The 115,343-nt window shown below is 70.1% G+C and carries 98 protein-coding genes and 2 pseudogenes (1 of these 100 running past the window's edge); 38 read left to right on the top strand and 62 right to left on the bottom strand.

Going from position 1 to position 115,343, the window contains the following annotated elements; genetic code table 11:
* On the top strand, positions 1–126 hold the 3' portion of the coding sequence (locus ID810_RS01900; protein ID WP_166856352.1) for a Tat pathway signal protein. It extends 1,470 nt beyond the left edge of the window; 126 of the gene's 1,596 nt are visible here — the last part of the coding sequence; its start codon lies beyond the left edge, outside the window; its stop codon occupies positions 124–126.
* A 107-nt stretch (positions 127–233) separates the two neighbouring features.
* Here the strand turns inward: ID810_RS01900 and argF are convergent, their stop codons facing one another.
* The gene (gene argF / locus ID810_RS01895) at positions 234–1,265 is read right to left on the bottom strand and encodes an ornithine carbamoyltransferase (RefSeq protein WP_166856354.1); all 1,032 of its coding nucleotides are present in this window, start codon (positions 1,263–1,265) and stop codon (positions 234–236) included.
* 127 nt (positions 1,266–1,392) lie between these two features.
* On the opposite strand from argF, the gene ID810_RS01890 reads away from it, so the two are divergent.
* The 4 genes from ID810_RS01890 to ID810_RS01875 all read left to right on the top strand — a co-directional run bounded on the left by ID810_RS01890 (position 1,393) and on the right by ID810_RS01875 (position 6,328).
* Positions 1,393–2,709 (top strand): ROK family transcriptional regulator, encoded by a 1,317-nt coding sequence (locus ID810_RS01890; RefSeq protein ID WP_235931569.1) that lies wholly within the window; start codon positions 1,393–1,395, stop codon positions 2,707–2,709.
* Between the two features lie 103 nt (positions 2,710–2,812).
* On the top strand, positions 2,813–4,252 hold the full coding sequence (locus ID810_RS01885) for a phosphoglucomutase/phosphomannomutase family protein (protein ID WP_166856356.1): 1,440 nt from the start codon (positions 2,813–2,815) through the stop codon (positions 4,250–4,252).
* A gap of 4 nt (positions 4,253–4,256) precedes the next feature.
* Positions 4,257–5,084, top strand: a complete 828-nt coding sequence (locus ID810_RS01880; RefSeq protein WP_166856358.1) for a nucleotidyltransferase family protein — start codon at positions 4,257–4,259, stop codon at positions 5,082–5,084.
* Positions 5,081–6,328: a galactokinase family protein gene (locus ID810_RS01875; RefSeq protein WP_166856360.1), complete on the top strand. Its 1,248-nt coding sequence runs from the start codon at positions 5,081–5,083 to the stop codon at positions 6,326–6,328. Before ID810_RS01880 ends, ID810_RS01875 begins: the two co-directional genes overlap by 4 nt.
* A gap of 272 nt (positions 6,329–6,600) precedes the next feature.
* Here ID810_RS01875 and ID810_RS01870 read toward each other — a convergent pair whose 3' ends face one another.
* From ID810_RS01870 to ID810_RS01855, 4 genes are all read right to left on the bottom strand, one after another.
* Complete coding sequence (locus ID810_RS01870) at positions 6,601–7,503, bottom strand: DUF3800 domain-containing protein (RefSeq protein WP_166856363.1); 903 nt, start codon at positions 7,501–7,503, stop codon at positions 6,601–6,603.
* A gap of 196 nt (positions 7,504–7,699) precedes the next feature.
* Positions 7,700–8,509: an anti-sigma factor gene (locus ID810_RS01865; protein ID WP_166856365.1), complete on the bottom strand. Its 810-nt coding sequence runs from the start codon at positions 8,507–8,509 to the stop codon at positions 7,700–7,702.
* A complete protein-coding gene (locus ID810_RS01860; RefSeq protein ID WP_235931571.1) occupies positions 8,506–9,090 on the bottom strand; it encodes a sigma-70 family RNA polymerase sigma factor in 585 nt (194 codons plus the stop codon). Before ID810_RS01860 ends, ID810_RS01865 begins: the two co-directional genes overlap by 4 nt.
* A gap of 82 nt (positions 9,091–9,172) precedes the next feature.
* Entirely contained in the window at positions 9,173–10,870 is a 1,698-nt protein-coding gene (locus tag ID810_RS01855) for a cytochrome c biogenesis protein CcdA (RefSeq protein ID WP_166856368.1), read from the bottom strand.
* Between the two features lie 205 nt (positions 10,871–11,075).
* Here ID810_RS01855 and ID810_RS01850 point away from each other — a divergent pair, with 205 nt between their 5' ends.
* Positions 11,076–11,306, top strand: coding sequence for a hypothetical protein (locus tag ID810_RS01850; RefSeq protein ID WP_166856370.1), 231 nt, complete (start codon positions 11,076–11,078; stop codon positions 11,304–11,306).
* Positions 11,307–11,448: 142 nt separating this feature from the next.
* On the opposite strand, the gene ID810_RS01845 is transcribed toward ID810_RS01850, so the two are convergent.
* The 4 genes from ID810_RS01845 to ID810_RS01830 form a co-directional block, all read right to left on the bottom strand.
* Positions 11,449–12,789 (bottom strand): arginine deiminase, encoded by a 1,341-nt coding sequence (locus ID810_RS01845; protein ID WP_413227883.1) that lies wholly within the window; start codon positions 12,787–12,789, stop codon positions 11,449–11,451.
* 1,241 nt (positions 12,790–14,030) lie between these two features.
* The gene (locus ID810_RS01840; protein WP_166856374.1) at positions 14,031–14,840 is read right to left on the bottom strand and encodes a GntR family transcriptional regulator; all 810 of its coding nucleotides are present in this window, start codon (positions 14,838–14,840) and stop codon (positions 14,031–14,033) included.
* A 160-nt stretch (positions 14,841–15,000) separates the two neighbouring features.
* Complete coding sequence (locus tag ID810_RS01835) at positions 15,001–15,876, bottom strand: hypothetical protein (protein ID WP_196781516.1); 876 nt, start codon at positions 15,874–15,876, stop codon at positions 15,001–15,003.
* A 77-nt stretch (positions 15,877–15,953) separates the two neighbouring features.
* Positions 15,954–17,567 (bottom strand): PTS sugar transporter, encoded by a 1,614-nt coding sequence (locus ID810_RS01830; protein ID WP_166856376.1) that lies wholly within the window; start codon positions 17,565–17,567, stop codon positions 15,954–15,956.
* Positions 17,568–17,962: 395 nt separating this feature from the next.
* Between ID810_RS01830 and ID810_RS01825 the strand changes: the two genes are divergently transcribed.
* Positions 17,963–19,021, top strand: a complete 1,059-nt coding sequence (locus ID810_RS01825; protein WP_166856378.1) for a 1,4-dihydroxy-2-naphthoyl-CoA synthase — start codon at positions 17,963–17,965, stop codon at positions 19,019–19,021.
* Between the two features lie 452 nt (positions 19,022–19,473).
* On the top strand, positions 19,474–20,085 hold the full coding sequence (locus ID810_RS01820) for a YagU family protein (protein ID WP_166856380.1): 612 nt from the start codon (positions 19,474–19,476) through the stop codon (positions 20,083–20,085).
* Positions 20,086–20,155: 70 nt separating this feature from the next.
* On the opposite strand, the gene ID810_RS01815 is transcribed toward ID810_RS01820, so the two are convergent.
* Together ID810_RS01815 and ID810_RS01810 are read right to left on the bottom strand one after the other, a co-directional pair.
* Entirely contained in the window at positions 20,156–21,121 is a 966-nt protein-coding gene (locus tag ID810_RS01815) for a 1,4-dihydroxy-2-naphthoate polyprenyltransferase (protein WP_235931604.1), read from the bottom strand.
* Positions 21,122–21,234: 113 nt separating this feature from the next.
* Positions 21,235–22,476 (bottom strand): AMP-binding enzyme, encoded by a 1,242-nt coding sequence (locus ID810_RS01810; protein WP_166856382.1) that lies wholly within the window; start codon positions 22,474–22,476, stop codon positions 21,235–21,237.
* A gap of 90 nt (positions 22,477–22,566) precedes the next feature.
* Here ID810_RS01810 and ID810_RS01805 point away from each other — a divergent pair, with 90 nt between their 5' ends.
* Positions 22,567–22,962: a PLDc N-terminal domain-containing protein gene (locus ID810_RS01805; protein ID WP_166856384.1), complete on the top strand. Its 396-nt coding sequence runs from the start codon at positions 22,567–22,569 to the stop codon at positions 22,960–22,962.
* Between the two features lie 54 nt (positions 22,963–23,016).
* Here ID810_RS01805 and ID810_RS01800 read toward each other — a convergent pair whose 3' ends face one another.
* Positions 23,017–23,757 carry a hypothetical protein gene (locus tag ID810_RS01800; RefSeq protein ID WP_166856387.1) on the bottom strand — a complete coding sequence of 247 codons (741 nt, stop codon included), beginning with the start codon at positions 23,755–23,757 and terminating at the stop codon, positions 23,017–23,019.
* Positions 23,754–24,461: a histidine phosphatase family protein gene (locus tag ID810_RS01795; protein WP_235931602.1), complete on the bottom strand. Its 708-nt coding sequence runs from the start codon at positions 24,459–24,461 to the stop codon at positions 23,754–23,756. Before ID810_RS01795 ends, ID810_RS01800 begins: the two co-directional genes overlap by 4 nt.
* A gap of 127 nt (positions 24,462–24,588) precedes the next feature.
* Here ID810_RS01795 and ID810_RS01790 point away from each other — a divergent pair, with 127 nt between their 5' ends.
* The 4 genes from ID810_RS01790 (at position 24,589) to ID810_RS01775 (ending at position 29,135) form a co-directional block, all read left to right on the top strand.
* Positions 24,589–25,554, top strand: a complete 966-nt coding sequence (locus ID810_RS01790; protein WP_166856389.1) for a DapH/DapD/GlmU-related protein — start codon at positions 24,589–24,591, stop codon at positions 25,552–25,554.
* A 220-nt stretch (positions 25,555–25,774) separates the two neighbouring features.
* Positions 25,775–26,431 (top strand): succinate dehydrogenase cytochrome b subunit, encoded by a 657-nt coding sequence (locus ID810_RS01785; RefSeq protein WP_166856503.1) that lies wholly within the window; start codon positions 25,775–25,777, stop codon positions 26,429–26,431.
* Positions 26,428–28,383, top strand: coding sequence for a fumarate reductase/succinate dehydrogenase flavoprotein subunit (locus ID810_RS01780; protein WP_166856391.1), 1,956 nt, complete (start codon positions 26,428–26,430; stop codon positions 28,381–28,383). Before ID810_RS01785 ends, ID810_RS01780 begins: the two co-directional genes overlap by 4 nt.
* Positions 28,380–29,135, top strand: a complete 756-nt coding sequence (locus tag ID810_RS01775; RefSeq protein ID WP_166856393.1) for a succinate dehydrogenase/fumarate reductase iron-sulfur subunit — start codon at positions 28,380–28,382, stop codon at positions 29,133–29,135. Before ID810_RS01780 ends, ID810_RS01775 begins: the two co-directional genes overlap by 4 nt.
* Positions 29,136–29,154: 19 nt before the next feature.
* On the opposite strand, the gene ID810_RS01770 is transcribed toward ID810_RS01775, so the two are convergent.
* The 17 genes from ID810_RS01770 to ID810_RS01690 all read right to left on the bottom strand — a co-directional run bounded on the left by ID810_RS01770 (position 29,155) and on the right by ID810_RS01690 (position 53,919).
* Positions 29,155–30,534: a citrate synthase gene (locus ID810_RS01770; RefSeq protein ID WP_166856395.1), complete on the bottom strand. Its 1,380-nt coding sequence runs from the start codon at positions 30,532–30,534 to the stop codon at positions 29,155–29,157.
* 91 nt (positions 30,535–30,625) lie between these two features.
* The gene (gene dapC, locus ID810_RS01765) at positions 30,626–31,816 is read right to left on the bottom strand and encodes a succinyldiaminopimelate transaminase (RefSeq protein ID WP_166856396.1); all 1,191 of its coding nucleotides are present in this window, start codon (positions 31,814–31,816) and stop codon (positions 30,626–30,628) included.
* A 136-nt stretch (positions 31,817–31,952) separates the two neighbouring features.
* Positions 31,953–33,047 carry a hypothetical protein gene (locus tag ID810_RS01760; protein ID WP_167202857.1) on the bottom strand — a complete coding sequence of 365 codons (1,095 nt, stop codon included), beginning with the start codon at positions 33,045–33,047 and terminating at the stop codon, positions 31,953–31,955.
* Between the two features lie 208 nt (positions 33,048–33,255).
* Positions 33,256–33,603, bottom strand: coding sequence for a ferredoxin (gene fdxA / locus ID810_RS01755; RefSeq protein WP_166856398.1), 348 nt, complete (start codon positions 33,601–33,603; stop codon positions 33,256–33,258).
* Between the two features lie 140 nt (positions 33,604–33,743).
* Positions 33,744–36,890 (bottom strand): VanW family protein, encoded by a 3,147-nt coding sequence (locus ID810_RS01750; protein WP_166856401.1) that lies wholly within the window; start codon positions 36,888–36,890, stop codon positions 33,744–33,746.
* 29 nt (positions 36,891–36,919) lie between these two features.
* Positions 36,920–38,842 carry a translational GTPase TypA gene (gene typA / locus ID810_RS01745; protein WP_166856403.1) on the bottom strand — a complete coding sequence of 641 codons (1,923 nt, stop codon included), beginning with the start codon at positions 38,840–38,842 and terminating at the stop codon, positions 36,920–36,922.
* Between the two features lie 577 nt (positions 38,843–39,419).
* Positions 39,420–40,196 (bottom strand): hypothetical protein, encoded by a 777-nt coding sequence (locus tag ID810_RS01740; protein WP_166856405.1) that lies wholly within the window; start codon positions 40,194–40,196, stop codon positions 39,420–39,422.
* A 126-nt stretch (positions 40,197–40,322) separates the two neighbouring features.
* Positions 40,323–42,014, bottom strand: coding sequence for an ABC transporter family substrate-binding protein (locus ID810_RS01735; protein WP_166856407.1), 1,692 nt, complete (start codon positions 42,012–42,014; stop codon positions 40,323–40,325).
* A gap of 258 nt (positions 42,015–42,272) precedes the next feature.
* Positions 42,273–44,435 carry an ABC transporter ATP-binding protein gene (locus ID810_RS01730; RefSeq protein ID WP_166856410.1) on the bottom strand — a complete coding sequence of 721 codons (2,163 nt, stop codon included), beginning with the start codon at positions 44,433–44,435 and terminating at the stop codon, positions 42,273–42,275.
* Positions 44,432–45,355, bottom strand: a complete 924-nt coding sequence (locus ID810_RS01725; protein ID WP_413227889.1) for an ABC transporter permease — start codon at positions 45,353–45,355, stop codon at positions 44,432–44,434. Before ID810_RS01725 ends, ID810_RS01730 begins: the two co-directional genes overlap by 4 nt.
* A gap of 86 nt (positions 45,356–45,441) precedes the next feature.
* Entirely contained in the window at positions 45,442–46,401 is a 960-nt protein-coding gene (locus ID810_RS01720) for an ABC transporter permease (RefSeq protein ID WP_166856412.1), read from the bottom strand.
* Between the two features lie 102 nt (positions 46,402–46,503).
* A complete protein-coding gene (locus ID810_RS01715) occupies positions 46,504–48,255 on the bottom strand; it encodes a dipeptide ABC transporter ATP-binding protein (protein WP_166856507.1) in 1,752 nt (583 codons plus the stop codon).
* Positions 48,256–48,284: 29 nt separating this feature from the next.
* On the bottom strand, positions 48,285–49,241 hold the full coding sequence (locus tag ID810_RS01710) for an ABC transporter permease (protein ID WP_166856414.1): 957 nt from the start codon (positions 49,239–49,241) through the stop codon (positions 48,285–48,287).
* Positions 49,234–50,163 (bottom strand): ABC transporter permease, encoded by a 930-nt coding sequence (locus ID810_RS01705; RefSeq protein ID WP_166856416.1) that lies wholly within the window; start codon positions 50,161–50,163, stop codon positions 49,234–49,236. Before ID810_RS01705 ends, ID810_RS01710 begins: the two co-directional genes overlap by 8 nt.
* A 113-nt stretch (positions 50,164–50,276) precedes the next feature.
* Positions 50,277–51,932, bottom strand: coding sequence for an ABC transporter substrate-binding protein (locus ID810_RS01700; protein WP_166856418.1), 1,656 nt, complete (start codon positions 51,930–51,932; stop codon positions 50,277–50,279).
* Between the two features lie 249 nt (positions 51,933–52,181).
* Complete coding sequence (locus tag ID810_RS01695) at positions 52,182–53,273, bottom strand: LLM class flavin-dependent oxidoreductase (RefSeq protein ID WP_166856420.1); 1,092 nt, start codon at positions 53,271–53,273, stop codon at positions 52,182–52,184.
* A gap of 61 nt (positions 53,274–53,334) precedes the next feature.
* Positions 53,335–53,919 carry a biotin transporter BioY gene (locus ID810_RS01690; protein WP_166856422.1) on the bottom strand — a complete coding sequence of 195 codons (585 nt, stop codon included), beginning with the start codon at positions 53,917–53,919 and terminating at the stop codon, positions 53,335–53,337.
* A 108-nt stretch (positions 53,920–54,027) separates the two neighbouring features.
* On the opposite strand from ID810_RS01690, the gene ID810_RS01685 reads away from it, so the two are divergent.
* Entirely contained in the window at positions 54,028–54,552 is a 525-nt protein-coding gene (locus ID810_RS01685; protein ID WP_166856424.1) for an NUDIX domain-containing protein, read from the top strand.
* Here ID810_RS01685 and ID810_RS01680 read toward each other — a convergent pair.
* Positions 54,549–55,520 carry a patatin-like phospholipase family protein gene (locus ID810_RS01680; protein WP_166856426.1) on the bottom strand — a complete coding sequence of 324 codons (972 nt, stop codon included), beginning with the start codon at positions 55,518–55,520 and terminating at the stop codon, positions 54,549–54,551. The genes ID810_RS01685 and ID810_RS01680 overlap by 4 nt on opposite strands.
* A gap of 205 nt (positions 55,521–55,725) precedes the next feature.
* On the opposite strand from ID810_RS01680, the gene ID810_RS01675 reads away from it, so the two are divergent.
* Positions 55,726–56,856, top strand: coding sequence for an oxidoreductase (locus ID810_RS01675; protein ID WP_166856428.1), 1,131 nt, complete (start codon positions 55,726–55,728; stop codon positions 56,854–56,856).
* Between the two features lie 2 nt (positions 56,857–56,858).
* On the opposite strand, the gene ID810_RS01670 is transcribed toward ID810_RS01675, so the two are convergent.
* The gene (locus ID810_RS01670) at positions 56,859–57,281 is read right to left on the bottom strand and encodes a YchJ family protein (protein WP_243856582.1); all 423 of its coding nucleotides are present in this window, start codon (positions 57,279–57,281) and stop codon (positions 56,859–56,861) included.
* Positions 57,282–57,352: 71 nt separating this feature from the next.
* Positions 57,353–58,765 carry a M18 family aminopeptidase gene (locus ID810_RS01665; RefSeq protein ID WP_166856432.1) on the bottom strand — a complete coding sequence of 471 codons (1,413 nt, stop codon included), beginning with the start codon at positions 58,763–58,765 and terminating at the stop codon, positions 57,353–57,355.
* A gap of 92 nt (positions 58,766–58,857) precedes the next feature.
* On the opposite strand from ID810_RS01665, the gene ID810_RS01660 reads away from it, so the two are divergent.
* Together ID810_RS01660 and ID810_RS01655 are read left to right on the top strand one after the other, a co-directional pair.
* The gene (locus tag ID810_RS01660) at positions 58,858–59,508 is read left to right on the top strand and encodes an HAD-IA family hydrolase (RefSeq protein ID WP_166856434.1); all 651 of its coding nucleotides are present in this window, start codon (positions 58,858–58,860) and stop codon (positions 59,506–59,508) included.
* A gap of 181 nt (positions 59,509–59,689) precedes the next feature.
* Positions 59,690–60,235, top strand: a pseudogene (locus ID810_RS01655) (GtrA family protein); the annotation flags it as partial.
* 41 nt (positions 60,236–60,276) lie between these two features.
* On the opposite strand, the gene ID810_RS01650 reads toward ID810_RS01655, so the two are convergent.
* Complete coding sequence (locus tag ID810_RS01650) at positions 60,277–60,999, bottom strand: aminoacyl-tRNA hydrolase (RefSeq protein WP_166856509.1); 723 nt, start codon at positions 60,997–60,999, stop codon at positions 60,277–60,279.
* Between the two features lie 294 nt (positions 61,000–61,293).
* On the opposite strand from ID810_RS01650, the gene ID810_RS01645 reads away from it, so the two are divergent.
* A complete protein-coding gene (locus tag ID810_RS01645) occupies positions 61,294–62,580 on the top strand; it encodes a M48 family metallopeptidase (protein ID WP_166856436.1) in 1,287 nt (428 codons plus the stop codon).
* Between the two features lie 116 nt (positions 62,581–62,696).
* Here the strand turns inward: ID810_RS01645 and ID810_RS01640 are convergent, their stop codons facing one another.
* Entirely contained in the window at positions 62,697–63,329 is a 633-nt protein-coding gene (locus ID810_RS01640) for a GNAT family N-acetyltransferase (protein WP_166856437.1), read from the bottom strand.
* A gap of 275 nt (positions 63,330–63,604) precedes the next feature.
* Between ID810_RS01640 and ID810_RS01635 the strand changes: the two genes are divergently transcribed.
* On the top strand, positions 63,605–64,606 hold the full coding sequence (locus ID810_RS01635) for a DUF368 domain-containing protein (protein ID WP_166856439.1): 1,002 nt from the start codon (positions 63,605–63,607) through the stop codon (positions 64,604–64,606).
* 233 nt (positions 64,607–64,839) lie between these two features.
* A pseudogene (gene trpB / locus ID810_RS01630) lies at positions 64,840–66,168 on the top strand (tryptophan synthase subunit beta); the annotation flags it as partial.
* Positions 66,169–66,223: 55 nt separating this feature from the next.
* On the opposite strand, the gene ID810_RS01625 reads toward trpB, so the two are convergent.
* The 9 genes from ID810_RS01625 to ID810_RS01585 form a co-directional block, all read right to left on the bottom strand.
* Positions 66,224–67,246: a hypothetical protein gene (locus ID810_RS01625; protein WP_243856588.1), complete on the bottom strand. Its 1,023-nt coding sequence runs from the start codon at positions 67,244–67,246 to the stop codon at positions 66,224–66,226.
* On the bottom strand, positions 67,236–67,931 hold the full coding sequence (locus ID810_RS01620; protein ID WP_166856442.1) for a hypothetical protein: 696 nt from the start codon (positions 67,929–67,931) through the stop codon (positions 67,236–67,238). Before ID810_RS01620 ends, ID810_RS01625 begins: the two co-directional genes overlap by 11 nt.
* A 174-nt stretch (positions 67,932–68,105) precedes the next feature.
* Positions 68,106–68,315, bottom strand: coding sequence for a hypothetical protein (locus ID810_RS12745; RefSeq protein WP_166856512.1), 210 nt, complete (start codon positions 68,313–68,315; stop codon positions 68,106–68,108).
* Between the two features lie 71 nt (positions 68,316–68,386).
* Entirely contained in the window at positions 68,387–68,857 is a 471-nt protein-coding gene (locus ID810_RS01610; RefSeq protein WP_243856594.1) for a DUF6301 family protein, read from the bottom strand.
* A 21-nt stretch (positions 68,858–68,878) separates the two neighbouring features.
* Positions 68,879–69,418, bottom strand: a complete 540-nt coding sequence (locus ID810_RS01605) for a DUF6301 family protein (protein WP_243856596.1) — start codon at positions 69,416–69,418, stop codon at positions 68,879–68,881.
* 52 nt (positions 69,419–69,470) lie between these two features.
* On the bottom strand, positions 69,471–70,004 hold the full coding sequence (locus ID810_RS01600; protein ID WP_243856598.1) for a DUF6301 family protein: 534 nt from the start codon (positions 70,002–70,004) through the stop codon (positions 69,471–69,473).
* Between the two features lie 52 nt (positions 70,005–70,056).
* Positions 70,057–70,596, bottom strand: coding sequence for a DUF6301 family protein (locus tag ID810_RS01595; RefSeq protein ID WP_166856622.1), 540 nt, complete (start codon positions 70,594–70,596; stop codon positions 70,057–70,059).
* 48 nt (positions 70,597–70,644) lie between these two features.
* Complete coding sequence (locus ID810_RS01590; RefSeq protein WP_188232552.1) at positions 70,645–73,056, bottom strand: protease PrsW; 2,412 nt, start codon at positions 73,054–73,056, stop codon at positions 70,645–70,647.
* 288 nt (positions 73,057–73,344) lie between these two features.
* The gene (locus ID810_RS01585) at positions 73,345–74,316 is read right to left on the bottom strand and encodes a diaminopimelate dehydrogenase (RefSeq protein WP_166856618.1); all 972 of its coding nucleotides are present in this window, start codon (positions 74,314–74,316) and stop codon (positions 73,345–73,347) included.
* Positions 74,317–74,454: 138 nt separating this feature from the next.
* Between ID810_RS01585 and arfB the strand changes: the two genes are divergently transcribed.
* The 3 genes from arfB (at position 74,455) to ID810_RS01570 (ending at position 76,897) form a co-directional block, all read left to right on the top strand.
* Positions 74,455–74,910 carry an alternative ribosome rescue aminoacyl-tRNA hydrolase ArfB gene (gene arfB, locus ID810_RS01580; protein ID WP_166856617.1) on the top strand — a complete coding sequence of 152 codons (456 nt, stop codon included), beginning with the start codon at positions 74,455–74,457 and terminating at the stop codon, positions 74,908–74,910.
* A gap of 199 nt (positions 74,911–75,109) precedes the next feature.
* A complete protein-coding gene (locus tag ID810_RS01575; RefSeq protein WP_166856615.1) occupies positions 75,110–76,264 on the top strand; it encodes an MFS transporter in 1,155 nt (384 codons plus the stop codon).
* Positions 76,265–76,375: 111 nt separating this feature from the next.
* The gene (locus tag ID810_RS01570; RefSeq protein WP_166856613.1) at positions 76,376–76,897 is read left to right on the top strand and encodes a DUF4256 domain-containing protein; all 522 of its coding nucleotides are present in this window, start codon (positions 76,376–76,378) and stop codon (positions 76,895–76,897) included.
* Between the two features lie 45 nt (positions 76,898–76,942).
* On the opposite strand, the gene ID810_RS01565 is transcribed toward ID810_RS01570, so the two are convergent.
* From ID810_RS01565 to ID810_RS01550, 4 genes are all read right to left on the bottom strand, one after another.
* Positions 76,943–77,779, bottom strand: a complete 837-nt coding sequence (locus ID810_RS01565) for an alpha/beta fold hydrolase (RefSeq protein WP_166856611.1) — start codon at positions 77,777–77,779, stop codon at positions 76,943–76,945.
* Positions 77,776–78,789 carry an NADP-dependent oxidoreductase gene (locus tag ID810_RS01560; protein WP_166856609.1) on the bottom strand — a complete coding sequence of 338 codons (1,014 nt, stop codon included), beginning with the start codon at positions 78,787–78,789 and terminating at the stop codon, positions 77,776–77,778. Before ID810_RS01560 ends, ID810_RS01565 begins: the two co-directional genes overlap by 4 nt.
* A complete protein-coding gene (locus tag ID810_RS01555; RefSeq protein ID WP_166856606.1) occupies positions 78,786–79,238 on the bottom strand; it encodes an Rrf2 family transcriptional regulator in 453 nt (150 codons plus the stop codon). Before ID810_RS01555 ends, ID810_RS01560 begins: the two co-directional genes overlap by 4 nt.
* Positions 79,239–79,431: 193 nt before the next feature.
* Entirely contained in the window at positions 79,432–81,309 is a 1,878-nt protein-coding gene (locus tag ID810_RS01550; RefSeq protein ID WP_166856604.1) for a BCCT family transporter, read from the bottom strand.
* Between the two features lie 282 nt (positions 81,310–81,591).
* On the opposite strand from ID810_RS01550, the gene ID810_RS01545 reads away from it, so the two are divergent.
* From ID810_RS01545 to ID810_RS01535, 3 genes are all read left to right on the top strand, one after another.
* Positions 81,592–81,984, top strand: a complete 393-nt coding sequence (locus tag ID810_RS01545; RefSeq protein ID WP_208320705.1) for a GNAT family N-acetyltransferase — start codon at positions 81,592–81,594, stop codon at positions 81,982–81,984.
* Positions 81,985–82,098: 114 nt separating this feature from the next.
* The gene (locus ID810_RS01540; RefSeq protein ID WP_279586937.1) at positions 82,099–82,428 is read left to right on the top strand and encodes an aminotransferase class I/II-fold pyridoxal phosphate-dependent enzyme; all 330 of its coding nucleotides are present in this window, start codon (positions 82,099–82,101) and stop codon (positions 82,426–82,428) included.
* Between the two features lie 428 nt (positions 82,429–82,856).
* The gene (locus ID810_RS01535; RefSeq protein WP_166856599.1) at positions 82,857–83,423 is read left to right on the top strand and encodes a hypothetical protein; all 567 of its coding nucleotides are present in this window, start codon (positions 82,857–82,859) and stop codon (positions 83,421–83,423) included.
* Positions 83,424–84,515: 1,092 nt separating this feature from the next.
* On the opposite strand, the gene ychF is transcribed toward ID810_RS01535, so the two are convergent.
* Positions 84,516–85,601, bottom strand: a complete 1,086-nt coding sequence (gene ychF / locus ID810_RS01530) for a redox-regulated ATPase YchF (protein ID WP_166856597.1) — start codon at positions 85,599–85,601, stop codon at positions 84,516–84,518.
* Positions 85,602–85,687: 86 nt separating this feature from the next.
* Between ychF and ID810_RS01525 the strand changes: the two genes are divergently transcribed.
* The 4 genes from ID810_RS01525 to ID810_RS01510 all read left to right on the top strand — a co-directional run bounded on the left by ID810_RS01525 (position 85,688) and on the right by ID810_RS01510 (position 90,076).
* On the top strand, positions 85,688–86,971 hold the full coding sequence (locus tag ID810_RS01525; RefSeq protein WP_166856595.1) for a DNA recombination protein RmuC: 1,284 nt from the start codon (positions 85,688–85,690) through the stop codon (positions 86,969–86,971).
* Between the two features lie 192 nt (positions 86,972–87,163).
* Positions 87,164–88,501, top strand: coding sequence for an exodeoxyribonuclease VII large subunit (gene xseA / locus ID810_RS01520; RefSeq protein WP_166856593.1), 1,338 nt, complete (start codon positions 87,164–87,166; stop codon positions 88,499–88,501).
* 125 nt (positions 88,502–88,626) lie between these two features.
* Positions 88,627–88,905, top strand: a complete 279-nt coding sequence (locus tag ID810_RS01515; RefSeq protein ID WP_166856591.1) for an exodeoxyribonuclease VII small subunit — start codon at positions 88,627–88,629, stop codon at positions 88,903–88,905.
* 208 nt (positions 88,906–89,113) lie between these two features.
* Positions 89,114–90,076, top strand: a complete 963-nt coding sequence (locus ID810_RS01510) for a PfkB family carbohydrate kinase (RefSeq protein WP_166856589.1) — start codon at positions 89,114–89,116, stop codon at positions 90,074–90,076.
* Positions 90,077–90,107: 31 nt separating this feature from the next.
* On the opposite strand, the gene phoH2 is transcribed toward ID810_RS01510, so the two are convergent.
* The gene (gene phoH2 / locus ID810_RS01505) at positions 90,108–91,418 is read right to left on the bottom strand and encodes an RNA 5'-3' helicase PhoH2 (protein ID WP_166856587.1); all 1,311 of its coding nucleotides are present in this window, start codon (positions 91,416–91,418) and stop codon (positions 90,108–90,110) included.
* Between the two features lie 122 nt (positions 91,419–91,540).
* Positions 91,541–92,311 (bottom strand): isoprenyl transferase, encoded by a 771-nt coding sequence (locus ID810_RS01500; RefSeq protein WP_166856585.1) that lies wholly within the window; start codon positions 92,309–92,311, stop codon positions 91,541–91,543.
* Positions 92,312–92,552: 241 nt separating this feature from the next.
* Here ID810_RS01500 and trhA point away from each other — a divergent pair, with 241 nt between their 5' ends.
* From trhA to ID810_RS01480, 4 genes are all read left to right on the top strand, one after another.
* On the top strand, positions 92,553–93,320 hold the full coding sequence (gene trhA, locus ID810_RS01495; RefSeq protein WP_166856583.1) for a PAQR family membrane homeostasis protein TrhA: 768 nt from the start codon (positions 92,553–92,555) through the stop codon (positions 93,318–93,320).
* Positions 93,321–93,856: 536 nt separating this feature from the next.
* Complete coding sequence (locus ID810_RS01490) at positions 93,857–94,342, top strand: GreA/GreB family elongation factor (protein WP_166856581.1); 486 nt, start codon at positions 93,857–93,859, stop codon at positions 94,340–94,342.
* Between the two features lie 192 nt (positions 94,343–94,534).
* On the top strand, positions 94,535–95,239 hold the full coding sequence (gene msrA, locus ID810_RS01485; RefSeq protein WP_166856579.1) for a peptide-methionine (S)-S-oxide reductase MsrA: 705 nt from the start codon (positions 94,535–94,537) through the stop codon (positions 95,237–95,239).
* Between the two features lie 121 nt (positions 95,240–95,360).
* The gene (locus ID810_RS01480; protein ID WP_188232551.1) at positions 95,361–97,247 is read left to right on the top strand and encodes an ABC-ATPase domain-containing protein; all 1,887 of its coding nucleotides are present in this window, start codon (positions 95,361–95,363) and stop codon (positions 97,245–97,247) included.
* Positions 97,248–97,380: 133 nt separating this feature from the next.
* On the opposite strand, the gene ID810_RS01475 is transcribed toward ID810_RS01480, so the two are convergent.
* From ID810_RS01475 to ID810_RS01435, 9 genes are all read right to left on the bottom strand, one after another.
* Entirely contained in the window at positions 97,381–97,938 is a 558-nt protein-coding gene (locus ID810_RS01475) for an NADPH-dependent FMN reductase (protein ID WP_166856577.1), read from the bottom strand.
* Between the two features lie 153 nt (positions 97,939–98,091).
* A complete protein-coding gene (gene ilvA / locus ID810_RS01470; RefSeq protein WP_166856631.1) occupies positions 98,092–99,624 on the bottom strand; it encodes a threonine ammonia-lyase, biosynthetic in 1,533 nt (510 codons plus the stop codon).
* Between the two features lie 223 nt (positions 99,625–99,847).
* Positions 99,848–101,587 (bottom strand): ABC transporter permease subunit, encoded by a 1,740-nt coding sequence (locus ID810_RS01465; RefSeq protein WP_166856575.1) that lies wholly within the window; start codon positions 101,585–101,587, stop codon positions 99,848–99,850.
* Complete coding sequence (locus ID810_RS01460) at positions 101,584–103,155, bottom strand: ABC transporter substrate-binding protein (protein WP_166856573.1); 1,572 nt, start codon at positions 103,153–103,155, stop codon at positions 101,584–101,586. The genes ID810_RS01465 and ID810_RS01460 overlap by 4 nt, the downstream gene beginning before the upstream one ends.
* 29 nt (positions 103,156–103,184) lie before the next feature.
* Entirely contained in the window at positions 103,185–104,021 is an 837-nt protein-coding gene (locus ID810_RS01455) for an ATP-binding cassette domain-containing protein (RefSeq protein WP_166856571.1), read from the bottom strand.
* Entirely contained in the window at positions 104,018–104,914 is an 897-nt protein-coding gene (locus ID810_RS01450; RefSeq protein ID WP_166856569.1) for an ATP-binding cassette domain-containing protein, read from the bottom strand. Before ID810_RS01450 ends, ID810_RS01455 begins: the two co-directional genes overlap by 4 nt.
* A 188-nt stretch (positions 104,915–105,102) precedes the next feature.
* The gene (gene ilvD, locus ID810_RS01445) at positions 105,103–106,971 is read right to left on the bottom strand and encodes a dihydroxy-acid dehydratase (protein WP_166856567.1); all 1,869 of its coding nucleotides are present in this window, start codon (positions 106,969–106,971) and stop codon (positions 105,103–105,105) included.
* A 702-nt stretch (positions 106,972–107,673) separates the two neighbouring features.
* Positions 107,674–108,081 carry an FKBP-type peptidyl-prolyl cis-trans isomerase gene (locus ID810_RS01440; protein ID WP_166856565.1) on the bottom strand — a complete coding sequence of 136 codons (408 nt, stop codon included), beginning with the start codon at positions 108,079–108,081 and terminating at the stop codon, positions 107,674–107,676.
* Positions 108,082–108,166: 85 nt separating this feature from the next.
* Entirely contained in the window at positions 108,167–109,183 is a 1,017-nt protein-coding gene (locus ID810_RS01435) for a Bax inhibitor-1/YccA family protein (RefSeq protein ID WP_166856563.1), read from the bottom strand.
* 304 nt (positions 109,184–109,487) lie between these two features.
* On the opposite strand from ID810_RS01435, the gene ID810_RS01430 reads away from it, so the two are divergent.
* The 4 genes from ID810_RS01430 to ID810_RS01415 all read left to right on the top strand — a co-directional run bounded on the left by ID810_RS01430 (position 109,488) and on the right by ID810_RS01415 (position 113,685).
* Positions 109,488–110,447 (top strand): ABC transporter ATP-binding protein, encoded by a 960-nt coding sequence (locus ID810_RS01430; protein ID WP_166856561.1) that lies wholly within the window; start codon positions 109,488–109,490, stop codon positions 110,445–110,447.
* A gap of 1 nt (position 110,448) precedes the next feature.
* The gene (locus ID810_RS01425; protein WP_235931598.1) at positions 110,449–111,384 is read left to right on the top strand and encodes an ABC transporter permease subunit; all 936 of its coding nucleotides are present in this window, start codon (positions 110,449–110,451) and stop codon (positions 111,382–111,384) included.
* A 79-nt stretch (positions 111,385–111,463) separates the two neighbouring features.
* Entirely contained in the window at positions 111,464–113,005 is a 1,542-nt protein-coding gene (locus ID810_RS01420) for a sensor histidine kinase (protein ID WP_166856559.1), read from the top strand.
* Positions 112,987–113,685, top strand: coding sequence for a response regulator (locus ID810_RS01415; protein WP_166856558.1), 699 nt, complete (start codon positions 112,987–112,989; stop codon positions 113,683–113,685). The genes ID810_RS01420 and ID810_RS01415 overlap by 19 nt, the downstream gene beginning before the upstream one ends.
* A gap of 91 nt (positions 113,686–113,776) precedes the next feature.
* On the opposite strand, the gene pth is transcribed toward ID810_RS01415, so the two are convergent.
* Complete coding sequence (gene pth, locus ID810_RS01410) at positions 113,777–114,373, bottom strand: aminoacyl-tRNA hydrolase (protein WP_166856556.1); 597 nt, start codon at positions 114,371–114,373, stop codon at positions 113,777–113,779.
* A 28-nt stretch (positions 114,374–114,401) separates the two neighbouring features.
* On the bottom strand, positions 114,402–115,001 hold the full coding sequence (locus ID810_RS01405; RefSeq protein ID WP_166856554.1) for a 50S ribosomal protein L25/general stress protein Ctc: 600 nt from the start codon (positions 114,999–115,001) through the stop codon (positions 114,402–114,404).
* Between the last annotated feature and the right edge of the window lie 342 nt (positions 115,002–115,343).

Raw genomic sequence — 115,343 nt, 5'->3', positions numbered from 1 at the left:
GGCCACGTCGTCGAGGTCGGCGCCCCAACCGCCTGGGGCCCGCTGGTGGCACAGGGGGCGGTCGGGGTGCTCGGCCTGCTGCTCGGCTGGTGGGGGCTGCGCCGTCGGCCTGTGCCCAGCGTCTGACAGCCCCCGAGCCGTACCCGACGGCGGGGCTGCCGGACCCGCCGGGCTGGGACGACGCCGTCGGACACGACGACGCCCGGCCCCACGGCCGGGTGGCCGGGCCGGGGTCAGTCTCCCAGGGTCGCCACCATGACGGCCTTGATCGTGTGCATGCGATTCTCGGCCTGGTCGAAGACGATCGAGGCCTCGGACTCGAAGACCTCCTCGGTGACCTCCACGCCGTCCATGCCGGTGGCCTGGAAGATCTCCTCGCCGATGGCGGTCTCGCGGTTGTGGTAGGCGGGCAGGCAGTGCATGAACCTGGCCTGCTCGCCGGCCAGGGCCATGAGGGCGCCGTTGACCTGGTAGGGGCGCAGCATGGCGATGCGCCCGTCCCACACCTCCTTGGGCTCACCCATGGAGACCCAGATGTCCGTGTGGACGAAGTCGACGCCGGCCACACCCTCCTCGATGGACTCGGTGAGGGTGACGCGCGCGCCCGTCTCGGCGGCGACGCGACGGGCATCGGCCACGCACTCCTCGTCCGGCCACAGGTTCTGGGGGGCGACGATCCGCACGTCCGCACCGATCATCGCGCCGGTCACCAGCAGCGAGCGGCCCATGTTGAAGCGGGCGTCACCGACGTAGGCGTAGGAGATCTCCGACGGCGCCTTGCCGGCGTGCTCGATCATCGTCAGGCAGTCGCACAGCATCTGGGTGGGGTGCCAGTCGTCGGTCAGGCCGTTCCACACGGGCACACCGGACAGGGCGGCCAGCTGCTCGACCTTGGCCTGGGAGTCCCCGCGGTACTCGATGCCGTCGAACATGCGGCCCAGGACGCGGGCGGTGTCCGCCACGGACTCCTTGTGGCCCATCTGGGAGCCGGAGGGGTCGAGGTAGGTGACGTGGGCCCCTTGGTCGTGGGCGCCGACCTCGAAGGAGCAGCGGGTGCGGGTGGAGGTCTTCTCGAACAGCAGGGCGATGTTCCTGCCCTCCAGGCGCTTGACCTCGAGGCCGGCCTTCTTGTCGGCCTTGAGCTCGGCGGCCAGCTCGATGAGGGTCATCCACTCGGCGGGGGTGAAGTCCAGCTCGCGCAGGAAGCTGCGTCCCTTGAGTCCGGCAAGCAGGGCGGCGTCGGGGGCGGGCAGGGCGTACGTCATGGGATTCCTCTCATCGATGCGCAGGCGCCTAGTATCACCCAGCCCCGGGGCTCGTCCCACGCACGGCCCGTAGGCACTAAGGCACTAAGGCACTATGGTGTGCGCGTCGGGAGAAGAAAGGCGGGACATGGCACGAGCGGCCCAGCCCGGCATGGATATGACTCCTGCCGCCCTCCTGGCCGCCACACGTCCGGCCGTGCCCAAAGCCCCCACGGATGTGCGCGTGTCGAACCTGTCGCTCATCCTGCGCAGCCTCAAAGCCGAGCCGCTCTCGCGCACGGCACTGTCGCAGGCCACCGGCCTGTCGAAGGCGACGGTCTCCACGCTGGTCAGCGAGCTGACCGGCCTCGGGCTCGTCACCGAGGGCGGGACCGCGGCCTCCGGGGCCGTGGGACGCCCCAGCACCTCGCTGCACGTGGCCGAGGGGGTGGTGGCCGGTGTCGGCCTGGAGATCAGCCCCGACTGCCTGCTGCTGACCACAACCGACCTCACGGGCCAGGTGCTGTCCCAGCGCTCCAAGCCGGTGCAGGACCCGAGCCGCGACCCGGGCGCCGTGATCGCGCGGATCGGGGTCGTGCTGGCGGAGGAGCTGGTGCGGCTGGCCTCCGCCGGGACCGCCGTGCCCGCCGTCGTCCTGGCCCAGCCGGGCCTGCTCGACTACGGCACCGGCCGGGTCCACTACTCCTCGTCCTTCGGCTGGCACGACGTGGACCTCGCCTCCGGCGTATCGGAGGCGATTAACATGTCCCTGGTCGAGGTCGGCCACGGCGAGATCGAGGTGCCGCCGGTCCTCATCGAACACGACGCCAAGCTCGCGGCGCTGGCCGTCCATGACACCTGTGCGCAGGTGAGCAACCTGCTGTACCTGTCGGGCGGGCAGGGCATAGGCGCGGGCATCGTCGTCGACGGGCACGTACTGCACGGGTGGATGGGCTACACCGGCGAGGTGGGGCACATGCCGGTGGAGCCGGACGGCGCGCGGTGCCCGTGCGGGCGGCGCGGCTGCTGGGAGACGCTCATCGGTTTTGAGTCGGTGGCGGCGGTGTATCCCGACGACGACCCGGTGCGTGACGCCTCGCAGCCGGTCAGTGAGCGCACGGCACTGCTGCGCACGCGCTTCGAGCAGGGGGACCCGGTGCTGGAGGAGCGGCTGGCCGCGGCGCAGGTGAGCCTGGAGCGGGGCCTGTCGCTGCTGGTGGACGTGCTCAACCCGGAGGTCATCGTGCTCTCGGGCTGGCCGGCGGCCTTTGCGGACGTGTTGCTCGCTCCGACGGCGGCGGCCTTGGCGGAGCGGCGCCTGGACGTGCGCTCGCTGGTGAGGCTGGAGGTCTCCTCCCTGGGCGAGTGGGCGCCGTCCTCCGGGGCGGCGCGAGTGGCGCTGGAGACGGTGCTGGAGGACCCGACGTCGATGGTGGGGCTGGCGCGTCGCGGGCGCGTCCGGTAGTTTGTTCGAAGTCCGAAGTATTCGGTGTGGGGACGCCCGAGCACAACGGCACTCAACGACGAGACCCGCACAAGCCTGCGCGGCTGACGAGAAAGGCATTCTCATGATCAAGTTCGGCACCGGCGGCTGGCGAGCCATCATCGGAGACGAGTTCACCAAGGCCAATGTCCGCCTCCTCGTGCAGGGCCTCGCCGACCGCATCAACGAAGAGGCGGCCTTCCGCCCCGACGGGAGGCCCGGGCGCGTCGTCATCGGCTACGACCGTCGTTTCCTGTCCGACACCGCCGCCTGGTGGGCTGTTGAGGTACTTGTCGCCAACGGCGTGCCCGTGACCATCATCGACCGCCCCTCCCCCACGCCCACCACCATGTGGACCGTGCGCAACCTCGACGCCGCCTACGGGATCGCCGTCACCGCCTCCCACAACCCGGCCCTCTACAACGGCATCAAGATCTTCCTACCCGGCGGGCGCGACGCCGACGTCGATGTCACCGACGAGCTCACCGCCCACGTCGCCACCCTGACCGACGCCGATGTCCGCTCCGTCGAGCCCCACGTCGCCCGCACCAGCGAGCTCGTCACCATCCAGAAATCCCTCAACTGGTACCTCGACGCCATCATCGACAAGCTCGACATCGACACGATCCGCCACGCACACATGCGCATCGTCCTCGACCCCATGTTCGGCGTCTCCGAGACGAGCCTGCAGACCATCCTCCTGACCGCCCGCTGCCAGGTCTCCGTCATCCACGACCGCCACGACCCCCTCTTCGGCGGTCGCATGCCCTCCCCCACCGAGGGCACCGTCACCGCCCTGCGCCACGCCGTCCTCGAGTCCGGCGCGGACCTGGGCATCGCGACCGACGGCGACGCCGACCGCCTGGGCATCATCGACGACAAGGGCCACTACCTCACCCCCAACCAGGTGCTCGTCCTGCTCTACGACTACCTGCTCACCCGCAAGGGCTGGTCCGGTCCCGCCGTGCGCAACATGTCCACCACGCACCTGCTGGACCGCGTCGCCCAGGCCCACGGCCAGGTCTGCTACGAGGTGCCCGTGGGCTTCAAGTGGATCAGCGCCAAGATGGCCGAGACCGACGCCGTCATCGGCGGCGAGTCCTCCGGCGGTCTCACCGTGCGCGGCCACATCGCCGGTAAGGACGGCGTCTACGCCGGCAGCCTCCTGGTCGAGGCCGTCGCCGCCTCCGGCACGAAGCTCTCCGAGCTCTACGCCGACCTGGTCGAGCGCTACGGCGAGCTCGTCATGGTCGAGGGCGCCTACGGCTTCACCGCCGAGCGCCGCAGCGATCTCACCTCGCGGATCTTCGAGGCCCACGACCTGCCGGACTTCGCCGCCCTGGGGCAGGAGACTGAGAAGATCACCTGGGACGACGGCTGCAAGGTGTACTTCACGAACGGAGGCTGGACCACCATCCGCTTCTCCGGCACCGAGCCCCTGCTGCGCGTCTTCTGCGAGATGCCCACCCACGACGAGGCCCGGGCCGTCGCCGACACCATCGCCACCTACTACGCACTGGACTGAGGACATGACTGACAACACCACCCCGGCCCCCGCTCGCACCCGCACCGCCCTGGTTCTCGCCCGCGGGCTCGGCACGCGCATGCGCGCCGCCTCCGACGCCTCGGGCATGACGGCCGCCCAGGCCGCCGCCGCCGCCGTCGGCTACAAGGCCCTCATGCCCATCGGCGAGCACCGCCTCATCGACTACTCCATGAGCGCCCTGGCCGACGCCGGCATCGAGCGGGTCGTCCTCGTCGTCGGACCCGAGCACGATGACTTCGCCGCCCACATCGACTCGCTGGGCCTGAGCCGCATCCGCGTGGAGTTCGCGGTCCAGGTCGAGCCCCGGGGCACGGCCGACGCCGTCCTGTCCGCCGCCGAGGTCATCGGCGACGAGCCCTTCCTCATGGTCAACGGGGACAATTACTACCCCGTCGAGGGCATGCGCGACCTGGCCGAGCGTGGCGGCAACGCGCTGCTGGGCTTCGACCGCGCCGCCCTGGTCGCCGGCTCCAACATCCCCGCCGAGCGCGTAGCCGCCTTCGCCCTGGTTGAGGCCGCCGACGGCGTGCTCACCGACATCATTGAAAAGCCCGCCCCCGAGGTGGTCGAGGCCGCGGGCGAGCACGCCCTGCTGTCGATGAACTGCTTCGGCTTCACCCCCGAGATCTTCGACGCCTGCCGCTCGATCAGTCCCTCCGCGCGTGGCGAGTACGAGATCGTCGACGCCGTGCGGGCCCTGCCCGGGCCGGTCGTCGTCGTGCCCACCGAGGGCGCCGTGCTGGACCTGTCGCGCCGCGAGGACGTCGCGGATGTCGAGGCCCGCCTGGCCGGGACGGCGGTCGTGCTGTGAGCGCACCCGTCACCTGGCGAGTGCCCGGACGCATCGAGGTCCTGGGCAAGCACACCGACTACGCCGGCGGGCGGGTGCTCGTGGGCGCCGTCGACCGCGGCATCACCGCCACCGCCGAGGTGGTGGACGGCCCGGTCGGCTCTCTGACGGCGACGACGACGGCGGGCGGTGAGCCCGTCTCCCTGTCGGTCGGCACCGACCCGGCCCTGCCCGGCGGGCACTGGGGCCGCTACCTGCAGACGGTCCTGGACCGGCTGGCACAGAACTTCTCCTGCCTGTGCGAGCCGGTGGCCGCGCACCTGACGATCACCTCGGACCTGCCCCCGGCCTCGGGGATGAGCTCGTCCTCGGCCCTCGTGTGCGCCAGCGCGCTGGCCCTGGCGGACCTCAACGGCTGGACCGCCTCCGACCTGTGGACGCGCAACGTCCCGGACCGCCTGGCGACGGCGGGCTACCTCGCCGGTGTCGAGGCCGGCCGCCCGTGGCGCGAGCTCCTGGGTGCCGAGGGCGTGGGCACGCAGGGCGGCAGCGAGGACCACACGGGTATGCTCTGCGGTGCGCCCGACACGCTCCTGCTGGCCCGTTTCGCCCCCATGGAGGTCCTGACAGCCGTGTCCTTCCCCGGGGACTGGGCCTTCGTCGTCGGCGTCAGCGGCGTCGCGGCGGAGAAGACGGGGACCGCCCTGGCGGACTACAACCGGGGACCGCTCACGCTGCGCAGCGTGCTGGCGCGGTGGAACGGGACGACGGGCCGCTCGGACGAGTTCCTGGCTCAGGCGGTGGCCAGCCTCATCGGTGAGGCGACGGGCGAGGAGGCCGCCGCTGACCCGGCACTGGGGGCGCTGCTGTCGCTGACGGAGCCGGGCTACGAGCGGCGCCGCGTCGAGCAGTTCCTCCAGGAGTCCCTGGTGCTCGTGCCCGCGGGGGCGGCGGCCATCGCGGCCGGCGACACCGCGGTGGGCGAGGTGCTCGAGCGCTCGCACGCGCTGGCCGGCTCCCACCTGCTCAACCAGGTCCCACAGACGGACACTCTGGTGTCTGTGGCCCGTCAGATGGGGGCGCTGGGCGCCTCGGCCTTCGGGGCGGGCTGGGGAGGCTCGACCTACGCCATCGTGCCGCGTGGGGACGCCGATGCCTTCGCCGTCGAGTGGCTCGAGCGCTACCGCGCCGTCTTCCCCGAGGCCGGGGCCAGGGCCTCAACCATCGTCACGCGACCGGGCGCGAGCGCCGAGCGCCTGGCCTGAGCAGTCCACGCACAGCGCACGTTGGGCCCCGCACTGAGTGCGGGGCCCAACGTATGAACTGACTCCTGGCTTTGTTTCGTCCTGGGCGTCGTGAGGGGGATTTTTCGTTGTGATGGCACCGAGTGGTTCCGTGCTAGGCACACTCACGCGGCAGGAGTCGGGGATGAGCAATGGCGCGGCAGCGGTCTGCCTCAGGCCTCCGAGCCCGAGGGCGTCGGCGTCTGATTGGCGTGCGATCGTGCTGATTGGACCCCATCAAGTCAACGAGAAGGTCAGTTCCTGCGACTTTCAGCAATACCTCGCATCTTGCGCGCGACGTCGGGATCGATAGAGGCACCCAGATGCTGGCCTATCGGCACCGGATAGAGAGGTCGCTTCCGCTTGAAAACGTCGGAGTGCACGATGTCATCCACCGCTCGTTGATGAAGGTGCGCCTTCGATTCGTACGTGAACGCCCCTTGAAGAGTCGTCAGCAGTGGCGTCTCCACAATCCATTGGTGCCGGGAAGTCCTGACCAGCTGGTAGTCGATGGCGCGCGTGACGCAGGCAGCTACCCAGTCAGCGAGTTGGATGCCGGAGCTCAGCTCAGAGTCGATGTGCATGGGAGGCTCGACGATACGGCGCATCTCGCGGTGTTCGCTCGCCCGACCGAGGATGTGCCCATACATCTTTGGCAGCCGGTCCGCGCGTGTCTTCTCATTGATCTGATCGATCATCACGAGAATGTTCTGTCTGCGGGTATCGGCATGTCGGGCAAGACGGTTGAGACACTCCTCCATCGCCTGCGCCTCACGCACCGCAGGGTCCAGACGAGTCTGCTTGGCCGTACCGAGGGGCTTCTCATCGGCGTAGTAGAAGAGAAATCCTTCTTTGCTACGCAAATAGCCGACGAGCGCGTTGAAGACCCGCAGCTGTTGGGGGTATCGGTCAGGAGTCGTCGGCTGAAAGATGCTCGCACCCTTACGCTCCCACCGTCCCGGGTGCTCAACATCTGCCAATTCAGCAGCGAACAGATTTCTCTTCTCCCTGGCGAATCGTGCGCCAAGCCCTCGCACTGCCTCCTCCGGGATAATGAAGCCTGCATAACCGAAGGCTGCGCTCGTGTGAAACCTCAGGTGCTCATGGGACACGAAGGCCCCAGTCTCACCAATCTCGTCGATGTATGCCAGCAGCACGGTTCTCCTCGGGGGACAGTGCGCGCACGTATACGAAGGAACCCCGCACCAGGTGCGGGGCTCCCACGAATCGGCGCTCGGGGACCTGTTTCATCCCTAGCTACCGCTGCCACCGTAGCGGGATGAAGACTACCCGTCAACCGGTGTTGACGCCGTCCCCGTCACAGTCGAGCGATGCCACGCCCCTCGGACGGCCTCAGGCCTCGGAGCCCGAGGGCGTCGGCGTGGCGCGCGTGGTCGTGCCGTCGGCGTTGACGTCGAAGGTCACCAGCGGCTCCCCGGTCGGCTGCGAGGAGCCGCCCACCGGCTCCTGGGTGATGACAACCCTCTCGCCCTCCTGCGGCATGAGGTCGATGAAGGTGAATCCCCTGCCGCCGCTGGGGTCGTACAGGCCCAGCGAGGTCGTCACGCCGTCCTTGACGAGCCACACCTGCAGGCTGTGCCCCTGCGAGGTCGCCATCATCTCCTCCGGCAGCGCCAGCGCCGTCATGCTCATGTCCCGCGACCATGTGAGGGTGGCGATGTGCCCGTCCGGCATCGTGTCGGTCACCCGCTGCACGTCCTGGGCCTGGTTGAGGTGGGCGAAGTGCTCGGTGGGTGCCATCGAGTCCATGGCGCTCCAACGGCCGACGCCGATTCCCACGCCCACGAGGGCGACCACTGCGGCTGCGCGCATACCCGCCAGCCGCCAGCCGGACCACGTGCCAGAGGTACGGTCCCGGCGACGCAGTGGAACGACGACGGCGTCCGCTGAGGACCCGCTCGTGTCGGCCCGTTCCTCGGTTCCGACCTGAGCCTCAGGCCCGACCTGCTCAGCCCCGCTCTCGTCGGCGGCCGCGGAGGCCACCTGTGAGAGCACGGCCTGCCTCAGCCCCGCCGAGGGGGCAACGGGCCGCAGGGCCGCCATGAGCGCGCCCAGCGCCTCAGGGTCCAGCTGGGCGTCGCCGTCGGTCTCGTCCCACGTGCCTGGCAGCACGTAGGCAGCCTCATCGCCTGCCCGTGTCATCGTCCCACCTCCTGCTGATCGTGGCTGAGGGCCAGGGGCTCGTGGCCCCGCCGGCCGGTGCCGGCACCCGTCATCTGCTCCTCCAGCAGTCCCATCTCCCGACGGAGCTTGGCGACGCCGTCGCGAATCCGGGACTTGACCGTTCCTAGCGGCACACCCGTGTGGTGTGCGATCTGCGCGTGTGTGAGGCCACCGACGTAGGCGGCCAGGAGGGTCGAGCGGTGCGGCTCCCCCACTCTCGCGAGTGCGGAGCGCACCTCCTCGGCCTCGACGACGTCCTCCACCTGCTGGGCGGTGACGTCCGCGTCCGGCATGACGGCGTGCCAACGCTGCTCGCGGTCGCGCGCCGCCTGGGACTGGCGCACCCGGTCCACCGCGCGTCGTCTGGCCCGTACCGCCATCCATCCGCGGGCGGAGCCCCTGGCGCGGTCGAAGCCGTCGGCGTCATTCCAGATCTCCAGCATGACCTCCTGCAGGACCTCCTCGCTCTGGGCCGGGTCCACCAGGACGTGCACGATGAGGGCGAGCAACCTGCCGGCCCAGCGGTCGTACAGGCGCGCGAAGGCGTCCTCGTCCCGCATCGCGACGGCCTCCAGCAGTGCCGCGTCGATCTCGAGCTCCTCATGACGATCCACAGGAGGATGGTACGGCCCCGCAACTCCTTCACCCGAAGGTGAAGGAGTACAGCTCCAGGCCCTCGTCCACCTCGATGTCGAGCACGCCGGCGGCGGTCTCGGGCACATCCACCAGCACGATGCCGTTGGGCACGCCGTCGACCATCTGCTCGTGCTTCTCGCCGTTGACGCTCCAGCGCAGCATGCCCGTGCCGGAGACCACAAGCTGGACCTGCTTGCCGCGCCAGGACAGGCGCAGCTGACCGGCGCCGCCCTCGGGGCTGATGGACTCGCCCGTCACGTTCCAGGTGCCCCCGAGCGAGAAGGTGTCCGTGGGCTGGCTCTGGGGGAGGCTGTAGGTGTTCGTGCCCTTGGTCAGCTCACCGCCGACGAAGCGCTCGGCGCGGTTGGCCCCAAGGTAGGTCTCCGGGGTGCGCGCCTCCAGCCCCGTGGCGTCGGAGGTGAAGATCGGCTCGGGGAGCGTGACATTCGGGTCCGCTTCGATCAGGAGCTGGCGGATGAGCTGCTCGAGGGTGGCCTGGCGGCCCTCGCCGTAGGAGACCTGGCGCAGGGTGCCCTGGGCGTCGGCCAGGTAGTGGGCGGGCCAGTAGTGGTTGTCGAAGGAGTACCAGGTGGACAGGTCTGAGTCGACGGCGACCGGGTAGGTGATGCCGAGGGTCTTGGTTCCCTCACGGACGTTGTTGACGTCGCGCTCGAAGGCGTACTCGGGCGAGTGCACACCGATGACCTGCAGCCCCGCGTCACGGTAGGTCTCGTACAGGCGCTCGATGCCGGGGGCGGAGCGCTGGCAGTTGATGCAGGAGTAGGCGTAAAAGTCGATGAGCGTGACCTTGCCGGCGCGCTCCTCCTCAGTCAGGGGCTGCTCGTCGGGCGTGTTGAGCCAGGCGGTCACGCCCGTCACCTCGGGCAGGGGGCCGCAGTCGGCCAGGCGGTCAGCACCCGGCACGCAGCCACGGACGTCGTTGCCGTTGAGCGCCTCGTCGAGCTGCTCCTGCACGGAGGCGGTGTAGTCGGGCAGGGCGCGCTGGATGACCGCGGGCAGGTTGAAGGCCAGCCCGAGGGCCAGGGCGATCATGAGCACACCCGAGGTCACGCGGATGACGTGCTGGCGGGTGCGGAAGGCGCGCACGCGCTCGGCGACGCCGCGGCCTGCCAGGGCGAAGGCGAGCAGGGGCACGGCCGTGCCCAGGCCGAAGGAGACGGCCAGGACGACAGTGTCGGTGCCGATGCGGCCGGTGGACCCGGCGACGGAGACGGCTGCGAGCACCGGTCCGGCGCAGGGGACGTAGGCGGCGCCGAGCACGAGGCCCAGGAGGAAGCCGTTGTCCGGGTTAGCGGACCCCAGCTGCTGGAAGCGGGCGAAGGGGCGCTCCAGGATCTCCATGAGGCGGGGCATGATCATGGCGACGCCGATGAGCGCCAGCAGCACAATGCCGACCCAGCGGACGATGTCCTGGGGCAGGTGGAGGGCGCTGAGGATGGTGGCGCCCAGGAGGGTGAAGAAGGTGAAGGACAGCACCAGGCCGCCGACGACGAGGTACGGGCGGGCGCGGTGGGACAGGGAGGGTGGTGCGGGGGCCTCGCCGTCGTCCTGGCGGGTCATCACGCTCCCGACGCTGCCGCCAGTGCCACCTGCGACGAGGATGACGGGCAGCACGGGGAGGATGCACGGGGAGATGGCGGTGATGAAGCCGCCGAGCACACCGATAAGGGCGAGGCTCACCATGAGGGTTCCTTTCCGGGCGGGGACTGGGTGTCCCGCCTGTCTTCGGTTCGGTGTCACCGTCCCGTCGGATCGGTCCTGCCACCAGAATCCACCAGTGGCATAGATCACGTACTGTGCGTCGATCCAGCCCGCGACCCGCTCCGAATGACGTCATGAGAGCGCGCCAACCCGGGCGCGTCATATCCCAACAGACCAGGAGCACCTCATGCGCCGCACCACCGTGATGACCCGAACCCTTGCCGCCACCCTCTGCCTCGTTGCCGGCCTGGGGCTGGCCGCCTGCGGCTCGTCCGACGACGCCATGTCTGACGAGACGATGATGAGCGACGACGCCACGTCCGAGGAGACCATGATGGGCCACGACGCCATGGACGACGAGACCATGATGGGCCACGACGCCATGGACGACGAGACCGCGATGAGCGACGGCAAGTGACATGACGGCCTCCGGGCGGGTTGGTCAGTGTGACCAACCCGCCCGGAGGCCGTTTTGTGCCCTCAGGGGGTGCGCTTTCAGAAGGTAGCGCGCCCCCGGTGGCCCCGGTGGCGCTCGGTAGCGCCCCGCCCTCGTCGGTGCTTCAAACCGCGTCGCGGGTGACGGGGCAGGTCATGCAGTGCGCGCCACCGCGCCCGCGCACGAGCTCAACGCCCGGCGTCTCGATCACCTCCACCCCCGCGCGCCGCAGCGCGTCGTTGGCCCGCTCGTTGTGCGCGTAACCAATGACCCGGTTCGGGGCGATGGCGATGACGTTGCAGGAGTCACGAGCCAGCTCGCGCAGGGCCTCAGCCTCGTCGGTCATGTCCGGGCTGATGACGCGCAGGCCATCGATGCCGGCAGCGCGCGCCAGCACCTGGTCCATCTCATCGCCGTCGTGGACCGTCACGCGCAGCGCCGAGCCCTTGGACGAGCTGTGAGCGGCACCGGGCTCGATCTCGACGGTCGTGACGTCACTGAAGCCCGCGAAGCGCAAGCAGGTGTCCGGGGCGACCATCGTCATGAGGGTGTCCAGGTGCATGACGGCGTCGAGCTCGGTGTAGAAGGCGCGGTCAGGCATGTGGACGCCGATGACGCGGTCGGCGACGCCGTCGTCGAACAGCCGTGTGGCCAGGCGCTCGACACCGGCGGCCGTGGAGCGGTGGGACAGCCCCATGATGAGTGTCCGGTTGCCCAGGACCAGGAAGTCGCCGCCCTCGGTGGTGGCCGGACTGGTTCCGTGCGGCTGGGTCCACAGCAGGCCGCGGTCCGCGAAGGCCGGGTGGAAGCGGTAGACGGCCTCGTAGTTGACGGCCTCGCGATGGCGGGAGGCCAGCGCCATCGTGTTGACGTGGCAGCCACCGTAGAGCCAGGCGGAGGCGTCGCGCGTGAACAGGTGGTTGGGCAGCGGGGTGATGACGAACTGCCCCTCGAGGGTGGACAGGAAGGTCGTGTGGAACAGGGTGCGGGCGTCGGCGGCGTCGAGATGATGACGCAGCTCGTCGCGGGTGATGCCGGCCAGGAGAACCTCGGCGAGCTCGGCGTCGCCCAGGCCCTGGAGGTAGTCGGTGAGGACCTCGGAGGTGGACACGCCCACCGTCTGGGGCCCGACGGCCTCCTCGAGGACGAGGGCGCGGGCCTCCGGGTGGGCCAGGGTCTCGGTGAGCAGGTCGCGGAAGTCGTGGGTGATGATGCCCTCGGCACGCAGGATCGCGGTGAAGGCGTCGTGCTCGGCCTGGGCGCGGCGCACACTGAGGGCGTCGTCGAACAGGAGCGAGTCCGCGTTGATGGGGGTCAGGCGGGCGATCTCGGCGCCGGGCCGGTGGACGATGACCTCGCGCAGGCGCCCCATCTCGGAGGCGACGAGACCGCCTCCCGCCTGAGCGGGGATGACCTCGCGGGCAGTGGGGTCGACGGCGTCTGGACTCTGCGTCATGAGTGTCATAGCCCTCAGGCTAACCCAGGGGGAGAACGGTAACGATACTGGTTGGGAGCTTTGCCGGCTCATCCCATTTGGGGGTGTGGGTGGGGTTTGAGTCCTCTGGTCTCTAGTTGTGTCAGGCTCCGGGTTTGGTGGGGGCTGGTTTGTCTGGTGCCGGTGGTTGCTGGTTGGGGGTGGTTGGTGGTGGGTGTGTTGGTGTTGGGGGTGTTGGTGGCTGGTTGGAGGGTGCTGTTGTGCCCGGGCGGGGGTGCAGCGTGGCGGTGGTGGGGTGGGGGCGGGTGGTGCCCGCCCAGTGGGGCCCGCTGGGTGGTGGCGGTCACGGGCGTCGTCCAGATCGTCCAGGTTCTGCCAGGGCTGTGGGTGTCGAGGTGGGCGCGGTTGCGGATGGGCTTGGCCCTTGTGACAGTGGGTTCAGGGCCTGGGCCAGGGCCTGCGTAAGGGGGCCGTCCCTTTTGGGGCCGACGCAGGGCCACGGCGTCGGCTTGGCTCGGGGCTTGGCCGTGGCCGGTGGGTGCGGTGCTGCGCCGCGCGGTCGCAAGTGGTGGGCCAGGCCCGCCAGCGCCCCCCTCTCGCTCACGCGGGGGCGTGCTGGTGGTAGGCAGGGGTCTTGTCCCGAGGAAGCACAGTTAGTGTGGACCACTTGCTGCCATCTTGGACCACCTGCCGTTGTTCGGACCACCTACGGACGCGTCTGGGGTGGTCCAAACGACCGAACGTGGTCCAAACGACCGAACGTGGTCCGGAACTGATCAATGGCGCTCCACACAGCGCACCGGGGCCCGGTAGCACCCCCAGCCGCCGGCCGACCGTCGCCGGCCAGACCCGCAAGCACTCAGCCGCCCGACCCATGGACCAGCCCTCCACCGCCAGGCGGGCAAGACGACGACGCCCCCCAGGCGGGCAAGACGACGACGCCCCTCAGGCGTCAAAGGTGCGCCAGCATGCGCCATGAAGGCCTCCTCAGACCGCACGTGGGCGTCAACCCCGCATCCCGCCCAGCAGGCCTCCACCCAACCCGTTCACAACCCCAAAGAAAGCACAACTAGAGACCGGAGGACTCAGACCCCACCCACACCCTCAATGGGGAAGAGCCGCTTTGCCACGTATTCACGCTTTTAGTGATCGCGCTTGCGATCCTCGACAACATCAGCTTGCGCACGGCCGCGCTGACGCCCGTTCCCTGGATGACCGCCATTCTGGGAACATTGAAGGGGCCTGCGCCCCGGGGTAACAGTGCCTCTCCGCTAGGCGGGCATGGAAACAGTTAAGGACGGCATGGGCTCCGTGATCGAACCCGTGGACTCGTCGCGATCATGCTGTCCACGTCGGGGCATCGAGAAGTTGAAGGTGAACGAATCACGGCGATAGTAACAACTCACACCGACGATCATAGTCCCCTCAGCATCTGTGACTCCTCCACGCATCAGGAAGACCGGTGTTCCGACCTTCTCGTCCAATAGGTTGGCCTGCCGCTCAGTGAGGTCCGCAATTTCCAGATTGAAGTCGCCTAGTTGCAGTTCGACGCCAAAGTCTTGTTCCAATGCATCGTAGATGCCAGTGGCTGTCAGGTCGATATCTCTCACCCCCGCGAAGCGCGGCCAGGGCAGGTACAGATGCTCAAGGGCGACTGGGACATCGTCCGCGAGCCTGACACGTTTGATCGACACCAAGCGACGCACTCCTGCCGAAAAACCAAACTCCTGCGGCGCGCATGACCGTTCAACTATGGAGATATCAACCACCTCAGAACTCGGTCTGCGTCCGCTCGCCTCGATCAGTCGTGTGAATCCGAGCAACTCGTTTACCGGGTACGACAGTGGGCGCCGTTCCGCAACGAAGGTCCCTCGTCCAGCCGAGCGATCCACCAACTGCTCGTTGACCAAACGAGTCACCGCTTGGCGGGCCGTACCACGACTTACCCCGAACTCGGCCGCAAGTTCGGGCTCGATGGGCAGTTGAAATCCAGGAGGCCACTCACGCGACTCGATACGAGCGCGGATCACCGTGTACACCTGCTCATACAGCGGGATCCTTGCTCCTGCGCGCCGCGCCATCCCTGACCTCCTTGATCCGGTACGGTGCCGCATCCGGCGTCTGCGAGCCGCACCAGACGTCACGTGCGGACATACTCCTCCACACAGCATCGCATACGAGGTCGTCGGATGGTCAAGCGCCCGAGGCCTGTCGACCTCGGGCGCTACGGGCAGACAGAGCTCAGCGAGCCCGGATGGACTCGGACGAGCCGGAAGAAATATACTTCGTTGCGGCGTCCGCCACCGCAGCCCGCGCTACGTCATCGAACGACGTTCCCACCACAATGATGCCAACACCTGTACCGCGGAACGCCTGGAAGTTCTCAACATTGATCCCTCCTTCAGCCAAGGTCGGCACGGAGACGTTCTCAACGAGCGCCGCAAGACGTTCCCGCACCCGTGGATGGATCTCTCCTGCCGCCGCCCCTCCGTATGACATCCCAGTCATCAGACCGATCATGTCGACTCCGATGTCCTGCATGCGCTTGGCGACGTGCGCGACTTCCTCGGGTGTGGCGGCCGGGATCCCGAACGGATGTCGGTCTTCGGGGTGTGCAATGTAGGCGTCGACAGTCAGTCCGTATCGGTGGGCCGTATCTACCCATTCCTCGAGATCGGGCATGCTGGCCTTGTGCGTGTGTAGGCCGTCTGCGCCCGCCCTGGCGATGTCATAGAAGTCCGTGTCGGACAAGGACACGGGTTGCCGCTCGGTGAAGCCGCCTGGAATTCCGACCGTGATGAACACATCTGGCCCGGCAACGGCACGAATGCCTTTTACCACACGCTTTATTTCATCGAGGGTCAACTCGTGACGCACGGTCTCGGCGGTGTGCATGTCCATGACGCCGTGGATTCCGCGGGCAAGGGCTATTGCAGGATGGTTGGGCTCGAGCAGCCTCACCCCCGCGTTTATGACCGCCTTGGCGAGACGTGCATCGTCAGCGGTGATGCCCGTGCTTAGCAGGGTGGTTCCTCCGTGTGCTGCGATCGCCTCATGAACCTTGGCAATCGCGTGCTTGCGACGCCGATCCATGTCGGCCACTTGGAACATAACCATCAGAGTATCCTTTCTTCATGTCACTGTACTCGAAAACGGTCCCCTTCAACGATCGGGGCCGACGTTGAATATTGATGTCAAACGGTTGTGAGACTGATTTTTCGCATGGCGTAGATGTTGATGAGGTATGTCAAAACGAAAGCCAGAACCAATGAGGTCAGCATGGAGACCACCATTCCTGCGGCATTGGTCGCGATGAACGGCGCCATGACTGCGGGCAAGTATGCGGTTGCCTCCACGCCGGCTATGCCCACCACAGCGCCTCCCGCAGCGGCCGCTCCCACCGCAGCGGCAAAGACACGCTTGTCACCGAACATGAAGGGGTATGACGCCTCGACAAACGTACCGAAGAAGAAGTTCACCGTGGCACCTGCGCCAGCGAGGGCGCGTTCACCACTCGTGCGCGGTTTGACCACGTTGGCCAGAGTGATACCTAAACTCACCATCACCAGAGCGACCATGTCGATCGCACCGAAGAAGCTGTGCCCCTTCTCCCCCATTTCGAGTAGCACCAGAGGCAGAATGACCGAGTGATATACACCGCCAATGATGGCGAACCACATGGCAGCGCCGGCCAGTGCCCCCGCCAGAATCGGGCTGAATTCGAGAGCCGTCTCAATACCGGTCTTCACTCCGTCTCCGAGCCAACTGGTGACTGGGGCGAGCAGGTAGTAGACGAGCAGCCCCGGCAGCAGCGCGGAGAGCGCGCCGGTGACGATATTCGCTGTCGTCGCCGGGAAACGATGCGACAACGTCCAGCGGATGAGCCAGGCCGCAATGAGTCCTGCCAAGATCCCGGCAACCAGTCCGCCGAGTAGGCCACCCTTGGCCGCCAAGACACCGGTGACGGCGCCCGCCACCAGTCCCACCTCGTTGAGAGCCGAGATCTCACGAGCGGCCACTGCAGCGACTACGATCGGCAAGCCGGCTATGAGGACGTCAAAGACCTCAGTCAGTCCGTACAGCCCCGGAATCTTACTGGCCGCCAGGACCAGAGCAAGCGCAATGAAGGCCGGGATGCTTCCCACCATGATGCCGCGGATAGAGATGCGGCGCCATGCCATCTCGCCCGCCGCTTCTTCACGGCTCGAGTTGGAGTTGGAACCACCCAGGACAGGCTTGTATTTGATCCCCCAGTGTCGGGCCAGCCCCGAGACGTATGCCACGGCACGGGTCGTCGAGGTGGTGCCCGTGGTACCCGATGAGGCAACCATGTTGACCCCGAGTTGCTGAGCTCGTGCGACCGAGGTTCCGCCAGTGCCTGCGGCGGGGATGCGGCGTTCCGCCGCCGCGGCAACCGCATCTGAATTCGTGTCGGTGGGGTCCGCGCTCATGAGGATCAGCCCATCGATCTCTCCAGCACGTATCCTGCGCGCAATCTCCTGATCCGCCTTGCGCGCCGCGTTATTGACCTCGGCCAATGGCCCACTGGTGACCACCACCGGCTCGCCTTCGACCAATGACCACAGTTCCGCCGGAACGGAGTCGGACACCCCATCCATTGAGGTGTGCGCCGACACGAACTGCACCTCCGTCAGTGACATGCCGGCCGCCCCCAGTTGTCGGCGCACATCTGCAATGAGCTTCTGAGGGTCGTTGCCGCCGTGGCTGCGCAAGTTCCCACCACTGCTGCCCAACACAGCGACGCTCTTCGTCGCCGTGCCTCGCTGCACGACACGTTCATCATTCATAATCGTTCCTTCTTGTCAGTCGGATCTTCATTGACTCTGCCGACCGAGAACCAGCGTGATCGCGAGCGACGATCGCACGTCGCCGCCCCCCAAAGATATACATGTATCGTCCGGAACGTCAAGGCTCTCCCCGGAAGACGGTTCACACACCCACGGCCCATACTTCCACCCGGTCTTTGCCCGCGTTTCAACCAGGCCCCGGCCGACAGTCAGGCTCACACACAACCCCACCCGGACGCCATCCAACCCGCTCAGCTTTACAAACATCTATATGTTTAGCCTGACGTCGGCGGTTGGCGGACGCCACCCACAGCCCACCGATTATCAGCACCCGATGACCACCCGCTCGCAACGCGGCTCTCGTCCGTAGTCCGCGTAGCCCCTACCCTGTGCGCATGAGCGCCTCCTCTCCCAACGCACCGTCGCCCCACCCGCTGCCGCAGCGGGTCTCGGAGGTCTTCGACCCCCTCCGCTGGCGCGACGTCGTCGGCTTCGCCAACCGCGGCGACGGCCCGGGCGCGCTCACCGACGTCACCTACCACCGTGGCTGTGAGCGCGATGCCGACGGCGTGTGGCTGCGCGACCTGCCGGTGGTGCGCGTGGCCCTCGACCGGCCCGAGCTGCGCAACGCCTTCCGCCCGCACACCGTGGACGAGCTCTACCGGGTGCTCGACCACGCCCGGATGAGCGGGGACGTCGGCGCCGTCATCCTCACCGGCAACGGCCCCTCCCCCAAGGATGGCGGATGGGGGTTCTGTTCCGGCGGGGACCAGCGCATCCGGGGACGCGACGGCTACCACTACGAGACGCTCGAGGCGGGCAGCCAGGCCGACCGTGCGCAGGCCGGCTCGCATGACGAGGAGGTCTCGGCCCGCCAGTCGCGCGTCGACGCCGCCCGAGCCGGGCGCCTACACATCCTGGAAGTCCAGCGGCTCATCCGCACCATGCCGAAGGTCGTCATCGCGGTTGTCTCCGGCTGGGCCGCCGGCGGCGGGCACTCCCTCAACGTCGTGTGCGACCTGTCGCTCGCCTCGCTCGAGCACGCGCGCTTCAAGCAGACGGACGCCAACGTCGGCTCCTTCGACGCCGGCTACGGCTCCGCCCTGCTGGCCCGGCAGGTGGGCGACAAGCGCGCCCGGGAGATCTTCTTCCTGGCGCGCACCTACGGCGCCAAGCAGGCCGAGCGCTGGGGCGTGGTCAATGAGGCCGTGCCGCACGCCGAGCTCGAGGAGCGGGCCCTGGAGTACGCGGCCACGGTGGCCTCGAAGTCCCCGCAGGCGATCCGTATGCTCAAGCTCGCCTTCAACCTGGCCGACGACGGCATGGCGGGCCAGCAGGTCTTCGCCGGGGAGGCGACGCGCCTGGCGTACATGACGGACGAGGCGGTTGAGGGCCGCGACGCCTTCCTCCAGCGCCGCGAGCCCGACTGGTCGCCCTACCCGTACTACTTCTGACCCACCCGCCCCGGCCTCGAACTCCTCGGTTTGCTCTCGAGACGGCGATTCACTGTACGTTCGAGAGCAAAGCGAGGAGCTCGGCGGGGTGTTGCGTCAAGTCCCGGGACCCGGAGACGCCAGTGGTCTCCGGCAGGCTCGGCCGCCGGGCGTTCACCTGCCCGGACAAGGTCCCAGACGAGATCGTCGTGTCCGCGGCAGCCGCGACGCTCGTCCTTCAGATCTTCCAGGACCGGTCGCACGCGGCGGCCGCCTCAGCCCGGGTGCCGGCCCCCAAGAACGCGACCAGGGGCCACGCCAGGACGCATGACGTACGTTTGACAGAACTCACGCCGAGAGCTCTTTCCCCGCCCGTCACACCATGAAAGGGTTCAAGGGACCCGACGCGTGCCGCATCCGCAGCACCGTCCCCTCACCAGCACCCGCGCTGGTCCCCCGCCCGGAGGTTCCTCGTGCCCGCTTGGCTCACCACGCTCCTCGGCTCCACTGAGCCCTCACGCCGCCGTCTCAAGGCCGCCGTCATCGTCGGCATCATCGGCGGTTTCTTCTCCGCGATCGTCAAGTTCGGCTGGGAGGTCCCCTTCCCGCCGCGCACACCCGAGCGCCAGATCACCAACCCGCCCCAGGCCATGCTCGAGTGGTTCGGCATGAGCCACGACCAGTCGCACGCCACGGTGTCCTTCTCCCACACCGAGCTGCCGATCATGTCCTTCATCGTCCACTTCAGCTTCGCGATCGTCTTCGCGCTCATCTACTGCGTGGGCGCCGAGTACTTCCCGAGGATCAAGATGTGGCAGGGCGCCGTCTTCGGCATCGCCGTCTACGTCTTCGCGCACGTCATCTTCATGCCGCTGCTGGGCTGGGCCCCCAACCCCTTCCCGTGGGCCGACGTCGCCCTCGAGGGCGTCAACCAGTACGGCCCGCAGAGCTGGTCCGAGCACTTCTCCGAGTTCTGGGGACACATCATCTGGCTGTGGTCCATCGAGATCGTGCGCCGTGACATCCGCAACCGCATCACCCACGAGCCCGACGCCGAGGTCCCGCTGGCCGCGGCCACCCGCTGAGCCCTCGCACCAGCGCACAGGCGCCCGCCCTCACAAGGGGCGGGCGCCGTCGTTTCGGAAGGGGCCGCCCTCAGAAGGCTCCGACGAGCCCGAGCGCGATGACGACCCCGTAGACCAGCTCGTAGAACCCGGCGTTGCGCAGCACCGGGATGAGGTCGCGGCCAGTGGCGCCGACGACGACGGGCCCCACCACCCGGTGGGCCGCCCAGGACAGGATGATCAGCGGCACGAGCAGGACGAGCGCCGCAACGCCCAGCGAGACCTCGTCCCAGCCGCCGCGCGCCAGCAGGGCCCAGGCCACCGCGCCCACCCCCAGCGCCACCGGCAGGTACACCATCGCCACGAAGACGCTCCGCGCCCGCGCATCACCCAGGCGCACGGCGAGCGTCCGCTTGCCGTGGGCCGGGTCGGTGTCGATGTCGCGCAGGTTGTTGACCATGAGCAGGGAGCAGGCGATGAGCCCGATGCCGCAGGCCGCCACCCACACCCAGCCGGGCACCGAACCGCCCTGGATGTACGCGGTGCCGCAGGTGGCCATGAGGCCGAAGAAGACGAAGACGAAGACCTCCCCCAGCCCCGCGTAGCCGTAGGGACGCGGCCCGCCCGTGTAGAACCAGGCGGCGGCCACGGCCGCGACGCCGGCGAGAATGAGCCACCACTGCTGGGTTAGCAGGACGACGACGAGCCCCAGCAGCGCGGCGACGCCGAAGCACCCGAAGGCCGCACGTTTGACGCTCGACGGCTTGACCAGCCCGCTGGCGGTGAGGCGGGGCGGACCGGTGCGCTCGTCGTCGGTGCCGCGCACGCCGTCGGAGTAGTCGTTGGCGAGGTTGCTGCCGATCTGCAGGGCCAGGGCGACGCCCGCCGCAAGCAGGGTGCGCGGCAGGGAGAAGGAGCCCAGGGCCACCGCGGCCCCTGCGCCGAGGATGACCGGGGCGACGGCGGCGGGCAGGGTGCGCAGACGCACCACCTCCGCCCAGCTCGTCGCGCCGGGCTGGCCCGGGACGCGGGCGGCGGGGTCTGCGGGCTGGGTCACGGCGTTCCTCTCCTCGGCGTGGCTGGCCGGAGCCTAACAAGGCGGGCACGCTGGGTGGGCGCTCACAGGCGGCCGGCGCTCACGGGGCGGCGGGGCGGGCCCACGGGCCGCGCTCACGGTCGGCCCTGCGCGAGCGCCCGTGCCGCCAGCCGGGCGACCTCACGCCGGTCCGTCTTGCCGGGTCCCCTCGCGGGCAGGGCGTCGACGACGACGACCTCCTTGGGCGCGTGGGCCCCGTCGAGACGCTCACGGGCGGCGTCGCGCAGGGCTTCGGCCGCCAGTCCCTGCCCGTCCCGGGCGACGATGACGGCGACGATGGCGCTGCCCCACTGCTCGTCGGGCACGCCGACGACGCAGGCCTGGGCCACGCCCGGCAGGCGCGTCATCACTTCCTCGACCTCGCGCGGCTCGACCTTGACGCCGCCGGTGACGATGACGTCGTCGAGGCGCCCGAGGACGGCGAGGCGCCCACCCGTCAGGCGGCCACGGTCGGCCGTGAGGACCGCGTGCGGCGCCCCAGCACAGGAGGGACGGAAGGAGGTGGTGGCGTCGGCCGGGGCGTGGAGGTAGCCCTCGGCGAGCACGGGGCCGGTGAGGACCACGCGGCCCACGCCGTCGGCGTCGGGATTCTCGATGCGCACGCCCACGCCGTCGAGCGCGACGCCGTCGTAGACGCAGCCGCCGCCGGTCTCACTCATCCCGTAGGTGGTGACCACTGGGGCGCCGACGGCGCGGGCCCGGGCGAGCAGGCTCTGCTCGGTGGCGGCCCCGCCGACGAGGACGGCCGCGCAGCACGCCAGGGCGCTGCTGGCCCGGGGACTGTCGAGGCAGCGGCGCAGCTGGGTGGGCACGAGGGACAGGTACAGGCGCGCTCCGCCGTCGCCCCGCGCGCCCGCCCCCATCAGCAGGTCGGCCAGGGCCTCGGGGTCGAAGCCCGCCGAGGTGTCGAGCACGAGGGTAGGGGTGCCCGCGACGACGGAGCGCAGAAGCACCTGCAGGCCGGCGACGTGATGGGCGGGCAGAGCCAGGACCCAGCTGCCGGGTCCCCCCAGGCGGGTGTGGGTAGCACGCGCTGAGGCGAGCAGCGCCCCGGCGCTCATGGCGATGAGGCTGGCGGTGCCGGTGGTTGAGCCCGAGGTGCGCAGGACGACGTCGGCGCGCTCGGCCAGGTCGGGGCGGGCCGTGTTCTCGAGCAAAGTCACGACAGCGGCCGGGTCCTCGCCGGGGGCCACGGGCAGCAGGAGCGGCCCGGGTCGGGCGACCACCTCAGCCAGGGCCCGGCGCAGGCGGGCGACGTCGTCGGGGCGCGTGCCGCCCACGAGTGGCAGGACCTGACGGACGGGGCGGGTGGTCACCGGCCCAGCGTCGCACACGCTGTGCGCCGGGAGCGAGCGGGCGTGTCAGCCCATGAGAGGGCGGGGCCGCCGTCGGCTAGGGTGTGCGGCATGCGCCTGTTGCTCACCGTCCTCGTGATCGCCCTGACGATCTACTCGCTGCTGGACTGCGCGCGCACGCCGGACGAGAACATGCCGGCGAGGATGCCGAAGTTCCTGTGGATCATCATCATCGTCGTCATCACGGTCGTCGGACCGATCGCCTGGATCATCACGAGCCGGGTCAAGGCGGCTGAGGAGCGCGGGGGCTACGTCGAGCCGACCGTGTGGTCCTCGCGTGAGGGCACGCGCCTGCGCCGCCCCGAGCGGCCCACGCCGGTGGCGCCCGACGACGACCCCGAGTTCCTGCGCAACCTGGATCGGGACATCAGGAAGCGGCGCAAGCAGGAGGACGCGGGCAACGACGGCGACGGGGACAACGGCGACAACGGGAACAACGCCGACTGACCGCCGTGTCCCCCGGGCCCAGAACTCACCCGACGGGGACCGGTGGCTGGGGACTCAGACCTCGTAGCCGTGCGCGGCCGCGTGCAGGAACCAGTCCTGCGGCAGCCACGTGCGCCCCACCACCTGGGGGTGCTCCGGCATGTACTGCGCGGACCACAGGACGAGGATGAGCTCGGCCCACTGCGCGCGCAGCTTCCAGCGTGCCGAGCCGGCACTGTTGGCCGCCGCCATCACCACCTCACCGGTACCGGTGAGCAGCACCTCCTGCACGTCGCGGAAGGCCACCGGCATGATCCCCTCGCCGGTGCCGATGTAGATCCCGTGGGTTGAGACCGTCAGGCGCGCGTCGGCCAGGTGCCGCCAACGTTCGACGGCGTCGGCCTCCGCTGCCTTGCGGCGCTTGTTGTTGAGGTAGGCCTGCCCGCCGAAGAAGGCGGCGGTGAGTGCCAGGCCCACGGGCCCGCCGGCGAGGAAGAAGCCGCGCGAGGGGTTGTAGGTCGCGTCACCGCGCCTGTAGACGAGCATCTCGGCGTCGCAGGAGGCGAGCATGACCTCGTCGGCTGCGAAGGCTCGGCGCACCGGGTCCACCATCGGCGAGACCGGGTTGGGCCGTCGGCCCGTGCGCATGGCGCTGAGGACCCCTGCGGTGTGCCACCACACGAAGTCCTGGCCGGTCCACGGGCGTCGGGGCTCGAGACGCCCGGCCAGGGAGGTGGGGCCGGCAGGCACGAGCGCACCCCGTGGCTCCCCGCCCGGCAGCAGGGCCTCGGGCTCCTCGCCGTCGGGAGGCGTCACCTGGTGCCCTCCTCCAGGAGACTCTCCGGCAGCTTCTCCGAAGCGGCTGAGGTGCCGGGGACCATGTCCTGCGCGCGGCGCAGGAGGTCACCGGCAGGCTCCCAGTAGGCCAGGCCCGTGAGCGTGGCGCCGTCGAAGGTGAGGGAGGTCAGGGAGGCCAGCGAGCACTCGCGCCGACGCGGGTCGTGGGCAAGCGGGCGGCCCTCGAGCCACAGGCGGGTGGCCCACACGGGCAGCTGGTGGGAGACGAGCAGCACCTCGTGGCCCTCGTAGCGCGCCCGGGCCTGGCGTACGACGGCGCTGACGCGGGCGACGAGCTCGGTGTAGGGCTCACCCCAGGAGGGGCGCAGGGGATTGAGGTAGTAGCGCCAGTGCTCGGGGTGGGCCAGGACCCACCGGTTGGCGTTGACGGGCACGCCCTCGAAGTGGTTGTCCGCCTCGATGAGCCGCACGTCCGTCTGGGCCGTCAGGCCAAAGGCGGCGGCAGTGGGGGCGCCGGTCTCGACGGCGCGTTCGAGCGGGGAGGTGATGACGGCCGCGAGGTCGTGGCCGGAGGAGGACAGGACGTCGGCGACCTGGGCCGCCATCTGGTGCCCCAGTGCGGACAAGTGGTAGCCGGGCATGCGCCCGTACAGGACGCCCTCGGGGTTGTGGACCTCGCCATGCCTCATGAGATGGATCGTCGTGCGTGCCGTGCTCTCCATGACGTGATCTTCTCACGCCCGGATGGGCGCCCCGGGTGCGTCTCGAAGAACCGGAGGCGGGAAGTGCGATCCTCTCTCGTCCGGATCGGAGCCCCACGGCCCCACGACCTCCCGTATCGTGTGAGCCATGACGACACGCAGCGCCTGGGGCCTGGGCCTCGCTACCGTAACCGATGACGGCAACACCCTTGACGTCTGGTATCCCCGGCCCATTCTGGGCGACGAGCCCGAGGACGGGCACGCGGACCTGCTCGCCACCCTGTCCGCCATGGAGCGGCGCGACGAGGCCCGCGGTGTGCACACGACCGTCGTGCGCACGTGGTCGGACCTGGACGACGCCCCCCAGACGGTGGCGGGCGCCTACCTGCGCCTGCATCTGCTGTCCCACCGCCGCGTGCTGCCCGGCACCGTCAACCTCGACGGGATCGTCTCGCGCCTGGCCAACGTCGTGTGGACGAGCGAGGGGCCCTGTGCGGCCGAGGACTTCGAGACCACGCGTGCACGCCTGCGGGCCAAGCTTGGCCACCCGGTGACGGTCCGCTCGGTGGACCGCTTCCCGCGCATGCTCGACTACGTCATTCCTTCGGGTGTGCGCGTGGGCGACGCCGAGGGCGTGCGCCTGGGCGCCTACCTGTCCGAGGGCACGGTTGTCACGCAGTCCGGCCTCGTCAGCTACAACGCGGGCACCCTGGGCCGCTCCCTCATTGAGGGGCGCGTCGCCCAGGGCGTCATCATCGGTGCGGGCTCGGACATCGGCGTCGGCGCCTCGACGATGGCCGCGCCCACCGCCGGCGTGGACCGGGTGAGCCTAGGCGAGGGCTGCCTGCTGGGGGCCAGCTCGGGCCTGGGGATCCCGCTGGGGGACAACTGCGTGGTTGAGGCGGGTCTCTACCTCACCGCGGACACGCGCGTGGCGCTGCTGCCCTCGGGTGGGGTTGTCCCGGGCCAGCACGGGCAGTTCCGCCAGCCGCGCGTGGTTGAGGCGCGGGCCCTGTCGGGCGCCGCGAACGTCCTGTTCCGCCGCAACTCCCAGTCCGGCGCGGTCGAGGCCATGTCGCGCGGCGGCAAGGAGATTGCCCTCCCCACCGTCTGAGCCAGACCACCACCCCGAGACCGGGAAGGGCCACCACGGCACGGAACTCACACTGCCCACAGGAATGTGTGATCTAAGTTATAGTGGAGGACCCTGTCGAGCCTGAGGAACGCTCATGACACCGGCCTCCACACCACACGACCCACTGGGCGACGCACCAGCCCCCCGCCCGGTCCGACGCGGTGCCCGTAGGGTCCCCAACGCCGTCCTCAAACCGATCATGGCCGTGACCGGCACCCTCATGGGCGCCTTCGTCCTCATCCACATGATCGGCAACCTCAAGGCCTTTCAGGGCGCCGAGGCCTACAACGCCTACGCGGCCTGGCTGCGCGACGTCGGCTACCCGCTCGTCCCCCACGAGGGCCTCCTGTGGGCGCTGCGCGCGGTCCTCGCCGTCTGCCTGCTCCTGCACGTTGCCTGCGGCCTGCTGCTGCGGCTACGAGGCCGGCGCGCCCGGGGCGCCTTCCGCCGCCGCGGCATCAGACCCGCGGCGCTCGGCGCGAGCTCGATGACCGTCACCGGGGTCCTCCTCCTCGTCTTCGTCGCCGTCCACCTGCTCGACCTCACCATCGGCCGGCTCGTCTCCCCCGCCTCCTTCGAGGAGGCCACGCGCAGCGGCGGGCAGGTCACCGCCCACGCCTACGAGAACCTTCTCGCCTCACTCTCGCGCCCGGGTATGGCGGTCTTCTACACGCTCATCATGCTCGTCCTCGGCCTCCACCTGGCCCAAGGGCTGTGGAGCGTCGCCCACGACCTCGGCGCCACCGGCCGCCGCCTGCGCACCGTCCTCGCCGTCATCGCCGTCGCGCTCGCCCTCGCGATCGCCCTGGCCAACGGCGCCCTGCCGCTGCTCGTTCTCACAGGAGTCCTCTCATGAGTGCGCCCCCCGGCCCCGTCGACGGCCTTTACGACGTCGGAGATGACCTGGACGCGCACGTGCCCGACTGTCCGCCGGAGCAGGCCTGGCAGCGGCGCCGTGACGACTACCGGCTCGTCAGCCCCGCCAACCGGCGCAAGATGAGCGTCATCGTCGTCGGCACGGGCCTGGCCGGCTCGGGCGCCGCGGCCACCCTCGGGCGCCTGGGCTACCGCGTCGAGTGCTTCAGCCTGCACGACTCCCCGCGCCGCGCCCACTCCGTCGCCGCCCAGGGCGGGATCAACGCCGCCCGCGCCCGGCAGGTCGACGGCGACACCCTCCGCCGCTTCGTCAAGGACACGATCAAGGGCGGCGACTACCGGGCCCGTGAGGCCGACGTCGTGCGCCTCGCCGAGGAGTCCGTGCGCGTCATCGACCACATGGACGCCATCGGCGCCCCCTTCGCCCGCGAGTACGGCGGGCGGCTCGCCACCCGCTCCTTCGGCGGCGTCCAGGTCTCGCGCACGTACTACACGCGCGGCGAGACCGGCCAACAGCTTGAGATCGCCTGCGCCCAGGCCCTCCAGGAGCAGATCGCCGCCGGTCGCGTCCACATGCACACGCGCACCGAGATGCTCGACCTGGTCGTCGCCGACGGCCGCGCCCAGGGCATCGTCGTGCGCGACCTGCTCACCGGTGAGATCAGCGTCCACACGGCCCACGCCGTCGTCCTGGCCACCGGCGGCTACGGCAGCGTCTACCACTACTCGACCCTCGCCATGGCCTCGAACGCCTCGGCCACGTGGCGCGCGCACCGGCGCGGCGCCGCCTTCGCCAGCCCCTCCCTCGTGCAGTTCCACCCCACGGCCCTGCCCGTCTCCTCGCACTGGCAGTCCAAGACGACCCTCATGAGCGAGTCCCTGCGCAACGACGGCCGTATCTGGGTGCCCCTGACGCCGGGCGACCCGCGCCCCGCCAACGACATCCCCGAGGACGAGCGCGACTACTACCTCGAGCGCAAGTACCCGGCCTTCGGCAACCTCACGCCGCGCGACGTCGCCTCGCGCAACGCCCGTGAGCAGATCGAGGCCGGGCACGGCGTCGGACCGCTGAAGAACTCCGTCTACCTCGACTTCCGCGACGCGATCGCGCGCGTCGGGCGCGAGGTCATCGCCTCGCGCTACGGCAACCTCTTCACCATGTACCTCGACGCCACGGGCGAGGACCCCTACGAGGTGCCCATGCGCATCGCACCCGGCGCCCACTTCACGATGGGCGGCCTGTGGGTCGACTTCAACCACATGTCCACCATCCCCGGCCTGTTCGTGGGCGGCGAGGCCTCGAACAACTACCACGGTGCCAACCGCCTGGGGGCGAACTCGCTGCTGAGCGCCTGCGTGGACGGCTGGTTCACCCTCCCCCTGGCCGTGCCGGACTTCCTGGCGGGCCTGGTCGGGACAGTGCCGCTCGATCCCGGCGCGCCCGAGGCGCTGGCCGCCGCCGCGCAGGCCCGCGAGCGCATCGACGCCCTGCTCGCCTGCCGCGGCACGCACCGGCCCGTGTGGTTCCACCGTCGGCTCGGGGAGATCCTCTACGCCGGCTGCGGGGTCTCGCGCACCCGCCAGGGCCTCATCGACGCCCTGGCACAGGTGCGGGCTCTGCGCGAGGAGTTCTGGCGCGACGTCACCGTCATGGGCCACGACCGGCGCCTCAACCAGGAGCTGGAGAAGGCGCTGCGCGTCGCCGACTTCCTCGAGCTGGCCGAGCTCATGGTCCTCGACGCCCTCGATAGGCGCGAGTCCGCCGGCGCCCACTTCCGCGAGGAGTACCAGGCGAGCGGTGAGGCCCGTCGCGACGACGAGCACTGGTGCACCGTCTCCGCCTGGCAGATGTCCGACGGCGGCCGGCACGTACGGCGTTCGGAGCGGCTTGCGTTCTCTGTGGTCCCGATGCAGGTGAGGAGCTACCAATGAGGGTCGAGCTGGAGATCTGGCGCCAGGACGGGCCACGCGCACCGGGCCACTTCGAGTCCTACACGGTTGATGACGCCACCGCGGAGATGAGCCTGCTCGAGCTGCTCGACCGGCTCAACGACGCGCTGGTCGAGGAGGGCCGCGAGCCGGTGGTCTTCGAGTCCGATTGCCGCGAGGGCGTGTGCGGCATGTGCGGCTTCCTCGTCAACGGCCGCCCGCACGGCCCCTCGGACCGCACGCCCGCCTGCCGCCAGCACCTGCGCGCCTTCCCCGGCGTCACTCACCTGCGCCTGGAGCCGCTGCGCGCCGGCGCCTTCCCCGTCATCCGCGACCTCGTCGTCGACCGCTCGGCGCTCGATGAGCTCATCCGGGCGGGCGGGACGGTGGACGTCGCCCCGGGTACCGCCCCGGACGCCGACAGCGTGCTCCAGCCCCGCGCGCGTGCGGAAAGGGCTCTCGACTTCGCCGCCTGCATCGGCTGCGGGGCCTGCGTGGCCGCCTGCCCGAACGGCTCCGCCATGCTGTTCGCCGGCGCGAAGCTTGCGCACCTGTCCCTCATCCCGGCCGCCTCCGGCGAGCGCGCCAGGCGGGCACGCAAGATGAGCCGCGTGCTCGACGACGCCTTCGGCCCGTGCTCCCTGTACGGCGAGTGCGTGCCGACCTGCCCGGCGGGCATCCCCTTGGAGGCGATCGCACGCGTCAACCGTGAGGTGCTGCGCGCGGCCGCCGTCGGGGGACGACGCGACGACTGAGCCCGTCAGACTAAGCCAGTCAGACGCGGGTGACGCGGTCGATCTCGTGCTGTCCGGTGCGGAAGGTCGGGTACTCGTGCGTATCGTGCTCGCGGCGGTGCATGGCCACGTAGTGCCGCTCGATCTGGCCGGTGTAGACCTGGCGCGGGCGGCCGATGCGCTTGGCCGGGTCGGAGATCATCTCGCGGTACTGGGCGATCCAGCCCGGCAGGCGGCCGAGCGCGAACAGCGGGGTGAACATCGTCGTCGGGAAGCCCATCGCCTGGTAGATGAGCCCGGTGTAGAAGTCGACGTTCGGGTAGAGGTTGCGCGAGACGAAGTACTCGTCGTTGAGGGCAACCTCCTCCAGCTCCATGGCAATCTCGAGCTTGCGGTCGCCGTCGGCCGAGCCCAGGCGCGCCAGGACGTCGTGGGCCGTGGCCTTCACGAGGGCGGCGCGCGGGTCGTAGCTCTTGTAGACGCGGTGCCCGAAGCCCATGAGGCGCACCCCGTCCTCCTTGTTCTTGACCTTGCGGACGAACTCGTCGGTGGTCATGCCGTCGTTCTGGATGCGGTCGAGCATTCGCAGAACGGCCTCGTTGGCGCCGCCGTGCAGCGGTCCGGACAGGGCGCCGACGCCGGCCGCCACGGAGGCGTACATGTTGGCGTCCGAGGAGCCGACCAGGCGCACGGTGGAGGTGGAGCAGTTCTGCTCGTGGTCGGCGTGGAGGATGAGAAGCATGTCGAGGGCTCGAATGACACTCGGGTCGATGTCGAAGCTCTGGTAGGGCATGCCGAAGGTCATGTGGAGGAAGTCCTCGACGTAGCCGCGCCGCGGGTCGGGGTACATCAGTGGCAGGCCGATGGCACGCCGGGCGATGTAGGACACCATGGTCGGCACCTTGCTCAGCAGCAGCACGGTGGCGAGCTCGCGCTCGTAGGGGTCGTGCGGGTTGAGGGTGTCCTCGTAGTAGGTGGCGAGGCCGGCGATACCGGCCTGGAGGATCGCCATGGGATGCCCGGAGGAGGGGAAGGAGGTGAAGAAGGAGCGGAAGTCCTCGTGCAGGAGGCGGTGTCGGGCGATGCGCCGCTTGAAACGCTCGAAGGTCTCGGCGTCGGGCAGCTCGCCGTTGATGAGCAGGTAGGCGACCTCCGTGAAGGTGGAGGAGCGGGCGAGCTCGGCGATGGGGTACCCGCGGTAGCGCAGGATGCCGACCTCGCCGTCGATGTAGGTGATCTCCGAGGTGGTCGAGGCGGTGTTGGTGAAGCCCGGGTCCAGGGCGACCATGCCGGTGGTGCCCAGGAGCTTGGCGACCCCCAGGCCGTCGGAGCCCTCCGTGGCGTGGACGCGGGGCAGCTCGAGGGTGGTGTCCTCGATGGTGAGGAGGCCGGGGCCGTCGGCGTCGTTGAGGTCGGTCATGCTTCCTCCGGGTGAGATCGGGAGACTGAGCCGTCTGCCACTGTAGCGGCACAAGCGGCGCTTGAGTGTCTCAGTGCCGGAGTTCAGTGGTTCAGGTCTGAAACAGGTCGGTGTCGGCCAGGCGTCGGCAGGCCGCTTCGACACGCTCGTCGGTCTCGGTCAGGCTCACGCGCACGCGCCCGGCCCCGGCCTCGCCGTAGAAGTCACCCGGGGCGACGACGATCCCCAGCTCGGCGAAGGCCCCCACGAGGTCGAAGGCGCTCATGCGCTCGGGGCCGCGCAGCCACAGGTACAGGCCCGCAACCGAGTCCTCGTCGTTGACCAGGCCCGCAGCGCGGGTGGCCTCAAGCAGCATGGCGCGGCGGCGCCGGTAGGTCTCGCGCTGGGCGTCCACGTGGGCGTCGTCGGCCAGGACGGCGGTCATGGCGGCCATGACGGGGGCGGGCACCATGAGGCCCGAGTGCTTGCGCACCTCGGTGACGGCAGCGAGCAGGCGCGCGTCCCCGGCCATGAGGCCGGCGCGGTAGCCGGCGAGGTTGGACTGCTTGGACAGGGAGTACAGGGCGATGAGGCCCGTGAGGTCGGGGGCGCCGTCGGGCAGGGTGCCACTCACGCGCGCGTCGAGGAGGCTGGGCACGCCCCGGGTGGCCCAGGGCTCGGCCCAGGCGAGCTCGGCGTAGCACTCGTCGCTGACGACGACGGCGCCGCGCGCACGCGCCCAGGCGACGATGCGGGCCAGCTGCTCGACGCCGAGGACGTGGCCGTCGGGGTTGCCGGGGCTGTTGAGCCAGACCATGACCACCTCGCCGTCGGGCAGCTGCCAGGTGGCGGGGTCGGTCTCGACGTCGACCGGCACGGGGGTGGCTCCGGCGAGCCGGGCGCCGACGTCGTAGGTGGGGTAGGCGGCCCGGGGGTGCAGGACGAGGTCGCCGGGGCGCACACCCAGGTGGCCGGGCAGGAGGGCGACGGCCTCCTTGGAGCCGATGGTGGGGATGACCTTGGCCGGGACGAGTCCCGTGACGCCGCGACGGCGGGCGAACCACTCGATGGCCGCCTCCCGCAGGGCCGGGGTGCCGACGACGACCGGGTAGCCGGGTGCGTCGGAGGCGGCGGCCAGTGCCCGGCGGGCGATCTCGGGGGTGGGGTCGACGGGGGTGCCGATGGACAGGTCGACGGTGCCATCGGGGTGCTCGGCGGCGCGTCGGCGGTAGGGCGTGAGCGAGTCCCACGGGAAGTCGGGCAGGGCCGTCGGCCTGGGCAGCGCGGGGTTCGTGGAGGTCATGGCCTGATTGTGTCCCACCGCCCCGTCCCCACCCCCCTCTCTCCCCGCCCCCTCCCCGCGAGAACTGGTGTTATCGCTCGCGAGAACTGGTGTTATCCCCCACGAGAACTGGTGTCATTCCGCACGAGAACTGGTGTCACCACTCGACACTCCTCCGCTCCCAAGGAGTACGCAGGCTCTCCGCAGGAACCGCCGTGAAAGCCGACGGCGGCAGCAGCACTCCCAGCTTCTCCATCACACGCGCCGGGTCGCGCACGTCCTCCGTCGTGAAGTGCGCGAGGTCGATACCCATGTCGTGCACATCGAGGTCCCGCGCCGCACGCCGCTCCAGCTCGGCCTCAGGGTCCCCCTCAAGCTTGACGTCGCCGTCAACCTCAGCGCCCTTCCTCAAGCCCCACCATCCGAGATCGATGAAGTACGTCGCCCACGGCGTGCGAACGGGCATCTGCGGCATCGGCGGCACGACACCGTTGACGAGGCACAGGCGGCGCAGCTCGGTTTCGTACGCCGACTGGCTCCAGGGTGATCCCGCGGCGATCACCGCCCGCGCCCGCCGGACTCCTCTCTGACGTGGTCGGTCCTTGAGCCGCTGGGCGACCTCTGCCCGCAGTACGTTCGCGGCGGTGTTGATCTCCTCGGCCCGGTCCCAGGGACGACCGGCCCCGTCCCTCTCCCCCGGCGCGCACGCCCCGCTTCCGATTGCGAGGAGTGAGTCGACGGCGACCATCGCGGCGTCCGCCGGGAGGAATCGGGCGCAGTCCTCCATTGTCCGTGCGAGGCTGGTCACTCTCAGGCCGTCGATGATGACGACGTCGTCGTCGTCGACCGGCCAGCAGTGCCTGATGACGGGGCGAGAGCGAAGCGCTCGTCGTCGCGCCGCTGGCCCCAGGTCCCTGATGTGTTCTGAGAAGTGCACCGCGCGAAGGCCCTCGGAGTGATAGCCGACGACGAGGTGCAAGGAGGACGTGGTCTCCCACACGCGGCCACCGTGAAGCATGACAGCGCTCTCCAGCGCGACGACGCCGTCGTCCCCGTCGCGGCGGACCGCCTCGACGAGTGCGTCGTGCTGGGAGGCTCGGGCGAGCCAGGTGCCCGGCGAGGCGGGCGCGTCGACGTAGACGTTCCGTTTGACGCGAACAAGGTGCCCGTCGAGGAGCCCGCCCTCGATCGCGAGATCGCCGTCGTCAGCTCGCCGTCGGAGTTGTCCTGCAGTTCTCATGCCTTCCAGCATGAGCGATGCCGGGGCCGCCACTAGCGAGAATCCACAGGAGCGCCGCGGGACCCGGTGAGAACAGCACCTTGTGGAGCCCGGCTCCACCTCCCCGGTCGTACGCCATCCTGATGAGGGGGACGCAGTTCTGGTCGGGAACAACACCAGTTCTGGTCGGGAACAACACCAGTTCTCGCGGGGAGGGGGCGGGGAGAGAGGGGGGTGGGGGTTAGGCGTTGGCGGCCTTCCACTCCTCGTTCTGCGGGGGCAGGGCCGCGATCATGGGGTCGTCGTAGTCGAGGGCGCCCACGCGCTGGGCGCCACCGGGTGCGCCCAGGCCCTTGAGCTCGAAGAAGTCGATGTTGGCTCGCGTGTAGTCGGCCCACTCATCGGGGACGTCGTCCTCGTAGAAGATCGCCTCGGTGGGGCACACGGGCTCGCAGGCACCGCAGTCGACGCACTCGTCCGCGTTGATGTAGAGGGTGCGTTCGCCCTCGTAGATGCAGTCGACGGGGCACTCGTCAACACAGGCCCTGTCCTTGACGTCGACGCAGGGCTGGGCAATCACGTAGGTCATGCGCTCTCCTCATTCCTCGGGCCGGTCACCGTCGGGCGGTGGGTCTGCCGCAAGTATGTGCCGAAGCGCGAGCGGCCCCAAGGCCGCCGGGCCGTGGCGGTGGGCACGCGGCCGCCACCGGCTCAGGCAGGGGCCTGGGCTCAGGCGGGGGCGTGCGGGGCGACGCAGCGCAGGGCGTTGTCGGCAGCGTAGGAGGTGGTGAGCACGTCGTCGGCGGGCCCCGTGCCGTCGGGAGCCTTGCGCGAGCGGGTGACGGTGATGTCAAAGCCGGGCTCGCCACCGGAGTAGGGCTCGCAGCCCGCGGCGGTGGAGGTCTCGGTGCGCACAGGTCGGTATCCGGAGTGCTCGCCGGAGACGATGCTGACGTCGTAGTAGTGGGTGGACCACAGACGCACGTGGACGTAATCGTCGGAGACCCAGGCCTGAACGAGGACGGCGTAGGGGGTGGAGTTCGTCCACTTGACGTCCAGGACCCCGGTCCACAGGGTGGCCTCGCGCCCGGCCGGGTAGCGGGTGAACCACACGGAGTGGGGGTGGTGCTCGACGTCGTCCATCCCGGCCTCGAAGCCGGCGTTGAAGACGGTGGTGGCCACCTGGGACAGGCCCCCGCCCAGGGAGTCGGAGTGCACGCCGTTGACGTACACGCCGGCGGAGGCGAAGCCGTGCTCGTAGTCGACGGGGCCCAGGGCCTCGGTGAGGGAGAAGGTCTGCCCCGGCAGGACGACGGTGCCGTTGATGGCGGCTGCGCCGGCGATGAGGTTCTGGGTGCGCTGAGGGTCGTAGAAGAAGGGGGTGGCGTACTCGCCGATGATCTCGGTGACGCCCCACTGCGCCTCGGCCTCGTTGTGCTCCGGCTCGGTGGTGGTGACCGGCAACGTGAGCGTGCGCGTGCCGTTGGTCGTGGCGAGGACCGCGTCGGCCAAGGCCTCGCCGTCGATGCTCAGGCCCGTGGTGCCGGGGACGAAGACGGGGGTGCCGGACGCACTGCCCTCGATGGTGAAGGTGGCGTCAACGGGGGCGGTCTCGACTCCGGTGCCCATGTCTTCGAGGACGGCCTCGCGCAGGCCCGCCGGGTCGAGGTGCACGGACAGGGTGCCGTTGTGGTTGACGACGCTGGCGGTGGCGGCGATCTCGGCGGGGGTGAGGACGGCGTCGGCCTGGGCCGTGGAGGCGGCCTGGGTGCCGACGGCGCTGACGGTGACGTCTGAGGCGAGCAGGGGCGTCAGGACGTTGTCGATGAGGGCCTGGGCGTCGGCATCGGTGACGGTGGGCTCGGTCCGGCCGGCGACAAGGGTGACGGTCTCCTGTCCCAGGGGCCAGTCGCGGCTGAGGATCTGGACGGAGGAGGCGACGTCGACGCCGGAGCCGGCGACGGCGGGGGTCAGGACAGGGGTGGTGCCGTCGAGGGTGACGGCGGCGTCGACCGTGCCCTGGGAGAGGGTGGTGATCCTCGCGTTGAGGGCGGCGGTCAGAGCCTGGGGGTCGACGGTGGTGACGGCCTGGGTCTGCGCGCCGGTGAGGCGGTCAACGATGGTGATGGGGTTGAGGGTGAAGGAGGTGAGGGTGTCGATGCTGGCGGCGGCGTCGAGGCTGACGCCGGACTCGGCGGGCACGAGGGTGTCGGTGGCGATGGGGGCGCCGTCGTCGCCGGGGACGGCGAGGGTGACGGTCTCGGCGAGCTGGGCCTCGATGGTCTCGGTGAGCACCTGCTCGGCCTGGCTGGCGCTCATGCCTCCGACGGCGACGCCGGAGACGGTGGAGCCGCCGAAGACGTGCTGGGTGGTGGCTGCGGCGGCCGAGCCCCACAGGATGAGGATGAGAGCGCCGACGCCGAGACCCAGGAGGGCGGCCGGGCGCCATCGACTGCGGGGTTTGGTGTCGCTGTCCACGAGCGGGGCGGGGTCGTCGGGTACGACGACGGTCTCGTCCACGGCCGGGGCAGGGTCCTCGGCCGGGGTCGGGTCCTCGACCGGGGCGACGGCCTCGTCCGTAGCCGGAGTGGTCTCTTCGGCCAGCTCCTCACTCGGGGCGCCGCCGTCCGCCACTTCCTCGCTCACAGGCGTGAGGTCGGCAGTCGGGACGGTCTGCTCGGGCACCTCCTCACTCACAGGCGTGAGGTCGGCAGTCTCGTCTGCAGCCGGGACAGTCTCCTTCTCGGCCGCCTCTTCACTCGGAGTGGATTCCTTGGCCGGAGCGTCGTCGTCGGCTACCTCCTCGCTCACAGGCGTGAGGTCAGCGGTCTCGTCCACGGCCGGGGCAGGGTCCTCGACCGGGGCGGCGTCGTCGGCCGCATCCTCGCTCACAGGCGTGAGGTCGGCAGTCTCGTCCGCAGCCGGGACAGTCTCCTCCTCGGCCGCCTCTTCACTCGGGACGTCGCCGTCGGCCACCTCCTCGGGCACGATGCTGGTCTCGTCCTGGGCCGGAGCAGGGTCCTCGACCGGGGCATCGTTGACGGCCACCTCCTCGCTCACAGGCGTGAGGTCGGCAGTCGGGACGGTCTGCTCGGGCACCTCCTCACTCGCGAGAGTGAGGTCGGCAGTCTCGTCCGCAATCGGGACAGTCTCCTCAGCCACCTCTTCACTCGGGGCGTCGCCGTCGGCCACCTCCTCGCGCAGGGTGCTGGCCTCGGGCACGACGATGGTCTCGTCCACGGCCGGGTCGGGCTGCTCAGCTAACTCCTTGCTCGGGGCATCGTTGACGGCCACCTCCTCGCTCACAGGCGTGACCTCGACAGTCTCATCCGCAGCCGGGGCGGTCTCCTCCTCCGCCGGAGTGGAGTCCTCGGTCGGAGCGTTGTCGTCGGCTACCTCCTCGGGCACGATGCTGGTCTCCTCCTCCGCCGGAGTGGAGTCCTCGGTCGGAGCGTTGTCGTCGGCCACCTCCTCGGGCACGATGCTGGTCTCCTCCTCCGCCGGAGTGGAGTCCTCGGTCGGAGCGTTGTCGTCGGCCACCTCCTCGGGCACGAGGCTGGTCTCGTCCTGGGCCGGAGCAGGGTCCTCGACCGGGGCGTCGCCGTCGGCCACCTCCTCGCTCACAGGCGTGACCTCGACAGTCTCATCCGCAGCCGGAGTGGAGTCCTCGACCAGGGCGACGGCCTCGTCCGGGGCGGTCTCCTCCTCGGCCACCTCTTCACTCGGAGTGGATTCCTCGGCCGAAGCGTCGTCGCCAGCCACCTCCTCGCTCACAGGCGTGACCTCGACAGTCTCATCCGCAGCCGGGGCGGTCTCCTCCTCCGCCGGAGTGGAGTCCTCGGCCGGGGCGTCGTCGGCAGTCGGGATGCTGTCCATGGCTCGCTCCTGGGCGGTGTCGTGGGTGGTCAGGCCTCGGAGCGGCGTCTGCGGGCCGCGTCCTTGAAGCGCTCCTGTGTGTCGAGAATGATCTTGCGGATGCGCACCGCCTCCGGGGTGACCTCGACACACTCATCCTCGGCAGCGAACTCCAGGCTCTCCTCCAGGGTGAGGCGACGCGGCGGTGTCAGGGCCTCGAAGGAATCCGCGGTGGAAGATCGCATATTCGTCTGCTGCTTCTCGCGCACGACGTTAACGTCCATGTCCTCGTTGCGCGGGTTCTCCCCCACGACCTGTCCCTCGTAGGTCTCCTGCGTGGGCTCAACGAAGAAGGTGCCGCGGTCCTGCAGGCGCACAAGCGCGTAGGCGGTGACGGCGCCGGCGCGGTCGGAGACGAGCGAGCCCGTGGTGCGCGAGACGATCGGGCCGGCCCAGGGCTCGTAGCCCTCCGCGATGGAGGAGGCGATGCCGGTGCCGCGGGTGTCGGTGAGGAACTGAGTGCGCAGGCCGATGGTGCCGCGCGCCGGGATGAGGAACTCCATACGGATCCAACCGGTGCCGTGGTTGGTCATGGTCTCCATGCGTCCCTTGCGGGCAGCCATGAGCTGGGTGACAGCGCCCAGGTGCTCCTCGGGAACGTCAATCGTCATACGCTCGACAGGCTCGTAGCGCTTGCCATCGATCGTCTTGGTGACGACCTGCGGCTTGCCAACGGTCAGCTCGAAGCCCTCGCGGCGCATCTGCTCAACGAGGATCGCCAGGGCGAGTTCTCCGCGGCCCTGCACCTCCCAGGCGTCGGGGCGGTCGGTGGGCAGCACGCGCAGGGACACGTTGCCGACGAGCTCGCGCTCCAGGCGGTCCTTGACCTGGCGGGCCGTGACCTTGGCGCCCTTGGTGCGCCCGGCCATCGGGGAGGTGTTGATACCGATGGTCATCGAGATGGCCGGGTCGTCCACGGTGATGAGCGGCAGCGGGCGCGGGTCCTCGGGGTCCACGAGGGACTCGCCGATGGTGATGTCCTCGATGCCGGCGACGGCGACGATGTCCCCGGCGTGCGCCTCCTCGGCAGGCTTGCGGTCCAGCCCCTCGGTGACAAGGAGCTCGGAGACGCGGGCGCTGGACATGGTGCCGTCGTGGCGGGCCCAGGCGACGCTCTGGCCCTTGCGCAGGGTCCCGTTGTGGACGCGCAGCAGGGCCAGACGGCCCAGGAAGGGGGAGGCGTCGAGGTTCGTCACGTGCGCCTGCAGGGGGGCGTCCTCGTCGTAGGAGGGGCCGGGGATGCGCTCGATGATGGTGCGGAACAGCGGCTCGAAGTCCGTGTTGGCGGGCAGGTCGCCGTCGGCCGGCTGGACGGTGTCGGCGCGGCGGGCCTTGGCGGAGGCGTAGACGACGGGGACGTCGAGAACGGCGTCGAGGTCGATGTCGGGGTGCTCGTCGGCCAGGTCGGAGGCCAGGGCGAGCAGCAGGTCGGTAGTCTCCTCAACGACCTCGCTGATGCGCGAGTCGGGGCGGTCCACCTTGTTGACGACGACGATGACCGGCAGGCTCGCGGCCAGGGCCTTGCGCAGAACGAAGCGCGTCTGGGGCAGCGGCCCCTCGGAGGCGTCCACAAGCAGGACGACGCCGTCGACCATAGACAGCCCCCGCTCGACCTCACCACCGAAGTCGGCGTGCCCTGGGGTGTCGATGACATTGATGGTCAGGCCATCACTCAGCCCGGCGGCGACGGCGGCCGGCCCCGCGTAGTGCACGGCCGTGTTCTTGGCGAGGATGGTGATGCCCTTCTCGCGCTCGAGCTCACCGGAGTCCATGACACGCTCGGCCGTGTTCTCCTGGGTGGCGCGGGTACCGAAGGCCCCAGCCTCCCAGAGCATCGCGTCGACGAGAGTGGTCTTGCCGTGGTCGACGTGGGCGACGATGGCGACGTTGCGCAGGTCCTGGCGCACGGTCATATGGGGCTCTTCCTCCATCCGGGAACGCGCCCGGGTCGCGCCTGGAACGAGCGTCCTCAGGCGACGGGCACACCGTCGCAAGCCTACGAGGGCACGTCCGACAGCCGCCATGACGGGGACGACACCGGCCCTGTGCACCCGCTCACGCAGGCGGCACACGCTGAGGCGCGGGCGGGGGGCGTGCGCCCAGTGAGCGTGGACTACGTGGACAGCGTGGACGCGCTGAGGCGCGGGCGCGGGGGGCGTGAGCTGCGGCGAGTGGCTCGTCCGGGACCCCTGTCGGTCACCTCCGTCCTCCGCCTCGTTCCCTCGTCGTTGATCTCGTTCGCCGACCAATGATCTCGTTCCTCCGTCGTTGATCTCGTTCCTTCAACGAACGAGATCAACCCGCGGGGAACGAGATGAACCGCCAGCCAACGAGATGAACCGCCAGCCAACGAGATGAACCGCCAGCCAACGAGAGCAACCCTCAGACGCGAGTCCGGTCACGGGCGCGCGGCAGCGCACGGCTCCGACGCCGTCCCGGAGGCCGGTACGCGCTCAGAACAGGGACATCGCGCCGTCCCGCCTCCCCGCGTCACCACAGGGAGACGAGCACCAGGGCCACGCCGACGGCGGCAGTAACCACCGGCACCACGTTGAGGGAGCTGACCACGGGGGCGCCCGAAGCCGCCCGGCTGGGCCTCGCAGGAGCGTGAACCTCCTCAGGCCCTTGTCCCCGTCCCCCCAGGTGGTCGCGCCCGGACTCGTCCCGACGCTCCGGGCGCTGCTCGCGGCGGTGCCCGTGCGCCCGCACACGCTCGTGGACCGCCCACCGCTCGGCGTAGGCCTCAATGAGGGCCCCTGCCCCGTCGGCGTCAAGGCTGGTACGGAAGCGCCCCGCTCCCGGGCTCAGGTACTCCTCGTGCACACCCTGGTGCGTCAGCGTCTCGGGCACAACGCTGCCGCCCACGGTGCGCCCGGTCGTCATCTCACGCTCACGCAGCTCCTGACGACGGCGCCACGAGGTCGATAGTCCTCCCGCGCGCTGGGCCGCGGCCGCCGTGACCGTGCGACCGCCGCGCAGCACGATCACCAGGGACCAGCGAGTTGAGCACCCAGACACCTCGCCCCAGGCAACGTCATGCGTCCTCCAGGCGTTGCGCACGCGCAGGCGCTCGTCACTCAGCACGATCTCGGGCGCCCACCACAGCGTCCAGACGGCAAGGCCGACGAGCACACCCCAGCCGAGCAGCGGGACCAGGCTCGCAGCACCGTCGGAACGCAGGACCGTCACAAGGACGGCGAGCCCGCCCAGCGCCAGCAGGAGGAAGCCGACGCGACCGGGCAAGGAGCGAATGACGACGGTGGGCACCCGCCCATCCTGCCCCAGCACCTCCGACGGCGCGACCGCCCCGCACCGTCGCACCAGGACGATCGTGGCCCCGCAACCCTGGGGTTGCGGGGCCACGATCAATGGCTCAGGCGTGAGTCACAGGAGTCAGCCCTTCATGAAACCGATGTTCTCAGCACGGTAGGAGGCCAGGCCATTGGCGCCGAAGTTCGCCAGCGTCTTAGGTACAGCGGTCAGCTGCAAGCGCTCGTACATCGGGAAGTTCATGACGTTCTCCCAGATGAGCTTGTCCACCTCGTTGGTGAGCCTGAAGCGCTCCTCCTTGTCTGCCGTCGTGGCAATCTGCTGGATGTACTCGTCGATCTGGGGGACCGAGATGCCCGAGTAGTTCTGGTTCGATCCACTGCCGTAGATCTGGCCGATGTTGGCCATCGGGTACTGGGTACCATTCCAGGTGAAGGCGGTGAGCTCGAAGTTACCGGGGCGGATGTAGTCCTTGAAGTAGCCGTTGGTGTCCACGGGGTTCAGCGTGATCTCCATGCCTGCCTCCTTGACCTGTGCCTGCAGGAGGTTGGCCTCGTTCTCGGTGGTCTGGACGCCGGCAGGCATCGTGAAGGAGATGGTCAGGCGCTGACCGTCCTTCTCGCGGATGCCGTCAGCACCTTCGGTCCAGCCGGCCTCGTCCAGCAGCTTCTTGGCCGCCTCGACGTCGTAGCCCCACTGCGTGGAGTTGTCCTGGTAGCCCTCCTGGTTAGGCATGAAGAAGCGGTTGCCCAGGAGCACCTTGGAGATGTCCACCGGCAGACCGACCAGGTCGGACTGGGCGATCGCCTCACGGTTGCAGGCGCGCAGCAGAGCCTGGCGCACGGCCTTGTCAGCCAAGGGGCCGGTGGTGCCGTTGAGGGTGAAGTGACGCCACTGCAGACCGAAGTTCTGACGCACCTCGGCATCGTCACGACCGATGCACTGCTCGTAGACATCGGCGGCGATGATGTAGTCGATGACATCGAGGGTCTTGTTGGCGAAGGCCGTGGCCTCAGCCGAGGCGTCCAGGACGCGGAACGTGACCTTCTCCAACAGCGGCTTGTCGCCCCACCACTTGTCGTTGGGGACGAGGGTGACAACCTGCTGGGACTTGTCAAAGCTGTCGACCTTGAAGGGGCCGGAGAAGTAATCGTTGTTGAAGTTATCCTCGCCCGCCATGGCCTCATTGAAGGTCTCAGGGGTGGCCATGAGCTCCTTGGGGGAGAAGCCGGAGAACATGTTGCTCCAGTCCGGGAAGACGGACTTGAAGGTGACCTTGGCCGTGAGGTTGTCGACGATCTCCACGTTCTCAATCTGGTCGTAGCCGTCGGCCGAGGCCCACAGGTACGCCTCGTCCGTGCCGTGGACGAGGCCCTCCTTGATGTCCTCGGAGTCCCAGTTGCGACCGTTGCCCCAGACCGCCTTCTCGTTGACAGCAACCGTGACGACCGTCTTGCCGCCCTCCTCGGTGGCCTCGAGCTTGGTGAGGAAGTTGGGGTTCGGGGTCGGAGAGCCGTCGTCACCCCAGTCCAGGGTGTAGGGGTTGACGAAGTTCCAGATATTGCGGGTGTCCACGCCATTGCCGTCAACGTGGGAATAGTTCCAGTTGGCGATCGTGGCCGTCAGGGACAGCTTGAGCTCGCCCCCCTCCTGCAGGGCGGAGCGCTCCTGAAGGTTCATGGCCTGGGCGGCTCCCTGGGAACCGTCAGAGGCGCCACTGGCGCCCGGGTCGCTGGACTTGGCGCAGGCCGCGAGGGCAGCCATGGCCGCCACAGAGGCTGAGCCACCAAGGAAGAGGCGGCGGTTGATCATCATGGGGATCTCCGTTTCGAAGGACGGGTGGGGGTGGGCAGGCCACGGGCGTGCCTGCCGTCACATGGAGCACACCATACGAATGTTTCCCACCGGACGACAGACGCTTGCAGGATAGTCACCAACCCGAAACATGGTTGACGTGTGACGAACGCCTTCGCACAGGGCCTGAACGACCGCACGTCAATGCACGAGATGCATAGACTCGCGATCATCTTAGATAGCGAGACTGCGGCGCCCGCTGTGCGGTCGGTGCCTCGCCTAGAACACGGCGGTCTTCTCCGGGTAGTAGCAGGCCACCTCGTGGTCCTCACCCTGCGACTCAAAACGAGGCATCTCACCCAGGCAGGCCAAACGCTGGTCCTCACTGAGAGCCGTGGCGAACTTCGGGCAGCGTGTTCTAAAGCGGCAGCCCGTGGGCGGGTTGGCAGGGCTGGGCAGGTCTCCCTCAAGCAGGATCCTGGAGCGCGTGCGCTCCTTGACGGGGTCTGGGATCGGGATCGCCGAGAGCAGGGCCTGGGTGTAGGGGTGGGCCGGTGCCTCGAAGATCGCATCGACATCACCGACCTCGACGATCTTGCCCAGATACATCACCGCCACACGGTCGGCGATGTGGCGCACCACGGACAGGTCGTGGGCCACGAAGAGGTAACTCAGCCCCATCGTGGCGCGCAGCTCGTCGAGCAGGTTGATGACACCGGCCTGGATGGACACGTCCAGCGCCGAGACGGGCTCGTCCAGGACCAGCAACTTAGGCTCGAGCGCGAGCGCACGGGCGATGCCGATGCGCTGACGCTGCCCGCCGGAGAAGTTGCGCGGGTAGCGGTTGGCGTGGCTGGGCTCCAGGCCCACCAGTCCCATGAGCTCCTCCACGCGCGGCGCGATATCCGTCTTCTTCCATCCGTTGGCCCGCAAGGGCTCAGCCAGGATGTCGAAGATCGGCAGACGCGGATCGAGCGAGGCCATCGGGTCCTGGAAGACGATCTGCAGATCCTCGCGCACCTGCCTGCGCTGTGAGCGGTTCAACTCACCCGTGTCCCTTCCCAGGACCACGATCCTGCCGGACTGCGGCGCCTGCAGCCTGAGGACCTCCATGAGGGTCGTCGTCTTGCCGCAGCCTGACTCACCCACGATCGCCAGGGTCTCGCCCTGACGGATGTCGAAGGAGATGCCGTCCACCGCGTGGACCGTGCCCACGCGACGCTTGAACACCGCCCCCTTCATGAGCGGGAACTCCTTGACCATCTCGGTCACCCGCAGCACCTCGGTGCGCTCACTGTGGGGTAGGTTGAGCGCGTCGGGCGTCTTGAGGGCAGGAACCGGGTAGATGTCGGTGTAGTCCAGGTTCCCCTCCTCGATGACGCCGTAACGGCGGCAGGCCGAGTACTGCGGGCCCGCCGCCCGGTCACCCGAGGCGTCCGTGGTGCCCTCACGCACGAGCACGAGGTCCGGCTCGCCCTCGTGGCACTGCGGGGCAGCCATGGGGCAGCGAGGAGCGAAGGGGCAGCCGGTCGGGAGCTTGAGCAGGGACGGCGGGTTTCCCTCCAGCGTCGCCAGGGCGGAGTCCTTCTTGACGTCCAGACGGGGCAGTGAGCCCAGCAGCCCAATGGTGTAGGGCATCCGTGAGCGGTAGAAGAGGTCGTTGACGTCACCGGTCTCGACGATACGACCGGCGTACATGACGGCCACCCGGTCCGCCATCCCGGCCACGACGCCCAAGTCGTGGGTGATCATGATGACCCCGGCGCCGGTCTCCTTCTGGGCAGTGCGCAGGACGTCAAGGATCTGAGCCTGGATGGTCACGTCCAAGGCCGTCGTCGGCTCATCAGCGATAATGAGATCCGGGTTGTTCGCGATCGCGATCGCGATGACGGCGCGCTGACGCATACCTCCGGAGAACTCGTGCGGGTAGGCCTTGGCACGCACCTCGGCGTTCGGGATCCCCACCAGGTCGAGCAGTTCAACCGCCCGGTCCCACGCGTCAGCGTCTGACATGCCGGGGTTGTGGACCTTGAGCGCCTCCACGATCTGGTTGCCGACCGTGTAGACCGGGGTGAGCGCGGACAGAGGGTCCTGGAAGACCATCGAGATCTGGGTGCCGCGGATCTTTGACAGGTAGGCGTCGTCGCGCCCCAGCAGCTCAGTGCCGTGGAGCCTGACAGAACCGGAGATCTGGGCAGACTCGTCGAGCAGGCCCATCACCGCCGTCGAGGTGACGGACTTACCGGAGCCGGACTCACCCACCAGGGCGAGCACCTCGCCACGCGCGACGGTGAGGTCGACCCCGCGCACGGCGTTGACACGCCCGTCCTCAGAGGGGAAGGAGACATGGAGGTCCGTGACCTCCAACAGGGGGGCCTGCGACGTCGGGTCGGGCAGCGCGTCAGACTCGAAGACGGGAGTGTTCTTGCGGGAGCGGCTCATGCCCTGCCTCCAGACTTCGACGAGGGATCGATGGCGTCACGCAGGCCGTCACCCATGAAGTTCACGCACACGAGCATGATGACCAGGACGGCGGCAGGCGCCAGGAAGATCCACGGATAGGTGGTGGCTGAGCGCTGCCCCTCGGCGATGAGCGTGCCCAGCGAGGTGTTGGGCGCCTGGACTCCGAAGCCGAAGTAGGACAGCGTGGTCTCGCTGATCACCGCGTAGGCGACGTTGACAGTGGCGTCGACGATGAGCAGCGAGGCGATGTTCGGGATGATGTGGCGCAGGATGATCCGCCAGCTGGGCACGTTCATGAAGCGCGCGGCATTGACATAGTCGAGGTCCTTCACGCTCAGTGTCAGGGAGCGGACCACGCGCGCCGTCAACATCCAGCCGAAGCCGGCCAGCAGGACGATGAACAGTGCGATCGACCCCTTCGCGGCACCGACCCGCTGGGACAGGATGGCGATGATGAGGAAGGAGGGCACCACGAGCAGCAGGTCGGTTATCCACAGCGCGGCCTTCTCCCACCAGCCTCCGAAGTAGGCGGCTGAGGAGCCGAAGAGCGCGGCGATCGAGGTCTGGAGCAGAGCCACGCACACGCCGATGAGCATCGACTTGCGCGTGCCCTCGACCACCATCGCGAAGACGTCACGACCCCCCTGAGTCGTGCCAAACCAGTGCTCAGCGTTGGGGGGCGTGAGGAAGGCGTTGTTGTCGACGTCGGTGTAGGACCACGCGCCGACGTGGTCGCCGAAGGTCGCGAACAGCGCCACGACGGCGAAGCCAACCGCCCCGGCCACAGCCGACTTGTTGCGCAGGAAGCGGCGCAGGGTGATCTGCCCGCGCGTCAGGCGCTTGGACTCCGCCGGGTTGGTCTCGCGCAGGTCGCCGGCCGCGGACTCGGACACGGGCATGTCCGCCGGTTGGTCGATGGGCGATTGCCCCCCCACCGTCATCTGCTTACTGATCGAGTCCATGCCGTTGTGGTTGCGTGCCATGCTCAGCTCACCCTCACTCGGGGGTCGACGACTGCGACGAAGATGTCCGACAACAGCGCACCGGTGAGGGTACACAGCCCGGAGAAGGCGACGACCGCAACAGCGCCGTTAATGTCGTACTCAGCGATGGACTTGATCGAGTACTCGCCCATACCGTGCCAGCCGTAGACACGCTCGGTGATGGCGGCTCCGGTGAACAGACCTGCCAGGGCGAAGGCGAAATAGGTGGCCATCGGGATCAGGGCGGTGCGCAGCGCGTGGCGGGTGACCGCCTTGCGCTTGATCAGGCCCTTGGCCCGGGCGGTGCGCACATAGTCGGCGCCCAGGGTGTCCAGCATGAGGTTGCGCTGGTAGCGGGAGTAGGTGGCCAGGCCTCCCAGGGACATCGACAGCGTTGGCAGCAGCAGGTGCTGGAGGCGGCCGAGCAAGCCGTAGCCCTCACCGGTGAACTCAAAGATCTGGTAGCCGGTGGCGCGGTTGATCTGGACCGCGAACACCTGCAGGAGGATGGCGATGACCATGGCCGGGGTTGAGATGATAACCATCGCGAACAAGGAGACCGTGCGGTCAGAGAGCTTGTACTGGCGGGTCGCCGTCCAGGCGCCCAGGGCCACGCCACCGCTCATGCCGATCGCAGCCCCGAGGAAGACCAGACGGAGCGAGGCACCGATCTTGGTGCTGATCAGCCCGTTGACCGACTCGCCCTTGGGCGTCACCCCCCAGTCCCAGGAGGTGACGATGGAGTGCAGCCACGTGACGTACCTGTCCCACACCGGGAGCTCGGCACTGATGTTGTACCGGATCAGATTGGTCTGAATGGCGTCCCAGTTGAGGGTCGGATCCTCGCGGTTCCAGTTGTTGGCGGGATCCAGTGTCGCGGACGCCAGCAGGTACGCCAACGTGGTGGCGAGGAAGAGGAGGATTGCGTAGTTGGCGATCCTACGCGCTAGGTACGGGAGCATTCGTTACGCCTTCCTGGAACCGTACGGTGCCGCTGACCATACTCTGTGGAGGATACGGTCCGGACACACAGGACGTCCTGCTCTCGCCGGCCCGACCTCGTCTCAGCCGACGGTGTCCTCGCTGTACAGGGGGATGGACGCCCCGGGCACGGCATTGATGAGTTCACGGGTGTAGTCCTGCTGCGGGTGGTCGAAGAGCTCGTCGGAGGGCCCGGCCTCCACAACCTTCCCGTGCTCCATGACGACGACGTCGTCCGCGATCTGGCGGACCACGGCGAGATCGTGGGTGATGAAGAGGTAGGTCAGAGCCAGCTCGGACTGCAGGTCCGTCAGCAGGCGCAGCACCTGCGCCTGGACGAGGACGTCGAGGGCCGAGACCGCCTCATCCAGCACGACGATCTCCGGCTTAAGGGCCAGGGCCCGGGCGATGGCGACACGCTGGCGCTGCCCGCCCGAGAGCTCGTTGGGGTAGCGGCGCATGACCGAGCGCGGCAGGGACACGAGGTCGAGCAGCTCAGCCACCCGGTTCTCGCGCTCCTGACGGGTGCCGACGCGGTGGACCCGCAGCGGCTCTTCGATGACCCTGAAGATCGAGTACATGGGGTCGAGGGAGCCGTAGGGGTTCTGGAAGACCGGCTGCATGATGCGGCGCAGTGCGAACAACTCCTTGTCCCCCAGCGTGGACAGGTCGATCCCGTTGTGGAAGACCTTGCCGGAGGTGGGGTCGAGGAGGTTGAGGATGATGTTGGCGACCGTGGACTTACCGGAGCCGGACTCACCCACGAGTGCGGTGGTCGTGCCACGGCGCACCCCGAAGGTGACATCGTCCACGGCCTTGAGGGTCTTGGCCTCGCCCTTGGCGCCGCGGATGTCGAAGACCTTCGTCAGGTGCTCGACGCGCAGGACCTCGTCGACGTCGGCGGCGATCTCATGCACGCCGAGCTCGTCCTCGCTGACCTGGATGCCGGCGGCGTGGGCCGTCTGGATACGGCGCGAGGCCAGTGACGGGGCGGCCTTGACCAGGCGCTGGGTGTAGGGGTGGCGCGGGTCCTGCAGGACCTCAATGGAGGGACCGGACTCGACCACGCGGCCGCGGTGCATGACGACGATGTGCTCAGCGCGCTCGGCGGCCAGCCCCAGGTCGTGGGTGATGAACAGCATCGCGGTGCCGAGCGTGTGGATCTGCTCACCGAGGTGGTCGAGGATGCGCCGCTGGACCGTGACGTCCAGGGCACTGGTGGGTTCGTCGGCGATGAGCAGCTGGGGACGGGCCGCCAGGCCGATGGCGATAAGGGCCCGCTGGCGCATGCCGCCGGAGAACTCGTGCGGGTACTGGCGGGCGCGTCGGGCGGCGTCGGGCAGCCCGGCCTCCTCCAGGAGGAGGGAGACCTGTTCCTTGACGTCGATGTGTCCGCCGACGGGGACCTCCTCGCCCTTCTCCGCGGCGGCCAACGCGGCGAGCCGGTCGTCGGCGACCCCGGCCAGGCCGTTGGCCTTGAGGGCCTCCTTGACCTGGAAGCCGATGGACCACACGGGGTTGAGGTTGCTCATCGGGTCCTGGGGGACCAGGCCGATCTCGCTGCCGCGCAGGGCCTGGTACTCACGGGCGTTGGCGTGAGTGATGTCCTTGCCGTTGAACGTGATGGTGCCGCCGGTGACGCGGCCAGTGCCCGGCAGCAGGCCGAGGACCGCGGCGGCCAGCGTGGACTTGCCGGAGCCGGACTCACCCACGATGGCGACGGACTGGCCCGGGTAGAGCGTGAGGTTGGCCTTGCGCACGGCGGGCACGAGCCCGGTGGAGGAGCGGAAGGCGACCTCGAGGTCACGGATCTCAAGCAGGGGGGCGCTGTCCATGCCTTCGGTGACGGGGGTGTTGACGGTACTCACTTGCGGGCCTTCGGGTCGAGGGCGTCGCGCACGGCGTCACCCATCATGATGAATCCGAGGACGGTCAGGGCCAGGGCCCCGGCCGGGTAGAGGAGGACGGTGATGTGGTCGCGCAGGGCGGCCTGCGCGGAGGCGATGTCCGCCCCCCAGGAGACCATTGAGGGCGGCAGGCCCACACCGAGGAAGGACAGGGTCGCCTCGGAGACGATGAAGGCGCCGAGTTGGACGGTGGCGGTGACGATGATGGGGGCTGCGGCGTTGGGCAGCACGTGGCGCACGAGGATCGCCAGTCGGCTGGAGCCGAGCGAGCGCGAGGCGGTGACGAAGTCCTCGTTCTTCACGCTCATGACGGCACCGCGGGTGATACGGGCGATCTGGGGCCAGCCGAAGACGGCCAGGACCAGCACGACGGTGACGATGGAGGAGCGGCCCTTGAACATCTGCATGACGACGATGGCGGCCAGCACGAAGGGCACCGCGAAGAAGACGTCGGTAAAGCGGGCGAGCAGCGCATCCAGCCAGCCGCCGAAGAAGCCGGCGAGGGAGCCGATGACGGTGCCGATGAGCACGACGATGAGCGTGGTGAGCACGCCGACGGTGACCGAGGCGCGCGCGCCGTGGATGGTGCGAGAGAAGATGTCGCACCCCTGACGGTCGAAGCCGAAGGGGTGGCCGGCCGCGGCGGGCCCGTAGGAGTCGTGCAGCTGGCAGAAGGTCGGGTCCACCCGGGTGAACAGGCCCGGGACGGCGGCCAGGAGGAGGGCGCCGACGATGAGGACGGCGGAGACCCAGAAGATCGGGCGGCGACGCAGCTGCTTCCACGCCTCACCCCACATGGAGGCGGGTGCGGACTCGTCGGAGACGGCGTCGACGGCGCCCAGGCCCTGCTCATCGACCTCGGCGACGTAGCGCTCCTGGCCGGGGCGGGCGACGGTGTGCTGGTTGTCAGGCATAGCGGATCCTCGGGTCGAGAGCGGCGTAGAGCAGGTCCACGACGAGGTTGGAGATGATGAAGACGAGGATGAGGACGGTCGTGAAGGACACGACGGTGGGGCCCTCACCCTGGAGGATGGCGCGGTAGAGCGTGCCGCCGACGCCGCTGATGTTGAAGATGCCCTCGGTGACGATGGCGCCGCCCATGAGGGCGCCCAGGTCCGCACCGAGGAAGGTGATGACGGGCACGAGCGAGTTGCGCAGGACGTGGACCACCATGACACGCGTGCCGGACAGGCCCTTGGCACGGGCGGTGCGCACGTAGTCGGCGGAGAGGTTCTCGGCGACCTCGGTGCGCGTCAGGCGCAGCACGTAGGCGAAGGAGACGGCGCCGAGCACGAGGGCCGGCATGAGCAGCTCCTTGAAGCCCGGGGTGTTTCCTGCGGTGACCGGCAGCCACCCCAGTCGTACGCCGATGAAGAACTGCAGGAGGAAGCCGATGACGAAGGTCGGCACGGCGATGACGACGAGGGAGAGCACGAGGGCGGTGGCGTCGAACCAACGGCCCTTGCGCACTCCGGCGATGAAGCCGACCGTGATGCCGGCGACGGCCTCGAAGGCCAGGGCCATGAGGGAGAGCTTGATGGTCACGGGGTAGGCGCCGGCCAGGACGTCGACGATCGGGCGCGAGCCGCGCAGCGTGGTGCCCAGGTCAAGGGTGAACACGCCTTTGAGGTACAGCAGGTACTGCACGAGGAAGGGCTTGTCGAGGTTGTAGTTGGCGCGGATCTGCTCCTGCACGGCAGGGCTGAGCGCGCGCTCGCCTCCGAGGGCGGCCACAGGGTCTCCGGGCAGGGCGAAGACCATCGCGTAGATCAGAAGGGTGGCCCCGAGGAAGACGGGGATCATCTGCAGCAGCCTGCGTCCGGCGTAGCGGACCATCGGCGTCTCCTTTAAGTCAGTGGGGAGGGGGACGGGCGGGTCGGGCGGGGCCCGACGTGCGCCGGGCCCGCACCATGCGTGGTGCGGGCCCGGTGCACGCTCGTCAGTGAGTGTCAGAACTCGGCGATGGCGTTGGCCTGCTCCCACAGGCTCTTGGCCTCGGCCTCGTCGAAGTCCAGCACCTCGTTGCCCTCGACGGCATCGGTCCAGTCGGCGATGACCGGGGATGTGAAGTCGGAGGCGGGGGTGCGGGTCTCGTAGTACAGCGTGTCGCAGATCTCCTTGCGGTTGATGGCGCGGGAGATGGCGGCGCGACGCAGGCGGCCCTCCTCGTCCATCTTGAAGTGCTCGGCGTTGACGTTGATGGAGAAGCCCTGGATGACGGCGCCGGGCTGGTTGATCGCGCGCTCGCCCAGCTCGGTGGCGAAGGAGGACAGCGCGGAGTCCGGGATGGCGTCGATGACGTCGACGGCGTCGGCGAGCAGGTCGTTGTAGGCGGCGTCGTAGTCGGTGTAGAGGGTGAAGGTGACACCCTCGTTGGCGACTGTCTGGCCGCCCTTGTAGTCGGCGTTCTTGGACAGGACGATCTCGCCGTCGTGAGTCCAGGAGTCGAACTTGTAGGGGCCGTTGCCGACGGGCGCCTGGCCGAAGGCGTCCATGTCCGCGAAGGCGGACTCGGGCAGCGGTGCGAAGGCGGAGTAGCCCAGGCGGAGCCTGAAGTCGGAGGCGGGGGCCGTGAGCTTGACGGTGAAGGTGCGGTCATCGACCTTGGTCAGACCGGTGAGCTCGGAGTCCTCCTCGTAGGAGAAGCCCTCGATGACGTCGTAGAAGTAGCTCGACAGGTGGGCGTTGGACAGCAGGGCGCCGTAGTTCCACGCCTTGATGAAGGAGTCGGAGGTGACGGGGGTGCCGTCGGCGAAGGTCCAGCCGTCCTTGATCTTGATCGTGTAGGTCTGGTTGTCCTCGGACTCGATGGACTCGGCGACCTCGTTGACGGGGGTGCCGTCGGCCTCGAAGCGCACGAGCATGGAGAACAGGAGGTCGACCACGCGCCCGCCACCGGTCTCGTTCGTGTTGGACGGCACGAGGGGGTTCTGCGGCTCGGTGCTGTTGGTCAGGATGATGCCGTCGGGGGCGGTCGTCTTGATCTGGCGGTACTCGGGCACGGACTTCCAGTTGAAGACGACGTCGGAGACTCGGGTGGAGTGTCCGCCGAAGCCGTTCTGGTACCACAGCGGGATGGTCGGCAGGTCCTTCATGAGGACGGCCTGGGCCTTGATGAGCAGGTCGGTGGCGGCGGCCTCGTCGGGGGCGGCGGCGGACTCGGCGAGAAGCGTGTCGAACTCCTCGCTGGAGTAGTCGCTGTCGTTGGAGCCGGCGCCGGTCTGGTACTGGGCGCCGAGGAAGTTGGCCATGGCCGGGTAGTCGGCCTGCCAGCCGGTGCGGAAGGCGCCGACGATGCTGCGGTCGGTGACCTGGGCGCGCAGCTCGGAGAACTGGGCGAAGGGCAGCGGCTCCATGCTGATGCCCAGCGTGTTGCTCACGGAGTTGCACACGGCCTCAACCCAGGCCTTGTGCGGGCCGTCGGAGTTGTAGGCGAGGGTGAGCTTGCCGCCGGAGGCGGAGCCCGCACCAGACGCGGCGCCGGCACCCTCGGAGGAGCCGGTGCTGGCAGAGTCGTTGGAACCGCAGGACGCGAGGAGGAGGGCGGTAACGCCGACGGCACCGAGGCCGCCGAACATACGACGCGAGATCTGAGCAGTGGTCATAGGGACCTCCAATGGGATGGAATGGCGCGTGGCTTATGGGGCCCGTGCCCGCCTCAGCGGGGCAGACGAGGCGTATATCGGGGGTGTTGTTCACCGCGGATCGTATAACAATACGCGATTCCGGCTGAGTATATGACCAGAGCCACCCCCTGAGGCGAGAGCACTGATACATTTTCCGGACGATAGCAACGTGATCTTCGTCCACATCACGTCATGTATGACATGCATGAAGATGCACCGTGAAAGTTATCACACCCCCCACGCGCTAGCCAGCAGCTCGTAGGAACGCCGCCGGGCGTGAGCATCGTGCGCGTGGCTGACCACCAGCACCTCCTCCAGGCCCCAGCGCTCAGCCAGCGCCCGCAGCCGGGCGGCAACGTCGTCGGCGGTGCCGACAAAGGACATGGCCATGGCCTGCTCGACGGCGGTCTCCTGCCCCGGAACCAGGCGCCGCCATGCGGAGAGGTCCTCACTCGGAGGGTCCAGCGGGGCGGGGCGGCCGCCGATCACCCGGGCGGCGGCGGCCATCGCCGTCGTGAAGAGGAACCGTGCCTCGGCCTCGGTGGGGGCGACCATGGCGTTGACGACGGCCGCCACGTGGGGGCGACCGTCGAGCGAGACGGAGCAGGAGGCGTCGAAGACGGAGCGGTAGCTGACGATGGCGGCCTCAGCCTGGGCAGGGGCGAAGTGCGAGGCGACGGCGAAGGGCAGGCCGAGCGCACCGGCCACGCGGGCGCCGTTGACGGAGGAGCCCAGCACCCAGGGTTCGGGCGCAGTCCCCTCCCCCACGACGGCGCGCGCCCGGCCTACGGGGGCGGGCGGCTCCTGCGCCTCGCCGTCGGCCCCGGCAACGAGGGGGGTGAGGGACCCGGGGACGGTGGCGGGGACGTCGTCGGACACCCGCCCGAGGTAGGTCAGGGTCTGCAGGACGTCCTGGGCGAAGGAGCGGGGGTCGGCGGCTCGGCGGTGCAGGGCGGAGGCGGTCAGCGGGTCGGTGCCGGGGGCCCGGCCCAGGCCCAGGCCCACGCGGCCGGGGTAGAGCCGGGCCAGGGTGCCGATCTGCTCGGCCACGACGAGCGGCGAGTGGTTGGGCAGCATGATGCCGCCCGAGGCGACGCCGATGCGCTCGGTGGCCGCCAGGACCTGTCCCATGAGGACGGTCGTGGCGGCCGCGAGGTAGGTGGTGGAGCCGTGGTGCTCGGCGATCCAGTAGCGGTGGTAGCCACAGGCGTCAGCGGTGCGGGCGAGCCCGGTCATCTCGGCCAGTGCCTGGTCGCCGGTGCGCCCGGCGCTGATGGGAACGAGGTCGAAGACGGACAGGACCGGGGAGCTGGCGGGCATGGGCCTCAGGCTAGGCCACCAGGCACCATCAACGGGGGCGCTCGTCTCGGCTCACGCTCGGTCAGGCCGTGGGAGCGGGGCGGGCGGGCAGCGCCGAGGCCAGGAGCGACTTGAGCAGGTCGCCGATGATGAAGGGCGTGAGCCCCATGCCGATGACCGTGCCCAGCGGGGCGCCGGTGGCGACGGCGAGCCACGCCAGGCCCGGCACGTACACGAACGCGGAGGCCAGGACCATGAGGCCCAGGCGGCGAGGCCAGGAGGTGGCCTGCACGGCCCGCCCGGCGACGGCCGCCACCAGCGCGTAGCCGATGACGTAGCCGAAGGAGGGCGTGATGCCGCTCGTGAAGCCCTGGAGCACCGGCAGGCCCACGGCGGCGGCCAGGGCCAGCAGCAGGGCGGAGGTCACGCCGCGCCGCGAGCCGAGAACGCCGCCAACACCGAGGACGGCCAGCGTGCCCAGCGTCACCGGGACGGGGGTGAAGGGCAGCGGCACCCGCAGCTGGCCGACGAGGGCGATGACGGAGGTTCCGGCCAGGACGAGCAGGACCTCGCGGACGACCAGGGCCAGACGGGAGGTGGAGGCCTCGGCGGCGCCCTCGGCGCTCAGGCGGGAGAGGGATATGGAGAGGTTCTTGTTCAGCGACATGTGACAACCGTAGACGTCCGGCCGCTCTGGCTCACCCCACGACGGCGTCGGTCCTGCCGCAGCACCTTTGTGGGTTTCCCACAAGCAGGGTGCCGGTAGCGTGTCCGTGTGACCCGTCACCACGTCGCCCTCGTCCCCGCCGCTTACGTCCTGTTCCTGCGCCAAGCCCCCACCGGGGCCCGGCTGCCGCAGGTGCTGCTGCAGCTGCGCCGGAACACGGGCTACATGGACGGGTACTGGGCCTGCGGCGCGGCCGGCCACGTGGAGGTCGGCGAGTCCGTCGTGGAGGCGGCCGTGCGTGAGGCCAAGGAGGAGCTGGGTGTCGTCGTCGACCCGGCGGACCTCGAGCCACTGACGGGCATGCACCGCACCAATGACCTTGCAGGCGCCCCGCGCGAGCAGCGGGCGGACTGGTTCTTCACCCTCAGACGCTGGCGGGGCGAGCCGACCATCGCGGAAGCGGCCCGGGCCGCGGACCTCGCCTGGTACCCCCTCGACGACCTGCCGCTCGTCCCTCCGCACGAGCGGCACGTGATGGACCTGCTCGCCGAGCAGCTGCGTGGCGGGGCAGGCGTGCCCGCGGTGACGGTCTTCGGCTTCCCGGCCGGGCGGGGGCCTGTCACTCATTCCTAGTCAGAGCCCGACACCCCCAAAAACTCCAGAATCCTCGGCAACTCGCGGCGCGCCTGCACCAGGCCCATCTCATAGGCGCTCGAGACCCGGTCATAACGCAGCTCGCCGTTCTCGATCGGCATCCGCTCGGGCTGGTACAGGTAGACGCGACCGGCACGCCGCTCCTCCTCCAGCCACTCGACCGTCCGGTTGTAGCCGTCCGGGCGCGCGATGATCCCCTGCGCCACCGCCGGAGTCTTGCGGAACAGGCGCCGGTAGGCCCCGGCCCGCTTCTCGGCGGGCTTGCGGTAACCGGCCGCACGCGTGGAGACCACGAGCATGCGCGTATAGCCGTCCGCGAGCGCCGCGTCCGTCGCGAAGCCACCGGTGGGGCCCAGGGCCCCGTCGAGGTAGGGCACGCCGTCGATGTGGACGGTGGGCATGAGCACCGGCATGGAGGAGGAGGCCTGGCAGCGAATCGTCAGGTCCTTCAGGCTCTCCATGTCCTCGGCGCCCCAGTAGACCATCTCGCCGGTGTCGCAGCGGAAGGCGCCGATGCGCACCGTGGAGGTCGAGGCCGCGAAGGCCGGCCAGTCGAAGGGGAAGCGCTCGTCGGGCAGGCTCGTGTGCTGGTAGATGTGGTCGGAGTTGAAGTAGCCCCGGCCCCTGACAAAGGAGCCCCAGCCGCCGGCCTCGGGGTCCGCGGGGATGCCGACGAAGGCCTCGCGGGTGCGCCACAGGTCTCGCGAGACCATGTTGACGGTGTTGGTGGACCCGGCGGAGATGCCCCCGACCCAGGGGAAGGCGAGGCCTGCCTCAAGCATCACCTGTACCAGCGCCGCCGTGTAGGCACCGCGCATGCCGCCTCCCTCGAAGACGAGGGCGACGTCGTCGATCTCGGTGGTGACGGGGGCCGGGGCGTGGCCGGGCCGACCGAAGCGGACGGGGCGGACAGGGCGGGTCTGGTGTGAGGGGCTGGCAGTGGTCATCACCCGCAGGCTATCGACGCCGAGCCCCGAAGGTCAGTGTGGTCTTGCACCACTGAAAGGCCGAAAGGCTGTGTCACGCCACCAGGCGCGACCGCCCAGACTCCCGCGCGCACAGCCGCCCCAGTCCACAGCGAGGCTGTGATCCAGAACCCACATGACCGGGAGGCGTTACCGCCCGGAGACCCACACGCATAGCGTCATGGTCATGAGCATGCCCCTTCTTCTTGAGCCCCTGACGATGCGCGCCGCGAGCGCGCGCAACCGACTGTGGCTGCCTCCCATGTGCATGTACAGCGTCGACGCCGAGGACGGCAAGGTCACCGACTGGCATGTGCAGCACTACGCGACCCGGGCGCTGGGAGGCTTCGGCACCGTCGTCGTCGAGGCGACCGCGGTGGCGCCCAACGGCCGCCTGTCCCCGCGCGACCTCGGCCTGTGGGACGACGCCCAGGTGGAGGGTCACCGGCACCTGGTGGATGCCGTCCATGCGGGCGGCGCGCTGGCGGGCATCCAGCTGGGTCACGGCGGCCGCAAGGCCGGCACGCCCCCGTGGCTGCCGACGGTTCCGAGAAGCGAGGCGCGCACGAGCACCCTTGAGGGCTGGGACCTGGTCGCGCCGTCAGCCCTGGCCTACCCGGGTCACGCGGTGCCGCGGGCCCTGACTCTTGAGGAGGCCGACGACGTCGTGGCCGCCTTCGCGGCGGCCGCCCGGCGTGCGGTCCAGGCCGGATACGACCTCGTGGAGCTGCACGGCGCGCACGGCTACCTCATCCACCAGTTCCTCTCCCCACTGTCCAACGAGCGCGAGGACACGCTCGGAGGCTCACCGCAGGGGCGACGCCGCTTCGCGCTGGAGACGGTGCGTGCGGTGCGCAGGGTGCTCGGCGAGGGGCCCGAGGGGCGGGTGCTGGGCATCCGCCTGTCCGCGACCGACTGGGTCGAGGGCGGTCTGACGGCTGAGGACACGGCGGTGCTCGCGCGCGAGCTGGTCGAGGAGGGTGTGGACGTCCTGCACATCTCGACGGGAGGCAACGTCCCGGCGAGCTTGCCCACGGGCCCGGGCTACCAGGTGCGTTTCGCCGCCCAGGTGCGCCAGGCGGTGGCGGGGATGACGACGACGGGCGGGGGCAGCCCGGTGGTGGTCGCCGTCGGACGCCTGGAGAGCGGGGCGCAGGCGGAGCAGGTCCTGGTGACCGGCCAGGCGGACGCCGTGGCGGTGGGCCGTTACGCGCTGCGCGACCCGTACGCGCCGCTGCGGTGGGCGCACGAGCTGGGGGTGAACGACTGGCAGCAAGCGGGCTTCCCCGCCCAGTACTGGCGCGGCGTCTGGGCCTGAGCCTACAGCTGCTCGCCGTCGACGTAGAGCCAGCGGCCGGCCCGTTTGACAAAGGTGCTGCGCTCCCTCAGTGCGTCGAACGCCGTGCCGCCGCGCCCGTCCACCGCCTCGAAACGGGCCGTGAACTCCACGACCGCCTCCTCGCCGTCGGCGGCCAATGGGCTTCCCCCGACGCACTCGTGGACGGTGAGCCCCAGCCAGCGCGTGCCGGGGTGGCAGTAGGGGCCCTCCGGGCGGGTGCGCGGGTGCCAGGTGCGGAAGATGTGGTCCTCGTCGCCGACGGCGAAGGCCGTGTAGCGCGAGCGCATGAGCGCCTCGGCCGTGGGGGCGGCTTCGCCGTCGAGCACGCTCTCGCAGCAGTCGGCGAAGGTGCGGCCGCTGCCGCAGGGGCAGGGGTCGGCGGGCCGGGCCCCGGCACTGCGCACGGGCGAGGCGCCGGACGAGCCGCCTGACTGGCGGGCCCGGCTCCGGGCCCTCCCCCGGGCTCGACTCCCGCTCACAGCCCCGCCCAGAAGGCGGCCAGCGCCTGGGCGAGCCAGGGGCCGTCCGCGATGGCGCACAACTCGCGCTGGGAGTGCATCGACAGCAGCGGCTGGCCGACGTCCACCGTCGTCATCCCCAGGCGGGTCGCCGTGATCGGGCCGATGGTCGAGCCGCAGGGCACCGCGTTGGAGGACACGAAGTCCTGGTGCGGGACGCCCGCGGCACGGCAGGCCCTGGCCCACAGGGCCGCGCCCACGGCGTCGGAGGCGTAGCGCTGGTTCGCGTTGATCTTGAGCACGGGGCCGCCGCCGAGCACCGGGCGCACGGCCGGGTCGTGCCTGTCCGGGTAGCAGGGGTGCACGCCATGGCCGGCATCGGCGGACACGCACACCGAGCGCGCCATCGCCGCCTCGAAGGCATCGTCCTCCAGGCCCATGCGGCGCGCGAGGCGGCGCAGCACCGTCTCAAGGAAGGGGCCGGCGGCACCCGAGCGGGTCGCGGATCCGACCTCCTCGTGGTCGTTGGCGATGAGGACGACGGCGTCGCGCGCCGTGGCGGCCTCCCACCGGCCCGCCCCGCCCTCACCGAGGCCGACGTCGGCCGCCAGGGCCTCGAGGGCGACGATGCTGGCCTGCACGGAGCTGAGGTTGTCCAGGCGCGAGGAGGCGAGCATCTCGCCGTGGCGGCCGATGCGCCCCGGGGCCTCCGTGGGGTAGGTGACAACGTCGTGGGAGGCGAGCTCGGCCCGCTCGATCCCGGCGATCTCGCACAGGTACTGCTCGACGGCGTCGGCCTGTCCGCGCGTGGCGGCGTCGTCGGCCCCGGTCGCCCGGGCGGAGAGGGACCACAGGGGCGTCAGGTGTGCCTGGCGGTCCAGATGCAGGTTCTCGTTGACGCTGCGGTCCAGGTGGGGGGCCAGCTGGGCGACGCGCGCAACCGGGCCGGTGCGCACGAGGTGGACGGCGCCGTCGCGGGTGACGAGCCGTCCGGCCAGGCCCAGGTCGCGGTCGAGGAAGGAGTTGAGCAGTGGGCCGCCGTAGACCTCGGCGTTGATGAGCTGGTAGCCCTCGCGGGTGAGGGCGGCGCTGGGCTTGAGCTTGAGGGCGGGCGAGTCCGTGTGGGATCCGACGACGCGGAAGGCGGTGGTGGGGCTGGGTGCGTCCGGCAGCATCCAGGCGGCGACGGCGCCGTCGCGCAGCACGTAGCCGCGCCGGGGCAGGTCCTGGCCCCAGGGGACCGTCTCGCTGACCTCGGTGAAGCCGACGGCCTCGAGCCGGGCGGTGAGGGTGGCGGCCGCGTGGTAGCTCGAGGGGGAGGCGGTGACGAGGTCGATGAGTGAGGCGGTGTAGGCGTCGGCGTCGGTGAGGACCGTGGCCGCGCGCTGTGCGGCGGCGGGCACGGGGGTGTCGCTGATGTGGTCGGGCATGGCGCCAGTCTCCCACCGTCGGGGTGGCACCGGCCGACACGGTGCCGTGGCGGGGCTGGGACCGCAGCTCACACCGGGGCAGGATCAGGGGTATGAGCAAAGCCCAGCCCGCAGCACCGCCCGCGATCCCGCCCGTTGGCACCGGCCCGGTGCGCGCCGTCCTGCTCGACGCCGACGGCGTGCTGCAACTCATCGGCACCCCCTGGCGCCAGGCCCTGGCCGAGGCCGGAGGACCGGCGTTCGCCGAGCGGCTGCTCGCCGAGGAGCGCCCGGCCCTCGAGGGGCGCGAGAGCCTGACTGACCTGTTGGACCGGCTGGTGCGGAGCCTGGATCTGAGGACGACCACCGCCGAACTGCTGCGGCTGTGGCGGCGCGCGACCCCCGACCCCACCGCCCGGCAGCTGGTGGCCGACCTCAGGGCCACCGGCTACCTCACGGTCCTGGCGACGAACCAGCAGTGGGAGCGCCGGCAGTGGATGCGCTCGCAACTGCGCTACGACGGGCTGTGCGACCTCGACGCCTACTCCTGCGTGCTCGGAGTCGCCAAGCCCGACCCGCGCTACTTCGAGGACGTCCTGCGCCTGGCCGGGGTGAGCGCCCATGAGGCCCTGTTCGTGGACGACAGCGCCGCGAACGTCGCCTCGGCCCAAGGCGTGGGACTCAGGGTCCTGCACCACCCGGCGGATGCCGGCGGCCAGGTGCTGCGCCAGGGCGTCGTCGAGGCGCTGACGCGGACGCTCTGACGGGCGGGTCGCCGTCGGGCGGACGGGGCGGTCGCCGTCGGGCGGACGGGCCATGTCCTCCTCAGGGAGGACCCCGGGACCTCCCTGATCTCATCCTGGCGGGCTTGCCCAACCGGCCGGGGCAGGGAAGACTCGGCGTCGAGCGACGCTCAACAGGTGAGTGCCGCAGGAGGAGGACGCGATGTCGGTAGCAGCGCGGACGGCGACCGGCACGGTGCGCGACCGGGTCCAGGACCGTCTCGACGTCCTCAACGACCCCTCGCGCCGTGCCCCGCGCGCCTTCCTCAAGGTCATCTCCCGCATCCACCGGTTCCTGCCCAAGCGTCTGCGCGCACTCGTGCCCGTGACCTTCATCGGCTACGCCCTCATCAACGGCTCCGCCTTCGTCATCGACATCAGTCTGCTGTGGGTGATGTACGAGCGGCTGCACTGGTTCTACCCGCTGGCCGTGACCCTGGGTTACCTCGTGGCCGGCGCCTATTCGCTGGTGCTCAACCGGTGGCTCAACTTCCAGTCGCACGGATCGCTGTCCTCGCAGGGCGGCCGCTACGTCATCGGGCTCGTGAGCCAGTACGTCATCTTCATCCTGGGGCTGTCGAGCCTCCTGCACCTGGCCGGTGTCAACGCCGAGCTCGCGCGCGTCATCTCAGCCTGCTGCGAGGGCCTGTACCTCTACGCGCTCATGCGCCTGTGGGTGTTCCGGGGCACGCCCGAGCCTGTGGAGGACGAGGAGGAGCTCATCGAGCGGACGGAGGGTGATGTCCGCCGTCACCAGAAGGCGCGGGTCGTCTCCGTCGGCCCGTCGAGCTCGGTGAAGCCCGCGTCCACCACCGAGACGGGCCGGGGCGTCGAGCGCCACGAGTCGGCACCGGGCAGGACGACGCGCACCCGGTAGCCGTCCTCGGCCCAGGCGTCGCGCAAGGCAGGGGGCATGTCCGGGCTCTGCCAGGCCAGCTGGGCGGCGTGGGCGACCTGGGCGCAGAGCTTGCCGGAGGTCATCTCGTGCAGCGGAGTCACCTCGACGGTGACGAGGGCACCCTGAGACGTTGAGGCGCTGCCCAGGGCGAGCAGGTCGGCGGTGCGTCCCGCGGCCCGGTCGACGGCGGCGGTCACCGCGGCGGGCGCCGGCGGGAGCTCGTCGCCGTCGGGAAAGTGCGTGCCCTCGACCTGCGTCTTGGCCAGGGCCGTGGGCAGAGGGCGCACGGGTCCCGGGACGAGGGCGCGGGCTTCGGCGGGCGCCCAGCCCAGGGGCCCGTCCTGGGTGACGGTGACGCCCGGCAGCGCCTGGACCTCGTCCCAGCGTCGGCCGCGAGCGCGACGCACGAGCTTGCGGATGCGCCCGTCACGCCAGTAGCGCACGGCCTCGTGCCAGGGCCCGCCGGGGGCCGCCTCGGGTGAGGCGAGGAGGGCGACGACGGCGCGCGCGGTGGCCTCGGCGACGTCGAGGCGGCGCGAGGGGTGGACCTTGTCGTAGCGCAGGGTGATCTGCATGCCCCACTCGGTGCCGGGGACGACCTCGGCACCGGGGTTCAGCGGGGAGACCGGTGGGACGGGGGCCGATGGCACGGCGGGTCCTGGTTGCGTCTGAGTCACGCACCCGACCCTAGCCCCTGCCCCTGCGGGCCCTCTCACCCCTGCCTTGACTCGCGAGGACAGGCGGCGGACGGGCAGCGATGCTCACACGCAGTCGCCGTCGTCATCCTTCTGGAGGAGGACGACGGCGACGGACGCAGATCATCCCCGCGGCCCAACCGGTGGACGGGTGCGGGCCCTTAGCGTGGACGCATGACCGATCACGACCCCTACCAGACCCCTGGACCCGAGTCCGGGCCCGCCCCCGCCGACCCCTACGCCGGCTTCAACGCGGGCCCCAACGCCGGTACTTCCCCCGCCCCCGGGACGGCTCCGTTGCCACCCACCGTCCCACCAGCACCTGCGGCCGTACCGGCCCCCGAGGTCGGGCCGCCGACCCTCACCAACGGCGCCACCGTGCACGGGTTGTGGGGCATCAAGCCGCTGCGTCACCCCGCCGAGCTGGCCCTGATGTGGACGAGCGTCGTCTTCAGCGCTCTGGGCCTCATCCTGTGGATCACGCTGTGCGTGTGGCTCATGACGGATCCCAACCCAACCGGCGAGCTCGCCGACCTCCGTGAGTTCTTCGTCGGGGACGCCACCTCCTACGGCGCTCAGTTCCTCCTCGTCGTGCCCATCATCCCCGTCGTCGTGTGGGTGGTACGCGCCATCCTCTACGCCCAGCTGCGCTCCCAGGCCGTCCAGATGAGTCCCGCCCAGTTCCCCGAGGGCTACCGCATGGTGGTTGAGGCCGCCCAGCAGTTCGGCCTGCGCCGGGTGCCCGACGCCTACGTCGTCCTGGGCAACGGGGTGGTCAACGCCTTCGCGTCGGGTCACGGGTTCAGGCGCTTCGTCGCCGTCCACTCCGACCTGTTCGAGGTGGGCGGCCGGGCCCGTGACCCTGAGGCGCTCCGCTTCGTCATCGGTCACGAGGTCGGTCACCTCGCGGCCGGGCACGTCTCCTGGTTCCGCCTCGTCGCGACAGCGCTCGCCTCCAACATCCCCCTGCTCAGCCAGGCCCTGTCGCGCGCCCAGGAGTACACGGCCGACAACCACGGCTACTCGGTGGCGCCGCAGGGCGTGGCCGGCATGATCGGCCTGCTCTCCGGCGGCAAGTACCTGGGCGCGCAGGTGAACCTGCACGCGATGGCGGACCGGGCCACACGTGAGAAGGGCCTGTGGCTGCACCTGGCGGTGTGGGCCGCCACGCACCCGGTCAACACGTGGCGCGCGCACGCCCTGCGGGATCGTCGCGCCCCCGGCCGGATCATGCTGCGGCCCAAGGAGTCGACGGCGTGGTTCGCGCCGTCCACGCCCACGGGGTCGACCGCCTCCACCGGCTGGCCGACGCCGGGCCAGGCCCTGGCGACGCTGGACGCCTTCGGGCCGCGCACGGACGAGGAGCAGTTCGGCCGCTACCCCGGAGTGGAGTACACGGCTCCGCGTGACGCCCTCAGGCTCGCGGACCCGACGCCGGTGCCGGTGACGGCCCGGTCCTGACCACCCGGTCCTGACCCGGCACACTGGTCTCGGCCGCTCCCGCCGCTCCGCCCGCAAGGTCACGGGAGGGGCGGCGGGAGGGGGCTGAGTCAGCCAGGGCAGCCGAGTCAGCCGAGTCAGCCGGGGCAGACGACGGCGAGCACCATCCCGCCGTCGGGCATCTCCATCCCCGCGAAGCTCTGCCTCTCCTCGACCCTGTGGAAGCCGACGGACAGGTGCATGGCGAGCGCCGCGTGATGGGTGGCGTCCACGAAGGTCTGGAGCACGGCCCCCGGCTGGAGGGCGCCGACCTGGCGCACGAGCTCGGCCAGTACGGCCCGCCCGATGCCGCCGCGCCTGACGTCCGGGTCGATGAGCAGGCCGGTGACCATCCAGCCGTCATCGTCGAACATGCCCTCGGGCAGGAAGAAGGCGCCGGAGAGCGCGACCGGGACGGCCAGGGCCTCGGCGTCCTCGTCGTCGGCTCCAACGCCGTCGGGTGTGAGAGTGGCGATGACGAGCGCGGGCAGGTTCTCGATCATGGTCGGCGCCTGCTGCCTCGCCTCGTCCACGCTCGTGCCCGCGCGCAGGCACAGCAGGCGGGCGACGCGGGCGGCGTCCTCGGGCCGGGCGGCGCGCACCGTGAGCAGGCCGCGCGGGCCCTCGGAGGTGCGGACGCCGTCCCGGGCGGCTGGGGCACCGCCGCGGGCGTCGATGTCGGCGATGCTGTGGGGGGCACGGGGGTCGTGGTCGGATGCGTCACTGGTCACGGGGACACTGTCCGACGTCGGCAGGGGGCGCAGCAAACCCGGGTGGAGACGGGCGGGTCCGACGTCGTCGCCCCAACGGCGCGGCCCGGACCCACAGTCCCGCCCCGGCCCCGGCTCCGGCCCGACGGCGTAGCCCGGACCCGCCCTCTGGGCCCGCGGTCCCGCCCCGGCCCGATCGACCACGCGCGACACTTCTCACGCCGCAGGCACATGACGCTCACAGGCTCACCCTCTACCGTCGTTCAGAAACAGCGACCGAACCCGAGGAGACCCGCATGACGCCCACCGCCCCCGGCGAGCCCACCTCACGGCGACACACCAGCATCCTGGGCAACGTCGTGCGCGGCGCCCTCATCGGCACGGTCGAGACCGTCCCCGGTGTCTCCGGCGGCACGGTCGCCCTCGTCGTCGGCATCTACCACGAGCTCATCGGCTCCGCCTCCTCACTCGTCTCCGCCGCCAAGGCGCTCATCACCGGCCCGGACCGCGCCGCCGGCGCCCGCGCCCGCCTGGCCGAGGTGCAGTGGCGCGTGCTCCTGCCCGTCATGGCCGGGATGGCGGCCGCGGTCCTCACCGTTGCCGGGCCCATGGCCGACGCCGTCGAGCACCACCCCACGCTCATGCGCGGCCTCTTCCTGGGCATGGTGCTCGCCTCCGTGGCCGTGCCGGTACGCATGATCACCGCCTCCATCGGGGCCGTGCCCCTCGGCTCGCGCACCCGCCGCCAGCGCCCGCTGCGGCTGCTCGCCGTCGGCGCCGTCGCAGCGGTCCTCACCTTCCTGCTCGTGTCGCTGGAGCCCACGAGGCTGACACCGCACCCCCTCGTCATCGTCGCGGCCGCGGCCATCGCCGTCTCCGCCCTGGTGCTGCCGGGCCTGTCTGGCTCCTTCCTGCTGCTCACCCTCAGCCTGTACCAGCCGACGCTGCGCGCCGTCGACACCCTCGACCTGGGCTACCTCGGCCTCTTCGCGACGGGGGCCGTCGTCGGGCTGGCCGTCGTCGTCAAGGCCCTGCAGGTGCTGCTGGCCCGTTATGAGGCGATGACGCTGTCGGCGCTGGCCGGGCTCATGGTGGGTGGCCTGCGGGCGCTGTGGCCGTGGCAGTCCGACGGCGGCACCCTCCTTGCGCCGGGCGCACAGCTTGGCGCGGTGATGGGCCTGGGGCTGCTGGGTTTCGCCGTGGTGCTGGGGCTCGTCGTCGTCGACGAGATGGTCACCCGGCGCGGCGCGGCGCAGCAGGTGCGCGAGGAGATCGCACAGACCCTGGCCACCGGCTGAGCGCGCCTTGCCCGACGCCCGAGGCGGCCCCTAGCATCACCACGGTGTGAGAACCGGTGGTGGAGAGCCTGATGATGGGCCCCTGCCTCACCGTGCACCGACCACCCGGCTCGCTCCTCACCTGAGGTCGCGGGCCGGTCGCGTGTCCGGCGTACCCTGCGTCGTCGGGCCCCATGACCGACAAGGACCCACCCATGACCCAGTCCCCCGCGATCCAGACCCGCGACACCCTCATCCCCGCCTTCTTCGGCGAGTTCGGCGGGCAGTACGTGCCCGACCAGCTCCTGCCCGTGCTTGACGAGCTGGAGAGGGCCTACGTCGAGGCCGTTGCGGACCCCGACTTCCTCGCCGAGCTCGACCGCCTCCAGCGCGAGTACCTGGGCCGCCCGACCCCCATCACCGAGTGCGCCAACCTTCCCCTGGAGGGGCATGGGCGCGGCAAGGCCCGCATCTTCCTCAAGCGCGAGGACCTGGCCCACGGCGGTGCCCACAAGGGCAACCAGGTGCTCGCACAGGCCCTGCTCGCCAAGCGGCTGGGCAAGACCCGGCTCATCGCGGAGACGGGCGCCGGCCAGCACGGGACGGCGACCGCCATGGTGGCGGCGCTCATGGGCATGGAGTGCACGATCTACATGGGAGCCACGGACGTGGCCCGCCAGCAGCCCAACGTGCGCCGTATGCGCCTGATGGGCGCGAATGTCGTGCCGGTGACCAATGACGAGGGCGGCTCGATGTCCAACGCGATCGACATCGCGCTGGGCGACTGGGTGGAGAACCTGTCGACGACGCACTACCTGCTGGGCTCGGCCTGCGGGCCCCACCCCTTCCCGACACTCGTCAAGGAGTTCCAGTCGGTCATCTCCCGTGAGACGCGCGAGCAGATGCTTGAGCGGACGGGCCGCCTGCCGGACTACGTGGTCGCGGCGGTTGGTGGCGGCTCCAACGCGATTGGCGCTTTCGCCGAGTACCTCAAGGACGAGCCGGGCAACGCTGACGTGCGCCTGATCGGCGTGGAGCCGGCCGGTGAGGGGCTGGACACGCACCGTCACGGCGCGCCGCTCAACCGCGGTGAGATCGGCATCCTGCACGGCTCGCGCTCCTACGTGCTGCGCTCCAGCGACGGCAACGTGGGCGAGTCCTTCTCCGTGTCCGCGGGCCTGGACTACCCGGGTGTGGGTGCCGAGCACGCCTGGCTCATGCAGACCGGGCGGGCGGAGTACCTGGGCATCGACGACAACGAGGCCCTGCAGGCCTTCCGCATGCTCAGCCGCTACGAGGGCATCATCCCGGCGCTGGAGTCCTCGCACGCGCTGGCGCAGGCGTTGAAGATGGCGGAGGACCTGGAGGCCGAGGGCTACGACGGCGAGCCGGTGAACATCCTCGTCAACCTGTCGGGACGCGGCGACAAGGACATGGAGTACGTGCAGAACGTGCTCGGCGACCTGCTGTTCGAGGACCCGGTGGCGGTGCCCACGCGTGGGCTCAAGATCTCCGAGATCCTCAGGATGATGACGGCCGAGTCCAACGCCCGTGAGGCGGGCCGCACGGTCGCACACCACTGAGGGGGCGCGGGCGCGTCCGAGCCCGGTGGAGCCGCGCACGCCCCGGCCGGACGGCCTAGCCGAGCCGCTCGCGGCCGCGTTGCAGCAGGCTGCGGGCGGCGCCCGTGGCGCGTCCGGCCGCAGCAGCGGCCGCGCTCTGGGCACCCTCAACCGCGTTCTGAGCCGTCACACGCACGGGACTTGGAGCCTCAACGTCGGCCGCCGCAAGGGCTGCGCCGTAGTCGGCCGCGTCCACCCCCGGGGGCGGCAGCTCCCGCAGGTGCTCGTGCAGACGCCGCGCCTGGGACTTGAGCGCTACAAGGGTCATCCCGCCCGAGATCACTCCGCCGACGAGGGGAACAGCCTTGGTCACGGTCTTGGCGAAGGAGTCCTTGGTGACCTTGACGCCGATGAGCGCGAGCGTCCTCTTCATCACCGGGTACCAGGCGTTCTTGGCCAGCGCCTGCTTGGTGATCTGCTTCTGGAGCGCGGGTCGGGCCACCTGCTGTGCGAAGCTGCCCAGTGAGGCGGAGGCACCAGCGACGCCCATCATGACGCCGAGGAAGACGGCGAACTTGCCGACGGTCTCGTCGTCGACCTCATCAAGGTCGTCCAGCAGGTCACGCCAGCCGTAGAGGAAGGCGAGCTTCTGGGAGATCCTGAAGGCATGGACGTAGTACTGGGTGACGTCAGCGGGGACGGTCGCCAGCATGGCGAATCCGCCCGGAAGGCCGGTCGCGAAGGACATGCCCGCCGACTTGCGGGTCTCGAAGTCGATGCTCTTGCGCGCGAGAACGTCCAGGTCGATGAGCCCGACGCAGGCCTGGACGGGTGTGGAGGCGATCGCCTGCTCGATCTGGGCGTCACTCAGCCCGAGTTTGCGCAACTCCTGGGACAGGAACTGCTCACGGTCGATCTTGACGCCTCTCAGCCGGATGACCTTCGAGAGGAACACGATCGTGTACTTCTCGGCGTCGGCCTGCTGGGAGACGAGCTCGGCCTCGATGCCCTCGAGGCCCTCGCTGGTCACGGAGGCGGGCTCAAGGGCGGCCCCGCTCATCGCCTCGACGAGTCTGTCGTTGCGCTCCTCACCGCTCACGTGCGGCTCCCTCTCGGGCGGCGTCCGCAGGCACGTCGGTGTAGACGAATGTGAGGACGATGTTGGGATCGATGGCGTGCACGATGTTGTTGTAGAAGGTCTCGCACTGCATCTTGAGCAGCTCGACATTGGTGGAGACGTGCTGGGCCTTGACCTCATCGTTGATGAGCTTGTTCGCCATCTTCTCCTTGTCGATGTCAGGAGTGATACCGGACAGCACACCGCCGTCCTCGACCAGTGTCTCGAAAGTGAAGTTGTCGTAGGCGAGGAACTGGAAAGCGGGAACCGTCACGGTGTAGGCAGACTCACCAGTCTGCTCGATGGAGACCTGAGAGCCGTCAAGACCCAGCTTCGCGTCAGAGCCGTACCTCATAATGACGTTCTCTCCGGTACCAGGGATCTTCCAGGTGCCGATGTGGGAGCCCTTGTCCTCGGTGGCGATCGCGTCGACCGACAGGCTCAGAAGAATGACGTCCTGCTTGAGCTCAATGGATCGCACCACCTGGGTGTTGGTCGACTCCGAGTCCGTGCCCCACTGGAACATCGACGCCACTCTCGTGGAGACCACGCTGCCCAGAACAAGCGCCACGACGGCCACAACGAACAGGGCCCACGGGAACCGTCTCTGCTTCGGAGCAGGTACGGTCACGACGACCGGCGAGGTCTCAGGACTGGATTCGGACATGGCGTCTCCTCCACGGCGAGTGAACGTCTGGTGTCAGGAAAGAGCCGTTGGGGCGGGGACGGCTCTCGCCACCGAAAACTAACCCCCCCCGCGGTCCCTCGCACGCTCATGAAGGACCGCGGAGGCCAGAACCGCCTATCAGATAGGTCACACCCCGTCGGCCCGCCGCTCAGCTCACAGGAAGCTGGCGCGCAGCTCCCGGGCTCCGAGGGGACAGGTCCGCAAGCGTGACGTCGAAGACCGTGCTCGCACCAACCTCACCACGCCCAGCTCCTCGGCAGCCACGACGTAGCAGTCGCGCGTGTGCTTGTCACGAGTCGTCAGCCCCGCAACGGAGCCCGTCTTCGCCTGCTCGACCGCCGACGCCACCGGCAACGTCTCCATCCTCACCGGACAACCCCCTCAGGCAAGACGTTCCTGCGCGCTCAGGCGCTGGTTCTCCTTATCAGCCCGGGTCACCTCAGGTGATCAGGTGAGCGCACGTACACCTCGATGTTACCTGACCGCGCCCCCAGCCGGAGGGACGAGCCATTGGGCAGGCACCACTTGGCCTGACGGTCCTCGTTATCCGTTCCCATGTCTCGCTCCACCGTCCACGCAGCACCGAACACCCCCGTCAAGGCCTCGAGATACGACTCGTACGCCGCCCACGTCACCGACGCCGTATCAGGCTCCACGAACACCTCGGTGATGACCGTCGCCAGCGGGAAGTCAACCGCGTCGAAGTACCCGTCCCGGTTGGGCTCCATCCACCCATCAGCCCCAACGGCAGACAGGAAAGTCGCGAATAACCGGCCGTCCTCCGAGTAGGGCACCCACCCCAGACGGTCACGGATCGCGAACGCCGTCTCCCACGACACCGGCCAGGCCAGGCCCGTCCAGGCCGTCACCCACTCCACCGCCGTGGACACCGGCAACGTCTCCATCTTCACCAGACAGACACCTCCTCAGTCAACAAAGTCCTCCCAGTCCTCGCCGTACTTCTCCGTCAGACGCTGGTCCTCCAGATCATTCAACGTCGACTGCGGAGAGTTGATATACACCGTCATAATTCCCGACAGAGAGGTCAGACTGAAGGACGCCCTGTTAGGCAGGTACCAGGTTGCCTCGCGAAACTCGTCATCCTTCCCACGCTGCCGCACCTGCGTGCGAGGCTTGCCGAACAGCCCCGTCAGAGCCTCGACATACGACGCGTACGCAGCCCAGGTCACCGACGCCGTATCAGGCTCCTTCTGCCCCCTGATCACCCGAGTCGCCAACGGGAACGTCACCCCACTGAACATCCCCTGCTGCCTACGGCTCATCGACCCACCATGCCGTGCACCCGGAGGGGTGAGCACCGTCGTGAAGAAACGGCCATCCTCCGAGTAGGGCACCCACCCCAGACGGTCACGGATCGCAAACGCGGTCTCCCACGACACCGGCCAAGACAGCCCAGTCCAGGCCGTCACCCACTCCACCGCCGTCTCAACCGGCAACGTCTCCATCCTCACCAGACAACCCCCTCCCGTCAGACAACAGCCTCAGGCACCTTCTCCCTCACTCAATGAAGTCCTCCCAGTTCTCGCCGTACTCCTCAGTCAGACGCTGATCCTCAAGATCAGCCCACGTCACCTCAGGCGAGTACACGTATACTGCCATGATCCCCGGCCGCGCACCGAGGCTGAAAGACGAGTTGTTGGGCAGGTACCACTTCGCCTGTCGGAACTCGTCATCCCTACCGCGACGCCGCACCTCCGTCCGAGGCTTATCGAACAGCCTCGCCAGGGCCTCGACATACGACTCGTACGCAGCCCACGTCACCGACGCCGTATCCGGCTCCTTCTGCCCCCTGATCACAGTCGTCGCCAACGGGAAGTCGATCCCGTTGAACATCCCACTCTCATTCGTCGACATCCCGCCATCAGCCCCATTCCTCGACAAGAACGTCGTGAAGTACCTAGCCTCCTCTGGATCAGCAACCCAGCCCAGGCGGTCGCGGATCGCAAAGGCCGTCTCCCAGGACACCGGCCAGGACAGACCCGTCCACGCCGTCACCCACTCCACCGCCGTCTCAACCGGCAACGTCTCCATCCTCACCAGACAACCCCCTCCCGTCAGACAACAGCCTCAGGCACCTTCTCCCTCACTCAATGAAGTCCTCCCAGTTCTCGCCGTACTCCTCAGTCAGACGCTGATCCTCAAGATCAGCCCACGTCACCTCAGGCGAGAACACGTACACTGTGATGACCCCCGGCAAGGCCGTCAGGCTGAAGGACGATCTGTTGGGCAGGTACCACTTCGAATTACGGTGCTCACTCTCAGCACCGCGGCGCCGCACCTCCGTCCGAGGCTGACCGAACACACCCGCCAGGGCCTCGACATACGACTCGTACGCAGCCCACGTCACAAACGCCGTATCAGGCTCCTCCTGTCCCCGCACCACGACTGTCGCCAACGAAAAGTCGATCCCCCTGAACAGACCATTTTCATCTTTTGTCATGCCTCCATCAGCCTCCCCGGTAGACAAGGAGGTTACGAAGAAACGACTATTCTTAGGATGAGAAACCCACCCCAGACGGTCACGGATCGCAAAGGCCGTCTCCCAGGACACCGGCCAGGACAGACCCGTCCACGCCGTCACCCATTCCACCGCCGTCTCAACCGGCAACGTCTCCATCTTCATGTTCAGCTCTCCTTAGAGGTTGTGCGTTTACATTGGCTGGCAGTTGAGTCAGGGGCTGCCCAGTGCAGCGATTCTCTGCTCGATTGCAGTGACGATCTGCGGGTGGGAGGCCAGGTCCACGTCGATCGGGTTGCCGCGATTCACGAACCCCGCTTCCGGGGTTGAGATGACGTCGCTCGTGACCGTGATGTCGCCGCGCTTGACCCCTTCCCACAGGTCCGGGTTGTCCCGGAAGAACTCGATGACCCTGTCGTCACGGAGCATACGGTCACGCACGTAGGCAGGCGTCCCCTGAGGAGCCCTCCCCTCGAAAAGGGTGCGCACCGGATTCGTTTTCAGCCGGCCTGTTCCGCCCTTGAGCTCAGGCACGTGGATACTCCCACGGTCAGCCGACACCGCCAGCATGTCAACCTTGCGGGGACCCGTGGGCTTCGCCTCCAGCCCCTGAGGGCGAAAGGCATCTGGCACTGTGTAGCCGTGTCGTTCCAACTCCTGCAAGCCTCCAACCTCGCCAGCAACTTCAGTGATACGGCCCGCACGCGGACGCGCAGTGTGACAGTTCTCAGACGCTTCCCTCAGTTGATCGAGCGCTTCCCTGTCATGCCCACCTCGACGTAGTAAATCCAGCGTGTCCTCATAGTTCCTCTTGTTGAAGTCCGGCATCCTCGTCCCCGGCGGCAGCAGGTCCTTGAGGTGGGCCTCCGCCGCGCGGCGGGCGGCCAGCGCCTCGTCACGCATCTGGAACAAGGACGCGAGGTCCGGCAGACGAGCCGAGCGGCGCGCAGCAACGGTGGCGCTCAAGGACCTCTCAGCCGTACGCAGCCCCACCCCCAGCGCCGAGCCGGGGATGAAGGTGGTGGCGAAGTCGACAACGTCCATGAGCAGCTGGCCGGGTGTCACGTTGCGCACGTAGCTCGCCGTCGCCGCACGGGGGTCACGCATGAAGGCGGCGACCCCGTGACCGTGCCCCGCGAACCACGTCACGACGCCGACCGCCCCCATGGCCAGGGCGGCCGAGGCCCCCATGCTCATCAGTGCCAGAACTCCCAGCGCGATGAGCAGGATCTGCGCGGCAGGGTTCAATCCGTCCCACCACGAGGCCAGGCCATCCAAGAGTCCGGCGAAGAACACGGCGTCGTCGGGGCTGCTTGCCGCCGGGCCGATGCTGCGGCCGATGACGACGCCGACCGCCAGGCACGCGGCCACCGACACCGCCGCCACCACAAGCGCCCCGAGCGCCCACCGCCTCCTGGCGGTGGGCTCCCCGCCCGGGGACGTCACACTCATTGCCTGGCGCCGCACCTGCAGGATCAGCTGGCCCACCCGGCGCCCGCGCCGCATCCGCTCCGCACGCGTCAGGTCCGGACGTGTGTAACCCGACAGGATCACCGCCAAGTCGCTCCAGGCGAAGACCCCCACCGCCACCACGGCACGTAGAGGCTCACGCCACCGAGCACTCACACCAGACAGCGGCGGCACCGCCCCACGCTCAGGGTCCACCCGCCCCATGAACCCCGCACGCATACGACGGTGCGCGTCAACCGCCAGGCACAGCCCCAGCAGCAGCACCACGACAGGAACCTGCCCATGCCCCATGCCGCATATGAACCACACGAAGCTCAGCGGCCCGAACAGCAGACCGCCCTCGTCCACCCATCCCGACCACGCAACCGACGCGTTGTAGGCGGCATGGTCCGTGATGACGTAGCCCAGCGCAGCCACCGGCCCCACCACCGACAGCATCCGCCACCACAGCCCCACTGAGACTGAGGCATCCGAGGTCCCCAGCCTCCCGGCGTAGCGCCAGGCAGCGATCGCCAGGCCGAGTGTGGCGGCGACCAGCATCGTCGAGACATGGTGACCCACCGCCATGACCTCGACCCACTCGCCGGTGAACGGCGCCTCAAGTCCTCTCTCAAGCGACCCTGAGGTCAACGGGTTGAGCGAGTAGTGCGTTCCCTCGTCAAAGAGCTCGGCAAGGATGCTCCACAGGTTCGTGGCTGTCGTCAGACGCCTGACCGAGTCCTCCGCGATCGTGAAACCAGCCCCCGCCGCATACCCCATCAGCGCCCAGTCCGACGCCGCCATGCGCCGCATACGCCCCGGTGCCACCAGCGCCGGCAGCAGGAGGATGAGCAGCTTGCCCGGCTCCTCAACGAATGCCGCCAAGGAGATGATGGCGCCGTCATCGCGCGCAGACAGGCCCTCCGCATTGCCCAGCGCGGTTGTGAGCACGGCGATTCCCAACGCCCATACCGTGCTCGCACTCAGCAACATCGTCAGCGACCGCGTGCTCACGGTACGCGTGCGAGCCACCGCCACCAGCACCAGCAGCCCGGCCAGCAGGCTCACCGCGGGAACCAGCGCGTGCGCCAGCCCCTCAACCACCACCAGTGCCACAGCCAGCAGCAGGGAGCCGACCTGCCCAAGCTGCGCCACCCGGCTCAGCAGCCGCACCACCCGCGGATGGCGCCCCAGCCATCGGGCCCACGCGTCCCGCGCCCGCTCCCACCCCTCAGGCGGAACCCGCATCCACGCCTCAGCCGGGACGTCCCTCAACCCCTGGCCGTACCCAGGGGGCAGCCCGGGCGCGCCGGGCGTCACCAGAGTGTCATCGGGACCGGTGGACACAAGCACACCTCACTCAGGAACGGCGACACTGCTCACGAGCCGGGGAACCCGCCCGTCGACCGTAACGAAGTGACCCCCCACACAGCAAGCACCCGCGCGGCGTTGCCTCCGCTCAGCTCACAGGAAGCTGGCGCGCAGCTCCTCCGGGCTCCGAGGGGACAGGTCCGCAAGCGTCACATCGAAGACCGTGCGGGCTCCGACCTCACCGCGCTCAGCCATCCGCACCACCGCGCGGGCAACCGCCACCAGCACCGCACCAGTGAACTCCGGGTTGGAGCCCAGCGCCAGCTCAAAGCCGATGGTCGCGTGCACGCCCTCGGAGGTGGCACCACGACGGATGACCTGACCCCCGTGCGGGATACCGGAGTGCCCGGCAGCCAGCTCCTCGGCAGTGACGAAGGTGACGGTCGTGTCGTAGTCGGCGAAGTAGTAGGGCATCGCCTTGATCTCGGCCTCAATGGCCGCCCGGTCCGCACCCTCGGCAGCCACGACATAGCACTCACGCGTGTGCTTCTCACGAGTCGTCAGCCCCGCAGCCGAACCCGTCTTCGCCTGCTCGACCGCCGACGCTACCGGCAGCGTGTACTGCTTGGCGTCGAGCACGCCGTCGATGCGCCGCAGGGCGTCGGAGTGACCCTGGGAGACGCCGGGCCCCCAGAAGGTGGTGGTCTCGCCGTCGGGCAGGACGGCGTCGCCGAGCACCCGCAGCATGGAGAACAGGCCCGGGTCCCAGCCGGCGGAGATGAGGGTGAGGTGGCCGGCGGCCTGAGCGGCGGCGTCGACGGCTGCGAAGTGCTCAGGGATGCGTGCGTGCGTGTCGAAGGAGTCGACCGTGTGGAACAGCGCGGCGGCGGCGGGGGTCTGCTCGATGAGGTCGGTGGCGGAGCCGCCGCAGTTGATGCAGACGTCCGCCTTGTCGGCCCAGTCGGCGGCGTCGTCGAGGTGGGCGACGGGCGCCCCGAGGGTGGTGACGCCGGCCGGGTCGCGTCGAGTGAGGACGACGGCGACCTCCATGTCCTCGGTCTTGCTCACGGCCTGCTCGACGCCGCGTCCGAGGTTCCCGTAGCCGTTGATAACAACCCTGATCATTGCGGATCTCCTGGTAGACGTTCTGAATCGACTGCAAGTCTTCCATCCGGATGTTTCCGTCAGGTCATGTGTCTCAGTAACGCGCTCGCACCTGCGTCTCAGTGACGCGCACGCACCCGGGCGGTCCAGACTGTCGCCATGGACGATCTGCGCATCAGTCCCGGCCCGGGCTGCCCGAGGGGGCTGACGGTCCCGGCGGGAGACCTGGTGGAGACCTTCTCCCACTCGGGCGGGCCAGGCGGGCAGGGGGTCAACACCTCCGACTCGCGGGTCCAGTTGAGCCTGGACGTGGCGACGACGTCGGCCCTGGACGAGCACCAGCGCGCGCGGGCCCTGGCGCACCTGGCCCGGCACGCGCCGGGTTACCTCACGGGGACGGTTCTGACGGTCACGGCCTCACAGCAGCGCTCGCAGCGCCAGAACCGCAAAGCCGCCCGCGAGCGCCTGGCGGGGCTGCTGCGGGCGGCGCTCGCTCCCGTCCAGGTGCGACGGGCGACGAGACCGACGGCGGGGTCCCATCGCCGTCGGCTGGCGGCGAAGAAACGGCGCGGCGAGATCAAGGCGGGCAGGCGCAGGCCGGTTCCGGGTGACTGAGCTCGCGACTGACCCCGCTGCTGTCCCCAACGGACCCCGTGACCGACCTCGCACACCGTCGGCGGGCCGCAGCACAGTAATCTCACGACCGTTCGGATGTCGCCGTCCCGTGCTCCTCCACGTACTCGGAGTCGCCGTCGGGACCCTGTTGTCAGCCGGGCACCCGCACCGCCCTCCCCACCCACTCGGAGCCGCCGTCGTGTACGCACTGTTGCTCGCGATCATCTACCTCGCCTTCGTCAGCCTCGGGCTGCCGGACTCGCTCGTCGGTTCCGGCTGGCCCGTCATGCACGAGGACCTGTCGGTACCGACCTCCTTCGCGGGCATCGTCACCGTCATCATCGCCCTGGGCACGATCGTCTCCTCCCTCAGCTCCGACAGGCTCACACGGCGCTTCGGCGTCGGCCTCGTCACGGCCGTGAGCGTCACCATGACGGCCCTGGCCCTTCTCGGCTTCTCCTTCGCCACCCAGTTCTGGATGCTGCTGCTGTGGGCCGTGCCCTACGGCCTGGGTGCGGGCGCCGTCGACGCCGCCCTCAACAACTACGTGGCCCTGTACTACAACGCCCGGCACATGAACTGGCTGCACTCCTTCTGGGGCGTGGGCGCCTCCATCAGCCCCTTCATCATGAGCCTGGCCCTGGCGACGGACGGCGGGTGGCCCCTCGCCTACTCGGGCGTGGGCTGGGCGCAGGTGGCGCTTGCGGCCTTCCTCTTCCTCTCGCTGCCGCTGTGGCGCCGGGTCTGCGCCGCCCACGCCGCGGCCGACGACGCACCGGAGGCCCAGGCGGTACCACTGGGCGGGGCCCTGCGCATCCCGGGCGTGCCCACGGTGCTGCTGTCCTTCTTCGCCTACTGCGCCACGGAGGCGACGGCGATGCTGTGGGGCGCCACGTACTTCGTCGACGACCGGGGCTTCGACCCGACGCTGGCGGCACGCTTTGGCGCCTTCTACATCCTGGGGCTGACGGCTGGGCGCTTCCTGGCGGGCTTCGTCGCGGAACGCCTGGGGGACCGGGCGCTCATCCGCCTCGGCTTCTCCCTGGCGATCGTCGGCTCGCTCGTGCTGGCACTGCCGCTGGGGGTCGTGTCTTTCGCGGGACTCATCCTCGCGGGCGTGGGCTCGGCCCCGATCTACCCGGCGATCATCCACTCGACGCCGGAGAACTTCGGGCGTGAGAACTCGCAGGCCATCGTCGGCATCCAGATGGCCGCCGCGTACACGGGCACGACCCTCATGCCGCCGCTCTTCGGCTTCTTGTCCTCGGCGACGGGCCTGTGGCTCTTCCCCGTCTACCTCATGGCCCTGGGAGCCCTGGGCCTGGTGATGTCCGAGCGGCTCAGCCGCCAATAGCACAGCTCGCCCGCCGTGGCGGAGCAGGTGCAGGGAGGTGCCGCTAGCCTCTACACGACGTTCCCAGTGGCCGCCTGCCACGGGCACGGCTCACCACAGACAGGAGGGGACATGCTCGAGGTCCTGCGCACACGTTTCGTCTCCCACCCTCACCGCCACGTTGGCGCGCGGTGGGAGCAGGTGGCTGAACGCCTGGCGGAGCGTCCCGAGGCGCTGCGCACCTTAGAGCTCCTGGAGGCCTCCGACGGCGAGCCCGACGTCGTCGGCGTTGACGAGCAGTCCGGCGTCGTCACCTTCTACGACTGCTCGGTGGAGTCGCCTGCGGGCAGACGGAGCCTGTGTCTGGACGAGGAGGCCCTGCGCGGGAGGAAGCGAAACCCTCCTCGGGCTAGTGCTGTTGGCGAGGCCACGGCGGCCGGGGTACGACTCATGGGCGAGGAGGAGTACCACCACCTGCAGAGCCTGGGCGAGTTCGACCTGAGGACCTCGACGTGGCTGGCTACTCCCCCAGCGCTGCGGGCGCTGGGCGGAGCCCTGTTCGGCGACCGGCGCTACGGGCGGGTGTTCGTCTACCACAACGGCGCGGACTCGTACTACGCCTCCCGCGGGTGGCGGGGCGTGCTCGAGGTCTAAGCGCGGGCGTGCTGGCGCACGAGCCCGCGCCGGGCTCGTGCGCTGTCAGGATGCGAGGAACTGCGCGAGATCGTCTGCGAAACGCGAGGCGTATTGGAAGATCGAACCGTGCCCGGCATCCGGATAGATGATGAGCTCACTGCCCACGATCCGCTTGTGCATGTCGTAGGAGTTGCTGGTTGGCACCATCATGTCCTGGTCGCCGTTGACGATCAGGGTGGCCGGAGCGACCCACGCAAGGTCATCATGGGCATCGCGCCCCCACCTGCGGATCGCGACGAGCTGTCGGAGGAAGCCCCGAACGCTCATGGGGTCTCCGGCGTATCTCGGTTCGCGGGAGGCAAGGCGCCCCAGGGCCTTTGCAGCCTCGGCCTTCCCCCGTTCGTCGTGAGTGTAGAAGATGTAGCGCTTGGGGTCCGTACGGCGCAGCGCGGCGCGAGCCATGTAGAAGAAGGTTCTTGACGTGACCCTGTCGATACCAACGCCCGCTCGCGGCCCGGTGCCCACGAGAACGAGGTGGGCAACGAGGTCGGGGCGACCGCGCACCACCTCCTGGGCAATCATTCCCCCCATGGACAGACCGAGCAGGTCGATCTCAGTGAGGCCCAGTGCGTCGATGAAGTCTGTCACCTGGCGCGCCATGGCGGGGATCGTCGTGGCGACGTCGCCCTCACTCGAGCCCACGCCGGGCAGGTCGACGACGACGACTCGCCGCTGAGCGGCAATCAGGTCGACGAGGGCGGGGTCCCAGTTGTCCATGGTGGCGGCGAGGTGAACAAGCATGACAAGCGTGGGCGCGTCCGTCACCTCGCCGAGGTCGCGGTAAGCGACAGCCTTGCCCGCAACCTGAATATGCCTCGTCGGAGCCGTCAGGTAGGTCATCGGGCCCCTCCCCTCATGGACAGAACGGTCTTGCCGCGAGAGCGGCCATTAGCAACTTTGTCGAGGGCGGCGTTGACGTCCTCGAAGGGGAACACGGCGTCGATCGAGGGCACGATGCGCTGCTGCGCGAGGAGGTTGGCGGCCTCCTGGAGCTGGGCGCCGTTCGACTTGACGTAGATGAAGTGGTACGTGACGCCGAGCCGGCGGGCGGCGCGGTCCATGCCCGCGCCGGCGAGTCCGAACAGAAGCCGTTTCCACCCCGGCGCACCTATTCGACGGGCGAAGGCCGCATTGGGCACGCCCTTGAGGGAGACGATGTGCCCGCCCGGCTTGAGGATCGTCATCTGTCTGCGGGTCTCGTCCCCACCGAGGGTGTCGAGCACGTAGTCGATGCCGCTGAGGCTCTGCGCGTAGTCCTCGGTCTTGTAGTCGATGAATCGATCTGCGCCCAGGTCACGAACACGCTGCTCGTTGGACGCGCTGCCGTTGGTGATGACGGTCAGGCCTTTCGCCTTGGCGATCGGGATGGCCATGGCCCCCACTCCCCCGGTTCCACCTGAGATGAAGATGGTTCCGGGCGCCTGGGCTCCCATGAGCTCGAGGGCCTGCATGACTGTCAGTGCCGTCAATGGGATGGCGGCGGCCTGCTCATCGCTGAGGTAGTCGGGGACCGTGGCAAGAGCATCGGCGTCGACGGCGGCGTACTCGGCGAAGGCCCCGATGGCGTCCAGGGGCAGGCGCCCGAAGACCCGGTCTCCGACGGTGAAGGAGCGGACCTCGGATCCGACCTCCTCGACGCGCCCCACCAGCTCATTTCCTGCGGTCAACGGCGTGCCGTAGGAGACGATCATTGTGACTTCGCCCCGGGTGATCATGTTGTCGACGGGGTTGACCCCTGCGGCAGCCACCTTGACGAGTACCTGATCGGGCCGAATCCGGGGGCGCTCGATCTCTTCGATCTTCAGGGCGAGGTTCTTCTTGTCGTAAGCGTTGAGGCGTGCGGCTTTCATCGTGCGTTGATTCTTTCGGGTCGAGACCGGCGGGCTTGGGAATAGAGGTTGTCGATGACGTCCTCGAGGCTGTGGGCGGCCAGGGACTCCTCGAGTTGGCGCTCGACGTCGGCGAACACGGGGCGGACGGCGCTTTCGATGTGCCGGCCGACGGGGCACTCCTCATTGGGGTTCGGATGGGCGTGGAAGAGCAGGACTCTGTCGCCCCCCTGGACTGCCCGGTAGATGTCGAGCAGGGAGATGTCCGAGGGCAGGCGGGTCAGGCGGTAGCCGGACCTGCCCCGGCTCGATTCGATGAGTCCTGCGGCCTTGACCTGACCGATGACCCGGCGGATGTGGCTGGCGTTGGTACCAACGCTGACGGCCAGGTCCTGGGAGGACAGGTCTCGGTCCCGCTCCTCAGAGATCATCGTCAGGACATGGATGGCGACGGAGAACCTGGTGTCCACAACCTCCCCTTTCTTGTGCCTGTACGTGCAACACGTACAACTATAGGCGAGGAGTCCGCCCAGAACCACTTCCGTGATGCATTGCACTGACGGGCGCGTGCTCACGTGGCGTCATCACGGACGCGCGCCCGCACCGCGCCCGCCAGCCATGCCGCCCCACAGGTGCGGACGGGCTCAACTACGGTCGAGGTTCTCAGGCCCCGGGACGGGCCCCGGGCCCGGCGCCCCCGCGCCTGTCCGCGCGCTTCTCGCCTCGCCGCTCACCGTGGCGGAGCACGCGCGAGGGGTGGCGCAGCTGCTCGCGGCGGGCCCGGCGCTCGCGCGCCTCACGGTGCAGGCGACGCTCACGGGCCATGCGCTGCTGCCAGCGCTGGTTCTCCCGGTACTCGAGGTAGATGACGTCCTCGCGCAGGCCCTTGATGAGGGAGACCATGAGCCCGACGAGGACGATGAGGAACGGGCTCGCCGCGATGATCGTGACGTCCTGGAGGTTACCGAGGGCGTCGTCGGCCCCGGACAGCAGGAGCGTCAGACCGATGGCGGCCGTCGCGACGCCCCACGCCGCCGACACCCACGGGCTGGCGTCGGAGCTGCCACCCTGGCTCATGGAGCCCATGACGGTGGCGGCGGAGTCTGCCGAGGTGACGAAGAAGGTTGCCAGCAGGACCATGGCGATGAGGCCGGCAATGGTGCCGCCGGGCAGGGTGTGCAGGAGGTTGAACAGCTGGGTCTCGGCCGAGCCGTCGCCCCAGATGGACCGGCCCGCCCGCTCCAGGGTGATGGCCGTGCCGCCGAAGATCGAGAACCACACGACGCTGACGCCCGCGGGCACGAACAGCACCGTCACGCAGAACTCGCGGATGGAGCGGCCCCGGGAGATGCGGGCGATGAACATGCCGACGAAGGGGCTCCAGGAGGTCCACCAGGCCCAGTAGAAGATCGTCCGGCTGCCCAGCCAGTCACCGGCCGTGGCATCCGCGGACTCGGCGGTGCGCCCAGTCATCTCAAAGAACTGGGACAGGTAGGTGCCGATCGAGCTCGGGATGAGGTTGAGGATGGAGACGGTGGGCCCCAGGACGAACACGAAGATCGCCAGGAGAGCGGCCAGGAGCATGTTCGTGTTGGACAGGTACTGGATGCCCTTGCCCACACCGCTGACGGCGGACAGCAGGAAGCACAGGGTGAGCACGAGGACGATGCCCAGGACCACCCCGGTGCTGGGGTTGCGGACGAGACCGGAGGCCTGAAGGCCCGCCTGGATCTGGATGGCGCCTACGCCCAGTGAGCAGGCGGTGCCGAAGACGGTGGCGACGATGGAGGAGACGTCGATGAGCTTGCCGAGCCACCCCTGGGCGAGACGCTCGCCGATGAGGGGGACGAAGGCTTGAGAGAGGAGCTGGCTGCGGCCGACGCGGAAGGTCGAGTAGGCGATCGCGAGTCCGACGATGGCGTAGATCGCCCACGGGTGCAGGGTCCAGTGGAACACCGACTGGGCCATGGCCGTGTCGACCTCGCGGGGACCGTGCCCGGGAACACCGTCGCGGTAGTAGGTCAGCGGCTCGGTGGCGCCGTAGAACATGAGGCCGATGCCCATGCCGGCGGCGAACATCATGGCGATCCACGAGGAGGTGCGGAACTCGGGGGCCTCCTCGGAGCCGCCGAGCCGAATGGTGCCGAACTTGGAGAAGGCGACGAAGATGATGAAGGCGACGAAGACGGTGCCGAGGAGGATAAAGGCCCACCCGAAGTCGTCCAGCAAGGCCGCCAGGGCGCTCGAGGCCACGGCGGCGAAGGAGCCGGGCGAGATGAGGCCCCAGGCGACGACGGCGAGGGTGATGAGGCCTGCCGGCACGGCCACGCCCCAGTCGACAGCCTGAGGGCCGTCGTCCTCCTCGTCCTCGCTGGGGGCCTGGGGCTCAGGCGGTGCCGTCGCCGCTGTGCCGATGGCGGTGGCGACGAGGAGCTCGGCGAGCTCACTGGCCGCGCTGGGAGCGGGCGGCTCCGGCAGGTGCGGGGGCTCCTGGAGGTTGTCGGGGGCGGGAGGTTGGTCCGGACTGGCGGCCTCGGTCATGCGTGCCTTTCGACGGTGCTCAGCCCGGGGACCGGTGTGAGGCAGAAGGCGCTCGACCGCCGTCCGACCCTCGTGACAGGAACCACGAGGGTGCCGGACTCTGACCCGGGAGATGCTACCGCATCGTGATGTTCGGGTTGCCGGGGTGCTGGTCACGTCAGCGCCAGTGCCGGGCAGGGGGTCGGGCGCCGTCGGTGCGTTGGCGGGTCGGCGACGACGTGGTGTGGATATTGTGGCGAGATGGAGTCTCACCAACGCCCGTTCGTCAGCACCGACCTGTCCATGATTGACCTCGACGTGGTCCATCGGTGGCTGTCCAGCGACGCGTACTGGGCGCTCGGGAGAACCCGCGAAGCGGTACAGCAGGCAGCCGATCACTCCCTCAACTTCGGGGTATTCGATGGCCAGGGAGCGCTGCGCGGATACGGTCGCGCCATCACGGACTACACGAACGTCGCCCTGCTCGACGACATCTACGTCGAGCCGAGCGCCAGGGGCCGTGGCTACGGGCTGCTCCTAGCCCAGGGCATCGTCGACGTCTTGGCGCCGTTCGGGCTGCAGCGCATCATGCTGGCCACACGGCACGCCCACGGGCTCTACGAGAAAGTCGGCTTCACACCCCTAGACAAGCCGGACCACTGGATGGTCCTCCAGCCACCAGCCCCGACGGCGTAGGTCCACACAGCGCCTTGGACCTACCGGGGTACTGAGTCCCTCGACCCGGTCCTGCCAGACCGCTCGCCCGGCGTTCAACGTTCCACCTTGAGGCGAGCATGACGAAACGGACTCATCGAGGAGCCGGAGACTACAGGGCACCCGATGTGCGCGCTCGTCGTCATCAACCCAAGCAACCCCACCGGCCCCTACCTCACCGAGCGCGAGTACACGCGGATCGTCCGTGTCTGCCTCAATCACGGCATGCCGCTCATCGCCGACGACGTCTTCTACAATGACGCGCTGGCGTCCCCGGCGGACCGGGTCGAGGTGGCCGGGCGCGACGACGTCCGCACCCAGGGCCTGGCGCTGAAGCGCCCTTGCACACGCCCTGGCGACCACCGGGGCCAGGCGCGCCCGCCCCAGGGGCTGGCCCCGCCACAGCGGCAAGAGGGCGCCCAGTAGTACGCAGGGCTGGCGTACCCGGAACACGCTCATGGCCGCCGCAGCCAATGGGGTGGGTGGTGTTGATGATCCGCTGAGCTTGGTGGGTGAGGGTGGGTGCTGCGGTGATGGCGTGGCCGCTGCCCTGCCAGGGGGTGTCCGATGACCCGGCAATCTCGGCGGGACCGCCGGCGGTAGGCAGTGTGGCTTGCACGTATCCGATGGGTTGTCCGTCGGAGGTGAGACAGACGAGCTCGTTGATCCAGTTCTGGGCGCCGTCGGCGGAACCACCCCGGGGCACTACACCACTTTCCGGGGGCGCCTCTGGTGAAGTGGCTGCTGGTACAGCAGGAGATATGAGCAACAACAACACGCCAGTGCTGGAGCATGAGGAAGTCGCCAGGGGTGAGTGCGGCTCCACGAAAGCGGGCACGCTACTGTCTGGAGTCGTGAGCATGACGGCCTGGGGCGACGAGAGAGTGCGCCGTCGTGGCGTGCGCGAGCCGGTCTACCTCCTGGGCGCCTACCTATGCCCCGACGACGGCGGATCCCTGACGGCTGACCTGTCGCGCTTCGAGCGCGGCCGCAAGCTTCACTGGCGTGACACCCCCGGCCCGGTCAAGAGGCGGGTGTGCCAGGTCATCGGTGCCCACGAGGTCTCGCACGTCATCGTCGCTACCGCGCCGCTGGTTGACGGCGTGCGCGAGGAGCGAGCCAGACAACGTGCGCTCGCGAGCCTGCTCGTCATCCTGGAGCAGTCCTACTCGGTCAACACGCTCATCCTGGAGAGGCGAGAGCGTTCCCAGGATGAGAAGGACGAGGCGCAGTGGGCAACTCTGACGCGCTCGGGCGCGATCCGGTCCCTGCGGCTCTCGCACGTCCATGGTGGCGACGAACCGCGCCTGTGGGTGCCAGACCAGGTGCTCGGCGCCTACGGCGACGCGCTGTCCGGAGACGCCCGCGCCTGGGAGCACGTGGCTCATCGCGTGCGGGTCGAGCACGTCGGCCTGTTGTAGACAGCGCGAACGCCGGGCCCTATGTCGACACAGGAACTCCGGCGTTTACTTCCGCACCGCATCGTAATGCGGGGGCAGACCCCAGTCTGCCCCCGCCAACCCCAGAGAGTCAAGAGCGGCAGCACACCTCCGGGACTGACTGGTCGGTCCAGGGCTCGCTTGTTGCGCCCCGGAGAGCAGCGCACTCCTCCGGGGCTGACGCATCGCCAGCGGCTTGCTCGACCGAGACCACTACAAACTCCGCATACTCCTCGTCGACGGCGGACTCGCCCGCCTCTGCCTCAAATGGGAAGAACCCCTTATCCCCGGACGTCATCCCCACCGGGAACTTAGGATGTTCAACCAGTTGCATGCGTGCTTAGATTATGATTATTCGTCAATTATGGCTGGATCGAGCTCGACCCAGTGCTTCGGATTGCGCTTACACTCAAGCGCAGGAACACGCTCTTCAACCTCGCGCCGCGTTCCACCGTTCCCATCAGGGACGTCTCTCCAACTTATAGCCTTGTTGTAGTAGCGCATTTTCCCACCACACTGTGGACATTTCCCTGCGTGAATCTTCTCCAGTGTGATACGCCCGCCATCACCACTCAATGCCCATCCCGGAAACAGCGGCTTTCGCAGACGGAGTTTCGTCAAGCTTCGTAGCGACCAGACTATAGCAAATAGGAAGACCAGCAGCAGCCAGAGCCCGAGCCACCACGAGGGCGCCGAGCCTTGCCCCGGCACACCGACCCCGTTCATAAAGGGACGAAGAATGGGCTGCACCGATTTCCAAAACGGGAAAACCCCCGCCAACCCCAAAGCCAGACCCAGCCACGAGAGTATTCCCTGAGTGAACGGGCTACGCCACTTTGGCACTGCCTTATAGTCATACTTAGCCACGGCAGGAGTGCTTGGGGTGGAATTTATCACCACGTCGCGCCCGGCCTGATAGAGACCACCATGAATATCGCCACCGCCTGTACTTACTGCGTGGCCAGCGCCACCAGACAAAAGCCGTCCACAAGACCCACAGAACCGCTGCTGAGGATCCACGGAACCTCCGCAACACCCACAGATCACTTCCTACCCCCAGGCGCTAGTCCGAACCTAAACGTTGAACCGGAACTCGACCACATCTCCGTCCCGCATCACATAATCCTTCCCCTCCATGCGCATTTTGCCGTGCGCACGAGCCTCAGCCACCGAGCCCTGCTCCATGAGCTCGTCGAAGGAGATGACCTCGGCCTTGATGAAGCCGCGCTCGAAATCTGTATGAATCACCCCGGCGGCCTGGGGCGCGGTCCACCCCTTGCGGATGGTCCAGGCACGCGACTCCTTCTCCCCCGCCGTCAGGTAGGTCTGCAGGCCGAGAGTGTCGAATCCGACGCGGGCGAGCTTGTCGAGGCCTGCCTCATCCTGCCCGTTCTCGCGCAGCATCTCGGCCGCCTCCTCGGGCTCCAGCTCCACTAGCTCAGCCTCGAACTGGGCGTCCAGGAAGATCGCCTCGGCCGGGGCCACCAGCGCGCGCAGCTCGGTCTGCCGCGCCTCGTCGTTCATACCGGCGTCGTCCATGTTGAACACGTAGATGAAGGGCTTGGTGGTCATGAGCTGGAAGGAGCGCAGCGCGTCGGCGTCCAGCCCCTTCGTGTCCGCCACCGCGGAGAGCAGCCCGCCCTCCTCGAGGATCGCGAGCGCGGCCTTGGCGGTCTCCAGCACCGCCGGGTCGGTTTTCTTGCCCCGCACCTCCTTTTCCAGGCGGGGCAGTGCCTTCTCAAGCGTCTGAATGTCGGCGAGGACCAGTTCGGTCACGATCGTCTCGATGTCGCTGGCGGGCTCGACCTTGCCATCCACGTGCACGACGTCGGGGTCGTCGAAGGCGCGGGTGACCATGCAGATCGCGTCGGCCTCCCGGATGTTGGCCAGGAACTGGTTGCCCAGGCCCTCACCCTCGGATGCGCCGCGCACGATCCCGGCGATGTCGACGAAGGACACGGTGGCGGGCACGGTCTTGACCGAGTGGAACATCTCCGTCAGCCGGTCAAGCCGGGGGTCGGGCAGCGGCACGATGCCGATGTTCGGCTCGATGGTGGCGAAGGGGTAGTTCGCCGCGAGCACGGTCGCGCGGGTGAGGGCGTTGAACAGGGTGGACTTGCCGACGTTGGGCAGTCCGACGATTCCGATCGTAAGGGCCACGGCCGGAGTCTAAGGGGCCGACGGCGCAGCCCGGGTCCCGTACTCAGACCCGAATTCGTGTCACACCCCTCGGGCACCCTCATTCCATGACCTTCTCGACCCCTCTTATGCTCCTCATCCTCCTCATCGCGCTGGGTGTGGGGACGGCGCTCGGCTACACCTTGGCGGTGGCCCGGGCGGCGACGGCGCGAGCCGGGGGCCGTGACGAGGCCGCGAGCGCCCGCACCGACGCGGCTCAGTGGCGGGCGCGTGCGGAGGCGCTGGAGCAGCGGGCGGTGCTCGCGGAGGAGCGGGCCGAGCGCGACGGCTCGGTCCTGCGGGCGCTGGCGCCGGTGCGCGCCCAGCTCGAGCAGGTCGGCTCACGCGTGGAGCTGATGGAGCGCGAGCGGGTGGCCCAGCACGCGGCGCTCTCCGAGCAGCTGCGCGCGGGCGCACAGGCGGAGGAGGAGCTGCGGCGTGCCACCGCCTCTCTCACGGGCGCCCTGCGCTCGCGCTCGAGCCGCGGCATGTGGGGGGAGGTCGAGATGGCCCGGGTGCTCGAGGCCTCGGGGATGCTGGCGCACGTGGACTTCTCCGAGCAGCGCTCGGTCGCCTCCGTCCTGGCCTCCCGGTCCACGGCGGGCGCCTCCTCGCCCACCGCGGGCACCCGCACGGGGGCCGTCTCGGGCTCCTGCTCCGGCTCCGGGTCCCGCCCCGACGTCGTCGTCCACCTGCCGGGTGACGGCTTCCTCGCCCTGGACGCCAAGGCCCCCATGGACGCCTACCTGCGAGCGGCGGGGCTGGGTGAGGACGGGGGTGAGCCCGACGACGCCGAGCGCCGCAGGCTCCTGGCGGCCCACGCAGCGGCACTGCGCTCGCACGTGGACACTTTGGCCTCCCGCGGCTACGACCGGGCCCTGGGGTCCTCACCCGAACTCGTCGTCCTCTTCGTGCCGGCTGAGCCGGTGCTGGCGGCGGCCCTGGAGGCGGACCCCACGCTCATGGAGCACGCCCTGGACAAGGGGGTGGCCCTGACTTCTCCAGCTTCCCTCCTGGCGCTGCTGCGCACCTGTGCAACCGCCTGGGCGCGCACGGCGGTGACGCAGGACGCCCAAGAACTCCTTGAGCTCGGGCGCACGCTGTACGAGCGCCTGGGGACGGTGGCCGGACACCTGGACGCGCTGGGGGCGAGCCTGACCCGCTCGGTCGCCTCCTACAACCGCACGGTCGCCTCCCTGGAGTCGAGACTCCTGGTGACCGCCCGCAGCCTTGACTCGCTGGCCGGTGAGGTGCCGAGCCCGCGTCAGGTCTCCCCCGACGACGCGCAGGTACGTGCGCTCACCGCCCCCGAGTTCACCCGCCCCGTTGAACCGGAACGCCCGCGTCCGTGACCCCCGCACCCAGTTTGATTCCCGTGACCAGGCTGATTCCCACACCCCCGCCCGCGATTGCCGTACCCGGCTCGATTCCCGCGATCAGGCTGATTCCCGCTCCCCCGCCCGCGATGCCCGTACCCAACTTCTCCCTCCGCGCGTCCGTGGGACCGACAGCAACCCGTCCACGTGGCGTGGCACAGTGGCCCCGTGACCCAGCAGCCCTCGTCGAACCTGGCCGCCCAACGCGCCGACGCCCAGCGCACGAACCCCGCCACCGCCCAGGAGCCGGCCCGGTTGGCCCGCGAGACGACGCCTGAGAACCCATGGCCCCTTTCGCTGCTGTCCACCAAGATCGAGAGCTATGTCGCCCGCATGACCGAGGTGTGGGTCGAGGCCCAGGTCGTGCAGGTCAACCGCCGCTCCGGCATGTCCTTCCTCACCCTGCGCGACGTGTCCAGCGAGGTCAGCCTGCGCGCCGCCATGTACCGCCGTGACCTCGTCGCCTCCGAGCAGGCCATGGGCTCCGAGGTCACCGACGGCCTGCGCGTCGTGGCCCACGGCCGCCCCACCTTCTGGACGCGCGGCGGTTCCCTCCAGCTTCAGCTCGACGAGGTGCGCGCCGTCGGCACCGGCGACCTGCTCGCCCGCATCGAGCAACTGCGCCGCACCCTCGCCGCCGAGGGGCTGCTCGCCCCCGAGCGCAAGCGCCCCCTACCCTTCCTGCCCCGCACGGTCGGCCTCGTGTGCGGCCGCGACGCCAAGGCGAAGGACGACGTCGTCGTCAACGCCCGCCTGCGCTGGCCCGAGCTGCCCTTCGAGATCCGCGAGGTCGCCGTCCAGGGCGTTCACGCCGTCAGCCAGGTGACCGCCGCCATCAAGGAGCTCGACGCCGACCCCCTCGTCGACGTCATCGTCGTCGCCCGCGGCGGAGGCGCCGTCGAGGACCTCCTGCCCTTCTCCGACGAGGGACTCGTGCGAGCCGCCGCCGCCTGCCGCACTCCGCTCGTCTCGGCCATCGGCCACGAGACCGACCGTCCTGTGCTCGACGACGTCGCCGACTACCGGGCCTCGACCCCCACCGACGCGGCCCGCCGGATCGTGCCCGACCTCGCCCAGGAGACCCTCGGCCTGGACCAGGCCCGCTCACGCATTCGCGCCGTCCTCGCCACCCGCCTCGACGAGGAGCAGACCCGCCTGGACCACCTACGCGATCGCCCCGTCATGGCGGACCCCACCGTCATCGTCCGTGAGCAGGAGGCGGAGCTGGGGCGCACCCGTGAGCGAATGCGTCGCGCGCTCAGCGGCACTCTCGACCTGGCGACGGCGGAGCTACGGGCCCACCGCGCGCAGTTGACGGCGCTGTCCCCGCAGGGGGTCCTCGACCGCGGGTACGCGATCCTGCGCAAGCCCGGCGTCGGCGTCGTCACAAGCGCTGATGAGCTCACCAAGGGCGACCTCATCGAAGGTGTGCTCGCCCAGGGCCGCCTCGTCGCCCAGGTCATGGGCACCACCAAGCCCACTGCCAACCCGGAGACGAGCTCCTGACCTGCACTGGTGGGATGTCGCCAGTCGTCCACGGCCACTGCCAGCCCGGACACGGGCTCCTGAGCGGTCACACAGCCCGCTTCCGACCCTCCCATCGTGTCGGACCACCGTGCAACAATCACAGCATGAGCCTGAGCCCAGACACCTCCCCCCTCGGAAGCGAGGCCGGAGGCGAGAACGCCAACGCTGACGTCGCCTCCCTGTCCTACGAGCGCGCCCGCGAGGAGCTGGTCGCCGTCGTCCAGCGTCTCGAGGCCGGCCAGGTGCCGCTCGAGGAGGCGCTGGCCCTGTGGGAGCGCGGCGAGGCCCTGGCCGCCCGCTGCCAGTCCTGGCTCGACGACGCCCGCGGTCGCCTGGCCGCCGTCGCCCGTCGGGAGCAGGAGGCTGTCGGCAACGAGGCCTGACACCACGCGACGACGCATCGGCCGACGGCCGCCACCGAGCCCCGGCGCCGCCCCGCTCCGGCTCAGTTCGCTTCTCCCGCCCGGCCCCTCTCCCGCCCGATCCCGCTCCGTCCCAGTTCGCTTCTCCCGCCCCCTCCAACGCCACCGCCCTCCCGCTCCTGTCGGACCTCACACACCGCCACCCGCTCGCCGCACCGAAGGACCCGCCATGACCTACACGTCCACCACCGGCCGCCCCGGCACCGCCCTCGTCATCGGCGAGGCTCTTATCGACGTCGTCATCCACCCCGGCGAGGAGCCCCAAGAAATCCCCGGCGGCTCACCCGCCAACGTCGCCCTGGGACTCTCACGCCTGGGCCGCGAGGCCGAGCTCACCTGCTGGATCGCCGCCGACGCACGCGGTGCGGCCGTTCGGACCCACCTGGAGGCCTCCGGGGTGCGTCTGGCCCCCGGCAGCGACGGCGCGGCGCGCACCTCCACCGCGCAGGCGACCATCGGCGCCGACCGCGCCGCCACCTACGTCTTCGACCTCGACTGGAACCCGCCCTTCCCGCAGACTTCCGACGGCGCCGCCCCCGTCCTCGTGCACACGGGCTCCATCGCGGCGATCCTTCAGCCCGGCGCCGACACGGTGCGCCGCGCCCTTGAGGCGCACCGGGAAACCGCGACCGTCTGCTACGACCCGAACGCCCGCCCCCAGCTCATGGGTGAGCCGGCCTCAGCGCGCGCCACCGTCGAGTCGCTCATCGCCCTGTCCGACCTCGTCAAGTGCTCCGACGAGGACGTCGCCTGGTTCTACGGCGTCGACGCCTCATCAGACGGGGCCCTGGAGACCGTGCTGCGCGGCTGGCTGGACCTAGGGGCGGCCCTCGTCGTCGTTACCCGCGGCAAGCGCGGGGCCCTCGCGCTGGCGGCCTCCGGCGTGCGCCTGGAGGTCCCGGCGGACCCGTCCGTCGTCGTCGCGGACACGGTGGGGGCCGGCGACTCCTTCATGGGAGGGCTCGAGGACGGCCTGTGGTGCGAGGACCTGGTGGGCGCCGAGCGCCGTGAGGCCCTGCGCTCCATCGACGCGGCCACCCTGGAGCGCGTCGTGCGCCACGCCGCCGCGATCGCGGACATCACCGTCTCGCGCGCCGGGGCGAACCCGCCCACGCGCGCCGAGCTGGCCTGAGTCCGGGGCACCGCAGCTGCACCGGCCCCGCTCAGTACAGGGGCACGTCGTCGAGCATCGTCGTGACGAGCTCGGCGATCTCGCTGCGCTCGGTGCGCACAAGGTCGATGTGCGCGAACAGCGGGTTGCCCTTGAGCGACTCGATGACGGAGGCAACCCCGTCCCAACGCCCCACGCGCAGGTTGTCGCGCTGGGCGACGTCGTGAGTGAGCACCACCTTGGAGTTCTGTCCCACGCGCGAGAGCACGGTGAGCAGGACGTTGCGCTCAAGGGACTGCGCCTCATCGACGATGACGAAGGCGTCGTGGAAGGAGCGCCCGCGGATGTGCGTCAGCGGCAGGACCTCGACCTGGCCGAGCTGGACAATCCTGTCGATGCGCTCGGCGGGGATGACGGAGGTGAGGGTGTCGAAGACCGCCTCGGACCAGGGCTGCATCTTCTCCCCGCTGTCGCCGGGCAGGAAGCCGAGGGTCTGACCGCCCACGGCGTACAAGGGGCGGAAGACGAGGACCTTGCGGTGCTCGCGCCGGTTGACGACGGCGTCGAGCCCGGCGCTCAGGGCGAGCGCGGACTTGCCGGTGCCGGCACGCCCGCCCAGGGAGACGATGCCGATGGCCGGGTTGAGCAGGTGGTCGATGGCGACGCGCTGCTCGGCCGAGCGCCCGCGCACGCCGAAGACCTCCCGGTCGGGGCGCACCAGGCGCAGGGCGTCGTCGACGACGGTGGCGAGGGCTGAGCCGCGCGGGGAGGTGACCGTGACGCCGGTGTGGACGGGCTCTTCGGCCAGGCGGGCGGCGGCTTCGCCGTCGAACAGCCCCTCGAGAGCCAGGGAGCCCTCCCACAGGGTGCTCATCTCCTCGGCGGTGACGTCCAGGCTCGTCATGCCGGTGTAGCCGGAGTCGCTGGCGAGCTGGGCGCGGTACTCGTCCGACTGAAGGCCGACGGCGGCGGCCTTGATCCGCATGGGCAGGTCCTTGGAGACGACCGTGACGTCCTCGCCCGCGCGGGCCAGGTTGACGGCAACGCTGAGAATGCGGGTGTCGTTGTCGCCCAGGCGCATGCCCGCGGGCAGGGCAGCGGGATCGTCGCCGTCGAGGTCGACGTGCAGGGTGCCGCCGAGGTCGTTGAGAGGGACGGGGCGGTCGAGCCGGCCGTGCGTCTCGCGCAGGGAGTCGAGCAGGCGCAGGGCGGTGCGGGCGAAGTAGCCGAGCTCGGGGTGGTGGCGCTTGCCCTCGAGCTCGGTGATGACGACGACGGGCACGATGACGGCATGCTCGGCGAAGCGCAGGAGAGCTCGGGGGTCGGAGAGCAGGACGGAGGTGTCCAGGACGTAGGTGCGCATGTCGCCACTCCAAAGGTCGCGGCGACGCCCCGGCGGTCGGCCGCCTCGTGGCACCCAGACTATGCCGACTGTGACCTACGACACGCGGGCGACAGCGTCGGGTGGCGCCCGCCGTCGGACCTCTAGCGGCCCAGGCGACGCTCCCGCCGGGCGTAGTCGCGCAGGGCGCGCAAGAAGTCGATGCGGCGGAAGTCCGGCCAGTACACCTCGCAGAAGTAGTACTCGGAGTGCACGGACTGCCACAGCAGGAAGCCGGACAGGCGCTGCTCGCCGGAGGTGCGGATGACGAGCTCGGGGTCGGGCTGGCCCTTGGTGTAGAGGTGGGCGGTGATGTCCTCCTCGCACAGGGTCTCGGCGACCTCCTCGAGGGTGGCCCCGGCGGCGGCGCGCTCACGCAGGACGTCGCGCACGGCCTCGGCGATCTCCTGGCGGCCGCCGTAGCCGACGGCGACGTTGACCTGCATGCGTCCGTCGGCGTCGTCGGGGTGGGTGGAGTCGACGGCGGCGCGCAGGCGCAGGGCGACGGGCTCGGGCAGGAGGTCGACGGCACCCACCAGACGCAGGCGCCAGGCACCGGCTCCGGCCAGGCCCTCGACGGCGTTGGCGATGATGTCGAGCAGGGGGGAGAGCTCGGCGGGGTCGCGGTTGAGGTTGTCCGTGCTCAGCAGCCACAGGGTGACGACCTTGACGCCGGCGGTGTGGGCCCAGCCGAGGAACTCCTCGATCTTATCGGCGCCGCGCTTGTGCCCCTGGGAGGTGCCGATGCCCATCTGCTTGGCCCAGCGGCGGTTGCCGTCGAGGATGACACCCACGTGCTCGGGCACGCGGTCGGTCTCGACCTGGGAGGCGAGTCGACGCTCGTAGAGGTCGTAAACGAGGTTGTTGCCAGCCATTACGCACCTGCCTTCCACTCGGCCGCCCGGTGGCGGCGCTTCGGGCCCGCACGGTGCGTGCCACGCTCAACGGTACGCGAGGCGGGCCTGGTGGAGGTGGGACGACGTGCAGTGGGGCAGCACGGGGTGTGGCGGGGTCCGGCCCGCGGGGAGACGGTGAACAGAGCAGCCACCCCTTCACATCTAACCTACGGAGGCGTAACCTACGGAACCGTAACTTACTTGGAGTGCCGGAGGCCCCATGACCACCAACCCCGGACCCTCAACGGAGCACCCCCGCCCTGAGACCCCCGCAACCGGCGGGGCCGGCGGCGCCGCCTCCGCTCTCGCCAGCGCCGCGAGCGCCGCCAGGGACGCCGCGCGCGAGGCCGCCCTGGCCGTCAAGCCCCGCCTGCGCGGCTGGATCCACGCGGCCACCGCCCCCCTCGCCCTGGCCGCCTGCATCGTGCTCACCGTCCTGGCCGACGGCACCGCCCTGACCTGGGCCTGCGCCGCCTACCTGGTGTGCTCCCTGCTCCTATTCGCCAACTCCGGCGTCTACCACATCTCCAACGGCCGCTTCCCGGCCTCCGTCTCCACCGTCCTGCGGCGCTTCGACCACGCCAACATCTACCTGCTCATCGCCGGGACCTACACGCCGCTGTCGGTGGCGCTGCTCGATGCGCGCACGGCGGCGCTCGTGCTCGGCGTCGTGTGGGGCGGGGCGGCCCTGGGCATCATCACCTCCCTCGTGTGGCCGACGGCGCCGCGCTGGCTGACGACCCTGCTCTACATCGTCCTGGGCTGGGTGGCGCTGTGGTTCCTGCCCCAGTTCTGGCAGTCCGGGGGCCCGGCGATCGTGTGGCTGCTCGTGGCCGGTGGCGTGACGTACACGATCGGCGGCGTCATCTACGCCCGCAAGCGCCCCGACCCGCTGCCCCGCTGGTTCGGTTTCCACGAGGTCTTCCACGTGTGCACCGTGGCGGCCTGGGCCTGCCACTGCGTGGCCTGCTACCTCGCCGTCCTCTGACCCTCTGCGCGCCCCGCCCGCCCCTGCCCGCCACGTGAGTGAGTCCCGTGAGGGCCATCCCTGTACGGCTTGCGCGCCCATGCACGCTCACGCTTTCCGACCTCCGTCAGAAACCGCGGAATTCCGCGGTTTTCTGTCTTGGTGCTCTCGAGTCCTTCGGCTCCCATGTGCATGAGCAACCCCCATGCACATGGGAGCCTCAGAAGCAGTTTTCATCAAAAGAGCCCAAACGGCGGAATAGCAACGAAAAGTCCGAATCGGCCACATCACACCAGTCACATGAGCGTGCAACACCCACACTCATGGGTACGAGTACTGCTCCCCACGGCCACCCCAGCGTGCGGGATCCCGCGCGTGAAGGTGTGGCCGCCCACCCCGGCCTGCGATTCAGCCCGGAGCATGGTTCCGGGACCCGGCGCGGGCCTGCGGCTAAACTATTGAGCTATATGACTCCGGCCTCACCGCCAGGAGCGAGACCTCTCACGTCCCGGCGTCGGACCACCCCGGCGCCGGGAACTGCATTCAAAGGAGACGCCATGTCCGAACCCACCCACGGCACCTGGCTCACCCAGGACGCCTTCGACCGCCTGACCGCCGAGCTCGCTCGTCGCAAGGACACCGACCGCAAGGAGATCGCCCAGCGCGTGGAGGCCGCTCGCCAGGAGGGCGACCTGCGCGAAAACGCCGGCTACCACGCGGCCCGCGAGGAGGCCTCCCTCAACGAGGCGCGCATTGCCCAGCTCACCGAGATGCTGGAGCACGCCCAGATCGGCGCGGTGGTCGACGACGGCACCGTCGCGGCGGGCACGATTGTCACCGCGAGGGTCGCGGGCAAGGAGCAGAGCTTCGCGCTGGGCGGCCAGGAGATCGCGGCCGACGTCCCCGAGGGCGTCAAGGTCTTCTCCCCCGACGCCCCGCTGGGCCAGGCCCTCATGGGGCACAAGGCCGGTGAGAAGGTGTCCTACGCGGCCCCCAACGGTAAGCAGATCACGGCGGAGATCGTCTCGGTCAAGCCCCTCTGACCCCGCCACCACCCCACCCTCCAACTCCTCGGTTTGCTCTGGAGCGTATACGGCACAACGCCGTACGTTCGAGAGCAAACCGAGGAGTTCGGCTACGCCGGCCCATGAGCCCGCGCCACCACACCCTCGCGGAGTCTCGCGATGAGTGAAGCGGGGGTGGCCCACGAGCGCCACCCCGGTAGCGTTCGGCCCATGACGCACGCACGCAGCACCCTCCTGCCGGGCCGCGAGGACTCCCTCCTGCCGGACCCGGGCCACCACGTCGTCCTCCACACGCCGCTGGACGGCCCCTGGCCGGAGGGCACCCGGGTCATCTACCTGGCGGGCGGCTGTTTCTGGGGCGTGGAGCGCTTCCTGTGGCGTCGCCCCGGGGTCGTGTCCACCGCCGTCGGCTACATGGGCGGCACGACGCCGAACGCCACCTACCGCGAGGTCTGCACCGGTCAGACGGGCCATGCCGAGACGGTGCGGGTCGCCTATGACCCGTCCGTGGTGGGCGAGGGCGCCGAGCCGCTGCTGCGCTTCTTCTGGGAGAACCACGACTCCACCCAGCTCAACCGGCATGGCAACGATGTCGGCACCCAGTACCGCTCCGCGGTGTGGACGACAACGCCGGAGCAGGACGCCACGGCGCGCCTGGTCCGGGACCTGTTCCAGGGCGAGCTCACGCGCATGGGCCTGGGCACCTGCCAGACGACGATCGCGGACGCCGCCTCGCTGTACTCGCAGTTCGGCGGCCCCTTCTACCTGGCGGAGGACTACCACCAGGGCTACCTGGCGAAGAACCCTGACGGCTACTGCAACCACGGGCCCAACGGCGTGACCTGCCCGGTCGGCGTTGTCGACCTGCCCGCCCAGGTGGACGTGCTCGCCCCCGAGGACGCGCCCGAGGCGTAGTTCCGACGGCGCACGGCCCGTTGTGGCGGCCCAACTCCGGCCTGTCCACGACCCGTAGTTCCGACGACGCACACACCGTCGGGCGGGCAGCCCACCCGGCCGCGTGTGTCAGGATCAGCCCATGACTGATAGCAGGCACACGGGCGGTGAGCCCCCGTATCGCAGAGGCCCGGCACGCGCAGGTGGACGCTCGGACCGGCCGGACCGGATGGGCCGCGACCACCGAAGCGACCACCGCGGCGGCTACCGCTCCGACCGCCCCCGCCGCGACTACGACGACCAGCCCCGCGAGGGCGCCCTGTCCGACCTCATCGGCCACCTGCACGCCCTCGACAACCGTTCTTACGCGGCCTACAAGGCGATCACCGGCCACTACACGGCCCCCGAGGGCTGGGTGCTGCACGTCGACCGGGTCCAGCCGGACCCCTACGCGCCCCCGACCCACATCCGTATCGAGGTCCCCGCCGACCTGTCGGGCCTTGAGGTGCTGGCCGAGCACGAGCTGCTGTCGACCAGGGACCGCCGCATCGCCGTCGGCGATTTCCTCAGCCGCGAGCTCCACCAGGGGTTCAAGGGCACGAACCTGTCGATCGCGGCGCCCGGCCAGGAGATCCTGGAGCGCTCCTGCGTCACCTTCCTGCCCGGGGCAGTGCCCGGCGCCTGGGTGATCGAGGTGCGTGCCCGCGTCTCGCTGCCCGCACGCGGGCGCTCCATCCAGGGCCACGAGGCCTCACGCATCATCGGACGCGACCTCACGCGGGAGGCGGGCAACGCTCTGGACCTCACGGGCCGGCGCGCCGAGCGTCTGCTGGCGCACGTCGCCGCCCTGGAGGACCACCGGGCGCTGACCGAGGCGCTGCGGGCCAACGACTGGGTCTCCTTCCTGGCCGACGGTTCGCTGCTGCCGCGTCGCTCGGGCGTCTCGGACGAGCCGATGCGCTCGGGCGCGGTGCCGCTGACCGCCCCGGACACGCTCGCGGCGAGCGTGAGCCTGCCGCACGCAGGCACGGTGCGCGGCACCGCCATCGGCCCGGGGGTCACGCTCATCGTGGGCGGCGGCTACCACGGCAAGTCGACCCTGCTGACGGCCATCGAGCGCGGCGTGTACCCGCACGTGCCCGGGGACGGGCGCGAGCTCGTGGCCACGGTCCCCAACGCGGTCAAGGCGCGGGCGGCGGACGGCCGGGCGGTGACGTCGGTGGACCTCACGCCCTTCATCTCGCACCTGCCGGGCGGGCGGGACACGGCCTCCTTCACGACGAAGAACGCCTCGGGCTCGACCTCGCAGGCGGCCTCGCTCATGGAGGCGGTGGAGGCCGGCGCCTCGGCCCTACTGCTGGATGAGGACACGAGCGCGACGAACCTGCTCATCCGGGACTCGCGGATGCGCGCCCTGGTGGCGGATGAGCACGAGCCCATCACTCCGCTGGTGGACCGGGTGGCCGCGCTGGCGCGCGACACGGGCGTGTCGACCGTGCTCGTCATGGGCGGCTCGGGCGACTACCTCGACGTCGCGGACCGGGTGCTGCTCATGGACTCCTACGAGTTGCGTGATGCCACGGCCCGGGCGGCCGCCGTCGTCGCAGAGTTGCCGCGTCCGACGACGGCGCTCAGCTCCTTCCCGACGCCGACGGCGCGGGTTCCGCTGCCGGCACCGGCGCGTGAGCGCCGTGGTCCAGTGCGCACGCGCGCGCGGGGTACGGACGCGCTCACGCTCGACCGTGAGGATGTGGATATCTCCGACGTCGCGGGCATTGTGGACCCTGGCCAGGCCGAGGCTGTTGCCTATGCACTGCGGGCGCTGCTGGAGCAGCGCTTCGACGGTGAGTCGACGCTGGCCGAGTGCCTGGGGGACCTGGAGGCACTGCTGGACGACGAGGGGTTGGACGCCCTGGATGACAGGCCGGCCTTCCTCGTGCGCCCGCGGATGGTGGATGTGGCGGCGGCGGTTAATCGGTACCGCCCACTTGGGGTGGCGGTGGGCGCGCCGACTGTCACCGAGGCCTAGTCAGAAATCTGAGCAGTGACAGGCCGGGCCCCTCATCCGCATGATTCCGCGGATGAGGGGCCCGGCCCGCATGACCTTCCCGTTCTGACTAGGGATGCGTGACACGCTCTTCGGTCAGCACGGGCCGCTGTCCTCAGCGCAGCACCGACAGTGCCCGGTCCTGGAACACGATGGCCTTGACCATGGCCGGGACCTCGCCGTCGTGGAAGGCGGCGGGCGTGAAGTCGCTCATGTTCTCGAAGTCGGTGGCCAGGTTCAGGTTGACCTGGGGGCCGACGACGCCGGTGGTGAAGTTGGCGAGGATGAGACGCAGCGCCTCGATGGGGCGGATGCCAGAGGTAAAGGAGTAGGACACGAGGCCGATGGCCTTGTTCGCCAGGACGGAGGGGGTGATGAAGTCGATGGCGTTCTTCAGGGCCCCGGGGATGGAGTGGTTGTACTCGGGGGTGATGAAGATGTAGGCGTCGTAGGAGGCGAGGACCTCGTTCCACTTCACCGCGGCGGGGTCGGTGGCGGGCCTCTGGGCGGTCGGGTAGTCCTCGACGAAGATCGGCAGGTTGAAGTCGGCGAGGTTGAGGACGGTGGCCTCGACGCCCTCGACGGTGTTGGCCTTGTCGGCCACCCACTGGGCGACGGGACCGCCGACGGAGGCGGGGCGAACGGAACCGGAGATGACGGCGATAGTGGTCATGTGGACTCCTCAGAAGTAGTTGATTCGGAAACTACCTTAGGTCGAAGGTCCGCCACACTCCACAGTCGGCGCCATGAATCCGGCCACACCCCGCCCGCTCGCGGTTGCGTTCGGGGTGAGATCATCATCCGCCATGAACGCGGCCACACCCGCTCAGCGCGCCAGGAAGAACCTCGCCGCCGGGTCCTGGCTCTCCTCACGGTAGGCGTAGCCGAGCCGGTCCATGTGCTCGGTCAGCTCCACATCCCCCTCACCGGCTTCGAAGCCGCACAGGATGCGCCCATAATCCGCGCCGTCCGTGCGGTAGTGGAACAACGTGATGTTCCACCGGGTGCCCAGCACCTCCAGGAAGCGCACGAGCGCCCCCGGAGCCTCGGGGAACTCGAAGGAGAACAGCCGCTCCGCCATCCCGCGCGGCGCCCGCCCGCCGATCATCGAGCGCACGTGCACCTTGGCAAGCTCGTCCTCGGTCAGATCGATGACGCCGTAGCCGCAGCCCTCAAGGTCCGCGACAATCTCCCGGCGCTCCTTGCGCCCATGGCTCAGGCGCACACCGACGAAGATCCGGGCCGGCTCACCCGGCTCGGCACTGGCCGAGACGCGGTAGTTGAACTCGGTGACGGCCCGCCCGCCCAGGATGGAGGCGAAGCGCAGGAACGCCCCCTGGCGCTCAGGGATGGTGACCCCGAGCATGGCCTCGCGCTGCTCACCGATCTCGCTGCGCTCGGAGATGTAGCGCAGCTGGTGGAAGTTGAGGTTCGAGCCCGATAGCACGCAGGCCAGCCGCTCTGCGCTGAGCGCGTGCTCCCCGGCGTACTTCTTCAGGCCCGCGAGCGCGACCGCGCCACTGGGCTCCGGAACGGCGCGCACGTCCTCGAAGAGGTCGCGCACGGCGGCCGAGACCTCGTCGGAGGAGACGGTGACGACATCGTCGAGCAGCGCCCGGCACAGGCGGAAGGTCTCGTCGCCCACGCGGCGCACGGCCACGCCCTCGGCGAAGAGGCCCACGTGCCCGAGGGTGACGGGCTCCCCGGCCTCGAGGGCGGCGCTCAGGCACGCGGACTCCTCATGCTCAACGCCGATGACGGCGATGTCGGGCATGAGGGCCTTGACCAGGACGGCGATACCGGAGACGAGCCCGCCGCCGCCCACGGGGACGAAGACGCGGTCGAGCTGGGCGTCCTGCTGGATGAGCTCGAGGCCGATGGTGCCCTGGCCCGCGATGACGCGCGGGTCGTCGAAGGGGGCGACGTAGGTGCGTCCCTCGGCCTCGGCCCGGCGCCTGGCCTCGCGGGCGGCGGCGTCGAAGTTGTCGCCGAACAGCAGGACCTCACCGCCCAGGGCGCGCACGGCGTCGACCTTGATGCGCGGGGTGACCGTGGGCATGACGATGGTGGCGCTGACGCCGAGCAGGGCGGCCGAGCGGGCCACGCCTTGGGCGTGGTTGCCGGCGGAGGCGGTGATGACGCCGCGGGCACGGGCGGCCTCGTCGAGGCTGCGCATCGCGTTGTAGGCGCCGCGGATCTTGAAGGAGTGGACGGCCTGGAGATCCTCTCGCTTGACCTGGACGGTGCACCCCAGGCGGGCCGACAGGGCGGACATCTCCTGCAGGGGCGTGTGCTCGGCGGCCTCGTAGACGGGGGCGCGCAGCACCTCCTTGAGGTAGCGGGCGGAGTCCCAGGTCATGCCGTCGGTGCCGAGCTCGTTCACGCGCCTCAGGCTAGCGGTCCCCCACCTCCCCGCGAGAACTGGTGTTATCCCCCACGAGAACTGGTGTTATCCCCCACGAGAACTGGGCTGGCCCCGCCGTGGGGGCCGCTGGGACCCGGTCCCGCCGCCAGGAGCCCCCGTGAGGCCCCGGCCTGGCGGGCCGGCCCCGACCCCCGTGAGGCTCCACCCCGCCCCGCCGTCAGGAACGTCCGGTTTGGCGGGAGGGGGCGCCGGCGCGGGAGGCGGCGACGGCGGTGACGCTCAGCAGCACGAGCGCGGCGGCAGGCGTGGACACGGCCCAGGGGGCGCGCTCGATGTAGGGCAGCGCCTCGGCGAGGACGAGCCCCCACTCGGGCTCCGGGGACTGGGTGCCCAGGCCAAGGAACCCGAGCCCGGCCAGGGCAAGGGCGATGCCGGGCAGGCGCAGCGCGGCGTGACGCACGAGCGGCCCGATGACAGCGGGCAGGACCCGGGTGAGCGTCACCCGCGCCCGCCCCTCCCCCAGGACGGGGGCGACGGCGACGTCCGGGCGCTCACGCGCCTCCTGGACGAGGGCGGCGGCGTGGGAGGCCAGCGGCGCCCAGCCGACGCAGGCGACGGCGACGGCGGCGCCGATCGTGCTGGGACCGGTGACGGCGGCGACCATGAGGCCGGCGAGGACGGGGGGTGCGGCGTTGGCGACCTCGACCGGCCCGGTGGAGGCGCGCGGAACGAGCCCGAGGACGAGCCCGATGAGCAGGCACACGGCGGTGACGGCGAGGGCGGCGAGCATGGTGGACACCGCCCCGTGGGCGACGCGGGCGAGCACGTCGCGCCCCAGCGCGTCGGCGCCCAGCGGCAGGGCGGCACCGGGGGCCTCGAGGCGCCCGGCGACGACGCCGTAGGGGTCGCGGCCCATACCGGCGAGGACGAGGAGCGTCAGGACGAGGGTGCCGACGACGGCGACGGCCCGGGCGCCCCGGCCGGTGCCGGTGGCGGTCGGAGCGGCGGCGGTACCGACGCCGCGGGCGCGCCCGAGCAGGAGCAGCCGCGCGCCGGAGGCGAGGGCCCCGGCCCCCAGGGCGAGGACGAGCAGGAGGATGACGCCGGCCTGGAGGGCGGGCACGTCCTGGGAGGTGGCCGAGCCGAGCAGGGCGCGCCCGAGCCCGGGGATGGCGAAGACCTTCTCGACCGCGACCGCGCCCCCGGTCAGGCCGACGACGACGAGCGCGACCTGCCCCGTCAGCGGGGTGAGGGCCCGGCGCAGGACGGCCAGGGCGAGCCCGGGCCCGCGGATGCCGGCGGTGGCCCACGAGGCGACCCACTTCTCGCCGGCCACCGCGGTCACGGCGTCGGAGACGAGGCCGCCGAGCAGGCCGCCGGCGGGCAGGCCGAGCGACAGAGCCGGCAGGACGAGGTGGACGGGCTTGCCCCAGCCGTAGGGCGGAAGCCACCCGGCGTAGACGCTGAGGACCAGCAGGAGCACGGGCGCGAGCAGGTACTCGGGCAGGGAGGTCAGCGCCGCGGCCACCGCCCCGCCCCGGCTGCGGCGGCGTCCGGCCAGGACGTCGCGCAGCGCGGGGACGGCGAGCAGGGCGGTGGTGACGAGGGCGACGCCGAGGGCCGCCCCCATGAGGACGAGGGAGACGCGGAAGGCGTCGAGCGTGCCGGGCCCGACGGGCCCGCCGGAGATCCACGAGGTGCCCAGGTCGCCGCGCACCACACCGGACAGCCAGTACCCGATGGTGCCCAGGGGCCCGCGGTCGAGGCCGAGCCGCTCACGGATCGCGGCGAGCACCTCCGGCGTGGCCTCGCGCTCGGCGGAGGTGGCGCGCAGGATCGTCAGGGCGGGGTCGTGACCGCTGAGCCAGGGCAGGAGCCCGACGAGGGCGATGAGGGCGACAACGGCCAGGGCCCTCGACGCGGCGGTGACGCCGCTACCGCCTGCGAGCCTCCTCATGCGAGGCGGGTGGCGGAGGTGATGAGGGCGCGCTCGCGCGGGTCGCGCTCGGCGCCGGTGACACCGGTCGCCTCGCCCTGCAGGACGCGCTCGTGCAGGAGGGGCACCGCGCAGTCGGTGGCGAGGATGCGGGCCTCCGCCTCGATGATCGCGGCGCGCCGCTCGTCACCGGCCTCGAGGCCGGCGGCGATGGCGAGGGCGGCGTCGACGTCGTCGTCCTGGAGGAAGCACAGGGAGAAGGACCCGGAGGAGGAGAAGTCGGAGACCATGTAGGCGACCGGGTCGCCGGAGTCGAGGACGGTGGCGCGCGACAGGAGGAAGGCGTCGAAGGCGCCGGCGAGGGCGTCGGCCTCGATCTGGGCGTACTCGCGCACGTCCTGGGTGACGGTGAAGCCGACGGCCTCGAGCTGCTGGGCGATGAGGACGACGATCTCGGCGAGCTCGGGGCGGTCGGTGTACGTGCCCAGGGTGATGGCGGTGCCGGCCGGGACCGTGCCGGCGGCCCTCGCCCCCTCGGCCCTGCCGGTCGCGGCGACGCCGTCGGCACCCGCCCAGGCCTCGGAGCCCCAGGCGCGCTGCTCGGCGCTCCAGCCGAGCGCGGGCCCGAGCAGGCCGGCGGCGACGTCGGCGTGGCCCTCGTACATGGTGGTGACGAGGCCGGCGACGTCGATGGCGTCGCGGGCGGCGGCGCGCAGGGCGTGGTCGGCGAAGGCCCCGCTGCGGGTGTTGAGGTAGAGGGTGGCGGTGCGGGGCATGGGGACCTCGTGGAGGAGGGCCTCGTCGATGGTGGCGGCCTGGGAGACGGGGACGGCCTCGACGACGTCGGCCTCACCGGTGCGCAGGGCCGCGCCGCGGGCGGTGCCGTCGGGGACGTAGGAGACGTCGAGCCCGGCGGCGGCGGCCTTCTCACCCCAGTAGTCCTCGTAGCGCTCCAGGGTGGCGGTGGCGGTGCCGCCGACCTCGGTGAGGACGAAGGGGCCGGTGCCGTGGCCCTTGGGGTCGACGGGGCCGTCGGGGCTGAGGTCGGCGGGGTAGGCGGCCGCGGCGAGGATGGCGAGCTGGGGGCTGGACAGGCGCTGCGGGACGAGCGGGTCCGGGCTGGAGGTGGTGATGACGACGTCGTTGCCCTCGGCGACGGCGGTCAGGTCCGTGCCGTCGAGGATGCGCGGCGGGGTGGAGTAGGCGGCGGCGAAGGACAGGTCGGCGGCGGCCTGCTCGGCGGTGAGCGCCGTGCCGTCGTGGAAGGTAACGCCCTCGCGGATGGTGAAGCGCCAGGTGGTGTCGTCCTCGCGGACCCACTCGGTGGCGAGGCCGGGCAGGGCGTTGCCGTCGGCGTCGAGGACGATGAGGGTCTCGGCGGTGGACCAGCGTGAGAGCTTGAAGGCGTCGTCGGACAGCGGGTTGAGGCCGGAGCGCGGCGGCTGGAGCATGGCGATGCGGATGCGCCCGTCGGCGGCACCACCGCCGCTGCCGTTGGTGCCGCCCGAGCAGGCGGCGACGGCGCCTGCTCCGGCTCCGACGGCGAGCAGGGACAGGACGTGGCGGCGGGAGAGCTGTGCGAGGTTCATGCGGCTCCTTGAGGTTGGGCGGGTGCCGGTCAGTCGGCGGGCATGTGGGGGACGGCGTCGCGCAGAGCGCGGGACGCCGGGTGGTGCGGCTCGGTGAGGAGCTGTGCGGTGGGGGCGTCCTCGACGACCTGCCCGTCGTCCATGACGAGGGTGCGCCGGCACACGCGGGCGACGGCGGCAAGGTCGTGGGAGACGACGAGCAGGCCGGGACCGTGCATGTCGGCGGCGGAGGGAGAGGGCGGGCACAGCCCGCCGTCGTCGCTCAGCCCGGCGAGCAGGTCGAGGACCTGGTGCCGCAGGGCGGGGTCGAGGCCGGAGACGGGCTCGTCGAGGAGGAGGAAGCGGGGGGCCGGGGCCAGGGCCCGGGCGAGGGCGACGCGCTGGGCCTGGCCGCCGGAGATCTCGTGGGGGCGGCGCCTCCACAGGTCCCGGGGCAGGTCGAGGGCGGCCAGGAGGGTGTGAGCGGTGGCCTCGTGCTCGTCTGCCCCACCGGGTACGTCGAGGGTACGCAGGGCGCGGGTGACCTGGGTGAGGACGTCGCGGCGGGGGTCGAGGCTGGCGGCGGGGTCCTGGGGCACGTACTGCACGGCCCGGCGGTAGGGGCGCAGGGCTCCGGCGCTGCGCCGCCGGGTGGGGACGGGCTCGCCGTCGAGGAGGATCTGCCCGCCGTCGCCCCGCTGGGGGTGGTCGATGAGGAGCAGGGCGCGCAGGAGCGTCGTCTTGCCGCAGCCGGAGCGCCCGAGGAGGGCGACGGTCTCGGAGCCGGCGAGGTCGAGGTCGAGCCGGTCGAGGACCCGGCGGGGGCGGCCGTCCTCGCCGGGGTAGGAGCGGGTGAGGCGGCGGACGGTGAGCGAGGCCTCGCTCACCTGACGCCCTCCCGGACGGGTGTGGGAGCGTCACCGAAGGCGCGGACGGCGCAGTCGGCGTCGGCCCGAGCCGTGAAGGTGCGGCGGGCCTCGATGGCGGCGCGGGCGCCGGCGAGGGTCTCCTCGCGGGCGGCGGCGCACATGGCGCGAGTGACGGGGTGCTCCGGTGCGGTGAGCACGGTCAGGGCGTCGCCGTGCTCGATGACACGGCCCTCGTGCATGACGACGACGCGGTCGCAGCCGGCGGCGGCGGGCAGGTCGTGGGTGACGAGGAGGAGGGCGGGGGCGCTGTCTCCGAGGGAGGCGAGGACCTCGGTGAGGACGGTGAGGACCTCGGCGCGGGCGAGGACGTCGAGGGCGGTGGTGGGCTCGTCGGTGAGGAGGACGGCGGGGTCGCTGGCGAGGGCGACGGCGAGGGCGGCGCGCTGGCGCTGGCCTCCGGAGAGTCGTCCGGGCACCCGTTCGGCGAGGTCGGCGTCGAGGCCGACGGCGACGATCAGCTCGAGGGCGCGGGCGGTGGCGCTGCGGCGGCCGAGTCCGCGGCTGGTGCCTGCCGCGGCGAGGGCGACCTGGTCGATGACGGGGACGAGCGGGTGCAGGGCGGTGGCGGGGTCCTGCTGGACGAGGGCGATGCGTGCGTCGGCGGGGCGCCTCTGGGCGGGCAGTGCCAGGAGGTTGCGGTCGGGGGCGTCCTCGCGGGCGAGGATTCCGTTGGCCCGGGCATCGGGGGCGAGGGTGCCGGCGACGGCGGCGCAGGTGAGGGACTTGCCGGCTCCGGAGGCGCCGACGAGCGCCGTCGAGGTACCGGGGGCGAGCTCGAGGCTGACGCCGTCGACGAGGCGTCGGCCGGCGATGTCCACCACCAGGTCCTTGAGAATGATTGTCACGCTCATACCCTACGGTTAATTGGGATCCGTTCTCAATTTGCTGGTGCTGTGCCGTCAGACACGCGGGCAGCGCCGCCCTGACGGGGCCGCGCCGGGAGTGGCCGACGGCCCCACCGGCCCCGCCGGATCCGCGCAGCGGCCGGGCCCCGGGGGCGAGGTCCGGGGAGCGGCCGGCCCCTCAGACGTGGCGCCGCTCAGTAGCGAGGCAGCTTCGACAGGTCGCGCACGGCGCCCAGGTCGGCGGAGGTGGCGAGCATCGCGTAGGCCCGCAGGGCGGCGCTCACCTTGCGCGGGCGCGGGGTGTGCGGGGTCCAGGCGGCGTCACCGCGCGCCTCCTCTGCCTCGCGGCGCCGGGCGATCTCCTCCTCGTCAACCTTGAGAACGATGGAGCGGTTCGGGATGTCGATCTCGATGATGTCGCCGGTGCGCACCAGGCCGATGAGACCGCCGGCGGCCGCCTCCGGGGAGACGTGGCCGATCGACAGTCCGGAGGTGCCGCCGGAGAAGCGGCCGTCGGTGAGCAGGGCGCACTCCTTGCCCAGGTGCATCGACTTGATGTACGTCGTCGGATACAGCATCTCCTGCATGCCCGGGCCGCCGCGCGGGCCCTCGTGGTTGATGATGACGACGTCGCCGGCCTTCACCCTCCCGCCGAGAATCCCCTCGACGGCGGCGTCCTGGGACTCGAAGACGACGGCGGGGCCGGTGAAGGTGAGGATGGAGGCGTCCACGCCGGCGGTCTTGACGATGCAGCCCTTGGCGGCAATGTTGCCGAAGAGGACGGCCAGGCCCCCGTCCTGGGAGAAGGCGTGCTCACGGTCGCGGATGGCGCCGGTGGCGCGGTCGGTGTCCAGCTGCTCCCAGCGCGAGGCCTGGGAGAACATCTGGGTGGTGCGCACGCCGGCGGGGGCGGCGAGGTAGCCGGTGCGCACGGCGTCGGAGACGGTGGCGCCGGGGCGGGCGATGTCGTACTCGTCGAGGGCGTCGCGCAGGGTGGTGCCCAGGACGTTGGTCGTCGTCGTGTCGAGCAGGCCGGCGCGGTCGATCTCCCCGAGGATGCCCATGATGCCGCCGGCGCGGTGGACGTCCTCGATGTGGACGAGGTTGGTCGACGGCGCGACCTTGCACAGGTGGGGCACAACGCGCGAGAGGCGGTCGATGTCCGCCATGGTGAAGTCGACCTCGGCGGACTGGGCGGCGGCCAGCAGGTGCAGGACCGTGTTGGTCGAGCCGCCCATGGCGATGTCCAGGCTCATGGCGTTCTCGAAGGCGGCCTTGGTGCAGATCGAGCGCGGCAGGACGGAGGCGTCGTCCTGCTCGTAGTAGCGCTTGGTGATCTCCACGATCTGGCGGCCGGCGACGTCGAAGAGCTCGCCGCGGTCCGCGTGGGTGGCGAGCAGGGTGCCGTTCATCGGCAGGGCGAGGCCCAGGGCCTCGGTGAGGCAGTTCATCGAGTTGGCGGTGAACATGCCCGAGCAGGAGCCGCAGGTGGGGCAGGCCAGGCGCTCGATGGCGCTGATGGTCTCGTCGGAGACGGTGGGGTCGGCGGCGTCCATCATGGCGTCGATGAGGTCGAGCTTGCGCGTGGTGCCGTCGTTGGCGGTCATCTTGCCCGACTCCATGGGCCCGCCCGAGACGAAGACCGTCGGGATGTTGAGTCGCAGGGCGGCCATGAGCATGCCGGGGGTGATCTTGTCGCAGTTGGAGATGCACACGAGGGCGTCGGCGCAGTGGGCGCCCACCATGTACTCCACGGAGTCGGCGATGAGGTCGCGGCTGGGCAGAGAGTAGAGCATGCCGTCGTGGCCCATGGCGATGCCGTCGTCGACGGCGATCGTGTTGAACTCCTTGGCGATGCCGCCGGCCGCCTCGACCTGGCGGGCCACACGGCGTCCGACGTCGCGCAGGCCGACGTGCCCGGGGACGAACTCGGTGAAGGAGTTGGCGATCGCGATGATCGGCTTGCCGAAGTCCGAGTCCTTGACGCCGGTGGCGCGCCAGAGCGCGCGGGCGCCGGCCATGTTGCGGCCGGATGTGGAGGTGGCGCTGCGGTACTGCGGCATGGGCCCGGATACTCCTTACGAGGCGTCATGAACTGGTCACAAGGATAGTGGGGCGGCTCTCGTCGGCGTCGTGGGGGCCATCACCTGGACCAAGGCCGCCCTTACCCGCCCACGGTGGGCCAGCCCGCCCGCTGTAGGCCGGCCGATGGACAACCTGCGCGCACCAGGACGGGTGCGTCATGTCGCGGCGCCCGCGGCGTCCGCATTAGGCCAGCCCGTCCCGCCCGCGCCACCCGCGCCACCCGCGCCGTCCGTCCCGCCCGCGCCACCCGCGCGGCCCAGCGGACTCGGGGACTGGTGTCGATCTCGTTCCTCGCCCGTCGACCTCGTTCCTCGCCCGTTGATCTCGTTCCTCGCCCGTCGACCTCGTTCCTCGCCCGTTGATCTCGTTGCTCAGACGTCGATCTCGTTCCTCGCCCGTCGATCTCGTTGCTCAGACGTTGATCTCGTTGCTTCAACGAACGAGGTGGATGAGCGGGGAACGAGATGGATGAACGCGACAACCACCGTCACCCCGGCGCGAGCCCCGGAGACAGCATCGGGGCGTCCAAGGTGCTCTCACGCACCGTGGACGCCCCGATCGTTCCGCCCTCATCCGGGCTCACCCCGAACAACACCAGTTCTCGCCCCGAACAACACCAGTTCTCGACGGGAATAACACCAGTTCTCGCGGGGGAGGCGGAGAGAGCGGCAGGCGCCAGGTCACATGACGCCGAGGATCTCCGTGACGAAGACAAGGGTGTCGCCACCCTTGATGCCCGCCTGGGGCACGCCGCGGTCGCCGTAGCCGAGGTCGGAGGGGATGGACAGCAGCACGCGGCTGCCGACCCGCTGGCCGACCAGGCCGTCGTCCCAGCCGCGGATCACCATGCCGACGCCGATCTGGAAGTCGAGCGGGGCGCCGCGGTCGTAGGAGTTGTCGAAGACGTTGCCATTCCAGCACTGACCGAGGTAGTGGCAGACGATGTGGTCGCCCGCCTCGACGACCTGGCCGTCACCGGCGTCGAGCACCTGGACCTGCAGGCCCTCGGGGGCCTCGGGGGACGGGAAGGCAAGAACCGGCTTGGTGCCCTTGGCGCCATCGACCGTGGGCATGTTGAGGTTGATCATGGCGCGAGCCTAGCGGGTAGCGGTCGCAGCGCGCGCGACCGGGGCGCCGTCCGGCCTACGCGCGCGACCACCACCCGCCCAGCGCTCAGTCGTCGCCTCGCAGGATCGCGAGGATCCTGAGGATCTCGACGTAGAGCCACACGATGGTGACGGTGAGGCCGAAGGCCCCGGCCCAGGCGTAGCGGGTGGGCAGGCCGCGCTCAACACCGCGCTGGATGGAGTCGAAGTCCATCACCAGGCTGAAAGCGGCCATGACGACGGCGACCCCACCAATGATCAGGCCCAGCGGAATGCCCATGACGGTGACGCCGCGCAGACCCCAGGGGTCGCTCACGAGGCCGGTGACCATGAGGAAGAAGTTGACGAGGCTGAAGACGAGGTAGCCGCCCATGGCGATGAGGAGGATCTTCTGTGCCTTGCCGGAGAGCCGGAAGCCACCGATCGTGTAAGCGGCGAGCATGACGCCGAAGGTGGCGACGGTGCCGACGACGGCCTGCATGACGATGCCGGGGAAGGCCATCTCCATGATGCCGGACAGGGCGCCGAGCATCATGCCCTCGAAGACCGCGTAGGTGAGGATGAGCGCCGGGCTGGGCACCTTCTTGAAGGAGTTGACCAGACCCAGGATGAGGGCGCCGAAGCAGCCGATCACCATCATCCCCACGCCAAGGCTGAAGGTGGCGGGCCTGGTGGCAAGCACCCAGGAGACGCCGCCGACCAGGACGATGATGCCGAACATGACGGCGGTGCGCACAATGACGTCGTCGTAGGTCATGCGGCCGCGGTCGACGTTGGTGGCGGCGGGGGCACCGTACTGGGCCTCAAGACCGGCGAGCTGCTGGGGGCCGACCGGCCCGAACTGCTGACCATTGTGAGGGCCGTACTGCTGCCCGACCTGCTGGCCGTCACCCTGCCCGGGCTGCGGGTACTGCCGACCCTGGTACCCGGGCTGGTAGCCGTAGGGGCCGTAGCCCGTCTGCGGCTGCCCCTGGTAACCGGGCTGATAGCCGGGCATGGTCGGGTAGCCCGCGGGGGTACGGGTGGCGGTCGCCGTCGTCCCCTCCGCGAAGGCCGGGTTGCGGTCGAAGAACGGATTGCTCATGTCCTGTGGTTCTTTCTCGGACGGGGCATAGGGCAGTGCCGACGGCGTCCGGCGGGCCGGTCCGTCAACACCTGTGTGGCACAACAGCGGCATTATGCCCCGCATTCCTGAAGGGCACCTGAACCGGAGCACCCTCATCCCTCAGGAGGAGGGTGCTCCGCCTGGCGGCCCGCGCCCCCGCAGCCCAGTTTTCGTCACCCCGGCCGATCAGCCGCGAGGCGGCGGTTCCTAGCCTGGAGGCACACGCGGCACCGGTGACCACCGGCCTAAGCGCCCGCCCATTAGAAGAAACGAGCTGATCCCCATGATCGAAGCCGTCGGCCTCACCAAGCGCTATGGCTCCACAACCGCCGTCGACAACGTCTCCTTCACTGTCGAGCCCGGCACCGTCACCGGCTTCCTCGGCCCCAACGGCGCCGGCAAGTCGACCACGATGCGCATGATCATGGGCCTGGACAGGCCCACCAGTGGCACCATCACGGTCAACGGCCGTCCCTACCGTCAGCTGGCCACGCCGCTGCGCGAGGTCGGCGCCCTGCTGGACGCCAAGGGCCTGCACGGCTCGCGCAGCGCCCGCGCCCACCTGACTCAGCTGGCCGTCTCCAACGGCATCCCCACCCGCCGCGTGGACGAGGTCCTGGAGATCACGGGCCTGACCTCCGTCGCCAAGAAGAAGGTCAAGGGCTTCAGCCTGGGCATGGGCCAGCGCCTGGGAATCGCGGCCGCCCTGCTCGGGGACCCGAAGGTGCTCATCTTCGACGAGCCTGTCAACGGCCTCGACCCCGAGGGCGTCAAGTGGGTGCGCGAGACCTGCCGCTCGCTGGCGGCCCAGGGGCGCACGGTGTTCATCTCCTCCCACCTCATGAGCGAGATGGCGCTGACGGCGGACCACCTCATCGTCATCGGCCGGGGCCGCATCCTCACCTCCGGGCCCGTGAACGAGGTCATCGCGTCCGCCACCAGCGACGTCGTGCGGGTGGTGACCCCCGACGCCGACCGTCTCGCTGAGGTCCTGACCGCTGGTGGCCTGGAGTTCCGGCGCACGGCCCCGGACACGATCACGACGACGACGGCGCCCGCCGCGCGTATCGGTGAGGCCGCGGCCTCGCACGGCCTCGTCCTGCACGAGCTCGTCACCCAGCGCGCCTCCCTGGAGGAGGCCTACCTGGAGCTGACCAACGGCGAGGTCGAGTACACCACCGGCGTCCCGGCCGCCGAGCAGGTCGGTGGCCGCCGCTCGCGCCGTGAGGCGGGCAGGCACTGACATGAGCGCCGCAGCCACCCCCATGAACCACACCTTCCTCTCCTCTATGGAGTCCTCGATGGAGCCCGACATGACCACCAGCCAGTCCCCCGCCCGTCTCTCCTCTCGTTCCCGGCGAGCCCCGGGGGCCCGCGCCGCCACCTCCTCGTCGGGCGCTGCCGGCCAGACCTTCCTGCGGACGCTGCGCTCGGAGTGGATCAAGCTGCGCACCCTGCGCTCGACCTGGATCACCGCTTTCATCGCCATCCTGCTCGCCTCCGGCCTCGGTGCGGCCTTCGTCATCGGCCTGCGCAGCCAGGGGGGCGCGGAGTCCTGGGGCTACGTCCTCGCCGGCATCCCGTTCGGGCAGATCGTCGTCGCCGTGCTGGGCGCCCTGGCGATCACCGGGGAGTACAGCTCCGGGCAGATCCGCTCGAGCCTGGCGGCCGTGCCCAACCGTTGGCGTCTGCTGGTGGCCAAGGCGAGCGTCCTGGCCCTGTTCAGCTTCGTGCTCGGCGCCCTGTCGATTCTCATCGCCTGGATCGTCTCCGCCGCCTTCGTGGGTGAGGCGGCCGGGTCCCTGACCGACACCGCCTTCCTCGGCTTCGTGTGGGGCACTGGCCTGACCTACGCCGGCACTGCCCTGCTCGCGATGGGTCTCGGTTTCCTCATGCGCTCCACCGCTGGGGCGATCACCACGGTCTTCACCCTCCTGTTCGTCATCGACATTCCGCTCAACATCGCCGCACTCAAGTGGGACTGGGTCTCCACCCTCCGGACCTTCGAGCCCCTGAACCTGGCCCCGGCGGTCTACGACCCCTTCGAGGTCATCACGCGGTGGGGCCAGCCGGACACGATCACCTTCCTCGAGCACTGGCAGGCCGCGCTGGGCTTCGCCCTGTGGGCCGTGGTTCCGATGGTCCTGGCCGCCGTCGTCTTCTCCCGCCGCGACGCCTGAGACGCTCCCACGTCACCGGCCCTGGCACCCAGGCACTGCTCCTGGGCGCCAGGGCCGGTGGCACTGTGACAATGAGCCCATGAGCACCCGCGAGGTTCCTGCTGTGAGCGTCCCACCCTCCGCCCGCCGGCTCGCACGCTGGCACGACTCGCACGCCCCGCTGGCGGACGTGCTTCTCGCCGTCGTCGTGCTCGTCATCAACATCCCCCTGGGCCTCGCACCCCTGTGGGAGGGCCACCTGGCGAGGTCCACCAACATGACAGCGGTGCTCGCAGCATCGGTGGTCGCCAGCATCGCGTGCGGCGTGGGGGTGTTCCTGCGGCGGCTGCGCCCACGCCTGGCCTGGGTCCTCGTGACCTTCGTTCCGCTGGTGCATGCCGTCGTCGTCCCCCGGGCGCTGGGCCTGGGCGTGGTCGAGAGCTCCTACGTCGCGTGGTCCTTGCAGGCGATCACACTCCTGGGCACCCCGGTGGTGCTCGCAACCCTGGCCTCGCGCCACCACCTGGGGTGGGCGTGGGCGGCCTGCGTGGTCTCCACCCTCGTGTCGATCGCGTGCCTGCGCCTGCTGGGTGGCGGCCTGACCCTCACGCGCCTGGGGCTCGTGGAGATCCTCAAGCCCTACGGCCTGGTCAACGTCATCGGCACGCTGGTGGGGATCATCATCCGGATCCAAAGGGCCCAGGTGATGGAGCTCGCCCAGCGCAATGACCGCCTGTCCCTGGCCCGCGAGCAGGCGGCGGCACTGGCCTCCGCCAATGAGCGCAGCCGTATCGCCCGGGAGATGCACGACGTCGTCGCCCACTCCCTGGCGGTGATGATCACGATGGCCGACGGCGCGGCCGCGACGGTCGAGCGCAACCCGCAGATGGCGAAGGAGGCGCTGGGCGTCCTGGCGGAGACCGGCCGCTCGGCGCTGGCGGACACCCGTCGGCTCGTGGGGGTGCTGCGCGATGACCCGGGGGCCTCCTCGGACCCGTCCCGGCACCACGAGTCCGTCTCGATGTCCGACGGCGCACCTGCCGGCGTGCCGGGCGGCGCGCCGCCCGGTTCGGGGCCTGCGGTGCGGGCGCTGCCGGTGCCTGAGTTCGCGCCTCCGGGCACCGTGGCCCCGACCGAGCCCTCGGCCGAGATCGCGGCCCTGCGCTCCACGGCGACCACCTCGGGCATGGACCGCTCGACCGGGGATCTGCCGACGGCGCCGGCACCGGCATCCGCGGACCTGGCGGTGCTGGTTGAGCGTTTCGCGGCCGCAGGCGTGCCGGTGACCTACGAGTGGGTGGGCGAGCCCCTGCCCGATGACAAGGGTCTGCAGCTGACGGTCTTCCGTATCGCCCAGGAGTCCCTGACCAACGTGCTGCGTTATGCGCCGACGACGAAGCGGGTGCACGTGCGGCTCGTGCGACGCACGGGCACGGCCGTCCTGACGGTGGATAACGACGCGGCACCGGGATCGACGCCGGTGCACGGCTCGGGCAAGGGGCTGATCGGCATGCGGGAGCGGGCCGCCGTCTATGGTGGGACCGTGGACGCGGGTCCCACGCCCACCGGTTGGCGGGTGCGCGCAGTCCTGCGCTGGGACGAGAACAACGAAGGGACCACGTCATGGCAGATGCCGTGCTGACCTCGGAGGGGGTCACCCGCCCCGTGACCGTCGTCCTGGCGGACGATCAGGCGCTGATGCGTATGGGTTTCCAGATGGTGCTGGACGCGGAGGACGGTATCGAGGTTGTGGGTGAGGCCTCGGACGGCTCCTCGGCGCTGGCGCAGGCGCGTGCGCTCAAGCCCGACGTCATCCTCATGGACGTGCGCATGCCGGGGATGAACGGCATCGAGGCGACTGCGGCGATCACCGCCCAATGCCCGGGCACGAGGATCCTCATCCTCACCACCTTCGACCTGGATGAGTACGCCTTCGCGGGGCTTCGCGCCGGGGCCAGCGGCTTCCTGCTCAAGGACACCCAGCCGACGGAGCTGGCGGAGGCGATCCGTACCGTGGCCTCGGGTGAGGCGGTGGTCTCGCCGCGGGTGACGCAGCGGATGCTGGAGATGTTCGCCTCGCACCTGCCTCAGGACGGCAGGGAGGCGTCCGCGGAGGACGAGCGCATTGCGGCGCTGACGCCGCGTGAGCGCGAGATTCTGGTGCTCATGGCACAGGGCATGTCGAACGCGGAGATCGCTGACCACCTGGTGGTCTCGGCGACGACGGTCAAGACGCACGTGGGCAATGTGCTGGCGAAGCTGGACGTGCGCGACCGGGTCCAGGCCGTCGTCGTCGCCTATGAGACGGGGCTCATGCGGTAGGCGCGTCCGGCCGGTAGCTGCGTCCGGCGCCGCGCGGGCGCGGGACGGCTGGGGCGCCGTCCGGATCCCGTCCGGCTCAGCCGCGTCCGACTCAGCCGCGTCCGAGCCTGTCGCGAGCGGCGTCGAGCCCGAGGGTGACGACCTCCTCGACGACGTCGGCCGCCTGCTCGAGGGTGACGGCGAGCGCGTCGCGCTCGCGCGCGGGCACGTCGGACAGGACGTAGTCCGCCACGTCCTGGCGGCCGGGGGGCCGTCCGACGCCGACGCGCAGGCGCGCGTAGTCGCGTGTGCCCAGGGCCTGGCTGATGGAGCGCAGGCCGTTGTGCCCGCCCTCGCCGCCGCCCTGCCTGAGCCTGAGCTCGTGGGGGGCAAGCTCGATCTCGTCGTGGACGACGAGCAGCCTCGTCGTCGGGTCGACCCGGTAGAACTGGAGGAGCGCCGCGACGGGGCCTCCGGAGGCGTTCATGTAGGTGGCCGGCTCGGCGAGGATGACGCGCGGGCCGGGGGCGCCGCCGGGCATCGTGCCCAGGCGGGCCTCAGCGACCTGCGCGCGGGCCTTGTGCCTCGACAGCCGGGACCCGGCACGCCCGGCCAGGACGTCGACGACCATGTGGCCGACGTTGTGGCGGTTGCGGGCGTACCGGGCCTCCGGGTTCCCCAGGCCGACGACGAGCCAGGGGGTGCTCATGCGCGCTCCCCGCGCGGCTGCCTGCGGCTCACTCGCCCTCGGCGGGAGCCTCGGCCTCGGCCTCGGGGGCCTCGGAGGCGACGGCGGCCTCGTCGGCGACGTTGACGACGCCGGTCTCGGCGTCGGTGACGGCCTCGACGTGGGCGGGCAGGGTGAGGTCCGCGACGGTGATGACCGTGCCGGGGGCGACGCCGGTGACGTCGACCTCAATGGACTCGGGGATCTCGACGGCGGGGGCGGAGACGACGATGTGGGCGGCCTCGATCATGGGCAGGGCGCCGGGGGCGGCGTCACCGGCGAGGACGACGGGGACCTCGACCTCAACGCGCTCGTTGCGGTTGACGACGAGGAAGTCGACGTGCTGGACACCCGGGCGGATCGGGTGGCGCTGGACGTCCTTGGCGAGGGCGAGGATCTTGTCGCCGTCGACGTCGAGCTCGACGAGGGCGTTGTCGTTGCCGCGCAGGGCGAGGCGGGCGGTGTGCTCGTCGAGGAGCAGGTGGCGCGGCTCGGTGCCGTGGCCGTAAACGACGACGGGCACGAGGCCGTCGCGGCGGGCCTGACGGGCAGAGCCCTTGCCGAAGCTGGTGCGGACGGTGGCCTTGAGGCTGATGGCGTTGTGGGCCATGAGGGTCTCCTCGGTTCGGGCGGGGAGAGGGCCCCGCGGGTCTGGTGGTCCGGCGTGGCGCGACGACGCGCAGCACCTTCCGGCACCACCACGTCGATGACGGATGCACGCGCACTGCGCGTGTCCCTCGCCGGGGCAACGCACCCACTGTACGGCAGGCGCCCGGCACCAGCCCAGGCGTGCGGCGGGTGACGCGCGACTCACGGGGTCGGCCCGACCCCGGGGCGCCCGGCGCCGCCCACCGCCGGTCGCGGTCAGTCCTCAGGAGCGGGAAGCAGGCGGCACACGAAAGTCCGAACCGCAGCCGATATGGTGCGAACGTCCTCCAGGGTCGACGCGTTA

This window comes from Actinomyces respiraculi, from assembly GCF_014595995.2.
Classification (GTDB): Bacteria; Actinomycetota; Actinomycetes; order Actinomycetales; family Actinomycetaceae; genus Actinomyces; species Actinomyces respiraculi.
The sequence above is the reverse complement of the archived record's forward strand: the minus strand, read 5'-3'. Positions and strand labels throughout refer to the sequence as shown.

Excerpts from the sequence above, each read along its gene's own strand:
- ID810_RS01890 (WP_235931569.1), top strand. The coding sequence starts at position 1,393 with ATGGCACGAGCGGCCCAGCCCGGCATGGATATGACTCCTGCCGCCCTC.
- ID810_RS01435 (WP_166856563.1), bottom strand. The coding sequence starts at position 109,183 with ATGAGCAATCCGTTCTTCGACCGCAACCCGGCCTTCGCGGAGGGGACG.
- ID810_RS01480 (WP_188232551.1), top strand. The coding sequence starts at position 95,361 with ATGACTGATAGCAGGCACACGGGCGGTGAGCCCCCGTATCGCAGAGGC.
- ID810_RS01425 (WP_235931598.1), top strand. The coding sequence starts at position 110,449 with ATGAGCGCCGCAGCCACCCCCATGAACCACACCTTCCTCTCCTCTATG.
- ID810_RS01665 (WP_166856432.1), bottom strand. The coding sequence starts at position 58,765 with ATGCCCGACCACATCAGCGACACCCCCGTGCCCGCCGCCGCACAGCGC.
- ID810_RS01620 (WP_166856442.1), bottom strand. The coding sequence starts at position 67,931 with ATGTCCGAATCCAGTCCTGAGACCTCGCCGGTCGTCGTGACCGTACCT.
- ID810_RS01825 (WP_166856378.1), top strand. The coding sequence starts at position 17,963 with ATGAGCGCCTCCTCTCCCAACGCACCGTCGCCCCACCCGCTGCCGCAG.
- ID810_RS01560 (WP_166856609.1), bottom strand. The coding sequence starts at position 78,789 with ATGAAAGCCGCACGCCTCAACGCTTACGACAAGAAGAACCTCGCCCTG.
- ID810_RS01695 (WP_166856420.1), bottom strand. The coding sequence starts at position 53,273 with ATGCCCGCCAGCTCCCCGGTCCTGTCCGTCTTCGACCTCGTTCCCATC.
- ID810_RS01680 (WP_166856426.1), bottom strand. The coding sequence starts at position 55,520 with ATGACCACTGCCAGCCCCTCACACCAGACCCGCCCTGTCCGCCCCGTC.
- ID810_RS01880 (WP_166856358.1), top strand. The coding sequence starts at position 4,257 with ATGACTGACAACACCACCCCGGCCCCCGCTCGCACCCGCACCGCCCTG.
- ID810_RS01430 (WP_166856561.1), top strand. The coding sequence starts at position 109,488 with ATGATCGAAGCCGTCGGCCTCACCAAGCGCTATGGCTCCACAACCGCC.
- ID810_RS01660 (WP_166856434.1), top strand. The coding sequence starts at position 58,858 with ATGAGCAAAGCCCAGCCCGCAGCACCGCCCGCGATCCCGCCCGTTGGC.
- ID810_RS01885 (WP_166856356.1), top strand. The coding sequence starts at position 2,813 with ATGATCAAGTTCGGCACCGGCGGCTGGCGAGCCATCATCGGAGACGAG.
- ID810_RS01585 (WP_166856618.1), bottom strand. The coding sequence starts at position 74,316 with ATGATCAGGGTTGTTATCAACGGCTACGGGAACCTCGGACGCGGCGTC.
- ID810_RS01780 (WP_166856391.1), top strand. The coding sequence starts at position 26,428 with ATGAGTGCGCCCCCCGGCCCCGTCGACGGCCTTTACGACGTCGGAGAT.
- ID810_RS01545 (WP_208320705.1), top strand. The coding sequence starts at position 81,592 with ATGATTGACCTCGACGTGGTCCATCGGTGGCTGTCCAGCGACGCGTAC.
- ID810_RS01730 (WP_166856410.1), bottom strand. The coding sequence starts at position 44,435 with ATGAGCCGCTCCCGCAAGAACACTCCCGTCTTCGAGTCTGACGCGCTG.
- ID810_RS01720 (WP_166856412.1), bottom strand. The coding sequence starts at position 46,401 with ATGCTCCCGTACCTAGCGCGTAGGATCGCCAACTACGCAATCCTCCTC.
- pth (WP_166856556.1), bottom strand. The coding sequence starts at position 114,373 with ATGAGCACCCCCTGGCTCGTCGTCGGCCTGGGGAACCCGGAGGCCCGG.
- ID810_RS01850 (WP_166856370.1), top strand. The coding sequence starts at position 11,076 with ATGCGCCGCACCACCGTGATGACCCGAACCCTTGCCGCCACCCTCTGC.
- trhA (WP_166856583.1), top strand. The coding sequence starts at position 92,553 with ATGACCACCAACCCCGGACCCTCAACGGAGCACCCCCGCCCTGAGACC.
- fdxA (WP_166856398.1), bottom strand. The coding sequence starts at position 33,603 with ATGACCTACGTGATTGCCCAGCCCTGCGTCGACGTCAAGGACAGGGCC.
- ID810_RS01550 (WP_166856604.1), bottom strand. The coding sequence starts at position 81,309 with ATGACCGAGGCCGCCAGTCCGGACCAACCTCCCGCCCCCGACAACCTC.
- ID810_RS01840 (WP_166856374.1), bottom strand. The coding sequence starts at position 14,840 with ATGGCGCGGCGCGCAGGAGCAAGGATCCCGCTGTATGAGCAGGTGTAC.
- ilvD (WP_166856567.1), bottom strand. The coding sequence starts at position 106,971 with ATGCCGCAGTACCGCAGCGCCACCTCCACATCCGGCCGCAACATGGCC.
- ID810_RS01705 (WP_166856416.1), bottom strand. The coding sequence starts at position 50,163 with ATGGTCCGCTACGCCGGACGCAGGCTGCTGCAGATGATCCCCGTCTTC.
- ID810_RS01770 (WP_166856395.1), bottom strand. The coding sequence starts at position 30,534 with ATGACCGACCTCAACGACGCCGACGGCCCCGGCCTCCTCACCATCGAG.
- ID810_RS01525 (WP_166856595.1), top strand. The coding sequence starts at position 85,688 with ATGACCTTCTCGACCCCTCTTATGCTCCTCATCCTCCTCATCGCGCTG.
- ID810_RS01650 (WP_166856509.1), bottom strand. The coding sequence starts at position 60,999 with ATGCAGATCACCCTGCGCTACGACAAGGTCCACCCCTCGCGCCGCCTC.
- ID810_RS01860 (WP_235931571.1), bottom strand. The coding sequence starts at position 9,090 with ATGCGGGACGAGGACGCCTTCGCGCGCCTGTACGACCGCTGGGCCGGC.
- ID810_RS01510 (WP_166856589.1), top strand. The coding sequence starts at position 89,114 with ATGACCTACACGTCCACCACCGGCCGCCCCGGCACCGCCCTCGTCATC.
- ID810_RS01830 (WP_166856376.1), bottom strand. The coding sequence starts at position 17,567 with ATGAATGATGAACGTGTCGTGCAGCGAGGCACGGCGACGAAGAGCGTC.
- ID810_RS01675 (WP_166856428.1), top strand. The coding sequence starts at position 55,726 with ATGAGCATGCCCCTTCTTCTTGAGCCCCTGACGATGCGCGCCGCGAGC.
- ID810_RS01715 (WP_166856507.1), bottom strand. The coding sequence starts at position 48,255 with ATGGACAGCGCCCCCCTGCTTGAGATCCGTGACCTCGAGGTCGCCTTC.
- ID810_RS01855 (WP_166856368.1), bottom strand. The coding sequence starts at position 10,870 with ATGGTGAGCCTCGCCCTTATCGGTGTGCTCGGCGGCTTCATCACCGCC.
- argF (WP_166856354.1), bottom strand. The coding sequence starts at position 1,265 with ATGACGTACGCCCTGCCCGCCCCCGACGCCGCCCTGCTTGCCGGACTC.
- ID810_RS01415 (WP_166856558.1), top strand. The coding sequence starts at position 112,987 with ATGGCAGATGCCGTGCTGACCTCGGAGGGGGTCACCCGCCCCGTGACC.
- ID810_RS01490 (WP_166856581.1), top strand. The coding sequence starts at position 93,857 with ATGTCCGAACCCACCCACGGCACCTGGCTCACCCAGGACGCCTTCGAC.
- arfB (WP_166856617.1), top strand. The coding sequence starts at position 74,455 with ATGGACGATCTGCGCATCAGTCCCGGCCCGGGCTGCCCGAGGGGGCTG.
- ID810_RS01645 (WP_166856436.1), top strand. The coding sequence starts at position 61,294 with ATGACCGATCACGACCCCTACCAGACCCCTGGACCCGAGTCCGGGCCC.
- typA (WP_166856403.1), bottom strand. The coding sequence starts at position 38,842 with ATGACCGTGCGCCAGGACCTGCGCAACGTCGCCATCGTCGCCCACGTC.
- ID810_RS01700 (WP_166856418.1), bottom strand. The coding sequence starts at position 51,932 with ATGACCACTGCTCAGATCTCGCGTCGTATGTTCGGCGGCCTCGGTGCC.
- ID810_RS01595 (WP_166856622.1), bottom strand. The coding sequence starts at position 70,596 with ATGAAGATGGAGACGTTGCCGGTTGAGACGGCGGTGGAATGGGTGACG.
- ID810_RS01790 (WP_166856389.1), top strand. The coding sequence starts at position 24,589 with ATGACGACACGCAGCGCCTGGGGCCTGGGCCTCGCTACCGTAACCGAT.
- ID810_RS01450 (WP_166856569.1), bottom strand. The coding sequence starts at position 104,914 with ATGAGCGTGACAATCATTCTCAAGGACCTGGTGGTGGACATCGCCGGC.
- ID810_RS01750 (WP_166856401.1), bottom strand. The coding sequence starts at position 36,890 with ATGGACAGCATCCCGACTGCCGACGACGCCCCGGCCGAGGACTCCACT.
- ilvA (WP_166856631.1), bottom strand. The coding sequence starts at position 99,624 with ATGACCTGGGACTCCGCCCGCTACCTCAAGGAGGTGCTGCGCGCCCCC.
- ID810_RS01465 (WP_166856575.1), bottom strand. The coding sequence starts at position 101,587 with ATGAGGAGGCTCGCAGGCGGTAGCGGCGTCACCGCCGCGTCGAGGGCC.
- ID810_RS12745 (WP_166856512.1), bottom strand. The coding sequence starts at position 68,315 with ATGGAGACGTTGCCGGTGGCGTCGGCGGTCGAGCAGGCGAAGACGGGC.
- ID810_RS01460 (WP_166856573.1), bottom strand. The coding sequence starts at position 103,155 with ATGAACCTCGCACAGCTCTCCCGCCGCCACGTCCTGTCCCTGCTCGCC.
- ID810_RS01610 (WP_243856594.1), bottom strand. The coding sequence starts at position 68,857 with ATGGAGACGTTGCCGGTGTCCACGGCGGTGGAGTGGGTGACGGCCTGG.
- msrA (WP_166856579.1), top strand. The coding sequence starts at position 94,535 with ATGACGCACGCACGCAGCACCCTCCTGCCGGGCCGCGAGGACTCCCTC.
- ID810_RS01835 (WP_196781516.1), bottom strand. The coding sequence starts at position 15,876 with ATGGTTATGTTCCAAGTGGCCGACATGGATCGGCGTCGCAAGCACGCG.
- ID810_RS01440 (WP_166856565.1), bottom strand. The coding sequence starts at position 108,081 with ATGATCAACCTCAACATGCCCACGGTCGATGGCGCCAAGGGCACCAAG.
- ID810_RS01515 (WP_166856591.1), top strand. The coding sequence starts at position 88,627 with ATGAGCCTGAGCCCAGACACCTCCCCCCTCGGAAGCGAGGCCGGAGGC.
- ID810_RS01845 (WP_413227883.1), bottom strand. The coding sequence starts at position 12,789 with ATGACACTCATGACGCAGAGTCCAGACGCCGTCGACCCCACTGCCCGC.
- dapC (WP_166856396.1), bottom strand. The coding sequence starts at position 31,816 with ATGACCTCCACGAACCCCGCGCTGCCCAGGCCGACGGCCCTGCCCGAC.
- ID810_RS01500 (WP_166856585.1), bottom strand. The coding sequence starts at position 92,311 with ATGGCTGGCAACAACCTCGTTTACGACCTCTACGAGCGTCGACTCGCC.
- ID810_RS01725 (WP_413227889.1), bottom strand. The coding sequence starts at position 45,355 with ATGCCCGTGTCCGAGTCCGCGGCCGGCGACCTGCGCGAGACCAACCCG.
- ID810_RS01420 (WP_166856559.1), top strand. The coding sequence starts at position 111,464 with ATGAGCACCCGCGAGGTTCCTGCTGTGAGCGTCCCACCCTCCGCCCGC.
- ID810_RS01735 (WP_166856407.1), bottom strand. The coding sequence starts at position 42,014 with ATGATGATCAACCGCCGCCTCTTCCTTGGTGGCTCAGCCTCTGTGGCG.
- phoH2 (WP_166856587.1), bottom strand. The coding sequence starts at position 91,418 with ATGCGCACCTACGTCCTGGACACCTCCGTCCTGCTCTCCGACCCCCGA.
- ID810_RS01605 (WP_243856596.1), bottom strand. The coding sequence starts at position 69,418 with ATGGAGACGTTGCCGGTTGAGACGGCGGTGGAGTGGGTGACGGCCTGG.
- ID810_RS01570 (WP_166856613.1), top strand. The coding sequence starts at position 76,376 with ATGCTCGAGGTCCTGCGCACACGTTTCGTCTCCCACCCTCACCGCCAC.
- ID810_RS01635 (WP_166856439.1), top strand. The coding sequence starts at position 63,605 with ATGACGCCCACCGCCCCCGGCGAGCCCACCTCACGGCGACACACCAGC.
- ID810_RS01785 (WP_166856503.1), top strand. The coding sequence starts at position 25,775 with ATGGCCGTGACCGGCACCCTCATGGGCGCCTTCGTCCTCATCCACATG.
- ID810_RS01760 (WP_167202857.1), bottom strand. The coding sequence starts at position 33,047 with ATGCTGGAAGGCATGAGAACTGCAGGACAACTCCGACGGCGAGCTGAC.
- ID810_RS01690 (WP_166856422.1), bottom strand. The coding sequence starts at position 53,919 with ATGTCGCTGAACAAGAACCTCTCCATATCCCTCTCCCGCCTGAGCGCC.
- ID810_RS01865 (WP_166856365.1), bottom strand. The coding sequence starts at position 8,509 with ATGACACGGGCAGGCGATGAGGCTGCCTACGTGCTGCCAGGCACGTGG.
- ID810_RS01795 (WP_235931602.1), bottom strand. The coding sequence starts at position 24,461 with ATGGAGAGCACGGCACGCACGACGATCCATCTCATGAGGCATGGCGAG.
- ID810_RS01475 (WP_166856577.1), bottom strand. The coding sequence starts at position 97,938 with ATGACCACTATCGCCGTCATCTCCGGTTCCGTTCGCCCCGCCTCCGTC.
- ID810_RS01710 (WP_166856414.1), bottom strand. The coding sequence starts at position 49,241 with ATGCCTGACAACCAGCACACCGTCGCCCGCCCCGGCCAGGAGCGCTAC.
- ID810_RS01405 (WP_166856554.1), bottom strand. The coding sequence starts at position 115,001 with ATGGCCCACAACGCCATCAGCCTCAAGGCCACCGTCCGCACCAGCTTC.
- ID810_RS01600 (WP_243856598.1), bottom strand. The coding sequence starts at position 70,004 with ATGGAGACGTTGCCGGTTGAGACGGCGGTGGAGTGGGTGACGGCGTGG.
- ID810_RS01565 (WP_166856611.1), bottom strand. The coding sequence starts at position 77,779 with ATGACCTACCTGACGGCTCCGACGAGGCATATTCAGGTTGCGGGCAAG.
- ID810_RS01775 (WP_166856393.1), top strand. The coding sequence starts at position 28,380 with ATGAGGGTCGAGCTGGAGATCTGGCGCCAGGACGGGCCACGCGCACCG.
- ID810_RS01805 (WP_166856384.1), top strand. The coding sequence starts at position 22,567 with ATGCGCCTGTTGCTCACCGTCCTCGTGATCGCCCTGACGATCTACTCG.